The organism is Micromonospora sp. CNZ280, from assembly GCF_011759515.1.
On sequence record NZ_JAAOYP010000001.1, the window covers coordinates 284,655 to 396,798 of the forward strand.

At 74.8% G+C, this 112,144-nt stretch carries 103 protein-coding genes, 1 other RNA gene and 2 pseudogenes (2 of these 106 only partly in view); 50 read left to right on the top strand and 56 right to left on the bottom strand.

Going from position 1 to position 112,144, the window contains the following annotated elements:
- The 3 genes in view from FHX32_RS01300 to FHX32_RS01310 are tightly spaced (each overlapping or abutting the next) and all read right to left on the bottom strand, a layout consistent with a single transcriptional unit that may run on beyond the window.
- Positions 1-313, bottom strand: the 5' end (the start) of a protein-coding gene (locus FHX32_RS01300; protein ID WP_167178716.1) for an ATP-binding cassette domain-containing protein. The gene continues 698 nt to the left of window position 1, outside the view; the window shows 313 of its 1,011 coding nt (coding positions 1-313); the start codon lies at positions 311-313; its stop codon lies beyond the left edge, outside the window.
- Positions 310-1,149 carry an ABC transporter permease gene (locus FHX32_RS01305; protein ID WP_486480863.1) on the bottom strand — a complete coding sequence of 280 codons (840 nt, stop codon included), beginning with the start codon at positions 1,147-1,149 and terminating at the stop codon, positions 310-312. The genes FHX32_RS01300 and FHX32_RS01305 overlap by 4 nt, the downstream gene beginning before the upstream one ends.
- Positions 1,142-1,993, bottom strand: a complete 852-nt coding sequence (locus FHX32_RS01310) for an ABC-2 family transporter protein (RefSeq protein ID WP_167178718.1) — start codon at positions 1,991-1,993, stop codon at positions 1,142-1,144. The genes FHX32_RS01305 and FHX32_RS01310 overlap by 8 nt, the downstream gene beginning before the upstream one ends.
- Before the next feature lie 210 nt (positions 1,994-2,203).
- On the opposite strand from FHX32_RS01310, the gene FHX32_RS34805 reads away from it, so the two are divergent.
- Positions 2,204-7,003, top strand: coding sequence for a WG repeat-containing protein (locus FHX32_RS34805; RefSeq protein WP_486480864.1), 4,800 nt, complete (start codon positions 2,204-2,206; stop codon positions 7,001-7,003).
- 43 nt (positions 7,004-7,046) lie between these two features.
- On the opposite strand, the gene FHX32_RS01320 is transcribed toward FHX32_RS34805, so the two are convergent.
- Entirely contained in the window at positions 7,047-7,526 is a 480-nt protein-coding gene (locus FHX32_RS01320) for a quercetin 2,3-dioxygenase (protein ID WP_167178720.1), read from the bottom strand.
- A 149-nt stretch (positions 7,527-7,675) separates the two neighbouring features.
- On the opposite strand from FHX32_RS01320, the gene FHX32_RS01325 reads away from it, so the two are divergent.
- On the top strand, positions 7,676-8,332 hold the full coding sequence (locus FHX32_RS01325; RefSeq protein ID WP_167178722.1) for a TetR family transcriptional regulator: 657 nt from the start codon (positions 7,676-7,678) through the stop codon (positions 8,330-8,332).
- 76 nt (positions 8,333-8,408) lie between these two features.
- On the opposite strand, the gene FHX32_RS01330 is transcribed toward FHX32_RS01325, so the two are convergent.
- Positions 8,409-9,770 carry an IS4 family transposase gene (locus FHX32_RS01330; protein ID WP_486480865.1) on the bottom strand — a complete coding sequence of 454 codons (1,362 nt, stop codon included), beginning with the start codon at positions 9,768-9,770 and terminating at the stop codon, positions 8,409-8,411.
- A gap of 166 nt (positions 9,771-9,936) precedes the next feature.
- Between FHX32_RS01330 and FHX32_RS01335 the strand changes: the two genes are divergently transcribed.
- Positions 9,937-10,935, top strand: coding sequence for an aldo/keto reductase family protein (locus FHX32_RS01335; protein ID WP_167178724.1), 999 nt, complete (start codon positions 9,937-9,939; stop codon positions 10,933-10,935).
- Positions 10,936-10,998: 63 nt separating this feature from the next.
- On the opposite strand, the gene FHX32_RS01340 is transcribed toward FHX32_RS01335, so the two are convergent.
- Positions 10,999-11,790, bottom strand: a complete 792-nt coding sequence (locus FHX32_RS01340; protein ID WP_167178726.1) for a site-2 protease family protein — start codon at positions 11,788-11,790, stop codon at positions 10,999-11,001.
- Positions 11,790-11,990 carry a hypothetical protein gene (locus tag FHX32_RS01345; protein WP_088992660.1) on the bottom strand — a complete coding sequence of 67 codons (201 nt, stop codon included), beginning with the start codon at positions 11,988-11,990 and terminating at the stop codon, positions 11,790-11,792. Before FHX32_RS01345 ends, FHX32_RS01340 begins: the two co-directional genes overlap by 1 nt.
- Before the next feature lie 146 nt (positions 11,991-12,136).
- Between FHX32_RS01345 and FHX32_RS34810 the strand changes: the two are divergent.
- The 4 genes and pseudogenes from FHX32_RS34810 to FHX32_RS01365 form a co-directional block, all read left to right on the top strand.
- A pseudogene (locus FHX32_RS34810) lies at positions 12,137-13,426 on the top strand (serine/threonine-protein kinase); the annotation flags it as partial.
- 913 nt (positions 13,427-14,339) lie between these two features.
- On the top strand, positions 14,340-16,226 hold the full coding sequence (locus FHX32_RS01355; protein WP_167178728.1) for a bifunctional adenosylcobinamide kinase/adenosylcobinamide-phosphate guanylyltransferase: 1,887 nt from the start codon (positions 14,340-14,342) through the stop codon (positions 16,224-16,226).
- The gene (locus FHX32_RS01360) at positions 16,216-16,989 is read left to right on the top strand and encodes an adenosylcobinamide-GDP ribazoletransferase (protein ID WP_167178730.1); all 774 of its coding nucleotides are present in this window, start codon (positions 16,216-16,218) and stop codon (positions 16,987-16,989) included. Before FHX32_RS01355 ends, FHX32_RS01360 begins: the two co-directional genes overlap by 11 nt.
- 67 nt (positions 16,990-17,056) lie before the next feature.
- A complete protein-coding gene (locus tag FHX32_RS01365; RefSeq protein WP_167178732.1) occupies positions 17,057-18,346 on the top strand; it encodes a DUF2314 domain-containing protein in 1,290 nt (429 codons plus the stop codon).
- An 81-nt stretch (positions 18,347-18,427) separates the two neighbouring features.
- Here the strand turns inward: FHX32_RS01365 and FHX32_RS01370 are convergent, their stop codons facing one another.
- Positions 18,428-18,784, bottom strand: coding sequence for a winged helix-turn-helix transcriptional regulator (locus FHX32_RS01370; protein WP_167178734.1), 357 nt, complete (start codon positions 18,782-18,784; stop codon positions 18,428-18,430).
- 72 nt (positions 18,785-18,856) lie between these two features.
- Between FHX32_RS01370 and FHX32_RS01375 the strand changes: the two genes are divergently transcribed.
- Positions 18,857-19,621 (top strand): globin domain-containing protein, encoded by a 765-nt coding sequence (locus tag FHX32_RS01375; protein ID WP_167178736.1) that lies wholly within the window; start codon positions 18,857-18,859, stop codon positions 19,619-19,621.
- Between the two features lie 104 nt (positions 19,622-19,725).
- Here FHX32_RS01375 and gcvT read toward each other — a convergent pair whose 3' ends face one another.
- Positions 19,726-20,856: a glycine cleavage system aminomethyltransferase GcvT gene (gcvT, locus tag FHX32_RS01380; RefSeq protein WP_167178738.1), complete on the bottom strand. Its 1,131-nt coding sequence runs from the start codon at positions 20,854-20,856 to the stop codon at positions 19,726-19,728.
- Between the two features lie 161 nt (positions 20,857-21,017).
- Here gcvT and FHX32_RS01385 point away from each other — a divergent pair, with 161 nt between their 5' ends.
- Positions 21,018-22,589: a leucyl aminopeptidase gene (locus FHX32_RS01385; RefSeq protein WP_167178740.1), complete on the top strand. Its 1,572-nt coding sequence runs from the start codon at positions 21,018-21,020 to the stop codon at positions 22,587-22,589.
- 170 nt (positions 22,590-22,759) lie between these two features.
- Here FHX32_RS01385 and FHX32_RS01390 read toward each other — a convergent pair whose 3' ends face one another.
- Positions 22,760-23,089 carry a hypothetical protein gene (locus FHX32_RS01390; RefSeq protein WP_167178742.1) on the bottom strand — a complete coding sequence of 110 codons (330 nt, stop codon included), beginning with the start codon at positions 23,087-23,089 and terminating at the stop codon, positions 22,760-22,762.
- A 178-nt stretch (positions 23,090-23,267) separates the two neighbouring features.
- Between FHX32_RS01390 and lpdA the strand changes: the two genes are divergently transcribed.
- A complete protein-coding gene (gene lpdA / locus FHX32_RS01395) occupies positions 23,268-24,659 on the top strand; it encodes a dihydrolipoyl dehydrogenase (protein WP_167178744.1) in 1,392 nt (463 codons plus the stop codon).
- A 73-nt stretch (positions 24,660-24,732) separates the two neighbouring features.
- A complete protein-coding gene (sucB, locus tag FHX32_RS01400; protein ID WP_167178746.1) occupies positions 24,733-26,550 on the top strand; it encodes a 2-oxoglutarate dehydrogenase, E2 component, dihydrolipoamide succinyltransferase in 1,818 nt (605 codons plus the stop codon).
- Positions 26,551-26,611: 61 nt separating this feature from the next.
- On the opposite strand, the gene FHX32_RS01405 is transcribed toward sucB, so the two are convergent.
- Positions 26,612-27,559, bottom strand: coding sequence for an SDR family NAD(P)-dependent oxidoreductase (locus tag FHX32_RS01405; protein WP_167178748.1), 948 nt, complete (start codon positions 27,557-27,559; stop codon positions 26,612-26,614).
- 145 nt (positions 27,560-27,704) lie between these two features.
- Between FHX32_RS01405 and FHX32_RS01410 the strand changes: the two genes are divergently transcribed.
- From FHX32_RS01410 to FHX32_RS01425, 4 genes and pseudogenes are all read left to right on the top strand, one after another.
- Positions 27,705-28,283 (top strand): TetR/AcrR family transcriptional regulator, encoded by a 579-nt coding sequence (locus FHX32_RS01410; RefSeq protein ID WP_167178750.1) that lies wholly within the window; start codon positions 27,705-27,707, stop codon positions 28,281-28,283.
- Positions 28,284-28,329: 46 nt separating this feature from the next.
- Positions 28,330-29,661, top strand: a complete 1,332-nt coding sequence (locus tag FHX32_RS01415) for a low temperature requirement protein A (RefSeq protein WP_167178752.1) — start codon at positions 28,330-28,332, stop codon at positions 29,659-29,661.
- A gap of 71 nt (positions 29,662-29,732) precedes the next feature.
- Positions 29,733-29,837: pseudogene (locus FHX32_RS34815) on the top strand (type II toxin-antitoxin system Phd/YefM family antitoxin); the annotation flags it as partial.
- A 223-nt stretch (positions 29,838-30,060) separates the two neighbouring features.
- Complete coding sequence (locus tag FHX32_RS01425) at positions 30,061-30,984, top strand: TIGR03621 family F420-dependent LLM class oxidoreductase (protein ID WP_167178754.1); 924 nt, start codon at positions 30,061-30,063, stop codon at positions 30,982-30,984.
- A gap of 258 nt (positions 30,985-31,242) precedes the next feature.
- Here FHX32_RS01425 and FHX32_RS01430 read toward each other — a convergent pair whose 3' ends face one another.
- Complete coding sequence (locus FHX32_RS01430) at positions 31,243-31,611, bottom strand: MerR family transcriptional regulator (RefSeq protein ID WP_167178756.1); 369 nt, start codon at positions 31,609-31,611, stop codon at positions 31,243-31,245.
- A 53-nt stretch (positions 31,612-31,664) separates the two neighbouring features.
- On the opposite strand from FHX32_RS01430, the gene FHX32_RS01435 reads away from it, so the two are divergent.
- Together FHX32_RS01435 and FHX32_RS01440 are read left to right on the top strand one after the other, a co-directional pair.
- On the top strand, positions 31,665-32,666 hold the full coding sequence (locus tag FHX32_RS01435; RefSeq protein WP_167178758.1) for an aldo/keto reductase: 1,002 nt from the start codon (positions 31,665-31,667) through the stop codon (positions 32,664-32,666).
- Between the two features lie 58 nt (positions 32,667-32,724).
- Positions 32,725-33,648, top strand: a complete 924-nt coding sequence (locus tag FHX32_RS01440) for a TIGR01777 family oxidoreductase (RefSeq protein WP_167178760.1) — start codon at positions 32,725-32,727, stop codon at positions 33,646-33,648.
- Between the two features lie 71 nt (positions 33,649-33,719).
- On the opposite strand, the gene FHX32_RS01445 is transcribed toward FHX32_RS01440, so the two are convergent.
- Positions 33,720-34,925 carry an extracellular catalytic domain type 1 short-chain-length polyhydroxyalkanoate depolymerase gene (locus tag FHX32_RS01445; protein WP_167178762.1) on the bottom strand — a complete coding sequence of 402 codons (1,206 nt, stop codon included), beginning with the start codon at positions 34,923-34,925 and terminating at the stop codon, positions 33,720-33,722.
- Positions 34,926-35,180: 255 nt separating this feature from the next.
- Between FHX32_RS01445 and FHX32_RS01450 the strand changes: the two genes are divergently transcribed.
- The 3 genes from FHX32_RS01450 to FHX32_RS01460 all read left to right on the top strand — a co-directional run bounded on the left by FHX32_RS01450 (position 35,181) and on the right by FHX32_RS01460 (position 38,145).
- Positions 35,181-37,001 (top strand): DUF6311 domain-containing protein, encoded by a 1,821-nt coding sequence (locus tag FHX32_RS01450; RefSeq protein WP_167178764.1) that lies wholly within the window; start codon positions 35,181-35,183, stop codon positions 36,999-37,001.
- Between the two features lie 100 nt (positions 37,002-37,101).
- Positions 37,102-37,740, top strand: a complete 639-nt coding sequence (gene lipB / locus FHX32_RS01455) for a lipoyl(octanoyl) transferase LipB (protein WP_167178766.1) — start codon at positions 37,102-37,104, stop codon at positions 37,738-37,740.
- 6 nt (positions 37,741-37,746) lie between these two features.
- Positions 37,747-38,145, top strand: coding sequence for a VOC family protein (locus tag FHX32_RS01460; RefSeq protein ID WP_167178768.1), 399 nt, complete (start codon positions 37,747-37,749; stop codon positions 38,143-38,145).
- Positions 38,146-38,265: 120 nt separating this feature from the next.
- Here FHX32_RS01460 and aspS read toward each other — a convergent pair whose 3' ends face one another.
- Complete coding sequence (gene aspS / locus FHX32_RS01465) at positions 38,266-39,552, bottom strand: aspartate--tRNA(Asn) ligase (protein WP_167178770.1); 1,287 nt, start codon at positions 39,550-39,552, stop codon at positions 38,266-38,268.
- A gap of 358 nt (positions 39,553-39,910) precedes the next feature.
- On the opposite strand from aspS, the gene lipA reads away from it, so the two are divergent.
- Together lipA and FHX32_RS01475 are read left to right on the top strand one after the other, a co-directional pair.
- Positions 39,911-40,963, top strand: a complete 1,053-nt coding sequence (gene lipA, locus FHX32_RS01470; RefSeq protein WP_167178772.1) for a lipoyl synthase — start codon at positions 39,911-39,913, stop codon at positions 40,961-40,963.
- A gap of 52 nt (positions 40,964-41,015) precedes the next feature.
- Positions 41,016-42,890 (top strand): hypothetical protein, encoded by a 1,875-nt coding sequence (locus FHX32_RS01475; RefSeq protein WP_167178774.1) that lies wholly within the window; start codon positions 41,016-41,018, stop codon positions 42,888-42,890.
- Between the two features lie 143 nt (positions 42,891-43,033).
- On the opposite strand, the gene FHX32_RS01480 is transcribed toward FHX32_RS01475, so the two are convergent.
- On the bottom strand, positions 43,034-45,928 hold the full coding sequence (locus FHX32_RS01480; protein ID WP_486480866.1) for an ATP-binding protein: 2,895 nt from the start codon (positions 45,926-45,928) through the stop codon (positions 43,034-43,036).
- Between the two features lie 311 nt (positions 45,929-46,239).
- Positions 46,240-46,410 carry a hypothetical protein gene (locus tag FHX32_RS01485; protein ID WP_167178776.1) on the bottom strand — a complete coding sequence of 57 codons (171 nt, stop codon included), beginning with the start codon at positions 46,408-46,410 and terminating at the stop codon, positions 46,240-46,242.
- 209 nt (positions 46,411-46,619) lie between these two features.
- On the opposite strand from FHX32_RS01485, the gene FHX32_RS01490 reads away from it, so the two are divergent.
- Positions 46,620-47,309 (top strand): DUF4191 domain-containing protein, encoded by a 690-nt coding sequence (locus FHX32_RS01490; RefSeq protein ID WP_167178778.1) that lies wholly within the window; start codon positions 46,620-46,622, stop codon positions 47,307-47,309.
- Between the two features lie 142 nt (positions 47,310-47,451).
- Here the strand turns inward: FHX32_RS01490 and FHX32_RS01495 are convergent, their stop codons facing one another.
- Positions 47,452-47,844: an RDD family protein gene (locus FHX32_RS01495; RefSeq protein ID WP_486480867.1), complete on the bottom strand. Its 393-nt coding sequence runs from the start codon at positions 47,842-47,844 to the stop codon at positions 47,452-47,454.
- A 264-nt stretch (positions 47,845-48,108) separates the two neighbouring features.
- Here FHX32_RS01495 and glnA (FHX32_RS01500) point away from each other — a divergent pair, with 264 nt between their 5' ends.
- Positions 48,109-49,533 carry a type I glutamate--ammonia ligase gene (gene glnA / locus FHX32_RS01500; RefSeq protein WP_167178781.1) on the top strand — a complete coding sequence of 475 codons (1,425 nt, stop codon included), beginning with the start codon at positions 48,109-48,111 and terminating at the stop codon, positions 49,531-49,533.
- Between the two features lie 256 nt (positions 49,534-49,789).
- Here glnA (FHX32_RS01500) and mptB (FHX32_RS01505) read toward each other — a convergent pair whose 3' ends face one another.
- Together mptB (FHX32_RS01505) and mptB (FHX32_RS01510) are read right to left on the bottom strand one after the other, a co-directional pair.
- Positions 49,790-51,319 carry a polyprenol phosphomannose-dependent alpha 1,6 mannosyltransferase MptB gene (mptB, locus tag FHX32_RS01505; protein ID WP_167178784.1) on the bottom strand — a complete coding sequence of 510 codons (1,530 nt, stop codon included), beginning with the start codon at positions 51,317-51,319 and terminating at the stop codon, positions 49,790-49,792.
- A gap of 14 nt (positions 51,320-51,333) precedes the next feature.
- On the bottom strand, positions 51,334-52,737 hold the full coding sequence (mptB, locus tag FHX32_RS01510) for a polyprenol phosphomannose-dependent alpha 1,6 mannosyltransferase MptB (protein WP_486480868.1): 1,404 nt from the start codon (positions 52,735-52,737) through the stop codon (positions 51,334-51,336).
- 44 nt (positions 52,738-52,781) lie between these two features.
- On the opposite strand from mptB (FHX32_RS01510), the gene FHX32_RS01515 reads away from it, so the two are divergent.
- A complete protein-coding gene (locus FHX32_RS01515; RefSeq protein WP_167178788.1) occupies positions 52,782-54,440 on the top strand; it encodes a hypothetical protein in 1,659 nt (552 codons plus the stop codon).
- Between the two features lie 4 nt (positions 54,441-54,444).
- Here FHX32_RS01515 and FHX32_RS01520 read toward each other — a convergent pair whose 3' ends face one another.
- From FHX32_RS01520 to FHX32_RS01530, 3 genes are all read right to left on the bottom strand, one after another.
- Positions 54,445-57,618, bottom strand: a complete 3,174-nt coding sequence (locus tag FHX32_RS01520; protein WP_167178790.1) for a bifunctional [glutamine synthetase] adenylyltransferase/[glutamine synthetase]-adenylyl-L-tyrosine phosphorylase — start codon at positions 57,616-57,618, stop codon at positions 54,445-54,447.
- Entirely contained in the window at positions 57,615-58,385 is a 771-nt protein-coding gene (locus tag FHX32_RS01525; RefSeq protein ID WP_167178792.1) for a type 1 glutamine amidotransferase, read from the bottom strand. The genes FHX32_RS01520 and FHX32_RS01525 overlap by 4 nt, the downstream gene beginning before the upstream one ends.
- A 72-nt stretch (positions 58,386-58,457) precedes the next feature.
- Positions 58,458-59,069, bottom strand: a complete 612-nt coding sequence (locus FHX32_RS01530; protein WP_167178794.1) for a TetR/AcrR family transcriptional regulator — start codon at positions 59,067-59,069, stop codon at positions 58,458-58,460.
- Positions 59,070-59,147: 78 nt separating this feature from the next.
- Between FHX32_RS01530 and FHX32_RS01535 the strand changes: the two genes are divergently transcribed.
- The 3 genes from FHX32_RS01535 (at position 59,148) to FHX32_RS01550 (ending at position 61,424) form a co-directional block, all read left to right on the top strand.
- A complete protein-coding gene (locus tag FHX32_RS01535; RefSeq protein WP_167178796.1) occupies positions 59,148-59,564 on the top strand; it encodes a VOC family protein in 417 nt (138 codons plus the stop codon).
- A 100-nt stretch (positions 59,565-59,664) separates the two neighbouring features.
- Positions 59,665-60,540: an LD-carboxypeptidase gene (locus FHX32_RS01540; protein WP_167182058.1), complete on the top strand. Its 876-nt coding sequence runs from the start codon at positions 59,665-59,667 to the stop codon at positions 60,538-60,540.
- A 416-nt stretch (positions 60,541-60,956) separates the two neighbouring features.
- Positions 60,957-61,424: a transglutaminase-like family protein gene (locus FHX32_RS01550; protein WP_167178798.1), complete on the top strand. Its 468-nt coding sequence runs from the start codon at positions 60,957-60,959 to the stop codon at positions 61,422-61,424.
- Positions 61,425-61,634: 210 nt separating this feature from the next.
- Here FHX32_RS01550 and FHX32_RS01555 read toward each other — a convergent pair whose 3' ends face one another.
- The 4 genes from FHX32_RS01555 to glnA (FHX32_RS01570) form a co-directional block, all read right to left on the bottom strand.
- Positions 61,635-62,009, bottom strand: a complete 375-nt coding sequence (locus FHX32_RS01555) for a VOC family protein (protein ID WP_167178799.1) — start codon at positions 62,007-62,009, stop codon at positions 61,635-61,637.
- A 244-nt stretch (positions 62,010-62,253) separates the two neighbouring features.
- On the bottom strand, positions 62,254-62,952 hold the full coding sequence (locus FHX32_RS01560; protein WP_167178801.1) for a helix-turn-helix transcriptional regulator: 699 nt from the start codon (positions 62,950-62,952) through the stop codon (positions 62,254-62,256).
- 35 nt (positions 62,953-62,987) lie between these two features.
- Positions 62,988-63,413: a DUF350 domain-containing protein gene (locus FHX32_RS01565; RefSeq protein ID WP_167178803.1), complete on the bottom strand. Its 426-nt coding sequence runs from the start codon at positions 63,411-63,413 to the stop codon at positions 62,988-62,990.
- Between the two features lie 88 nt (positions 63,414-63,501).
- Positions 63,502-64,851, bottom strand: a complete 1,350-nt coding sequence (gene glnA, locus FHX32_RS01570; protein WP_088992624.1) for a type I glutamate--ammonia ligase — start codon at positions 64,849-64,851, stop codon at positions 63,502-63,504.
- A gap of 233 nt (positions 64,852-65,084) precedes the next feature.
- Between glnA (FHX32_RS01570) and FHX32_RS01575 the strand changes: the two genes are divergently transcribed.
- The 3 genes from FHX32_RS01575 (at position 65,085) to FHX32_RS01585 (ending at position 68,063) form a co-directional block, all read left to right on the top strand.
- The gene (locus FHX32_RS01575; RefSeq protein ID WP_167178805.1) at positions 65,085-66,845 is read left to right on the top strand and encodes an NAD+ synthase; all 1,761 of its coding nucleotides are present in this window, start codon (positions 65,085-65,087) and stop codon (positions 66,843-66,845) included.
- Positions 66,846-66,974: 129 nt separating this feature from the next.
- Positions 66,975-67,820, top strand: a complete 846-nt coding sequence (gene panB, locus FHX32_RS01580) for a 3-methyl-2-oxobutanoate hydroxymethyltransferase (RefSeq protein ID WP_167178807.1) — start codon at positions 66,975-66,977, stop codon at positions 67,818-67,820.
- Positions 67,821-67,841: 21 nt separating this feature from the next.
- The gene (locus tag FHX32_RS01585; protein ID WP_167178809.1) at positions 67,842-68,063 is read left to right on the top strand and encodes a hypothetical protein; all 222 of its coding nucleotides are present in this window, start codon (positions 67,842-67,844) and stop codon (positions 68,061-68,063) included.
- A gap of 21 nt (positions 68,064-68,084) precedes the next feature.
- On the opposite strand, the gene npdG is transcribed toward FHX32_RS01585, so the two are convergent.
- The 4 genes from npdG to FHX32_RS01605 all read right to left on the bottom strand — a co-directional run bounded on the left by npdG (position 68,085) and on the right by FHX32_RS01605 (position 71,436).
- The gene (npdG, locus tag FHX32_RS01590; protein WP_167178811.1) at positions 68,085-68,783 is read right to left on the bottom strand and encodes an NADPH-dependent F420 reductase; all 699 of its coding nucleotides are present in this window, start codon (positions 68,781-68,783) and stop codon (positions 68,085-68,087) included.
- Positions 68,784-68,872: 89 nt separating this feature from the next.
- A complete protein-coding gene (locus tag FHX32_RS01595; protein ID WP_167178813.1) occupies positions 68,873-70,306 on the bottom strand; it encodes an RNB domain-containing ribonuclease in 1,434 nt (477 codons plus the stop codon).
- A gap of 82 nt (positions 70,307-70,388) precedes the next feature.
- Positions 70,389-71,156, bottom strand: a complete 768-nt coding sequence (locus FHX32_RS01600) for a histone (RefSeq protein WP_167178815.1) — start codon at positions 71,154-71,156, stop codon at positions 70,389-70,391.
- 76 nt (positions 71,157-71,232) lie between these two features.
- The gene (locus FHX32_RS01605) at positions 71,233-71,436 is read right to left on the bottom strand and encodes a hypothetical protein (protein ID WP_088997489.1); all 204 of its coding nucleotides are present in this window, start codon (positions 71,434-71,436) and stop codon (positions 71,233-71,235) included.
- A 217-nt stretch (positions 71,437-71,653) separates the two neighbouring features.
- On the opposite strand from FHX32_RS01605, the gene FHX32_RS01610 reads away from it, so the two are divergent.
- Positions 71,654-72,145: an NUDIX hydrolase gene (locus tag FHX32_RS01610; RefSeq protein ID WP_167178817.1), complete on the top strand. Its 492-nt coding sequence runs from the start codon at positions 71,654-71,656 to the stop codon at positions 72,143-72,145.
- Positions 72,146-72,191: 46 nt separating this feature from the next.
- Positions 72,192-72,986: a nucleotidyltransferase family protein gene (locus tag FHX32_RS01615; RefSeq protein ID WP_167178819.1), complete on the top strand. Its 795-nt coding sequence runs from the start codon at positions 72,192-72,194 to the stop codon at positions 72,984-72,986.
- Between the two features lie 49 nt (positions 72,987-73,035).
- On the opposite strand, the gene FHX32_RS01620 is transcribed toward FHX32_RS01615, so the two are convergent.
- The 3 genes from FHX32_RS01620 to FHX32_RS01630 form a co-directional block, all read right to left on the bottom strand.
- A complete protein-coding gene (locus tag FHX32_RS01620) occupies positions 73,036-73,902 on the bottom strand; it encodes an AraC family transcriptional regulator (RefSeq protein ID WP_167178821.1) in 867 nt (288 codons plus the stop codon).
- Positions 73,903-74,040: 138 nt separating this feature from the next.
- Positions 74,041-74,421, bottom strand: a complete 381-nt coding sequence (locus FHX32_RS01625) for a VOC family protein (RefSeq protein WP_167178823.1) — start codon at positions 74,419-74,421, stop codon at positions 74,041-74,043.
- Positions 74,422-74,485: 64 nt separating this feature from the next.
- On the bottom strand, positions 74,486-74,971 hold the full coding sequence (locus tag FHX32_RS01630; protein WP_167178825.1) for an FBP domain-containing protein: 486 nt from the start codon (positions 74,969-74,971) through the stop codon (positions 74,486-74,488).
- Between the two features lie 60 nt (positions 74,972-75,031).
- Between FHX32_RS01630 and FHX32_RS01635 the strand changes: the two genes are divergently transcribed.
- Positions 75,032-75,601, top strand: coding sequence for a TetR/AcrR family transcriptional regulator (locus FHX32_RS01635; RefSeq protein WP_167178827.1), 570 nt, complete (start codon positions 75,032-75,034; stop codon positions 75,599-75,601).
- A 107-nt stretch (positions 75,602-75,708) separates the two neighbouring features.
- Here FHX32_RS01635 and FHX32_RS01640 read toward each other — a convergent pair whose 3' ends face one another.
- On the bottom strand, positions 75,709-76,095 hold the full coding sequence (locus tag FHX32_RS01640; protein WP_486480869.1) for an immunity protein Imm33 domain-containing protein: 387 nt from the start codon (positions 76,093-76,095) through the stop codon (positions 75,709-75,711).
- Between the two features lie 121 nt (positions 76,096-76,216).
- On the opposite strand from FHX32_RS01640, the gene FHX32_RS01645 reads away from it, so the two are divergent.
- The 6 genes from FHX32_RS01645 (at position 76,217) to FHX32_RS01670 (ending at position 80,324) form a co-directional block, all read left to right on the top strand.
- Positions 76,217-76,507 (top strand): winged helix-turn-helix domain-containing protein, encoded by a 291-nt coding sequence (locus FHX32_RS01645; protein WP_167178829.1) that lies wholly within the window; start codon positions 76,217-76,219, stop codon positions 76,505-76,507.
- Positions 76,504-76,890, top strand: coding sequence for a VOC family protein (locus FHX32_RS01650; RefSeq protein WP_167178831.1), 387 nt, complete (start codon positions 76,504-76,506; stop codon positions 76,888-76,890). The genes FHX32_RS01645 and FHX32_RS01650 overlap by 4 nt, the downstream gene beginning before the upstream one ends.
- A gap of 89 nt (positions 76,891-76,979) precedes the next feature.
- Entirely contained in the window at positions 76,980-77,498 is a 519-nt protein-coding gene (locus FHX32_RS01655; RefSeq protein ID WP_167178833.1) for a hypothetical protein, read from the top strand.
- Positions 77,499-77,588: 90 nt separating this feature from the next.
- Complete coding sequence (locus FHX32_RS01660) at positions 77,589-78,296, top strand: winged helix-turn-helix domain-containing protein (RefSeq protein WP_167178835.1); 708 nt, start codon at positions 77,589-77,591, stop codon at positions 78,294-78,296.
- Positions 78,293-79,552: an MFS transporter gene (locus FHX32_RS01665; RefSeq protein WP_167178837.1), complete on the top strand. Its 1,260-nt coding sequence runs from the start codon at positions 78,293-78,295 to the stop codon at positions 79,550-79,552. The genes FHX32_RS01660 and FHX32_RS01665 overlap by 4 nt, the downstream gene beginning before the upstream one ends.
- A gap of 229 nt (positions 79,553-79,781) precedes the next feature.
- Positions 79,782-80,324 (top strand): YciI family protein, encoded by a 543-nt coding sequence (locus tag FHX32_RS01670; RefSeq protein ID WP_167178839.1) that lies wholly within the window; start codon positions 79,782-79,784, stop codon positions 80,322-80,324.
- Between the two features lie 304 nt (positions 80,325-80,628).
- On the opposite strand, the gene rnpB is transcribed toward FHX32_RS01670, so the two are convergent.
- The 3 genes from rnpB to FHX32_RS01685 form a co-directional block, all read right to left on the bottom strand.
- An RNA gene (gene rnpB / locus FHX32_RS01675) (RNase P RNA component class A) lies at positions 80,629-81,042 on the bottom strand.
- Positions 81,043-81,172: 130 nt separating this feature from the next.
- The gene (locus FHX32_RS01680; protein ID WP_167178841.1) at positions 81,173-82,609 is read right to left on the bottom strand and encodes a hypothetical protein; all 1,437 of its coding nucleotides are present in this window, start codon (positions 82,607-82,609) and stop codon (positions 81,173-81,175) included.
- Positions 82,606-83,121, bottom strand: a complete 516-nt coding sequence (locus FHX32_RS01685) for a SigE family RNA polymerase sigma factor (RefSeq protein WP_167178843.1) — start codon at positions 83,119-83,121, stop codon at positions 82,606-82,608. Before FHX32_RS01685 ends, FHX32_RS01680 begins: the two co-directional genes overlap by 4 nt.
- Positions 83,122-83,271: 150 nt before the next feature.
- Here FHX32_RS01685 and FHX32_RS01690 point away from each other — a divergent pair, with 150 nt between their 5' ends.
- Positions 83,272-84,033: a sulfite exporter TauE/SafE family protein gene (locus FHX32_RS01690; protein ID WP_167178845.1), complete on the top strand. Its 762-nt coding sequence runs from the start codon at positions 83,272-83,274 to the stop codon at positions 84,031-84,033.
- 99 nt (positions 84,034-84,132) lie between these two features.
- Here the strand turns inward: FHX32_RS01690 and mctP are convergent, their stop codons facing one another.
- From mctP to FHX32_RS01725, 7 genes are all read right to left on the bottom strand, one after another.
- Positions 84,133-85,782: a monocarboxylate uptake permease MctP gene (gene mctP, locus FHX32_RS01695; protein WP_167178847.1), complete on the bottom strand. Its 1,650-nt coding sequence runs from the start codon at positions 85,780-85,782 to the stop codon at positions 84,133-84,135.
- Positions 85,782-86,039 carry a DUF3311 domain-containing protein gene (locus FHX32_RS01700; RefSeq protein WP_088992608.1) on the bottom strand — a complete coding sequence of 86 codons (258 nt, stop codon included), beginning with the start codon at positions 86,037-86,039 and terminating at the stop codon, positions 85,782-85,784. The genes mctP and FHX32_RS01700 overlap by 1 nt, the downstream gene beginning before the upstream one ends.
- 235 nt (positions 86,040-86,274) lie before the next feature.
- Positions 86,275-87,498: a bifunctional RNase H/acid phosphatase gene (locus tag FHX32_RS01705; RefSeq protein WP_167178849.1), complete on the bottom strand. Its 1,224-nt coding sequence runs from the start codon at positions 87,496-87,498 to the stop codon at positions 86,275-86,277.
- Positions 87,499-87,501: 3 nt separating this feature from the next.
- A complete protein-coding gene (locus tag FHX32_RS01710; RefSeq protein WP_167178851.1) occupies positions 87,502-88,239 on the bottom strand; it encodes a CT398-like coiled coil hairpin domain-containing protein in 738 nt (245 codons plus the stop codon).
- Entirely contained in the window at positions 88,236-89,066 is an 831-nt protein-coding gene (locus tag FHX32_RS01715) for a Nif3-like dinuclear metal center hexameric protein (RefSeq protein WP_486481063.1), read from the bottom strand. The genes FHX32_RS01710 and FHX32_RS01715 overlap by 4 nt, the downstream gene beginning before the upstream one ends.
- 95 nt (positions 89,067-89,161) lie before the next feature.
- Positions 89,162-89,743, bottom strand: a complete 582-nt coding sequence (locus FHX32_RS01720) for a flavoprotein (RefSeq protein ID WP_167178855.1) — start codon at positions 89,741-89,743, stop codon at positions 89,162-89,164.
- Positions 89,744-89,759: 16 nt separating this feature from the next.
- Positions 89,760-90,986: a helix-turn-helix domain-containing protein gene (locus tag FHX32_RS01725; protein WP_167178857.1), complete on the bottom strand. Its 1,227-nt coding sequence runs from the start codon at positions 90,984-90,986 to the stop codon at positions 89,760-89,762.
- 235 nt (positions 90,987-91,221) lie between these two features.
- On the opposite strand from FHX32_RS01725, the gene FHX32_RS01730 reads away from it, so the two are divergent.
- Both FHX32_RS01730 and FHX32_RS01735 read left to right on the top strand, forming a co-directional pair.
- Positions 91,222-91,902, top strand: a complete 681-nt coding sequence (locus tag FHX32_RS01730) for a bifunctional DNA primase/polymerase (RefSeq protein ID WP_208417897.1) — start codon at positions 91,222-91,224, stop codon at positions 91,900-91,902.
- Positions 91,903-91,980: 78 nt separating this feature from the next.
- Positions 91,981-92,142, top strand: coding sequence for a hypothetical protein (locus FHX32_RS01735; protein ID WP_157748057.1), 162 nt, complete (start codon positions 91,981-91,983; stop codon positions 92,140-92,142).
- Positions 92,143-92,169: 27 nt separating this feature from the next.
- Here FHX32_RS01735 and FHX32_RS01740 read toward each other — a convergent pair whose 3' ends face one another.
- Genes FHX32_RS01740 through FHX32_RS01760 form a run of 5 tightly spaced genes read right to left on the bottom strand, consistent with a single transcriptional unit; the run spans position 92,170 to position 98,441 of the window.
- Positions 92,170-92,892: an FAD:protein FMN transferase gene (locus tag FHX32_RS01740; protein ID WP_167182064.1), complete on the bottom strand. Its 723-nt coding sequence runs from the start codon at positions 92,890-92,892 to the stop codon at positions 92,170-92,172.
- 49 nt (positions 92,893-92,941) lie between these two features.
- A complete protein-coding gene (locus tag FHX32_RS01745; protein WP_167178861.1) occupies positions 92,942-93,526 on the bottom strand; it encodes an FMN-binding protein in 585 nt (194 codons plus the stop codon).
- A gap of 9 nt (positions 93,527-93,535) precedes the next feature.
- Positions 93,536-95,014 (bottom strand): ferredoxin reductase family protein, encoded by a 1,479-nt coding sequence (locus FHX32_RS01750; RefSeq protein ID WP_167178863.1) that lies wholly within the window; start codon positions 95,012-95,014, stop codon positions 93,536-93,538.
- Entirely contained in the window at positions 95,011-96,390 is a 1,380-nt protein-coding gene (locus FHX32_RS01755; RefSeq protein WP_167178865.1) for a DUF1501 domain-containing protein, read from the bottom strand. The genes FHX32_RS01750 and FHX32_RS01755 overlap by 4 nt, the downstream gene beginning before the upstream one ends.
- A gap of 8 nt (positions 96,391-96,398) precedes the next feature.
- Positions 96,399-98,441, bottom strand: coding sequence for a DUF1800 family protein (locus FHX32_RS01760; protein ID WP_167178867.1), 2,043 nt, complete (start codon positions 98,439-98,441; stop codon positions 96,399-96,401).
- 479 nt (positions 98,442-98,920) lie between these two features.
- Here FHX32_RS01760 and FHX32_RS01765 point away from each other — a divergent pair, with 479 nt between their 5' ends.
- The gene (locus FHX32_RS01765; RefSeq protein WP_167178869.1) at positions 98,921-99,178 is read left to right on the top strand and encodes a DUF3040 domain-containing protein; all 258 of its coding nucleotides are present in this window, start codon (positions 98,921-98,923) and stop codon (positions 99,176-99,178) included.
- On the opposite strand, the gene FHX32_RS01770 is transcribed toward FHX32_RS01765, so the two are convergent.
- The gene (locus tag FHX32_RS01770) at positions 99,173-100,141 is read right to left on the bottom strand and encodes an SWIM zinc finger family protein (protein ID WP_486481064.1); all 969 of its coding nucleotides are present in this window, start codon (positions 100,139-100,141) and stop codon (positions 99,173-99,175) included. The two genes, FHX32_RS01765 and FHX32_RS01770, sit on opposite strands and share 6 nt — an antisense overlap.
- Before the next feature lie 37 nt (positions 100,142-100,178).
- Positions 100,179-103,382 carry a DEAD/DEAH box helicase gene (locus tag FHX32_RS01775; protein WP_167178873.1) on the bottom strand — a complete coding sequence of 1,068 codons (3,204 nt, stop codon included), beginning with the start codon at positions 103,380-103,382 and terminating at the stop codon, positions 100,179-100,181.
- Positions 103,383-103,445: 63 nt separating this feature from the next.
- Here FHX32_RS01775 and FHX32_RS01780 point away from each other — a divergent pair, with 63 nt between their 5' ends.
- Positions 103,446-104,309, top strand: coding sequence for a PfkB family carbohydrate kinase (locus tag FHX32_RS01780; RefSeq protein ID WP_167178875.1), 864 nt, complete (start codon positions 103,446-103,448; stop codon positions 104,307-104,309).
- A gap of 35 nt (positions 104,310-104,344) precedes the next feature.
- Here the strand turns inward: FHX32_RS01780 and FHX32_RS01785 are convergent, their stop codons facing one another.
- Positions 104,345-104,866, bottom strand: a complete 522-nt coding sequence (locus FHX32_RS01785) for a DinB family protein (RefSeq protein WP_167178877.1) — start codon at positions 104,864-104,866, stop codon at positions 104,345-104,347.
- Positions 104,867-104,948: 82 nt separating this feature from the next.
- On the opposite strand from FHX32_RS01785, the gene FHX32_RS01790 reads away from it, so the two are divergent.
- Positions 104,949-105,155, top strand: a complete 207-nt coding sequence (locus FHX32_RS01790; protein WP_167178879.1) for a hypothetical protein — start codon at positions 104,949-104,951, stop codon at positions 105,153-105,155.
- A gap of 75 nt (positions 105,156-105,230) precedes the next feature.
- Here the strand turns inward: FHX32_RS01790 and FHX32_RS01795 are convergent, their stop codons facing one another.
- Positions 105,231-106,379, bottom strand: a complete 1,149-nt coding sequence (locus tag FHX32_RS01795) for a polysaccharide pyruvyl transferase family protein (RefSeq protein ID WP_167178881.1) — start codon at positions 106,377-106,379, stop codon at positions 105,231-105,233.
- 67 nt (positions 106,380-106,446) lie between these two features.
- Positions 106,447-107,130 carry a GNAT family N-acetyltransferase gene (locus FHX32_RS01800; RefSeq protein WP_167178883.1) on the bottom strand — a complete coding sequence of 228 codons (684 nt, stop codon included), beginning with the start codon at positions 107,128-107,130 and terminating at the stop codon, positions 106,447-106,449.
- A 103-nt stretch (positions 107,131-107,233) separates the two neighbouring features.
- Here FHX32_RS01800 and FHX32_RS01805 point away from each other — a divergent pair, with 103 nt between their 5' ends.
- The gene (locus FHX32_RS01805; protein WP_486480870.1) at positions 107,234-108,169 is read left to right on the top strand and encodes a phosphotransferase; all 936 of its coding nucleotides are present in this window, start codon (positions 107,234-107,236) and stop codon (positions 108,167-108,169) included.
- 88 nt (positions 108,170-108,257) lie between these two features.
- Positions 108,258-109,004: an SDR family oxidoreductase gene (locus tag FHX32_RS01810; RefSeq protein ID WP_167178885.1), complete on the top strand. Its 747-nt coding sequence runs from the start codon at positions 108,258-108,260 to the stop codon at positions 109,002-109,004.
- Positions 109,005-109,130: 126 nt separating this feature from the next.
- Here the strand turns inward: FHX32_RS01810 and FHX32_RS01815 are convergent, their stop codons facing one another.
- Positions 109,131-109,928, bottom strand: coding sequence for an alpha/beta fold hydrolase (locus FHX32_RS01815; RefSeq protein ID WP_167178887.1), 798 nt, complete (start codon positions 109,926-109,928; stop codon positions 109,131-109,133).
- Between the two features lie 51 nt (positions 109,929-109,979).
- Positions 109,980-110,837, bottom strand: coding sequence for a dihydrodipicolinate synthase family protein (locus FHX32_RS01820; RefSeq protein WP_167178889.1), 858 nt, complete (start codon positions 110,835-110,837; stop codon positions 109,980-109,982).
- A 70-nt stretch (positions 110,838-110,907) separates the two neighbouring features.
- Between FHX32_RS01820 and FHX32_RS01825 the strand changes: the two genes are divergently transcribed.
- Both FHX32_RS01825 and FHX32_RS01830 read left to right on the top strand, forming a co-directional pair.
- Positions 110,908-111,819, top strand: coding sequence for a LysR family transcriptional regulator (locus tag FHX32_RS01825; protein WP_167178891.1), 912 nt, complete (start codon positions 110,908-110,910; stop codon positions 111,817-111,819).
- Between the two features lie 57 nt (positions 111,820-111,876).
- Positions 111,877-112,144, top strand: the 5' portion of a protein-coding gene (locus tag FHX32_RS01830) for a DMT family transporter (RefSeq protein ID WP_167178893.1). It continues 59 nt past the right edge of the window; 268 of the gene's 327 nt are visible here — the first part of the coding sequence; the start codon lies at positions 111,877-111,879; its stop codon lies beyond the right edge, outside the window.

Genomic DNA, 112,144 nt, shown 5'->3' on the forward strand with positions numbered 1-112,144 from the left:
GGTCCCACCACAGCTGGGAACGCTGGCCGAAGACGACGCCGACGCGCAGCGCGAGCCGGGTGCGCTGGGCGACCGGGCGCAGCCCGCAGACGCGTACCTCGCCAGCCGAGGGTGTCAGCACCCCGGTGAGCATCTTGAGGGTGGTGGACTTGCCGGCCCCGTTCGGTCCGATGTAGCCGACCAGCGCCCCGCGCTCGATCCGCAGGTCGATCCCGTCGACGGCGGTGACCAGCCGCTTCTCCCGGCGCAACCGTCCGGCCTTGACCCGGACGGTGAACTCCTTGCGCAGTGCCTTCGTCTCGATGACGCTCATGACCCCGTACTCCGGTAGTGGCGGACGCCGGTGCGCCAGGCGGCGGCGGCGATCGCGGCGGCGACCAGCGCGACGCCCGGCGCGGCCCAGCCGACCCAGCCCGGCAGACCGAGCGGGTCGGCCCGGCCGAGCAGGGCCAGTGCCGGGTGGTAGCCGACGAAGGCGAAACCCAGGCCGTACGCGAAGAGCGCCCGGAACCATCCGTCGTAGACGGTGATCGGGTAGGTGGTGAAGTCCCGCCCACCGTAGGTGACCGAGTTGGCCAGCTCGCCCGAGTCGACCCAGAAGAAGGAGACGGTGGCGGTGGCGACGAAGACCGCGCCGAAGAAGACCACCGCGGCCAGCGGGGCGAGGACGACCAGCAGCACCCGGGCCGGGGTCCACTGGATCCCGGCGGAGCCGACCGCCACGACCAGCACGGCGAGCCCGAAGACCGCCCGGGACACCTTGCGCAGCGGCAGGTCCATCAGCAGCAGTTGCGGCAGGGTGCCCAGCGGGCGCAGCAGCACCGCGTCGAAGAGCCCGGTACGCACGTAGCGGGGCAGCCGTTCGATGTTGCCGACCAGCAGGTCCGCGAGGGCGAACGCGCTGGTGGAGATGCCGACGATGACCATCGTCTCGCGCAACGTGAAGCCGCCCAGCTCCCGGGTCACGCCGAAGACGACCAGCACGGTGACCACGTCGAAGACGGTGGACCCGACGTTGCCGACCAGGTCCACCACGAACGACGTCCGGTACGCGGTCTGCGACCGGGCCTGCGCCCCGAGCAGCGCCCGGTACGCGGCCAGCACGCCACCGGTGCGCGCCGGCGCGGTCGGGCCGGCGCGGTCAGCCACCCTGCACGACCAGTCGGCGTTCGGCCCGGCGCTGCACCAGCCGGCAGGCGGCCAGGACCAGCACCGCCCAGCCCAGCTGCACGCCGACCAGGGCGAGCTGGTTGCCGGTCGGATCCCGCTCGACCAGCACGTCCAGCGGAGTCTGCAGCAGGCTCGGAAACGGCGTGCCGAGCCAGAGCAGCAGCTGGAGCCACTCGGGCAGGAAGCGCAGCGGGAAGTAGAGCCCGGTGAGCACGCCCGAGACGAGCGTCCAGAGGATCACCGGGCCACGCACGTCGTGCAGCCAGTACGCGGTCGCGTTGACCAGGTAGCGGCAGCCGAAGCAGAGCACCACGGCGACGAGCACGGAGAGCACGAACAGCGGCCCGGTGACCCACCGCTGCGGCACGTGCACGGGGAAGAAGAGCGGGCCGACCAGCACCGGCGGTAGCAGCCGGGCGAACGCGGCGTAGCCGGCCCGGCCGAGGTCGGCGGCGAGGTAGCCGGTCACCGGATGCACCGGGCGGAGCAGGTCGGCGGCGACCTCACCGGTGCGGATCCGGTCGGCCAGGTCGGTCCATCCCCAGAGGAGGATGACGGCGAGCAGGCCCTGGCCCACCCAGACGAAGGCGGCGAGCTGGGCCCGATCGTAGCCGGCCACCGTGCCGGCCGCGCCGACCGCGGCGAGCAGCACGTAGCAGCGGAGGAAGCCGAAGACGCAGTTGGTGACGACGCCGGCCACCGCCGCCTGGCGGTAGGTGGAGTATCGTCGGAAGCCCGATCCGGCTATTGCCCTAAATGTCCGAAACCATAGGATAACGTTTGAGGCGGCAGGCGGTGCCACAGTGGCGGTGAGCGAGCCCACGCCGCTACCCTCCTTTCCGCAGCCACGCCGTGCCGGAAGGGGCGACTTTACCGGCCGACGGGGTGCCCAGCGCGACAATTTCCAACGAGGTGACATCGCCGTGAGCGAGCGGACGCGAGCCGGCCACCGGGACGCGGCCGTGAGCGAGCGGACGACCGGCGGTGACCCCGGCATGACCGCGCGTCCCCGCACCGGCGACGGGCCGCCCGGATGAGCCGCGGCTACGCGGACCGGTGGCACGACCCGGCGGAACCGTCCTGGGTCGTCGAACCGACCACGGAGTGGCACCCCCAGTTCCCGGGCCAGCGCTATCCGGGCGACATCGGCATCCAACACACCCCGCCGCCGGCGCCCCGCGGTCGGGCGGCCGTGGTCGGCCGCGCCGAGGTGCCGCCGCTCGCGCCAACCCGCCCCGACGGGACGTACCTGGGCCAGTCCTGGGAGGACGAACCGGACGGCTGGGACCGGCACCGGGGCAGCGACGGCCGGCGGTACGACGACGACCCGTACCGCCCGGGGCGGGGCGAGCCCGGGTGGCCCGACGACCGGCAGCGGCCGGCCCCGAACCGGCGGGACGAGCACGCCCGTGCCCCGTTCGGCGTCGACGGCGGGCGCGCCGCGCCCCGCGACCACGACCGGTACGACGACCGCGCGGCCCGGCACGAGCCACCCGGCCGGGGGCGCTCCGGCGTCGCGCCCGTCTCCCCCGCCAGCCAGTCGGAACCCGGCTGGCTCGCCGAGCCGGACGAGGACCAGCCGCCGCGCCGGCCGGCCGCGCACGGCTCCAACGGCTACGAGCAGCGACCGGCCGAGGGCACCCGCCGGCCCCGCTACCAGTGGGACCGCGCCGGCGACCAGCGCGAGCGGCCTCCGGCCGAGCAGCGCGACCGGTTCACCGGCGAACGCCGGCCCGCCGACCACCACGAGCGGTACCCCGCCGAGCGCCCCGACCGGTTCCCCGCCGAACCCGAGCGGTTCGCCGCGGAGCAGCACGAGCGGTTCGCCGCCGAGCGCCGGGACCGGGGACCGGTGGACCGCGCCGGGCAGGCCGGCCGCTGGGAGCGCCCGGACCGGCGCGCCGGCGAGCGGCCGTACGACGACGCCGAGCGCCGCCGGCCGGAGCCGGACGAGCACCGGCGGTCGCGCGAGGCCGCCGCCCGGGCCGAGCCGTACCCGGACCGGCGCCTCCGTCCGGAGGCCCGGCCCGAGTTCCACCGCGAGCCGCCGGGCCACCCGCCGCCGCGTCCGGAGGGCGGCCTGCCCTGGCCCGCTCCCGGGCCGGTCCGCCCCGCGTACGACCGGAGCGCCGGCCACCACGCCGACCCGCGGCCCGACCACCGCCGGCCGGCGGAACCGGCCGGCCCGTCCCGGGCTGACCGGTACGACGCCGCCCCGCCGGCCGACGGGCGGCGCCTGCCCGCCGCCGGCGCGCCCGCTCGTGACCTGCCGGCCGCCGGCCGTCCCGGGCCCTCCGGCCCGGCGGACCGTGACCTGCCCACCCGGGGCCGACCCGACCCCCGCGCGCCCCACGCCGACCGCCCGGTCTCCCCCGCGTCACCTGGCGACCGCCCGGTCTCTCCCGCCCCGCCGGAGCAGGCCCGACCCGGACACGCCGGACCCGCCCCCCGCCCGCCCTACGCCGACCGACCCGTCTCCCCCGCCGCGTCGGATCGGACCCGACCCGGACACGCCGGACCCGGCCCCCGCCCGCCCTACGCCGACCGACCCGTCTCCCCCGCCCCACCCGGCGACCGGCCCGTCTCATCGCCCTTCGCCGGGCGACCGGCCGCCGGGTCGCCTCCGGTTGTCCCGCCTCCGACGTTCGATCCGCCGGCCGCCGGCCGGCCCGTGTCGCCGGCTCCGGCCGCCGGACGTGGCCCAACCCCGCCTCCGGGGTCCGGTCGCCCGGTGCCACCGCAGTACCCGGCCGCACCGGCGCAGCCCGGCCGTGCGGATCGCCCGGTCGGCACACCGCCCGCGATCGACCCGGCGGCTGCCGCCGGCCCCGACCGCACGGCCGCGCCGCCACCCTGGGGCCCGGCGCCGGCGACGCCCGGCGGCGACCGGCCGGAGACGCCAGCCGCCGAGCAGCGGCCACCGGCCACCCGCCCTCCGTCCGCACCCGACGAACGGCCGGTCTCCGGACCGCCGGCCGCCCGGCTGCGGATGGAGTTCCCGCCGGCCCCGGACGCGCCGGCGAGCGCCCCACCGGCGTCGCCGGCGGTACCGGCCGACCGGAATGGCGCGACTCCCGCCGACCGTCCCGGGTCGGGCGGCGGCACCACGCCGCCCGGGACCGGGCAGCCGGCGCCTCCAGGGCTGGCCATCACCCCCGACCGACCGAAGGTCTACGTCCCGCCGCCGAGCGATCCACCCGCGCCGGCCCTGCCTCCAGAGCCGGCGGCCGGAAAGGCCCCGAGCGGACCGGCCGCCTGGTTCGGGCCCGCCAAGCCGGCGGCGGAGGCCGACACCACCGCGACAGAGCGCGCGGCCAAGCCATCCGTGCCGGCGGACCCCGGGCCGGCCGCACCGACACCCGAGCCGGTCACGGACCAGGTGACGACGCCCGTCGGGGGCGAGGTGGCAGCACCGGTCGCCGCCGCCGGCCGCCAGCCGGCTCTCCCGCCGCACCTCGACCACGCCGTGGCACCGGTCTCCGCGCCGCCTGTCGAGGCGGGTGCCGCCGCGCCGCCGGCCGAGACGCTCGCCCCGGCGCCGCCGGTCGGCTCCGGTGCGGCCGCACCAGCACCGGGCGACGGCGAGCGGCTCGGCGGCGTCCCGACGGCACCGGATCCGGCCGGGCCGGCCCCCCACACCGACACGCCGGTGTCCGCGCCGCCGGCGAGTACGGCGGCCCCCACCGGCCTGGACCCGGTGACCGCCGACGCGGTGCCGCCGGCCGCTGCCGACGCGGCCGCCGCCCCGCCCGGTCCGGCCGCGCCGCCCACCGCACCCCGTTCCGGCCCGCCGGCCGCGCCGGTTTCCGCACCACCGGCTCGGCCCGTGTCCGCACCGCCCGCTGCTCCCATGTCCGGCCCGCCGGCCGCACCCGTATCCGCGCCGCCCGGCGCTCCGGTCTCCGGCCCGCCGGCCGCACCCGTCTCGGCCCCACCGGCGGCACCCGTGCCGGCGCAGCCCACACCACCGGCATCCGCGCCGGTCTGCTCCGTTCCGGCCGACGCGTCGGTGTCCACGCCAGCCACCGCGCCCACGGCCGACGCACCCGCCGCCCCGGTGCCCGCCCCGCCCGCGACACCCGACCCGACCGGGCCCACGGCACCCGTGTCCGCGCCGCCGGGCACGCCCGTCTCCGGCCCACCGGCCGCACCTGTCTCGGCCCCGCCAGGTGGGCCGGTACCCGCGCCGCACGGGGCGGCCGTCTCCGCCCCGGCCGGCGCGCCGATGCCCGCACCGGCCACCGTGCCCACGGCCGACGCACCTGCCGCCCCGGTCGCCGGCCCGCCCGCGACACCCGACCCGGCGCGACCCGCGGCACCCGCGTCCGCGCCGCCGGCCGCGCCCGTATCGGCGCCGCCCGGCACATCCGTCTCCGCGCCACCGGCCGCGCCCGTATCGGCGCCGCCCGGCACACCCGTCTCCGCGCCACCGGCCGCGCCCGTATCGGCGCCGCCCGGCACACCCGTCTCCGCGCCACCGGCCGGAGCCGGGTCCCGGACCGACATACCGGACCCGGCCGCGGAGCGGGCCGGGGCGCAGGGGGATCCCGAGCAGGTGCTCGCCAGCTACCGGTGGCGGCTCGACCCGGTCACCCTGCGCGAGATGGTGGACGACCCGGACGAACTGCGGACCATCCGCCGGCGCCTGACCGAGAAGCTGGGCACCACGGTCGACAACCGGTCCCGGGCCCGGCTGCTCAGCCTGCGCGCGGTGGTGTCGCGGGTCCTCGGCGAGCTGGACGACGCACTCGCCGACGGTCGGCTCGCGCTGACCTACGCCGAGGCCACCGGCGAGCTGCGGCGGATCGCGCTGGCCCAGGCCCGGTTGGCGCACGTGCTGCGCTGGCGGGGTGACCACGCGGAGGCCGACCGGCTCTTCGCCGAGGCGAACTCGCCCGAACTGCCCGACCGGCTGCGCGCGGCGCTGCACGAGCACGCCGGGCGGTCCGCGTACGACCAGGGCCGGTTGATGGAGGCGAGCCAGCACTTCGAGCGGGCGCTGGACCTGCGCGGCGCCGCCGACGCCGACCTGCTGGCCCGGATCCGGACGGCGCTGGACGCGGTCGCCGACCGGGCCACCGAACGTGGCTTCGGGCCGTACCCCCGCACCCGCGACGACCTGCTGGACCGGGTCCGGCCCCCGGTGCCGGCCCGCGACGGCACGCTCTGGGGCTACGCCGACCCGGAGGGCGAGCTGGTGATCCCCGCCCGGTACGCGGAGGCGCAGCCGTTCCGCGAGGGGCTCGCCTGGGTACGCCGGCCGGAGACCGACCGCTGGTCGCTGATCGCGCTCACCGGCACGACGGTGATCGAACCGTCGTACCTCGCGGTGCGCTCCTTCTCCGACGGCCTGGCCTGGGTGCTCCGCGACCGGGCCGCCGGCTGGCTGGCCATCCGCCCCAACGGTGACGTGGCGATCCCGCCCGGGTTCGCCGACGTACGCCCGTTCCGGCGCGGGGTGGCCGCGGTGCGCCGGGAGGGCTGGGGCGCGGTGGACCGGACCGGCCAGGTCGTGCTGCCGACCCGGTACCACGGGTTCGCCACAGCGCTCTCCGACGGCCGCCAGGTCGACGACTTCACCGACGAGGGGCTGGCCGTGGTGGACGTGGCGGGCCGGCGGGGTGTGGTCGACCGGACCGGGCGGGTGATCGTGCCGCCGGCGCACCCGGCGCTCGTCATCCACCCGGTCGCGTTCCTGGTGGCCACCGGCGCCGGACGGTGGGGCGCGCTGGACCGGCGCGGTGAGCTGCTCATCGACCCGGTGCACCGGGACCGCGACGAGGTGGTCGCGGAGATCGAGCGGCTGCTCACCGACACCAACCCGGTGATCTGACCGGCCACCCGGCACCGGGCACCGCCGCCGCCCGAGCACACCGTCACCGCCCCGGCGGGGGTCCCAGCAGTTCGATGCCGTTGCGCGCGGCGGCGTGCCCGAGTGCGGCCGGATCGATCGGCAACGGATCCGGCAGCCGCAGCTCGGGTGCCGGCACGCCGGCCGCCGCGGCGAACCGCTCGAATCCGCCGGGGGTGGTGAGCTGGAGCGCCCGCAGCGGCTCGTCCGGCCCGACCGTGAAGGTGTGGGCCAGGCCGACCGGCAGCAGCACGAAGTCGCCCGGCCCGGCCTGGAAGGTCTGGTCGGCGCAGTGGAACCGGGCGGTGCCGGAGAGGACGTAGAACATCTCGTCCTCCAGCTGGTGCCGGTGCAGCGGCGGGGCGAAGCCCGCCGGGTTGACGAATTCGGCCACGGTCAACTGGTCCCGGGTCTGCGCGCCCGCGGCCTTGATCGTGACCAGGTTGCCGAGGAACCAGTACGCCTCCCCCTCGTCGGGACGGCGCAGGTACGGGCCGACGGACATGCCGCCTCCTCCGGTCGGCGCCGCCCGGAGCAGACGGCGCGACACCGCCCACGCCGAAGCTGCGGCGCGATGCCGGCACCACCTTCGTCAGACGGCGCAATATTGGATAGTCACCGGTATGGTGAATACATTGTTAGTATCGCGTCGTCATGGGCGACGTCAAGGACGGAAAACCGACCCGGCCGTACCGGTCCCGGGTCCGGGAGGAGAGCGCGCGGCGTACCCGCCAGGCGGTGGTCGCGGCCGCCACCAATCTCTTCGTGGCCCGTGGCTACGCGGCGACCTCGCTGGCCGACGTGGCCGCTGCCGCCGGCGTGGCCCGGCCCACGGTGTTCGCCGTCTTCGGCTCCAAGGCGGCGCTGCTGCGCCAGGTGCTCGACCAGGCGCTGGCCGGCGACGACGAGCCGGTGCCGGTGGCACAGCGACCCTGGTTCCGGCCGGTGTGGGACGCTCGCGGCCAGGGCGAGGTGCTCGACGGCTACGCCGGGGTGTGCACGCTGATCGGCGGACGCGCCGCGCGGGTCTTCGAGGCCGTACGCCGGGCGGCCGACGAGACGCCCGAGGTGGCCGAGGCGTGGGAGACCCTGCTGCGCAACCGGCGGGCCGGCGCCCGGATGGTGGTCGAGCAGGTCCGCACCTTCGGCCCGCTCCGCCAGGGCGCCGACGTCGAGCGGGCGGTCGACGAGCTGTGGTTCTACAACGACCCGGCGCACTACGCGGCCCTGGTGCTGCACTGCGGCTGGCCCGAGGACTCCTTCCGGCGGTGGCTCGCCGCGCGGATGCGGGACGTCCTGCTGCCCGCCTGACGGGCGTTCGTCAGCCGCACCCGGTCGGCCGACGGGCGGCCGCCCGGTGGCCGGGGCTAGGGTCAATGGCGGGTAGTTAAGGGTCTGGGCTGGTCGTCAAGGCAGGTCCGGCGAGGATGTTGAGGCTGAGGGTGGCTTGGTAGGTGCGTCGGTCGATGTTCGGGCCGCGGGCGTTGTATTTGGAGATCGCTCGTTTGACGGTGCGGGCGTTGACGCGTAGCCGCCGCTCAGGCAGCAGGTTGTCCAGGACGAGACGGCCGATCTTGCCGACCAGGTCGATGACGGTGCCGGCGATGACGCCGGCGGCGTGGACGACCTGATCACGGGCGGCGTTGAGGGCGATGGTGAAGCTGGCCCGGTCGGGGTCGGTGCCGGTCTGGCTGTTGGTGGCGTCGGTCATCGCGGTGCGCAAGATCTGGTAGGTGACCAGCAGAGCGTGGATTTCCTGGTCGACGCCGGCCGGGGTCCGGGCCCGTAACACCCGGCCGCCGAGGATGCTGGACTTGATCTCCAAGTAGGCGGTCTCGATCTCCCACCGCTCGTGATACAGCCGCAGCATCGCGGTGGCCGGGTAGGCGTCCGGGTCCAGCAGCGTGGTGATCAGGCGGTAGATGCCGGTGACCGTGCCAGTCTTGGTGGCGATGCTGATCTCGGCGTCGATGACCCGGACCGGCTGGCCACCGAACACCGATCGGTAGGAGCCGTCCCGCCAGCGGTGCAGGACCGGCATCTTCGGGCCGCCGCGGCCGGTCTTGGCCCGCACCAGCAGGTGCGCCTGGCGGCCGGTCACGAGCTTGAGTAGGTGCCCGGCGGCGAAGTTACGGTCGGCCAGCAGCAGCACCCCGGCGGGCAGCCGGGCGAGCAGATCCTTGGCGTAGGTGCTCTCCCCGGCGGTGATCGGCCCGAACACCGCGTCCATCACCGACCGGGTACCGCACGCCATGACCGTGACCAGCCGCAGCATCGGATAGCTGGACCCGCCCGTGCGGCCCCCGCGCTGCTTGCTGAACCGGGCCAGGTTCGCCGCGCTGTCCGCGACGCTCAGCGTGGTGCCGTCGATCGCGCAGACCAGCAGGCCGCGCCAGCGTACCGGCCCGGCCAGACTGGCCGCCGGCCCGCGCAGCAGATCGAACAACGCCCGCAACGGCGCCGGACCGACCCGGCGGCGGGCCTTGGTCAACGCGGCCTCGCTCGGGTCCGCGACCGGCAGCCCATCGAGACCGGCGACCAGCCGCTGCCACACCTGCCGATACCCCAACTCGGTGAACAAACAGCCCGCCAACAGCAGATACACCACCACCCGCGAAGGCAGATCCCGCACCCGCCGCTGGGTACAGCGGACCTGCGCGAGAACCGCATCGATCATCTCGAACGGCACCTGCTGGGTCAGCTCACCCAAATGACCCGGCGCGAACGGACCTGCCCCGACCCGGACCACACGCGTAATGACAGACTGAACAGACAGCGGGACTCCCGGCGGTAAGGCATGTCTTGGCGGACGTACCTCTCTACCGGAGTCCCGCTGCCGGTACCTGCACCAACACGCCCTCTTGACCAGCCACCGCCGCGCTTAACTACCCGGCATTGGGGCTAGGGTCGGAGACATGGAATTCCGACACCTGGGCCGTTCCGGCCTGATGGTCAGCGAGATCTCGTACGGCAACTGGATCACCCACGGCTCGCAGGTCGAGGAGGACGCGGCGTTCGCCTGCGTCCGGGCCGCCCTGGACGCCGGCATCACCACCTTCGACACCGCCGACGTCTATGCCGGCACCCGGGCCGAGGACGTGCTCGGCCGGGCGCTGGAGGGCGAGCGGCGCGAGGGCCTGGAGATCTTCACCAAGGTGTACTGGCCCACCGGGCCGGGCCGCAACGACCGCGGCCTGTCCCGCAAGCACATCATGGAGTCGATCAACGGCTCGCTGCGCCGGCTGCGTACCGACTACGTGGACCTCTACCAGGCCCACCGGTACGACTACAGCACCCCGCTGGAGGAGACGATGGAGGCGTTCGCCGACGTCGTGCACTCCGGCAAGGCGCTCTACATCGGCGTCTCCGAGTGGAAGGCGTCGCAGCTCCGCGAGGCCCACCAGCTCGCCCGCGAGCTGCGCATCCCGCTGGTCTCCAACCAGCCGCAGTACTCGATGCTCTGGCGGGTCATCGAGTCCGAGGTCGTACCCACCAGCGAGGAGCTGGGCGTCGGGCAGATCGTCTGGTCGCCGATCGCGCAGGGCGTGCTCTCCGGCAAGTACCTGCCGGGCCAGCCGCCGCCGGCCGGCTCCCGGGCCACCGACGAGAAGTCCGGCGCGGGCTTCATCGCCAAGTTCCTGACCGACGACGTGCTCACCCGGGTGCAGCGGCTCAAGCCGCTGGCCGACCAGGCCGGCCTGAGCATGGCCCAGCTCGCCATCGCCTGGGTGCTGCAGAACCCGAACGTCTCCTCGGCGATCGTCGGCGCGTCCCGCCCGGAGCAGGTGCACGACAACGTCAAGGCGGCCGGGGTGAAGCTCGACGCCGGTCTGCTCAAGGCGATCGACGAGATCATCGACCCGATCGTCGAGCGCGACCCGGCCCGGACCGAGAGCCCCGCGCAGCGGCCGTGACGCGGTCCGGCCCGGCCGGCACCCGCCGACGGGAGCCGGCCGGGCCGGTCGGGGTACGGGCCGTCAGCCCTGCCAGAAGCGGATCAGATCCAGGCCGGTGGCGTAGAGCCAGGGCGGCAGCCCGAGCAGGTCGCCGACGGCGAAGACCAGGTCGAAGAACCAGCCGCTGATCCGCGGGTTCCACAGCAGCGCGAACAGCAGGATGAAGCCGTACGGGGCGAACAGGTCGTACATCCGGCGCCACTGCGGGTTGAGCCAGGGCTGGATCATGTTGCCGCCGTCCAGGCCTGGCACCGGGAGCAGGTTCAGCACGCTCGCGGTGAGCTGGAGGAACGCCAGCAGCGCCACGGCCGCCCAGAACTCCACCGGCCCGCCGACGCCGGTGCCCAGCCGCAGCACCGCCACCAGCACCAGGGTGAACAGCACGTTGGTGGCCGGGCCGGCGAGGCTGACCAGGGTGTGCCGCAGCCGGCCGGGGATCTCGTGCCGGTCCACCCAGACCGCCCCGCCGGGCAGCCCGATCCCGCCGAGCAGCACCACCAGCACCGGCAGCGCGATGGACAGCAGCGGGTGGCTGTACTTCAGCGGGTTCAGGGTGAGGTAGCCGCGGTGCGCCACACCCCGGTCGCCGGCCCGGTAGGCCACCACCGCGTGGGCGTACTCGTGCAGGCAGAGCGAGACCAGCCAGCCGGAGACGACGAAGAGGAAGACGTCGAACCGGACGTTGCCGAACCGCTGCCAGGTCAGCACCCCGCTGGTGACGAAGAGCGCCACCAGGGCGAGGAAGACCGGGCTGGGCCGGAACGCCGCCCGGGGCATGCCGAGCACCAGCGACCCCGGGCGGTCGGAACCCATCACTCCGCCGCGGGCAGCAGGCTCATCCGGTACTCCACCCGGTCGTCCTCGACGAGCGCGACCGAGGTGACGCCGGACGCCGCGAGCTCGCGCCAGGTCTGGCCGATCCAGGATTCGGCATCCGCCTGGCTGCCGAACGACTCGGCCGGCCCCTCGACCGACTCGCCGTTCGTGCCCTCGTACCGCCAGCTCCACGCCATGCCGCGTCTCCCCTCGCCGCTGATGTCCCGTGGGACGAACCCCCGCCAGCGTAGTCGGCCGGGCCGACGCCGGTCGCTCGCTCGTCCCGCGGACCGGGGCCGGGGCTTGATCCAAGGCTGACGGAGCCGGCCGGTACCGTGGCCCGGTGCTGACTCAAGGCGTGGTGCTCAGCGGGCGGTACCGGCTGGGCGAACGGGTGGCCACCGGCGGCATGGGGGCGGTCTGGCGGTGCACGGACCTCCTCCTCGAACGCGAGGTGGCGGTGAAGGTGCTGCTGCCGGCGCTGACCGCCGATCCCGAATTCACCACCCGGTTCCGGGCCGAGGCACGGATGCTGGCGGCGCTGCGGCACCCCGGCGTGGTGGCGGTGCACGACGTCGGGCGCGCGACCCTCGCCGACGCCAGCGAGGTCGACTACCTGGTGATGGAGTACGTCGCCGGGGAACCGCTGGGCAGCTGGATCCGGCGGGCCGGCCGGCTGGACGCGGCCTCGACCATGTCGGTGGTGGCGCAGGCCGCCGAGGCGCTGCACGCCGCGCACCTGGCCGGCATCGTGCACCGGGACGTCAAGCCGGGCAACCTGCTGGTGAAGCCCGACGGCCGGGTGGTGCTGGTCGACTTCGGCATCGCCCGGTCCGGCAGCACGGCCGGGATCACCGCCGCCAACACGATGCTCGGCACCGCCACGTACATGTCGCCGGAGCAGGCCACCGGTCAGCCGGTCTCGCCGGTGACCGACGTCTACGCCCTCGGGGCGGTGGCGTACTTCTGCCTCGCCGGGCGGCCGCCGTTCGAGGGCGAGAACCCGCTGCAGGTGGCCCTGCGGCACCAGCAGGACGAGCCGGCGCCGCTGCCGGCGGGCACCCCGCCGGCGGTGGTCGCGCTGGTGGAGCGGGCGATGGCGAAGCGCCCGGCCGACCGGTACCCGAGCGCGGCGGCGCTCGCCGAGGCCGCCGCCGAGACCCGGGACGCCACGCTGGCGTCGATCCCGGTCTCGGCCCGCCCGCCGTGGGCGGTCGCCGGCCCCTCGCCCGCCGTCACCCCGCCGCTGGCCGCCGAGCCGGTCTCCGGCGCCGGTCCGGCCGCCCCGACGCCGCCGCCGGCCGTGAGCCACTCGGGCTCGTTCACCGGTACGGCCGGCGGCGGCCAGTCACCGGCCACGCCCGCTCCGGCGGGGCACCTCGCCGGGCCACCCGGCCCGCCGACGGGGAGCGCCGCCGCGCCGATCTCGCCGCCCGGGCCGGTCCCACCGCCGCCCTCCGCACCGACCACCGCGCCGGTGTGGCCGTTCGGGCCCGCCGCCGCACCGGTCTCCCCCTCCGGACCGGCCGCCGCACCGGTCTCGCCCTCCGGACCGGCCGCCGCACCGGTCTCGCCCTCCGGAGCCCACCCCGCCCCGGTGTCGCCGCCAAGCGGCCCGCCGTCCGGCTTCCCGGCCGCCGGCTTCGCGCCCGGCCGGGCCCCGGCCGGCCCGCCGGCGCCCGCGCCGGGTCAGCCCGGCGCCGACGCCTGGGGGCTGCCGCCCACCCGGGAGGACGCGGTCGAGCCGCGGCCGGGCCGGCGCCGGATCGCGCTGGTCGGCGCGGCGGGCGCCGTGCTGCTGCTCGTGGTCGGCGTGGTGGCGGCGACGACGCTCTTCGCCGGGGATCCCGGCGACGGGGAACGCCCGGCCGCGCTCACCGGCGGCTCGGTCGCGCCGGCCTCCGGCGAGCCCGCCCCGGTCGCCACCGACGGCAACGGCCGGCTGCGCACCGAGCCGGCGCCGGGCGGCAGCGCGTCCGCCAGCCCGGCACCGTCCGCCGCGCCCGGGCGGTCCACCACCCCGACGCCGGGCGCGCCGGCGCCGACCGGCGGCACCACCACCCAGCCGAGCGCCACGCCGAGCACCAGCCGACCGGAGAAGCCGAACCCGTACACGCCGGCCCAGGCGTGCGGCAGCGGCTACCAGGTGATCGACTCGGCGTCGCTGACCGTCTCGGGTGTCCGCAAGGGGCGGGTGTACCTGCTCTACCACGCCGGCACCGGCTACAACTGCGTGGTGACCATGAAGGAGACCGCGGTCGGCACGAAGACCGCGGCCTCGGCGTACCTGGAGGTGCAGGGCCGCGCCCGCAGCACCGACAGCGGGTCGTTCGAGTACTACGCGGGGCCGGTGAAGGCCAAGGCCGCCGGGGTGTGCGTGAAGTGGGGCGGGTCCACCGGCGGCGCCAGCTACGGCAGCGGCTTCGAGCACTGCGGCTGACCGCCGGCGGCCGCTGCCCCGGCCGGGCTGCGCGGTCCGCCGGCAGCGGCCGGCCGGCACGCGGGCCGGCCGGCGGGCGGGCGCCGGGCGGCCTTAAGGTACGGGCATGTCCGTTGACGGGTGGAACACGGTCCTGGTGCTCGGCGGCATCCGGTCCGGCAAGTCGGAGTTCGCCGAGTCCCTGGTCGCCGACGCGCCCACGGTCCGCTACGTGGCCACCGCCGCGGACGCGTCCGCGGAGGACGCCGAATGGGCCGCCCGGCTGGCCGCGCACCGCGCCCGCCGCCCGGAGACGTGGAGCACCGAGGAGACCGCGACCGACCCGCGCCGGCTGGCCGACGTGATCGCCACCGCCGAGCCGAACGAGACGCTGCTCGTCGACGACCTCGGCGGCTGGGTGACCGTGCTGCTGGACCCGGCCCACCAGCCGGCCGACGACACCGCCACCATCGCCGAACTGGCCGCCGCGGTGCGCTCCTGCGCGGCACGGCTGGTGCTGGTCAGCCCCGAGGTCGGGCTCTCGCTGGTGCCGACCACCCCGCTCGGCCGGGCGTTCACCGACGCGCTCGGCGCGGCCAACCGGGCGGTCGCCGACGCCTGCGACGGGGTCGTGCTGGTGGTCGCCGGCCAGCCGGCCTGGCTCAAGCCCACCCCGGCCGCACGGGCGGCGACCGTGCCGGCCCAGGCCGGCCCCGCCCCGGCCGGTCCGGCGGTCAACGGCGCGGCCGTCGCGGCCGAGCCGGCCGCGCTGCCGGAGGTGCTGACCCCCGCGGTGCCGCCGCCGGCCGCCCCGCCCGCCGAGCCCGCCACGCCGTGGGCCGCGCCCACCATGGCGCTGCCGATGGTCGCCACCGGCCTGGTCATCCAGCCCGGCATGGAACTGCCCATGCCCGACGAGTACGCCGGCCCGCAGGCCATCGAGCGGCTGGCCACGCTGGACGTGCCCGGCGCCGGGCTCGGCGTGCTGGAGCGGGTGGTCGGGTTCGCCGCCGCCACCCAGGGCACCCCGACCCCGGCCCCGTGGGGCGCGGTGCGGGTGCTGCTGCTGCACGGCGACCACGCCGGCGGGGCGGCCGCCGGCACCGTGGCCGGCGAGTCCGCCCGGCGGGCCCGGCAGGCGCGCACCGGCGAGGGCGCGCTGGCCCGGCTGGCGGCCGAATGCGGCGCGAGCCTGCAGGTGGTGGCGGCGCCGGCGGCCGCGCCGATGGAGGCCGAGCCGGCGCTCAGCGGCGAGCAGGTCGAAGCGGCCCTGCGCGAGGGTTGGCGGCTCGCCGAGCAGGCCGCCGACGCGGGCGTACGGCTGCTGGTGCTGGCCGCGTGCGGCGCCGGCACCGAGGCCGCGGCGGCGGCGGTGCTCGCCGCGACGGCCGGCGCGGAACCGCCCGCGGTGCTCGGCCGGGTGCTGACCGACGCGGGCGAGATCGACGACGCGGCCTGGATGAAGCGGTGCGCGGCGGTCCGCGACGCGCTGCACCGTACCCGCCGCTCCCCGCGCGGCGCCAAGGACGTGCTGGCCGAGCTGGGCGGCGGGGACATCGCGATCGCCACCGGCGTGCTGCTCGGCGCGACGGCCCGCCGGGTGCCGGTGATGCTGGACGGCCCGGTCGGGCTGGCCGCCGGGATGGTGAGCCGGGACCTGGCCGGGCAGGCCCGGCACTGGTGCCTGCTGGCCGACCACGGCGGGAATCCGGCCGCCCGGCTCGCCGCCGACGTGCTGGGCCTGACCCCGCTGCTCGACGTGCGGCTCGACCTAGGCGAGGGGGCGAACGCGCTGGCCGCGCTCCCGCTGCTGCGCTCGGTGCTGGCGCTGGCCGCCGCGCTGCCCACCCACCCCTCGCTCACCGGCGGCGGCTCCGACCACGAGGAGCCGGGCGAGGACGAGGAGGAGGACGAGCAGCACGAGTTCGTCGAGCCGGAGCCGGCCGGGCCGGGGCCGACCACCACCGAACCGGACGGCCAGCCGGTCGACCCGTCCGGCCGGCGTGCCGGCTGACCGGCGGCTCGCCGACGGGGCGCGGCTGGCGCTGACCACCTTCAGCACGCTGCCGGTGCGCGCCGGCCGGATCGACCGGGCGGTGGCGGGCACGGCGATGGCGCTGGCCCCGGCGGTGGGGGCGCTGCTCGGCGCGCTCCTCGCCGGGCTGCTGCTGCTCCTGGTCGCGGTCGCCCCGCCGCTGGTCGCCGCCGGGGTGACCGTGGGCGCGGGCGCGCTGCTCACCCGGGGCCTGCATCTGGACGGGCTGGCCGACACCGTGGACGCGCTGGGGTCGTACCGGCGGGGGGCGGCCGCGCTGGAGATCATGAAGAAGCCGGACGTGGGGCCGTTCGGGGTGGCCGCGCTGGTGGTCGTACTGCTGGTGCAGGCCGCGACGCTGGCGGAGCTGGCCGGACGGTCGTGGCCGGCGGCGCTGGCCGCGGTGGTGGCGGCGACCGCCGCCGGCCGGCTCGGTGTCGCCGTGGCCTGCCGGCGGGGCGTGCCGGCAGCCCGGCCGGAAGGGCTGGGCGCGCTGGTCGCCGGCACCGTCGGGCCGGTCGCGCTGGTCGCCGGCACGGCCGCCGTCGCGCTGGTGGCGGTCGCCGCGGTGCCGGACCGCCCGTGGCAGGGGCCGCTCGCCGTCGGCGCCGCCCTCGCCGTGGCGGCGGCGCTGCTGCGGCACGTGGTACGCCGGCTCGGCGGGATCACCGGCGACGTGCTCGGCGCGACCGTGGAACTGGTCACCACGCTGGTCTACCTGGGACTCGTGCTGTCCGGCTGAGTCCGGCGCGCCGCGGCGGGTAGCGTTCTCCCACGACAGCACGGCGCGGCCGACCGGGGGAACGATCATGCTCATCACTGACGACTTCCTGCCCGTACCGGTGCCGGAGTCGCTGAGCGCCACCTATCTGGTGCCGATGGCCGGGCTGCCGAGGGTCGGTGCGAAGACCGCTGTGCAGGCGCTGAAGGGCCGGCTGGCCGAGCCGGTGTACGGGCTGGCCCGGCAGATGCTGGACAGCCCGCTGATGAGCGTGGACACCCGGCCGGTGGGCGAGTTCCCCGAGCTGCCGCCGGACCTGCTCACCGCGTTCGGCGCCAGCGAGGCGCAGCTGGACCGGCTGGCCGCGGCCAGCCACCTGGTGGTGGTGCAGGCCGAGTACCGGCCCGGCTGGCCACCGGCGCACGAGTGGGCGGCGCGGGCGGTGGCCGCCGCGGTCGCCGAGTCGGTGCACGGCGACGTGGTGGACGTCTTCGGGTTGCAGTTCCTCGACCCGGCGACGGCGCTGCGCTCGCTCCCCGACGAGCAGGGGCGGATCCGGCTGGTCGACTGGGTGCTGGTGCCGTACTCCTCGGACGCCGAGGGGCTCTGGTTCACCACCAAGGGGCTGCGCCGGTTCGGGCTGCTGGAGCTGCAGACCCAGGGGGTGCCGGACCACCTCACCCGGGCCTGGGGCGCGGTGATGACCGGCGCCGCGCGGCGGCTGCTGCGGGACTGGACCGACGGGCTGGCCGGCGAGGAGGTGCCGGCGTTCGTGCAGCTACCGGTACTGGCCACGGTGACCGGGCACGACATCGCGGTGGCGTACGGCAATCCGGAGCAGCACGGGGCGACCGCGCCGGTGCTGCTGCGGCTGGAGCTGGACCCGGCAACCGACCCGGACGCCGACTCGTTCCTCAGCCTGCACCCGCCCGCCGGGCACCCGGGGCCGGCGGGGCGCTACTACGCCGCCGCCTGCGCCACCCTCTTCTCCGGCATCCAGCCGGACGTGCGCTACGCCCGGTCGGGCGACGCGATGAGCCGGGCGGTCGCCACCGCCCGCGCCGGGCTGGGCGACATCCGGGCCCGGTTCGTCACCGGCCAACTGCCGCCGGAGGCCCAACTGGTGGTCAAGTACGGCCTGCCCGGCGACGACGGCCCGGAGTTCGTCTGGGCCGGGGTGACCTCGTGGGAGTCGCCGGAGCGGATCGTCGGCGCCAGCGCCAGCGACGCGCACACCGACCCGACCGTCCGGATCGGCGCGGCCGTGGTGGTGGAAACCGCCGACGTCGTCGACTGGGCCCTGCTGGACGGCACCGGCGTCATCGAGGGCGGCTGGACCCAGGCCGTCCTCGACGCCGGCGAGCCCCCCACCCCCTGACCCCCCTTGCGCACCGCCCGACCCGTCCTCGGCGTTGATCATGAGGTTGGCGGCGATGTCGATCCCTTGGCGCCGCCAACCTCATGATCGACTCGCCGGTGGCGGGGCGGGGTCGATGATGGGGGTGCCGGTACGACCGGCCCGGGCCGCGCCCCAGTCGTAGAGGGCCTGCAGGACGGGGCCGAGACTGCGGCCCTCCTCGGTGAGCCGGTACTCCACGTGCGGCGGGTTCGTCCCGTGGTCGTGCCGTTCGACGAGGCCGTCGGCCGCCAGCTCGCGCAGCCGCTGGACCAGCATCTTCTCGCTCACCTCCGGCATCCGGCGGCGCAGCTCGCCGTAGCGGTGCACGCCCTCCTTGAGGTGGGCGAGGATCACCGGCCGCCACTTTCCGCCGATCACGTCGACGGCCAGCTCCACCGGGCAGTGGTACCGCCTCATCGGCACGCCTCCCAGATACTTACCGAACGGTGCGTACTTGATCAATCACGCGGAGCGTGGTGGGCTTTCCACATGATCATCGAGTACGTCAGGTACCGGGTCCCGCCACAGCTCCGGGACGAGTTCGAGGCGGCCTACACCCGCGCCGCCACGGCGCTTGGCGCCGCCGCGGAGTGTATCGACTACGAGCTGAGCCGCTGCCTCGACGATCCCGACTGCCACATCCTGCGGATCACCTGGACGTCGGTCGACGACCATCTGCGCGGATTCCGCGCCGGCCCGCGGTTCGGCGCCTTCTTCGCGGAGATCAAGCCGTACGTCGGGAACATCGAGGAGATGCGGCACTACCAGGCCACTCCGGTCGCCGGGCCCGGTGGTGCCGCGCCGCCCACGCTGTACGAGTGGGCGGGCGGCGACGCCGCCCTCACCCGGTTGTGCGAGGCGTTCTACCGTCTGGTCCGCGCCGACGAACTGCTCGCGCCGGTGTTCGCCCGGATGGCCCCGGACCACCCCCGGAACGTGGCGGTGTGGCTCGGCGAGGTCTTCGGCGGGCCGGCCACCTACACCGCCGAGCACGGCGGCTACCCGCACATGCTCGGCCACCACCTCCGGCTGGGGATCACCGAGGCGCAGCGGCGCCGGTGGGTGAGCCTGATGACGGACGCCGCCGACGAGGTCGGCCTGCCGGACGATCCGGAGTTCCGCGCCGCCTTCGTCGGCTACCTGGAGTGGGGCACCCGGCTGGCACTGGCCAACTCCCGACCCGACGCCGACCCCGTCCGCCAGGCCCCGGTGCCCCGCTGGGGCTGGGGCGTCGCCCCGCCCTACCAGTCCTGACCGGGTCGGCCCGGCCGCTCCCCGCCCGACCGGCCGTGGTGGCCAACCGGCTCGGGCCGGAAGGCACCACGTGGACCACCGCGACCGGGGCGGGGCGCGGGCGGTTACCTGACCGAGGGGTTGACGAAGGGGGGACGGGTGACGCGCATCTGGGCGCGGCGGCCGCGGATGTCGACCTCGACCAGGTCGCCGTCGGCCAGGTTGGCGGCGGTGTCCAGCAGGGCCAGGGCGATGCCCTGCTTCCTCGTCGGCGAGAAGGTGCCGCTGGTGATGGCGCCGACCTGCGTGTCGGCGAGGTGGACCGTCATGCCGGGGCGCGGAATCGCCCGGTCGACGGCCTCCAGGCCGCGCAGCGTACGCCGGGGGCCGGCCGCCTTCTCGGCGCGCAGCGCGTCGCGGCCCCAGAAGGCCGGCTTGTCCCAGCCGACCGCCCAGCCGGAGCGGGCCTGCACCGGGGTGATGTCCAGCGACAGGTCCTGCCCGTGCAGCGGGTACCCCATCTCGGTGCGCAGGGTGTCCCGGGCGGCCAGCCCGCAGGCGCGCAGCTCGTACGCCGCACCGGCGGCGAAGAGCGAGTCCCAGACCGCGACCGCGTGCTCGGCCGGCACCACCAGCTCGAAGCCCAGCTCACCGGTGTAGCCGGTGCGGCAGACGGTCAGCGGCACCCCGTCCAGGGTGGCGGTGGAGAAGCTCATGTACTCGTGCCCGGTGGGCAGGCCGAGCGCGCCGAGCAGCTCGGCCGAGCGCGGCCCCTGAACGGCGAGGACCGCGTACGCCTCGTGCTCGTCGGTGACCGTGACCGACGGCGGCGCGGCGGCGCGCAGCCGGCGCACCACCTCGGCGGTGTTCGCGGCGTTCGGGATGAGGAAGACGTGGTCGTCGCCGTGCAGGTAGGCGATGATGTCGTCCACCACACCGCCGGTGGCGTCGTCGCAGCAGAGCGTGTACTGCGCCCGGCCCGGCCCGATCCGGCCCAGGTCGTTGCTCAGGCAGGCGTTGACGAACTCCGCCGCGCCGGGGCCGGTCACCCGCGCCTTGCCCAGGTGCGAGACGTCGAAGACGCCGACCGCGGTACGCACCGCGGTGTGCTCCTTGAGCACCCCGCCGCCGGCGTACTCGAGGGGCATCTCCCAGCCACCGAACGGGGCGAACTTGGCGCCGAGAGCGGTGTGCCGCTCGTGCAGCGGGGAACGGCGCAGCCGGGTCGCCGCGGCGTCGGAGGTCACGTCGGTCATGGGTGGCAACTTACCGGCAGCGCACCGGCTGGTTAGCATCGGCGGGACCCGCCGGAGCCGTCGGCGGGACAGCCCCGACGTCCGGCGGGTACGGTCCGCCGGAGACCTTCATCGCCGGTACGCGACGACGCGGCCGGCCCGGCCCGCCCGGAGTAGCTTCAGTGACATCGCCCAGCACCACCCTGAGCCTGGTCGACACCGACCCCGCCGAGCTTGCCGTCGACGCGATCGTGATCGGCGTGCACAGCCAGACCGGAGAGCAGGACGCCACCAGCGGCCTCGCCGGCACCCTGCTACTCGCCAGTGGCGCGGAGAGCATCGCCGCCGCCTTCGACGGCAAGCTGACCGAGACGCTGGCGCTGCTCGGCGCGACCGGCGGCACCGGCGAGGTGGTCAAGCTGGCCACCCTGGGCACGGTGACCGCCCCGGTGATCGCCGCCGTCGGGCTCGGCCCGGAGCCCTCCGGCGCCGCCCCGGCGCCGGAGACCCTGCGCCGGGCCGCCGGCGCGGCCGTCCGCGCCCTGGCCGGCGCGCCTCGGGTGGCGCTCGCCCTGCCGATGCCCGACGACGCCGACGCCGCGACCGCACTGCGCGCGGTGGCCGAGGGCGCACTGCTCGGCGGCTACCGGTTCGCCGGTTACAAGACCCGGCCGCAGCCGACCCGCCGGGAGCCGGTGGCCGAGGTGCTGGTCGCCGTGCCGGACGCAGGCGACGCCGCCGCCCAGGCCGAGGTGGCCCGCGCCCAGGCGGTCGCCGGCGCGGTCCGGCGCAGCCGCGACTGGGTCAACACCGCCCCGAACGAGCTGCGCCCGCCGGCCTTCGCCGACGCGGTGGCCACCGCCGCCCGGGAGGCCGGGCTGGAGGTCGAGGTGCTGGACGAGGCGGCGCTGCGGGCCGGCGGCTACGGCGGCATCATCGCCGTCGGCCAGGGTTCGGAGGCTCCGCCGCGGCTGGTGAAGCTCAGCTACACCCCGGCCGGCGGCGGCACCGGCAAGCGGGTCGCCCTGGTCGGCAAGGGCATCACCTTCGACACCGGCGGCATCTCGATCAAGCCGGCCCAGGGCATGTGGGAGATGAAGTCCGACATGGCGGGCGCCGCTGCGGTGGGCGCCGCCATGCTGGCGATCGCCGCGCTCAAGCCGTCCGTGGCGGTGACCGGGTACCTGCCGATGGCGGAGAACATGCCGTCCGGCACGTCGTACCGGCCGGGCGACGTGATCAGCATGTTCAACGGCAAGAAGGTGGAGGTGCTCAACACCGACGCCGAGGGCCGGATGATCCTGGCCGACGCCATCGCCCGCGCCTGCGCGGACGGCTGCGACTACCTCTTCGAGACCTCCACCCTGACCGGCGGGCAGGTCATCGCGCTGGGCAAGAAGATCGCCGGCGTGATGGGCAGCCCGGAACTGTGCGAGCGGGTGAAGGCCGCCGGCGAGGCGACCGGCGAGCCGGCCTGGCCGATGCCGCTGCCGGACGACGTGCGCAAGGGCATGGACTCCGACGTCGCCGACATCTCGCAGGTCAACGCCGGGATGGACCGGGCCGGCCACATGCTCCAGGGCGGTGTGTTCCTGCGCGAGTTCGTCGCCGACGACGTGGCCTGGGCGCACATCGACATCGCCGGGCCGGGCTACCACTCGGGCGAGCCGACCGGCTACTGGACAAAGGGCGGCACCGGCGTCCCGGTCCGCACCCTGGTCCACCTGGTCGACGACATCGCCGCCAACGGCTGACCCGACCCCGTCGCGCCGGCCAAGATCCGCGCACGTTCACTGAAAGAGTGGCCATTCCGCCCGGGATGGCCACTCTTTCCGTGTTCGAGCCGCCTTCCGACGGGGGCGGCCCCCGGCGCCCGGCCGGGGGCCGGGGGCCGCGCGGTGTGCGGCGGGGCGGTGCGGAGCGGTCAGTACAGGTCGGGGCGGCGTTTGCGGCGTTCGTTGAAGTCGCGCATCCGCTGGGGATAGCCCATCAGGCGGACGTCGTAGACCGGGATGCCCATCCGGTGGGCGAACCGGCGGGCGCCGTCCGGGCCGTCGATCCGGCGGCGGGTCCACTCCCCGTCGTCGGCGATCAGCATCACCGTGGTCTCCGTGACCGTGGTCCGCGGCTCGATGTACGCCTCGACCCCACGCCTGGTCCGGACAAAGTTCTCAAGGTGCTCCAGATCGGCGCGGTCGGCGGCGCGGTCGAGGCTCGTCGCGCGCGCCTGCTTGCGTCGTCGGAACAGTCCCACCGACCGTCTCCCCACACTGCGTCCATCGAAGGTCGCGCCAAGCGTACGTGTCACGGACGTGTCGTTGGGCACCTCACTACGCGCCCTGTGCCCGGTGGTGACAAGATGACCGAGGTGGGGTGTGTCCGTGCGACCCCGCCGTGACCCCCGATGCAGCGACGCGACCTGGGAGTTGGACGTGAGCGAGCCGAACGACGCAACCTTCGACATCGTCATCCTCGGAGGTGGCAGCGGCGGCTACGCGGCGGCGCTGCGGGCCGCCCAGCTGAACCTCTCCGTCGCGCTGGTCGAAAAGGGCAAGCTCGGCGGTACCTGCCTGCACAACGGCTGCATCCCCACCAAGGCCCTGCTGCACGCCGCCGAGATCGCCGACCAGACCCGCGAGTCGGAGCAGTTCGGCGTGAAGGCCGAGCTGGTCGGCATCGACATGGCGGCGGTGAACTCGTACAAGGACGGCGTCATCGCCCGGCTCTACAAGGGTCTGCAGGGCCTGGTCGGCGGCGCCAAGAACATCACCTTCGTGGCCGGCGCCGGCAAGCTGGTCGGCAAGAACGTCGTCGAGGTCGACGGCAAGCGCTACACCGGCCGCAACGTCATCCTGGCCTCCGGCTCGTACGCCAAGAGCCTGCCCGGCCTGGCGATCGACGGCGAGCGGATCATCACCAGCGACCACGCGCTGACCCTGGACCGGGTCCCGTCCTCGGCGATCGTGCTCGGCGGCGGCGTGATCGGCGTCGAGTTCGCCAGCGTGTGGAAGTCCTTCGGCGTGGACGTGACGATCATCGAGGCGCTGCCCCGGCTGGTGGCCGCCGAGGACGAGGAGTCGTCGAAGGCGCTGGAGCGGGCCTTCCGGAAGCGGAAGATCAACTTCAAGGTCGGCAAGCCGTTCGAGAAGGTCGAGAAGACCGACAACGGCGTCAAGGTGACCATCGCCGGCGGCGAGACCGTCGAGGCCGAGCTGCTGCTGGTGGCCGTCGGCCGCGGCCCGAACACCGCCAACCTCGGCTACGAGGAGCAGGGCGTCAAGATGGACCGCGGCTACGTGCTGACCGACGAGCGGCTGCGCACCAGTGTGCCGAACGTCTACGCGGTCGGCGACATCGTGCCCGGCCTCCAGCTCGCGCACCGCGGCTTCCAGCAGGGCATCTTCGTGGCCGAGGAGATCGCCGGCCAGAACCCGGCCGTGATCGACGAGGCCGGCATCCCGCGGGTCACCTACTCCGACCCGGAACTGGCGTCGGTCGGCCTCACCGAGGCGAAGGCCAAGGAGCAGTACGGCGCCGACAAGGTCAAGACCTACAACTACAACCTGGGTGGCAACGGCAAGAGCCAGATCCTCAAGACGGCCGGCTTCGTGAAGCTGGTCCGGCTGGAGGACGGCCCGGTGGTCGGTGTCCACATGGTCGGCGCCCGGGTCGGTGAGCTGGTCGGCGAGGCACAGCTCATCTACAACTGGGAGGCCTACCCGGCCGAGGTGGCGCAGCTCGTGCACGCCCACCCGACGCAGAACGAGGCCCTGGGCGAGGCGCACCTGGCCCTCGCCGGCAAGCCGCTGCACGCGCACGCCTGATCGAGAACTGATTCCGCGGCGTCCGGCGGCAGACGGGCGAGATCGCACCAGGGGAATGAAGGAGTCTTAAGAGATGCCGGTATCGGTCACCATGCCCCGGCTCGGCGAGAGCGTCACCGAGGGCACCGTCACGCGCTGGCTCAAGCAGGAGGGCGACACCGTCGAGGTCGACGAGCCGCTGCTCGAGGTGTCGACGGACAAGGTCGACACCGAGATCCCGTCCCCCGCGGCGGGCGTGCTGAGCCGGATCGTGGTCGGCGAGGACGAGACCGCCGAGGTCGGCAGCGAGCTGGCCGTGATCTCCGGTGAGGGCGAGGCCGCCGGCGGCGGCGAGGCCGCCCCGCAGCAGGAGCAGCCGGCCGAGCAGGCCGCCGAGGCGGCCGCGGAGCCGCAGGCCGAGGCCGAGCAGCCGGCCGTCGAGGAGCCGGCGCCGGCCCAGGCCGCCCCGGCGCCGTCGGGCGGGGGCACCCCGGTCACCATGCCGGCCCTCGGCGAGAGCGTCACCGAGGGTACGGTCACCCGCTGGCTCAAGCAGGTCGGCGAGACCGTCGAGGTGGACGAGCCGCTGCTGGAGGTCTCCACCGACAAGGTGGACACCGAGATCCCGTCCCCGGTCGCCGGCACCGTGCTGGAGATCAAGGTCGCCGAGGACGAGACCGCCGAGGTCGGCGCCGAGCTGGCCGTGATCGGTGCCGCCGGCGCGGCCCCGGCCGAGGCGAAGCCCGAGCCGAAGCCGGAGCCCAAGGCCGAGGCGAAGCCCGAGCCCAAGCCGCAGCCGAAGCCCGAGCCGCAGGTGCAGGAGCCGACGCCGGGCATGTCCTACAACGAGCCGGCGGCCGAGGCCGAGACCGCGGCCCGGCCGGCGCAGGCCGAGCAGCGGGCGGTGCCGCCGGCGCCGACGCCGCAGCCGCAGCGCCCGTCCGCGCCCGCCCAGGGTGGCGGCGAGGAGGCGGCCGGCTACGTGACCCCGCTGGTGCGCAAGCTGGCCAGCGAGCACGGCGTCGACCTGTCCTCGGTCAACGGCACCGGCGTGGGTGGCCGGATCCGCAAGCAGGACGTGCTGGAGGCGGCCGAGCGGGCCAAGGCGGCGAAGGTGGCTCCGGCTCCGGCGCAGCCCGCGCCGGCGGCGGCCCCGGCCAAGCCGGCCGCGAAGCCGACCCCGAGCACGAAGCGGGGCACCACCGAGAAGCTGCCGCGGATCCGCGCGGCCATCGCCAAGCGGATGCACGAGTCGCTGCACGAGATGGCGCAGCTCACCACGGTGATCGAGGTGGACGTCACCAAGATCGCCAAGCTGCGGGCCCAGGCCAAGGACTCCTTCCTCCAGCGGCACGGCGTGAAGCTGTCCTTCCTGCCCTTCTTCGCCCTCGCGGCGGTCGAGGCGCTGCAGACGTACCCGATCGTCAACGCGCGGATGGACCTCGAGGGCGGGACGATCACCTACCCGGACGCGGAGCACCTCGGCATCGCCGTGGACACCGAGCGGGGCCTGCTGGTGCCGGTCATCCACAACGCCGGCGACCTGAACCTGGGCGGGATCGCCAAGCGGGTGGCCGACCTGGCCGAGCGGACCCGGACCAACAAGATCAGCCCGGACGAGATCGCCGGGGCGACCTTCACCCTGACCAACACCGGCAGCCGGGGCGCCCTGTTCGACACCCCGATCGTGCCGTCGCCGCAGTCGGCGATGCTCGGCACGGGTGCCGTGGTCAAGCGTCCGGTCGTGGTCAACGACCCGGAGCTGGGCGAGGTGGTCGCCGTCCGGTCGATGATCTACCTGGCGCTCTCCTACGACCACCGGCTGATCGACGGCGCGGACGCGGCCCGCTTCCTGACCACGGTCAAGGAGCGGCTGGAGGCCGGCAACTTCGAGGCCGAGCTGGGCCTGTAGTTCGGTGACGCGAAAGGGCGCCCCGGTGACCGGGGCGCCCTTTCGCCGTCTCGGCGGGCGGTCAGGCCGCCCGCAGGGTCTCCTCCGAGACCCGCCAGAGCCGCTCGGCGGCCTCCGGGTCCCGGGCGTACGGGGCGTAGCCGGTGCGCGTGCCCGGCTGGTTCGGGCCGGCCTCCTGGCAGTCCTCGAAGTAGCGCCCGCCCACGCCGTTCAGCAGTGGCGACGTGGCGACCAGCACCGACGTGGCGGCGCCCTGCTCCGGGGTCTTCCAGTGCGCGGCTCCACCGCCGCTCTGCGCCCGCATCCGGTCCAGCTCCTCGTCGCTGACGTAGCGCTGGAGATTGGTCCGGATCGCGCCCGGCATCAGCGCGTTGACCAGGATGCCGTCGTCGGCCCAGCGTCGGGTCGCGTCCACCGCGAAGAGCACGTTGGCCGTCTTGGACTGCCCGTACGCCTGCCACGGGTCGTACGGGCGGCGCTCGAAGTGAATGTCCTCGAAGACCACCGGCGAGCGCAGGTGGCCGGCCGAACTGACCGACACGACGCGCGCGCCGCCGGCCGCGGCCAGCGATCGGTGCAGGCCGGTGGTCAGCGCGAAGTGGCCCAGGTGGTTGGTGGCGAACTGCATCTCCCAGCCCTGCGGGGTGCGCATCTCCGGGGACGCCATGATGCCGGCGTTGTTGACCAGGATGTGCAGCGGGCCGTCCCAGGTCGACACGAAGGTGGCCACCGAAGCCAGGTCCGCCAGGTCGAGCGGGGCGACGAGGACCTTGTCGTTGCCGGTGCTGCCGGTGATCTCCGCGGCGGCCCGCTGGCCGGCCTCGGGGTCGCGTACCGCGAGGGTGACCTCGGCGCCGGCGGCGGCGAGCGCGCGGGCGGTCTCCACGCCGATGCCGGACGCGCCGCCGGTGACGACGGCTCGCCGCCCGGCGAGGTCGATGCCCCGCACCACCTCCAGGGCGGTGCTCTCGCGGGTGAAGGGCGTGCTGACAGGTGTGCTGGTGGTCATGATCCGTCCTTTGTCCGGCCCGGCGCGGACCCGCACCCGGCCGCTACGATGAGAAGCGGAGGACCCTCCGCTACGGTCGAGCGTAACCGGAGGAGCCTCCGTTTGCCAACCGGCCCCGCGGCCGCGGACGACACCAGGAGGAGCCGTGCCGGGAGATGTCCCCCGACCGTTGCGCGCCGACGCGCGACGCAACCGCGAGCGCCTGCTCGACGCCGCGGTACGGGCGTTTTCCCGACCCGGCGCGGAGGTAACCCTGGACGCCGTCGCCAAGGACGCCGGGGTCGGCATCGGCACCCTCTACCGCCACTTCCCCACCAGGGAGGCGCTGGTCGAGGCGGCGTACCGCAACGAGTTGGCCAAGCTCTGCGACTCGGCGGAGGACCTGCTCGGGCAGTTGCCGCCCGACCGGGCCACCCGGGCGTGGATGGACCGGTTCGTCGACTACCTCGCCACGAAACGCGGCATGGCCGACGCGCTGCGCCAGGTGATCGCCGCCGGCAGCAACCCGTACGCGGAGAGCCGCGACCGGCTGATCGCCGCGCTCACCCGGCTGCTCGACGCGGCGGCCGCGGCCGGCGCGGTGCGGCCGGACGTCCGGCCGGAGGACGTGCTGGCCGGGCTGAGCGGGGTCTCCCTCGCCGCCGGCGAACCGGCCCAGCGGGAGCAGGCCAGCCGCCTGCTCGACCTGATGATGGACGGACTGCGGTACCGGGCGGCGGGCTGAGCCCGTTCCTGCCCCCACGTGAGGGGCGCGCTGCGACAGTGGGGTGATGGGTGGCATCCGGTGGCGCGGGCGGTTGGGCCCGGCCATCGCGATCGCCCCCGGCGCCCGGGTGGACCGGTTCGAGGTCTTCTTCGACCTGGTCTTCGTCTTCTCGTTCTTCATCATCACCCGGGCCACCGCGATGGACGTCTCCGGCCGCAGCCTGCTGCACGCCATGCTGGTGCTCGCCGTGCTCTGGTGGGTCTGGGTGGTGCACTGCGTGGTGGCCACCCGGGTCCGGCTCGGCGAGGGCTTCGTCCCGGCGCTGATGGTGCTCGCCATGGCGGCCCTGTTCTGCTTCGCGCTCTCGCTGCCCCAGGCGTTCGGCCCGACTCAGGAGATGGCCGCCGGGCCGATGGTGGTCGCGATCAGCTACCTGGTGATCCGGAGCGTGCACCTGCTGCTCTACTGGCACGTGGCCAAGGAGCGGCCCGGCGAGCGCCGGCTGCTGCTGAAGTACTCGCCCGAACTGGTGACCAGCACGGTGCTGCTCGTCGGCGCCGCGCTGATCCCACCGCTGATCGACGATCCCGGCCTGGCCGGCGGCGTGCGGGACGGCCTCTGGATCAGCGTGGTCGTGCTCCAGTACGGCATGGGCCTGGTCGCCGGCGCCTGGGGCTGGACGGTGACCTCGGCGGAGCACTGGACCGAGCGGTACGACCTCATCCTGATCATCGCTCTGGGCGAGTCGGTGATCTCGGTCGGCGTCGGCAGCAACCTGCTCGGCCAGCCGCCGACCTGGCCGGCCGTCGCGGCGGCGGTGCTCGGCATCTTCTTCACCGCCGCGCTCTGGTGGGCGCACTACGACGTGGTAGGGCCGGCCGCCCGGATCGCGCTGCACGTGGCGAAGGGCCGTGCCCGGGTCGCCATGGCGCGGGACGCCTACGCCTACTTCTACCTGGTGATGATCGCCGGCATCATCCTGTTCGCGCTGGGCGCCGAGGAGATCGTGCACGACATCGCCAACCCCGAGGTGCCGGTGACCGAGCCGCCGCACGGCCCGGGCGTACCGCTGCTCTTCGGCGGGGTGGCCTGCTACCTCTCTGCGAACATGCTCTTTCAGCTGCGCACCCTGCGCACGCTCTCCTGGACCCGGCTCGGCGCGGTGGTGCTGCTGGTCGCCGCCATTCCGGTCGCCGGGGACCTGCCCGGGCTCGCCGCGTTGACCCTGCTCACCGCCATCTGCGTGAGCCTGGTGACGGTCGAGGTGGCCGTGATGGCCGACTCCCGGCGCGCCCTGCGCGACGTGGTCTTTCAGGAGAAGGCCGAGCACGAGGCGCACGAGGCCGCCGTCCGCGCCCGCTGGCACGACCACGCCGAGCACGAGCCCTCGACATGAAGCGCTGCTTCGTAGCACTTCGTAGCACATGACCCTAGAAACGGTGTGGGGCTGAGCACGCTCATAGAGAGATCACGCAGCGCGAACTGCGGAACGAATCGGGCGCGATCATGCGCGGGGTCGAGCGCGGGGAGTCTTTCACCATTACCCGAAACGGCACCCCGATCGGCAAGCTCATCCCGCTCCGCCGACGCACGTTTGTGCCGCGCGCAGAGGTGATCGCCGCCTTCGCAACCGCGCCGCGGCTCGACGCCGAAGCTCCGTCGCGACATCGACTCATTGGCCGATCAGGTCAGGATCCGATCAGTCCGACGGCCGTAACCCGGTGCGGGTCTGCCGGTAGCAGAAACGGGGCGGTTCGGCTGGCCGCCCGGGGCAGGCGGGCGGCAGGGTGGGCGAATGGCGATCTTCTCCCTCCAGGCGCAGCCGTCCGACGGCCCCGGCTGGCTCGACCTGGCCCGGCGGGCCGAGGCGGCCGGCTACGACGCGCTGCTCGCCGCCGACCACCCCGGCGCGGTCGCGTCGCCGTTCGTCGCGCTGGCCGCCGCGGCCGCGGTGACCTCCACGATCGGCCTCGGGTCGTACGTGTCGAACGCCGGGGTCCGCGAGCCGATGCTGCTCGCCTCGGACGTGGCCACCCTCGACCTGCTCTCCGGTGGCCGGGCCCGGCTCGGCATCGGCGCCGGGCACACCTCGGCCGAGTGGCGGGCGGTCGGCCGCGAGCGTCCCGACGTCGCCGGCCGGGTCCGCCGCTGCGTCGCCGTCGCCGAGGCGGTCCGGGCCCTGCTCGACGGCGACGAGGTCACCGTCGACACCCCGGCGTTGGCGATGCGGGCCGCCCGGCTGGACAATCCGCGACCGGTGCAGCGGCGGGTCCCGCTGACCTTCGGCGGGGCGAACTCGACGCTGCTGCGCTGGGCGGGCGCGCACGCCGACGTGGTCGGGCTGGCCGGGCTGGGCCGGACCCTGCCGGACGGGCACCAGCACGAGGTGCGCTGGCGGGCGGCGGAGATCGAGCACCAGTTGGAGTGCGTGGCCGCCGGGGCGGCCGGGCGGGCCGAGCCGCCGGTGCTGGAGGCCCTGGTGCAGCAGGTCGCGCTGACCGACGACGCCGAGGCGGCCGCCGCGCAGACCGCCGCGGAGACCGGCCTCACCATCGCCGAACTGCTGGCCACCCCGTTCGTACTGATCGGCACCGAGGACGAGATCGTCGCGGCGGTCGCCGAGCACCGGCGCCGCTGGGGGGTCACCCGCTTCGTCGTACGCACGGACGCCCTCGACCCGCTCACCCCGGTGCTCGCCCGCCTGGCCCACGCCGGCTGAGCGACGGCTCCCCGGCTCCCCGGCTCCCCGGCTCCCCGGCCTTCCGGCCTTCCGGCCTTCCGGCCTTCCGGCCTTCCGGCGGAAGTGTGACGGTCGAGCGTGATACCTCTGAGTCATATTGATGCCTCAGAGGTATCGACACGACCACGGCGACCACGGCCGCAGGTAGCCGCGCCGCCTCATGATCGCCTGACGGCGAGCAGGGCGTGCCGCCGGCTCAGCCCCTGCGCGCGACGTCATCCGATCTTCGAGGCAGCGTCAGGCGGGGCCGGGAAGGCGGTCGTAGAAGCGGATCTTCTCGCGGAGGTGGTCGTACTGGCGCTGGAGCAGGCGCATCTGCTCCTCGACCCGCTCGGCGTGCCGCTGCAGCAGCGCCCTCCGCTCGCCGGCGGTGTGGTCGCCCTCCCGGGCGAGTTCGGCGTACCGGCACATCTCGGCGATCGGCATGCCGGTGTCGCGCAGGCAGCGGAACAGCACCAGCCAGCTGAGGTCCTCGTCGGTGAAGACCCGCCGCCCGCCCGAGGTGCGGCCGACGCCGCTGAGCAGGCCGATCTTCTCGTAGTACCGGAGGGTGTCGAGGCTGAAGCCGCTGCGCCGGGCGGCTTCGGAGGGGGCGTAGCCGGACATGGCGGCAGCGTAACGCTTGACCTGGAGCGCGCTCCAGGTTGAAGGCTGGGCGCATGACGATGACACGGACACTTGGTCGCAGCGGAATCGAGGTCAGCGCGCTCGGCATGGGGTGCTGGGCGATCGGCGGCCCGCTGTGGGGCGACGGCGGCCAGCCGTTCGGCTGGGGCGAGGTCGACGACGACGAGTCCGTCCGCACCATCCACGCCGCGCTCGACGCGGGCGTCACGCTCTTCGACACGGCCAGCAACTACGGCGCCGGGCACAGCGAGCGGGTCCTCGGCCGGGCGCTCGCCGGCCGGCGCGACCGGGCGGTGATCGCCACCAAGTTCGGCAACCGCGCTGACGAGGCGACCCGACGGTGGACCGGCACCGATGCCAGCCCCGCCTACTGTGTGCAGAGCCTGGAGGAGTCGCTGCGCCGGCTCGGCACCGACCACGTCGACCTCTACCAACTGCACATCAACGACCTTCCGGCGGCCGTCGCGCTCGACCTGGTCGACACCCTGGAGGACCTGGTCGGCCAGGGCAAGATCCGGGCGTACGGGTGGAGCACCGACAACCCCGCCTCGGCGGAGGCGTTCGCGAAGGCCGGGCCGCACTGCGCGGCGATCCAGCACGACCAGTCCGTGCTGCTGGACAACGCCGCGACACTGGCCGTCTGCGAGGCGTACGGCCTGGCCAGCCTCAACCGGGGACCGCTGGCGATGGGGCTGCTCACCGGCTCGACCCGGGCGGTCGGCCGGGACGACGTACGCGGGATGGCGCCGGAGTGGCTGGTCTGGTTCACCGACGGGCGGCCGACGCCGGCCTGGGCGGCCCGGGTCGAGCAGATCCGGGCGGCGCTCACCGCGGACGGCCGTACCCTCGGTCAGGGCGCGCTCGGCTGGCTGCTGGCCCGCAGCCCGCGGACGGTGCCGATCCCGGGCTGCCGCACGGTGGCGCAGGCCGCGGAGAACTTCGCCACCCTCGCCCTCGGCCCGCTGCCCGACGACGCGTACGCGGAGGTCGAGCGGCTGCTGGCCGACCTGCGGCAGCCGTCACCGGTGGGATGAGAGAAGATCCACCCGGCTCAACGCATCCGGTTCGCCGCCCGTATCCGAAGATATGAGCATGCGGATCCTGATGGCCGGCGCGTCCGGCTTCCTCGGCACCCGCCTGGCCGGCCGGCTCGTTGCCGACGGGCACCAGGTCACCCGGCTGGTCCGGCGTCCGCCTCGCGGCCCGGACGAGCGGCAGTGGAACCCGTCGGCGGCGCAGCTCGACCCGGCGGTGGTCGCCGGCTCCGACGCGGTGGTCAACCTGGCCGGCGCCGGGGTCGGCGACCGGCGCTGGAACGAGGCGTACCGGCAGCTCATCCGGTCGAGCCGGGTGGACACCACCACCACGCTGGCGATCACCATCGCCGGCCTGCCGGCGGCGGACCGGCCGGCGGCGCTGCTCAACTCGTCGGCCGTCGGCTGGTACGGCGACACCGGCGATCGGGCGGTGGAGGAGGACGCGCCGGCCGGCGAGGGCTTCCTGGCCGACGTCTGCCGGGTCTGGGAGGCCGCGACCCGACCGGCCGAGGACGCCGGCGTACGGGTGGTGCGGATGCGGATCGGCCTGCCGCTGCACCGCGACGGCGGGATGCTCAAGCCGCAGCTGCTGCCGATGCGGCTGGGCATCTCCGGCAAGCTGGGCGGCGGCCGGCAGTGGTGGCCGTGGATCTCGATGGCCGACTGGCTGGCGGCCACGGTGTTCCTGCTCGACTCCGACACCGTCGCCGGACCGGTCAACGTGGTCGGTCCGGCCCCGTCGACCAACGCCGAGTTCACCCGGGAGCTGGCCCGGCAGCTGCACCGCCCGGCGTTCATGCCGATCCCGGCGCTGGCGCTGAAGGTGGTGCTCGGCGGCTTCTCCGTCGAGGTCCTCTCCAGCTCCCGCGTCCTCCCCGCCGCCCTAACCGCCGCCGGCTTCACCTACCACCACCCCGACCTGGCCAGCGCGCTGCGCGCCGCCCTCACCGACCAACCTCCCGGCCCCCACCCCGGTTGATCACGAAGTTGTTGCCGCGACACGCCGGTGCGGGCGACAACAACTTCATGATCAAGGCGCGGAGGGTGGGGTCAGCAGCCGATCACCCAGTAGTTGGGGGCGGTCTGCTTGAGGGTGGTCGTGTAGAAGGTGTTGTAGAGGCCCATCCGCTGGTTGGAGCCGTTGGCGTAGGCGTAGCCGCCGGAGTGGTAGGCGCGGCCGGCGGTGACGTGCGCGTAGTTGCTGGCGGTGACGCAGGTGGGCGGAGCGCTCGGGCTGCTGGTCGGGCCGACCGTGGGGCTGGTGGTCGGGTCGGTGCCGCCGCCGTCCAGGCCGAAGAAGAGCGCGTCCCGGTAGGTGGAGCAGATGGTGTCCAGGAAGTACGCGGCGGTGCTGCCGCACTGATCGGCGCCGGAGCCGGGGTCGACCGGGGTGCCGTGCCCCATCCCGGAGACCCGGTAGACGCGGACCGCCTCGTTGCCGTACACCTCGAGGCTGGTGCCACCGGGCAGTTGGGCGGTGCTGGTCGGGGTCTGTGACACGCCGAGCACGTTGGTCCACTGATCCCGGGACTCGGTAGCGTTCGCCACCACCACCGTGTAGTCGCTGGTGCCGTGCCAGACGGCGACCCTGGGGCGCGGCCCGGAATAGCCGGCGTAGGCGTTGCGCACCAGGTCGCCCCACTGCGCGGGGGTCTTGTCCACCCCCGGGCTCATACAGGAGAACGCGTTCACCATGCCGGTGGCGCAGCGGTAGGGGATGCCGGCTATCACCGAGCCGGCGGCGAAGACGTCCGGGTAGGCGGCGAGCATGACAGCGCTCATCGCCCCACCGGCGGAGAGCCCGCTGACGTAGACCCGGTCGGCGGCGGTGCCGTAGCTGCTCCTGGCGTGGTCGACCATCTGCTTGATCGACAGTGCCTCGCCCTGGCCCCGGGCGGTGTCCCCGGTCTCGAACCAGTTGAAGCAGGTGTTGGCGTTGTTGGCGGACTTCTGCTCCGGCACGATCAGGGCGAACTTCCACTGGTCGGCGTACTTCTGCCAGCCTGAGTTGGCGAAGTAGCCGGCGGCGTTCTGGGTGCAGCCGTGCAGCAGCACCACGGCCGGGGCGTTCGCCGGCAGGTTGTCCGGCCGGTAGGCGTACATGGCGAGGTTGCCGGGGTTCGAGCCGAAGCCGGTGACCTGGGTGAGGCTGGCCGCCTGGGCGGGAGCGGCGACGGACAGCGCCGCCGCGGCGACGAGTACGGCCCCGGCGACGGCGCCGGTCAGCCGGGCGAGCAGGGATGGGGAGCGGCGCACGGGGGCCTCCTGTCGGGGATTGTGAACTGGGTCACCCGCGAATTGCCGCGACGTTACGACGATGTGTCGACGGTGTGACATGGGCCGCGCTCACACATTCACTGCCATCGAGGTGTGCGGCGACCGCCCCGGCCCGCCGCCGCGGCAGCCGTTCCGGCTGGTCGGCGCGGCGGGGCGACCAGCCGGCCCCGACACCGGCCGCCGAGCTTTCGGGTCTGACCGGCGTGTCCAGGTCCGGTTGGTAACGTCCGCTGCGTGCCGACCTCCCCGTCCCTGGCGCCCTCGCCCGCCTCGCCGCCGCGCGTCGCCCGCGACCGGCGGGCCGACCTGTACGTGGCGCTGGCCGCGCTGGCGCTCGCCCTCTGGGTGACCAGCGGCCTGTGGCGGGACCCGAACGTCCGCACCATCACCGTCAACTCCAGCGACCAGGCGCTGTTCGAGTGGCTGCTGGCCTTCGGCGGCCACGCGCTGACGCACGGGGAGAACCCGTTCTTCACGTACCTGATCAATGTGCCGGACGGGGTGAACCTCGCGGTCAACACCTCGATCACCGTGTACGCGGTGGTCTTCGCCCCGCTGACCTACCTGATCGGGCCGCCGGCGACCTTCCTGGTGATCCTCACCCTCAACCTGGTCGCCACCGCGCTGGCCTGGTACTGGCTGCTCTCCCGGCACCTGGTGCGCAGCCCGCTCGCCGCCGCGGTCGGCGCGCTGTTCACCGCCTTCTCCCCCGGCATGGTCTCGCACGCCAACGCCCACCTGAACTGGACCGCCGGCTGGCTGGTGCCGCTGCTGGTCTGGCGGGTGTTCGCGCTGCGCCGCCGGGAGCACCTGCTGCGCAACGCGGTGGTGCTCGGCGTGCTCGTCGCGGTCGCCTTCTCCATCGCGGCCGAGGGGCTCTTCTTCACCGCGCTCGCGCTCGGCGTCTTCCTCGCCGTCTGGGCGCTGCACCCGGCCCGCCGTGCCGAGGCCCGGGCCGCGCTGCCCGGCTTCCTGCGCGGGCTGGCGATCACCGCCGTGGTCGCCGGGGTGCTGCTGGCCTACCCGCTCTGGCTGCACTTCGCCGGCCCGCAGCGGTTCCACGGCACCGGCTTCGACGCGGTGATCCACTCCGAGGACGTGGTCTCGTTCGGGGCGTACCCGCGCCGGTCGCTGGCCGGCGAGGTGGGGCTGGGTACCCGGCTGGCACCGAACCCGACCGAGGAGAACTCGTTCTTCGGCGTACCGCTGCTGGTGCTCGCGATGGCCTGTTTCGTGGCGGTGTGGCGGCGCGCGGACCCGGGCCGGCGGGCCACGCTGTGGGCGATCGGCGTCACCGCGGTGGTCTTCACGGTGCTCTCCTTCGGGCCGGAGGCCAAGGTGGACGGCCGCCGCACCGACCTGCCGATGCCCTTCGACCTGCTCGGGCAACTGCCGGTGGTGAACGCCGCCCTGCCGGCGCGGCTGGCGCTGGTGGTGACGCCGATGATCGGGCTGCTGCTGGCGTACGCCGTCGACCAGTTGCGGGCCCACCCGCCCCGACGCCGGTCGACGCGGCTGGCCTGGCAGATCGGCTTCGTCGCGGCGCTGCTGCCGTTGGTGCCGACCCCGCTGCTGACCATCGAGCGCGAGCCGATCCCGCGGTTCATCACCGCCGGCACCTGGCGGGAGTACGTCTCGCCGGGCGGCGTGCTCACCCCGGTGCCGCTGACCCTGGACATCTACCCGGACGGCCAGCGCTGGCAGGCGTACGCGCTCGCGCACCGGCAGGGTGAGTTCGCCATCCCGTCGGGGTTCTTCCTGGGTCCGGGCGGGCCGGACGGCCGGGGCCGGATCGGCCCGATTCCCCGCCCGTTCGGCGCGCTGGTGGACCAGGCCGGTCGGGACGGCCTGGTGCCGATCATCACCGAGGGCTCCGTCGCCGAGGCGCGGGCCGACCTGCGGTACTGGCGGGTCGAGATCGTGGTGCTGCCGGACCAGGTGCACGGGGCGAAGTACGACGTGCACGAGGACGCCGTGCGCCGCACCGTGACCGCGCTGCTCGGCGAGCCGCAGCGGGTGGACGACGTGTGGCTGTGGCGGGTCCCGCCGGCCTGATCCCGCCCGGTCGGACCGTGCGCCGGCACCGCCCGGACGCGACCCGCGGTGAGCCGGCTCACCCCAGGTGACCGGCGAGTACGGGTCTAGGCTGGAACGCGTGACCACGACGACCCCCGGCCTCACGGCCGTCCGCGCCGGTGTTCTCGACTACCAGGCCGCCTGGGACGAGCAGCGCCGGCTGCACGAGTCGGTGGTGGCCGGCGAGCGCGGCGACACCGTGCTGCTGCTGGAGCACCCGAGCGTCTACACCGCGGGCAAGCGGACCGAGCCGTGGGACCGCCCGTTGGACGGCACCCCGGTCATCGACGTCGACCGCGGCGGCAAGATCACCTGGCACGGTCCGGGGCAGCTGGTCGGCTACCCGATCCTGCGCCTGCCCGACCCGGTGGACGTGGTCGCCTACGTCCGCCGCACCGAGCAGCTGCTGATCGACGTCTGCGCCGAGTTCGGGCTGGCCGCCGGCCGGGTCGAGGGGCGCAGTGGGGTGTGGGTGCCGGCGGACGACCGGGGCCCGGCCCGCAAGGTCGCCGCCATCGGCATCCGGGTCGCCCGGGGGGTGACCCTGCACGGCTTCTCCATCAACTGCGACTGCGACCTGGGCCACTTCGACCGGATCGTGCCGTGCGGCATCCGCGACGCCGGGGTCACCTCGCTCACCGCCGAGCTGGGCCGTCCGGTCACCGTGGCCGACGTGCTGCCGGTGGTCGAGCGCCGGCTGCCGACGCTGCTGGCCTGACCGCCCGTGGCAGCCCGGATCGACCTGGTCACTCTCGTCGTCGCCGAGTACGACCCGGCGATCGCGTTCTTCACCGAGGTGCTCGGCTTCGAGCTGGCCGAGGACTCGCCGTCGCTGACCAACGACGGCCGGCCCAAGCGGTGGGTGGTGGTCCGCCCGCCCGGCGGTGGGACCGGGCTGCTGCTGGCCCGCGCCGACGGCGACCGGCAGCAGGCGGCGGTCGGCGACCAGGTGGCGGGCCGGGTCGGCTTCTTCCTCCAGGTCGACGACTTCGACGCCACCTACCGCCGGATGGTCGACGCCGGCGTCGAGTTCGTCCGCCCGCCGCGCACCGAGCCCTACGGCCGCGTCGCCGTCTTCCGCGACCTCACCGGCAACCTCTGGGACCTCCTCGGCCCCGCCTGACCCCCACCCCACCCCCTCCCACCCCGCACCCCCGCGTTGACCATGAAGTTGTCGGCACGACACGCCGGTGCCGACGACAACAACTTCATGATCAACGACGACGGGGCGGGTGGGCAGGGGTTACGGGGTGAGGCGGTGGAGGTCGCGGGGGAAGCCGGTGGCCTGGCGGATGTTGGGGAGGGCCAGGAGGCGGGCGACGAAGCGTTCCAGGCCGATGGCGAAGCCGCCGTGCGGCGGCATGCCGTGCCGGAACGCGTCGACGTAGCCGGCGTACGGCTCGACCGGCTCGCCGCGCGCCGCGAGCGCGGCCAGGTAGTCGCCGTGCCGGTGCAGCCGCTGCCCGCCGGTCACCAGCTCCAGCCCGCGGAACAGCAGGTCGAAGCCGTTGGAGTAGGCCGGCCGCGCCGGGTCCGGGTGGGTGTAGAACGGCCGCTTCGCCATCGGGTAGCCGGTGACGAAGAGGAACTCGGAGCCGTGCTCCCGCCGCGCCCACTCCCCCAGCGCCCGCTCGTGCGCCGGGGCCAGGTCCGGCTCGTCGGCCGGCGCGCCGGCGATCTTCAGCGCCTCGGTGAAGTGCACGGCCGGGATCTCCGCCGGCACGTCCGGGGCCGACACCCCGAGCGTGGCCAGCGCCCCACCGGCGCGCTCACGCACGGCGTCGAGCATGCCGGCCAGGGTGTGCCGCAGCACGGCCATCACGTCCTGGTGGTCGGTGACGAAGCCCAGCTCGGCGTCGAGCGAGGTGTACTGCGCCAGGTGCCGGACGGTGTCGTGCGGCTCGGCCCGGAACACCGGCCCGACCTCGTAGACCCGCTCGAACACGCCCACCATCAGCTGCTTGTAGAACTGCGGCGACTGGGCCAGGTACGCGGGCCGGCCGAACCAGTCCAGCGCGAACACGTTCGCCCCGCTCTCGGTGGACGAGCCGACCACCTTCGGGGTGTGGACCTCCACGAAGTCGCGGGCGTCGAGCGCGGCGCGGAAACCGGCCACGGCCGCCGCCGAGACGCGCAGCGCCGCCGACCGGGTCGGGTGGCGCAGCGCGACCGGCGCGTGGTCGAGCTGGGTGGGCAGGCTCGCGGTCAGCTCCGGCCGGTAAAGGTCGAACGGGGGCGGCACGGCGGGCGGGCCGAGCGGTCGTACCACCGGCGCGGTGACCTCGACCCCGGCGGGCGCGGTGGCGTTCGCGACCGCCGTGCCGGTGACCTCGACGACGGTCTCCTCGGTCAGTGCCGCCAGTTGGGCGCGCGCGGCCGGGTCGGTGACCACCACCTGGGCGAGCCCGGCGGCGTCCCGGACGATCAGGAAGGCCACCGACTTGAGCAGCCGGCGGCGGTGCACCCAGCCGGCGATCCGGACGGGTTCGCCGACCTGGGCGGGAAGCTGGGCGGAAAGGATGCGTTGCACGGCGGTTACCTCCTCGATCAATCGCAACGCGATCCCCAGGGAGGCGTGGGCGAGCGGGATCCTCGCGGTGCCACCACACCTTCGCCCCCGCGGACGGGGGCCTCGTTTCGTCGCCTTTTCACCGGGGCCAGCCGGGCGGAGTCTACTGGGCGCGAGCGCCGTTCTTCCCGCAGCTCGGGAGGGTCTTCGCGGGCCGGCGCCAGACCGCCTCGCAGCAACCGGCGGCTCTCTTCAACTGGCGGGATCGGTCCGTTACTCGGCTCCGTCACAGCTTTGCCGGGCACGGTAGCAGGCCGGCCGGCCCGGATGTGACGCCTTTTCCGGAGGGGCGGGTGTCGACCGTCACAAGCCCCGCGGCGTGACGCCGGTCGCCCGACGTACATCGACGGCGGCCGTCGGGCGTAGGCTCGGATTCGTGACGATCGAGCACTCCGCGCCGACGACCGGCCCGGCCGCGCGTACCGCGACGCCCGCCCCCGAGGGGCGGCGCATGCTGCGGATCGAGGCGCGCAACGCCGAGACGCCGATCGAGCGCAAGCCGCCGTGGATCAAGGTCAAGGCCAAGATGGGCCCGGAGTACACCCAGCTGCGCGGGCTCGTCTCGCGCGAGGGGCTGCACACCGTGTGCCAGGAGGCCGGCTGCCCCAACATCTACGAATGCTGGGAGGACCGGGAGGCCACCTTCCTCATCGGCGGCGACCAGTGCACCCGCCGCTGCGACTTCTGTCAGATCGACACCGGAAAGCCGGCCGAGTTCGACGCCGACGAGCCGCGCCGGGTCGCCGAGTCGGTGGCCGCGATGGGCCTGCGCTACGCCACCGTCACCGGCGTGGCCCGCGACGACCTGCCCGACGGCGGCGCCTGGCTCTACGCCGAGACCGTCCGCCAGATCCACGCGCTCCAGGCCGGCTGCGGCGTCGAGCTGCTGATCCCCGACTTCAACGCCGACCCGGAGCAGCTCGCCGAGGTGTTCGGCTCCCGGCCCGAGGTGCTCGCGCACAACGTCGAGACCGTGCCGCGGATCTTCAAGCGGATCCGCCCGGCGTTCCGCTACGAGCGCTCGCTGGACGTCATCCGGCAGGCCCGCGCCGCCGGCCTGGTCACCAAGAGCAACCTGATCCTGGGCATGGGCGAGGAGCGGGCCGAGGTCTCCCAGGCGCTGCGCGACCTGCACGAGGCCGGCTGCGAGCTGATCACCATCACCCAGTACCTGCGCCCCTCCCCCCGGCACCACCCGGTCACCCGCTGGGTCAAGCCGGAGGAGTTCGTCGAGCTGCGCGAGGAGGCCGAGGAGATCGGCTTCGCCGGGGTGATGAGCGGGCCGCTGGTGCGCTCGTCGTACCGGGCCGGCCGGCTCTACCGGCAGGCGCTGGAGGCCCGCGAGGGCGCCGCGGTCGGCACCGCCGGCTGACCCGCCGGCACCACTGCCCGGCCGCCCGCCGGCCAGGTGCCATGATCGGCCCATGACCACGGGGGTACGCCGGCAGCGCCGCGCCGCGCCACGCGCGCTGCCGGGCACCCGGTGGGCCCGGCTGGCCGGCCCGCTCACCGTGGTGGCGATCCTGGCCGGGGTCGGCTACCGCCTCTGGCTGCTGCTGCACGACGCGCCGCCGACCAACAGCGACGAGGCCACCATGGGCCTGGCCGCGCTGCACATCGCCCAGGGGCGCCAGTTCCCGGTCTGGTTCTACGGCCAGGAGTACATGGGGCCGCTGGAGGCGTACCTGGCCGCGCCGGTGTTCGCGCTGGCCGGGCCGTCCGTGCTCGGGCTGCGGCTGCCCACCCTGGCGCTGTACGCGCTGTTCGTGCTGCTCGCCTGGCGGCTGACGCTGCGGCTCACCGGGGACCGGTGGTTCGCCCTGCTGGTGGTCGCGCTGCTCGCGCTCGGCTCCGACCGGATCGTCAAGAACCAGCTCATCGCCGGTGGCGGCTACCCCGAGATGAACCCGGCCGGGATGGCGCTCGCCCTGCTCGCGTACGACCTGGCCGCCGGCCGGCCGGGCCGCCGGCTGCCGCGCTGGGCGGCGTGGGGGTTCCTGGCCGGGCTGATGGCCTGGGTGGACCCGCTGGTGCTGCCGTACGTGGCGGCCACCGGCGCGGTGCTGCTCGGGTTCCGCCGGCGCGAGCTGCGCGGCCGGGCCGGCGCGCTGCTCGGGCTGGCCGCCGTGCTCGGCGCCGCGCCGCTGCTCGGGCACAGCCTGCTGACCGGCCGTAACCCGCTCGCCGCCGTGCTCACCGCCGGCGGCGCCGAGCAGAGCGCCGGCTGGGCCGACCGGCTGTACGGCGCGCTGGTGCTCGGGCCGCCGCTCGGCATGGGCTTCTGCTCACCGAGCCACTGCGCCACCTGGCAGCTCTGGTGGGCCGCGGCCCTGCCGGTGCTGCTCGCGACGGCCGGCGTCATCGCCTGGCGCACCCTGCGCACCGGCGGCGCCGAGCCGCCCGCTGCCGTGCCATCCGGCGCGGCACGGTCGGCGTCCGGCGCGGACGGCAACCGACCCGCCGGGCTGGGCGCGGGCGGGACCGGCGGCCCGGGTGTACGGCGCCCCGGCGACGCCGACGTGCACCCACGGGTGGGGGCGGCGATCCGGCTCGCGCTCGTGCTGGGCGGCGTCGCGACGCTCGCGGTCTACGCCGTCAGCAGCGCCGCCGGGCGGACCCCGGTGGAAAGCTCGCGCTACCTGTCCTGCCTGCTGATCTCCCTGCCCGCCATACTCTGGCCGCTCTGGACCGCCGCCCGGGGCGCGAGGTCACGAGCCGCGGCTGGACCCGCCGGCACCGGGGTGGCCGCCTGGGCCACCGGGCCGGCCGCTGCCGGTCGGGCTGCCGGACCGGCGGGTGACGCCCGGGATGCTGGCCGGAGGGCAGGCGCCCGACCGGAGGCACGGTGGTCGGCCGGGTCGGGCCTACGGGCGAGCGCGCTCCGGGTCGCGGCGGTCGGCGTGCTCACGGCGACCACCGGCACCGCCGCCGTCGCCACGGCCGGGGCGATCGGCACCGCCCCGGCCGTGCAGGCCACCGAGGCCCGGCACGCCGCACTCGTGGCGGCGCTGCGCGAGCGCGGCGTCCGGCACGTCTACGGCGGCTACTGGACCTGCAACCGGCTCACCTTCGCCAGCGCCGAGGACGTGGTCTGCGCGGTGGTCGACGACGACCTGAGCCCCGGCCACGACCGCTACCGGCCGTACCGGCGGGCGGTGCGGCAGGCGACGGCACCCGCCTGGGTCGCGCCCGTCGGCTCGCCGCTGGCCGCCCGCCTCGACGAGCGGACCCGCGCCGAGCCCGGCGGCCTGACCCCCGTCACCATCGACGGCTGGCGCATCTACCTCCCCCACCCCTGACTCCCCCGCCACCCCTCGTCCGACCGCTCGTTCCCGGGAAAGAGCCGCTCGTTCCCGGAAAGAGTGGCTATTCCGCGCGGAATGGCCACTCTTTCCGTGAAAGTGCGCAGGCCCCTGGCGCCCGCTCCGCCCAGGTGGGTGGGTCAGGGGGTGGCGGGGTCGGCGAGGAGGTTGAGGCGGTGGGCGAGCGCGGCGGCCTCGACCCGGTTGCTCACGTCGAGCTTCGCGATGATCCGGGACACGTGCACGCTCGCCGTCTTCGGCGAGATGAACAACTCCTGGGCGATCCGGCTGTTGCTGTGCCCCTCGGCGACCAGCCGCAGCACCTCGCGTTCGCGCAGGGTGAGCAGGTCGGCGCCGGGGCGGCCCCGGGTCGCGCCGCGCAGCCCGACCCGGCGGGCCAGGGTGGCCGCCCGCTCGGCCAGCGGCGGCGCACCGAGCCGGTCGGCGATCGCGGCGACCTCGGCCACCGACGCCGACACCTCGTCCCGCTCACCGGCCGCGGCGGCCGCCTCGGCCAGCGAGAGCAACGCCCGGCCGAGCGGCCAGGGCTGCCCGTCGGCGCGCCACGCGCCCACCGCCGTCCGCCAGGCGGCCAGCGGATCGTCCCCGGCGGCGATGGTGGCGGCCAGCTCGGCGGCGTGCGCCCGCTCGGCGGGGAACCGGACCGGAACGCTCGTGGCGAGCGCGGCGACCCGGGCGACCAGCGACTCGTCGTCGAGCTGCCGGGCGGTCCGGGCCAGCGCGGTCAGCACCGGCCAGGCGTACCGGGGGCAGCCGGGCAGGTCAGGGTCGACCAGCGCTGCCTCCGCCGCGCGCCGCGCCTCGGTACGGTCGTCGGCGGCCAGTGCCGTCTCCAGCCGCAGCTCCAGCAGCGGCAGCCGTTGGTGCGCGTGCAGGTAGGGGCGGTTCAGGAAGCTCAACGCCCGGCCGACCGCCTCGTCCGCGCCCGGGTGCCCCTGGGCCAGCCGCTGCCCGGCGCGCAGTTGCAGCCAGTGCAGGCCGGAGACGCCCGGCGGGTCGATCCGGGCCGCCTCGGCGCAGATCTCCTCCGCCTCCGTCCACCGGCCCAGCGCGAGCAGCGCCTCGGCCTGGTTGGAGAGCAGGTACGCGCCGGTGGACCGGCTGATCCCGACCCGGCGGGCCTCGGTCACCCCGTCCGCGGCGGCCTGCGCCGACTCGGCGTACCGGCCCAGCTCGAAGAGCACGTCGGAGCGGTAGACCAGCGCGGTGACCAGGCTCTCGGCGTTGCCGGTGGCGCGGGCCAGCCGCTCGGCGCGGTCCACCTCGGCCAGCCCGAGGTCGGCCGAGCCGCGCCGGTTGCAGAGCACCGCCAACTGCACCGGCAGCAGCGTCTGGTCGATCCCGGACTCCTGCGCCGCGGCCAGCGCCTCGGCCGCGAGCCGGGTGCCGTCCACCGGGTCGATCCGGGCGAGCTGGGCGGTGATCCCGGCGAGCAGCCGCAGCCGCTCCGGCCCGTCCGGCACCCGCCCGGCCAGCCGGTACGCCTCCCGCAGCTCGGCGGCGCCGTCGGCCTTGCCGAGCATGGCCAGCATCCGGGCGTGCCGGTCGAGCAGCCCGGCGGCGCGCAGCGGCTCGGCGTCGGCGTCGACCTCGGCCAGCGCTGCCCGGGCCAGGGTGAGCGCCCGCTTGTAGTCACCGGCGGTGGTGGCGGCGGTCAGCGTCTCCTCCAGCACCGCGAGGTGGTCCATGCCGAGCCGGTCGGCCGCGTCGGGCACCAGCTCCCACAGCTCCAGCACCCGTTCCAGCAGCCGGCTCTGCTCCGCGTACGCGTACCGCTCGCCGGCGGCGCGGGCGGCGGCGCGGGCGGTCACCAGCGCCCGGGGGTGGTCGTGCGCGGCGTACCAGTGGTGGGCGATCTCGGCCGGCGCGCGGCCGGCGGGGACCAGGTGCGGCTGCGCCTCGATGGCGGCGGCGAACCGGGCGTGCAGCCGGGCGTGCTCGCCGGGGAGCAGCTCGTCGTGCACCGCCTCGCGGACCAGCGCGTGCCGGAACTCGTAGTCGCCGTCCGGGTCGGCCACCACCAGCTGGGCGGCGACGGCGGCGCGCAGGGCGTCCTCCAGCTCCGCCTCCGGCAGGCCGGCCACCTCGGCGATCAGCTGGTGGGCGAAGCGGGTGCCGCCGGCCGCGGCGATCCGGAGCACCCGCTGGGCCGCGTCGGGCAGCCGGTCCACCCGCGCCAGCAGCAGGTCGCGCAGCGTGTCCGGGAGCGCGGCGCAGCCGATCGGGTCGCCGGCGGCGGCCAGCTCCTCGATGAAGAACGGGTTGCCCTGGGTGCGGTCGTGCACGTCGTCGACGGCCCGCGCGGCCGGCTCGGCGCCGAGCAGGTCGGCCAGGATCGCTCCGGTGCCGTCCCGGTCCAGCCGGCCCAACTCGACCCGCTCGACACCACGGGCGCGGTCCAGCTCGGCGAGGAACGGGCGCAGCGGGTGGCCGCGGTGCAGTTCGTCGGTGCGGTAGGTGCAGACCAGCAGCAGCCGGGCGGTGCGGGCGGCCCGGACCAGGAAGCCGATCAGGTCGCGGGTGGACCGGTCGGCCCAGTGCAGGTCCTCGATCACCAGCACCAGCGGCTGTGCCGCGGCGAGCCGGTGGAACAGCCCGGCGACCAGGTCGAAGAGGTAGCCGCGCGGGGCGTCGGAGGTCGGTACCGCGGCGGGCGCGGCGATCCCGACGGGAACCCGGGCCAGCTCCGGCAGCAGTCGGGCGAACTCCGCCTCGTACCCGTCGAGGACGGCCGGGCCGTCGTGACGCAGCACGTCGCGCAGCGCGGCGGCGAACGGCGCGAACGGCAGGCCCGCCTCGCCCAGCTCCAGGCACTGGCCGACGAGCAGCCGCGCCCCGGCGGCGGTGGCCAGCCCACCGAACTCCTCCAGCAGCCGGGTCTTGCCCACCCCGGCCTCGCCGCCGACCAGCACCGTGGTCGGCTCCCCGGTGCGCGCCCGGGCCAGGGCGTCGCGCAGGGCCGTCAGCTCACTCTGACGGCCGACGAGGACGGTGCTGGCGGCGCGTACGGTCACGGCTCCGAGCATGCCACGGCCGGCGCCGCCGCCGTTCACGGAGATCAACCCGCCGGCCGACGGCGCGTCACCGGCCGGCGTGGCCGATGCGGCCGGCGGGGCGGGTGCGGCCGGGGCGGACCGGTCGGGCGCCGCCGACGGCACGGGACCGGCCGGCGCGGCCGGCTCCGGCGCGGCGGGCCGGTCCGGCGAGGGAACGACACCGGCCGCCGGTGACTGGTCACCGGCGGCCGGGTTTGCGGAGCCGGCGGCCGGGTTTGCGGAGCCGGCGGCCGGGCGGGCTGCGCCGGCCGCCGGCGGGGCCGGGGCGGTCACCGGCGGGCGTCGTCGGTGCGGCCCGCCTGGTGGCGGCGACCCAGCCAGCCGCGTCCGCCGCGGCGGCTCAGCGACCGGGCGAGCCGGTCCGCGGCCGCCTCGGCACGCAGCTCGGCGGCGTGCGTGCGGTGCAGGGAGAGGATGAATTCCGCGTCGTTGCCGAACATGTCGGGCTCCTGTCGTGCGTCTCGGTCATCTGCTGACCTTGACTCTCCGCGCGAAGGTGGCCCCGGGGCATGGGCACGCTGCCTGATCTTCGCCCGCTCACCCTCCTTACGCCGGGGCTCAGCCGGCCGGCCGGCGACGTAAGGTACTCAGTCCACCGACCACCGGCCGCGGATCAACCCGGCCGGCCCCGACCACTAGACTCTGGGGCATGGCAAAGCCCCAGGAGAAGGTCTCGTTCGGCCAGCGGCTGAAGCAGATCGGGTTGGTGTTCAAGTTCACCGCCAAGCAGGACAGGTGGTTCGCGCCGCTGGCCGCCGCCGCGGTGCTGATCCCGCTCGCGCTCACCGTGGTCGCGGTGGTCCTGTGGGGCTGGATCTGGCTGCCGATCGGCATCCTGCTGGCGCTGCTCGCGCTGCTGATCGTGCTCAACCTGCGGTCCAACAAGGCGATGATGAACGCCGCCGAGGGCCAGCCGGGCGCGGCGGCCCAGATCATGGAGAGCATGCGGGGCGACTGGCGGGTGACGCCGGCCGTCAGCTCCACCACCCAGATGGACATGGTGCACCTGGTGATCGGCCGCCCCGGGGTGATCCTGCTGGCCGAGGGCAACCCGCAGCGGGTGCGCGGCCTGCTCGGCCAGGAGAAGCGCCGGCTGGCCAAGGTGATCGGCTCGGCGCCGCTCTACGACTACGTGATCGGCCAGGAGGAGGGCGAGCTGCCGATCCGCAAGCTGCGGATGACGCTGATGCGGCTGCCGCGCAACCTCAGCGGCAAGGACGTCAACTCGCTGGACAAGCGGCTCAAGGCGCTCACCGCCCGGCCGCAGATGCCCAAGGGCGCGATCCCGAAGAACATGCGGCCCCCGCGGGGCGCCTTCCGCCAGACGCGCGGTCGCTGACCCGAGACGTACGCGTGGAGCCGGGCCCGATGGGCCCGGCTCCACGCGTATCCGGCCCTCGGTCCCCGTGATCGTCTGACGGTGGGCGGGGAGGATCCGCCGGTTCGCCCCGCTCAGGGACAGACGATCACGGGTAGTCCGGTCAGGCGGCGGTGACGACCGACCCGGTGAGGCGGTCGTGCAGGCCGCGGCGGTGCCCGTCCATCAGCAGCGCCGGCACCACCAGGGCCAGCAGCAGGCCGCGCAGCAACGCCCGGAACAGGCCGATCCGGCCGCCGTCGGCCCAGGCCACGCAGCGGACCTTCGTGATGTACATGCCGGGGGTCTGCGCGAACAGGCCGAGGAAGAAGCCGTACTCGAGGACGAGCACCAGCACCGGCGCCCAGCCGTCGCGTGCCGGGTCGGCGAAGAAGTTCGAGACCAGCAGGCAGAGCACCCAGTCGATGATCAGGGCCCCGAACCGGCGGCCCAGGCTCGGCGGGGTGAAGGCGGGATCCGCGGCGGGCGGCACGGGGCGATCATGCGGCGTGGTCACAGCGGTCAGGGTAGCCAGGCCCTTCGGCCGTTTCTCGGCTGGGACCGACCGCTCCGCCGCGCAAAAACGGACCAACCGCATCAAGTGTCAATACACTGGCACAGCCGGTTGCTCCCGGCCGGCCGTCCCAGCCCGGTTGACCGGCGCGGATGACGCTCCGCGGGGGACGTAACACGGCAGAAACACTCAAGACACGGCCGGGCAACCGCGCGGCCATAGCGTCGCCAGCAGCCTAGCTACCCCGTGGACGTGCCAGGAGGACGTGTGTTCGCCAATCCCGAGGAACTCCTGCGATACCTCAAGAATGAGGACGTGAAGTTCGTCGACGTACGTTTCTGTGACCTGCCCGGCGTGATGCAGCACTTCAACCTGCCGGTGGAATCCGTCGCCGACGACCTCTTCACCGACGGGCTCGCGTTCGACGGCTCGTCGATCCGCGGCTTCCAGGCGATCCACGAGTCGGACATGCTCCTGCTCCCGGATGTCGCCACCGCCTTCATCGACCCGTTCCGGGCGCAGAAGACGCTCGCCCTGAACTTCTTCATCCACGACCCGTTCACCCGCGAGCCCTACAGCCGGGACCCGCGCAACGTGGCGAAGAAGGCCGAGGCCTACCTGGCGGCCAGCGGCATCGCCGACACCGCGTACTTCGGCGCGGAGGCGGAGTTCTACATCTTCGACTCGATCCGCCACGAGACCTCGGCGCACCAGTCGTACTACTACATCGACTCGATCGAGGGCGCCTGGAACACCGGCCGCGACGAGGAGGGCGGCAACCGCGGTTACAAGACCGCGTACAAGGGCGGCTACTTCCCGGTGCCGCCGGTGGACCACTACGCCGACCTGCGGGACAGCATCGTGCGCCGGCTGGTCGACACCGGCTTCACCGTGGAGCGCTCGCACCACGAGGTGGGCACCGCCGGCCAGTCCGAGATCAACTACCGGTTCTCCACCCTGCTGCACGCGGCCGACCAGCTCCAGCTCTTCAAGTACATCGTGAAGAACGAGGCCTGGGCCAACGGCAAGACCGCGACCTTCATGCCGAAGCCGCTCTTCGGCGACAACGGCTCCGGCATGCACACCCACCAGAGCCTCTGGCTGAACGGCGAGCCGCTGTTCTACGACGAGACCGGCTACGCCGGGCTCTCCGACACCGCCCGCTGGTACATCGGTGGCCTGCTGCACCACGCGCCGTCGCTGCTGGCGTTCACCAACCCGACGGTCAACTCGTACCGCCGGCTGGTGCCGGGCTTCGAGGCGCCGGTCAACCTGGTCTACTCGCAGCGCAACCGCTCCGCCTGCACCCGCATCCCGGTCACCGGCAGCAACCCGAAGGCCAAGCGCGTCGAGTTCCGGGTGCCCGACCCGTCGGCAAACGTCTACCTCGCCTTCTCGGCGATGATGATGGCCGGCCTGGACGGCATCAAGAGCAAGATCGAGCCGCCGGCCCCGATCGACAAGGACCTGTACGACCTCCCGCCGGAGGAGTGGGGCGACGTCAAGCAGGTGCCGGGCTCGCTGCCCGCCGTGCTCGACTCGCTCGAGGCCGACCACGACTATCTGCTCGACGGCGGCGTGTTCACGCCGGACCTGATCTCGACCTGGATCGAGTGGAAGCGGACCAACGAGGTCGACCCGGTGCGCCTGCGCCCGACCCCGCACGAGTTCGCTATGTACTTCGACTGCTGAGGCACTCGGGCGACACCGGCCGGGCCGGCTCCGCGACGCGCGGAGCCGGCCCGGCTGTCTGATCCGGCCTGGTCCGCCGGAACCCGTTCTCCCGCGCGCCGAGCAGCCCCCCACCCGGTCCGGCAAACGGGGCAGCTCGACAGTACTGCTGGAGCGGTCCGGCTGGCGGAAGCGTTTGGTACGGGCTGGCCGCCGGGCGGCGGAGCCACAGGCGGAGGTTCGGAGTCGTCCGCACCGGGGGCGACGAGGGTCGAGGTCAGGGGATGTCGGCCGGTGCCGGCTGACGGGCGCGGCGCAGTCGGCGGAGCGTCCACACCGCAAGCGCGACGGCCAGCGCGGTCATCGCGATCGCGCCCGGGGCCTTGGTGAACCGGGCCAGGGTGGTGCCGTCGGGCAGGGTGAGAAACGCGGCGAGCGCGCTGGGCAGCACGAACCAGGTGTTCCGGGCGACGGAGACGGCGAGCAGCGCCAGCGGCCAGGTGAGGTACCAGGGGTGGACGACCGGGGCCAGGGCGACGGTGGCGGCCAGGGCCAGCCCGGCGGATCGCAGCGCCTCCCGGGGGCGGGCCGCCTCGATCCGGACCACCCGCTGCCGGACGTCGTTCAACCGGCGCAGCGCCCGCCAGGCCCGGCACCAGAGCAGCACCAGCAGCACGGCGAGCAGCAGCAGCGCCACCGCCCGGACCACCGGCACGGCGCCCGGGTCCCGGCCGACCAGCGCGCCTGCGTAGTCGACGACGAAGCCCACCGCGGTCGGCGGTGAGGTCCACTGCTCGGTGTCGCCGCTGCGGGCCAGCCCGCCGACCCAGCCGAAGCCGAGCCCGGCGGCCAGCGCGGTGACCGCGAGCGCGGCCAGCACCCCGCCGGCCAGCCAGCCGGCGGCGCGCAGCAGCGGCCCGAGCGTGTAGCGGCCCAGCACCGCGGCCAGCGCCGCGAACGGCAGCACCACCAGCGCGGTGGCCTTCACCGTCACCGCCAGCCCGAGCAGCGCCCCGGCGACCAGCAGCGCCCGCGGCCGCCCGGGCAGCCGGACCAGCACCAGCAGGGCGAGCGTCAGCAGGCCGAGCAGCACCGCGTCGTTGTGCGCGCCGGCCAGCAGGTGCACCCCGACCAGCGGGCAGGCCAGCACCAGCCAGGCGGCGCGGCGGGTGGGCACCCCGGCGGCCCGGGCCAGCCCGGGCAGGCAGAGCGCGGTCAGCAGCATCCCGGCCAGCGCGATCAGCCGCAGCACCACCAGGGCGCCGACCAGTCCCCCGCCCAGGGTCACCGCGAGCGCGGCCAGCAGCACGAAGAACGGCCCGTACGGGGTCGGGGTGTCCCGCCAGATCGGCGCGACCGCGTCCACCCAGGGGCAGCCCGCCCCGGCCACCCCCGTCGCGTACGGGTCGGCGCCGTTCGCGTACGCCCAGCCCTGGCAGGCGTAGGAGTAGACGTCCCGGCTGCCCAGCGGCGGGGTGAGCAGCAGCGGCACCGCCCAGAGCCCGGCGGTGCGGTACGCCCACCCGGTCGACGGGGCGCCCCGGCGCAGCGCCCACCACGCGCCGACCAGCAGCGCGGTGCCGACCAGCCAACCGGCGACGACCAGCGGGCCGCGGTCCCCGCGCCAGGTCGGCGCGGTGGCGGTGCCCGGCAGCGCGCCGCCGAGCCAGCCGGCGACCGCCAGCAGCACCGCCCCGGCCAGGCCGGCCCAGCGGGCGAGCCGGGCGGCGCCGGGCGGGCGCGGGCCGTCGGGCGAGCGCGGGGCGTCGGGTGCCGGCGGGGCGGGCGGGGCGCCGGGATCGCTCACCGGCGCACCTTCCCTCAGTCGACGGCGACCGGCCGGCGGGCCGCCCGAGCCGACCGTACCAAGCGAACCGTCACCACGATCACCAACAGCGTCATCAGCGGGGCGCCGACGGTCTTGGTGTACCTGGGCAGGCCGGTGCCGTCGGCCAGCACCAGGAACGCCGACACCAGCGCCACCACCGTGAACCAGCCGGTGCGGTGCCGCGACGTGGCGGCGAGCACGGTCAGCGGCCAGATCCAGTACCAGGGGTGGAAGAGCGGGGCCAGCGCCACCGTGGCGGCCAGCGCGAGCCCGGCGTGCCAGAGCGGGTCCCGGGTGCGGGCCCGCCACCAGAGCCAGATCAGCACCAGCGCGAGCACCGCCATCCCGATCCCGCGGGTGACCGGCAGCGGGTCGCCGTGCCAGCCGAACGGCGCGGCGAGATAGGCCACGGTCTGCCCCACCGCGGTCGACGGCGAGGTCCAGGCGATCACCAGGCCGCCCTGCTCCAGCCCGGCGATCCAGCCGAAGTCCAGACCGGCGGCGAGGGTCACCCCGGCCACCGTCGCGACCGCTCCGCCGACCACCCAGCCGCCGTCGCGGACCAGCGCCCGGATCGAGTACGCGCCGGCGATCGCGGCCAGCGCCGCGAACGGCACCACGACCAGCGCGGTCACCTTGACCCCGCTGGCCAGCCCGAGCAGCACACCGCCGGCGAGCAGCGGGCCGGGCCGGGCCGGCCGGGACACCACCACCGCCAGCCCGGCCACCAGCAGCCCCACCATCAGTGCGTCGTTGTGCGCCCCGGAGACCAGGTGCACGGCGACCAGCGGGCAGGCCAGCGCCAACCAGAGCGCGCGGCCGACCGGTACCCCGCAGCGGCGGGCCAGCACCGGCAGGCAGGCCGCGGTCAGCGCCACCCCGGCGACCGCGATCAGCCGGAACAGCACGATGCTGGCGGTCAGCGAACCGGTCGCCCGCACCACCGCGCCGGAGAGCACCACGAACAGCGGCCCGTACGGCGCCGGGGTGTCCCGCCAGATGTAGGAGATGGTGTCCAGCCACGGGCAGGGCAGCGCGGACACGCCCTGCTCGTACGGGTTGATCCCGGCCGCGTAGCTGGCGCCCTGGCACGCGTACGCGTAGACGTCCCGGCTGGCCAGCGGGGGCGCGAACAGCAGCGGCAGCAGCCAGAGCCCGACGGTGACCAGGGCCCAGCGGGCCGACGGCACCCGGTCGCGCAGCGTCCACCAGGCGTAGGCCAGCAGCGCGGTGCCGACCAGCCAGGTGGCGATGATCAGCGGCCCGTTCGGGCCCTGCCAGATGCTGACCGGGGTGGGGCGCAGGTCTCCGTCGGGCAGCGCGCCGCCGAGCACGGCGGCGACGGCGAGCAGCGCCGAACCCGTCAGGCCGGTCCAACGCGCTAGGTGGTGAGGCACGCCCGACATGCTGCCAGTACCGTGGTCGCGGTACGGAGGTGGGCATGCGGCGCTCTCGGGTGGTGGCGGTGGCCGCCGCGTCCGCCGCCGCCGTCCTCGGGGTGGTACACCTCACCCTGCCGCCGATGGGTTCCGACCTCTCCGCGCAGGTGGCCCGGGCCGACTTCTTCGCCGCGCACGGCCTGACCCCGGTCGACCTGCGCTGGTACGGCGGCGTCCAGCAGTTCGGCTACAGCCTGCTCGCCCAGCCGGTGATGGCGCTGCTCGGGGTGCGGGTCACCGGCGCGCTGGCGCTGCTCAGCGCGGCGACCGCGTTCGCCGCGCTGCTGGTGCGCACCCGGGTGCCCCGCCCGCTGCTCGGCAGCCTGGTCGGGGTGCTCACCATCGCCGGCAACCTGGTCTCCGGCCGGGTCACCTACGGCCTCGGGGTGGCGTTCGGGCTGGCCGCACTGCTCGCCCTCACCCTGCCCGGCCGTCGGGCCCTGCTCCGGCTCGGGCTGGCCGCGGCCGGGGCGCTGCTGGCCTCGGCGGCCAGCCCGGTGGCCGGCCTCTTCGTCGGTCTGGCCGGCGCGGCGCTGCTGCTCACCCGCCGGTACGCCGACGGCCTGACGCTCGCCGTGGCGGCCGCGCTGCCGCTCGGCCTGACCGCGCTGCTGTTCGGCGACGGCGGCTGGATGAACATCAGCCGCACCGACACCGTCCGAGCGGTGGTGACCAGCCTGCTGGTCGCCGCGCTGGTGGCGTACCGGCCGGTGCGGGCGGGGGCGCTGCTGTCGGCGGCCGGGGTGCTGGCCGCCGCGCTGGTGCACACCCCGGTCGGGCTGAACGCGACCCGGCTGGCGGTGATGTTCGGGCTGCCCGTGCTGGCCGCCGCCGCCCGGCCCCCGGCCTGGCTCACCCGCCGGCTGCCGGGCACCGCGACGCGGGCCGCCGGGACGGACGCCGCGGCGCGGGCCGCACGGCCGGGCGCGAAGCGGTCGGCCGGTGTGCCGGAGCGGCGGCGGGGACGCGTGCTGTCCGCCGCCGCGCTGGCCGCGCTGCTGGTGGCGGTCTGCGTCTGGCAGCCGCCGGTGGTCCCCGCCGACCTGCGCGGTGTCGGCGGCCCGACCACCCGGCCCGGCTACTTCGCCCCGCTGCGGTCGTGGCTGGACGGGCAGCGGCTCACCGGCCGGGTCGAGGTGCCGCCGACCCGTGACTACTGGGAGGCGGCGTCGCTGGGCGAGGTGCCGCTGGCCCGGGGCTGGCTGCGGCAGGCCGACATCGACCGCAACCCGCTCTTCTTCACCACCGTCCCCGGCGCCGCCGGCACCGGGGTGCCGCTGACCCCGGCGAGCTACCGCGCCTGGCTGGCCGAGAACGCCGTGCAGTACGTCGCGGTCCCGGACGCCCCGCTGTCCTGGGTGGGCCGGGCCGAGGCGGCGCTGGTGACCGGCGGCCTGCCGTACCTGACCCCGGTCTGGTCCGGCCCGCACTGGCGGGTCTGGGCGGTGGTCGACCCGACCCCGATCGTCGGCGCCCCCGCCGAGCTGGTCCGCCAGGACGGCGCGACGCTGACCTTCCGCGCCCCGGCCGCCGGCACCGTGCCGGTCCGGGTGCGGCACAGCCGCTGGCTGACCGCGTCCGGCGGGGCGACGGTGGCCGCCGACGGCGAGTGGACAGCGGTCACCGTGCCCCGCGCCGGCAGCTACACGCTGGGCAGCTGACCGGTCAGCCCGCCAGCACCCGTTCCATCGCCGCCCGGGACCGCCGGCCGGTGCGCAGGTACTCGTCGAGGAACTCGCCGGGATCGTCGCGGCCGAGCAGCCGGACCACCCCGGCCAGCTCCACCCCGTGCCGGGGCAGCTGGTCGCCGGCCCGGCCGCGGACCAGCATCAGCGCGTTGCGGACCTGCGCGGCCAGCGTCCAGCCGGCAGCCATCGCCGCGGCGTCCGCCGGGTCGACCAGGCCGGCGTGCCGGGCCGCCGCGAGGGCGTCGAGGGTACGCGTACCGCGCAGCGCCGGGTTCGCCCCGCCGTGGCGCAGCTGGAGCAGCTGCACTGCCCACTCGACGTCGGCCAGCCCGCCCCGGCCCAGCTTGGTGTGGGTGGCCGGGTCGGCGCCGCGGGGCAGCCGCTCGTGCTCCACCCGCGCCTTGATCCGACGGATCTCCACCACCTGCTCCCGGGTCAGCCCCTCGGCCGGGTAGCGGACCGGGTCGACCAGCGCCTCGAACTCGGCGCCCAGATCAGCGTCGCCGCAGACGAACCGGGCGCGCAGCAGCGCCTGCGCCTCCCACACCCTCGACCAGCGGGCGTAGTACTGGGCGTACGCGGCGACGCTGCGGACCAGCGGCCCCTGCCGGCCCTCCGGGCGCAGGTCCGCGTCCACGCCGAGCGGCGGGTCGGGGGCGGGCAGGGCGAGCAGTCGACGCAGTTCCTCGGCGACGGCGTGCGCGGCGGCGCTTGCCGCACTCTCGGCGGCGCCCTCCGGGGCGTCGTAGACGAAGAGGACGTCCGCGTCGGAGAGGTAGTTCGACTCGTACCCGCCGAGCCGGCCCATGCCGATCACCGCGAACCGCAGCCCCGGCAGCTCGGGCCGGCTGGCCCGGGCGACGCGCAGCGCCGCGGCCAGCGTGGCGTCGGTGACGTCGGCCAGCGCGGCGCCGACCGTGGTGACGTCGGTCAGCGCCGGCGCGGCGCGTCCGGCGCCGTCCGGTCGGGGTGGGGCGGGGGCCAGCGAGCCGGCCCGGCTCAGCAGGTCGGCGCAGGCAAGCCGGACCAGTTCCCGGCGGCGCAACGCGCGGACCGCACCGGTCGCCTCGACCGGGTCGGCGTGCCGGGCGGCCGCGGCGGCGAACCCCTCGTGGAGCACCTCCCGCGGGCGCGGGGTCAGCTCGCTCTCCTCGGCCAGCAGCCGCAGCGCCTCCGGCTCCCGGGCCAGCAGGTCGGCGGCGTACCGGGAGGAGGAGAGCACCCGGGCCAGCCGGCGGGCCACCGGGCCCTCGTCGCGCAGCAGCCGCAGATACCAGGGGGTGCTGCCGAGCTTGTCGGAGACCTGCCGGTAGTTGAGCAGGCCGCGGTCCGGCTCGGGGGCGTCGGCGAACTCGCTGAGCAGCACCGGCAGCAGGGTGCGCTGGATGGCCGCGGTGCGGCTCACCCCGCCGGTGAGGGCCTGGAGGTGGCGCAGCGCCCCGGCCGGGTCGGCGAAGCCGAGGATCTCCAGCCGGTGCCGAGCCGCCTCCGGGGTCAGCCGTAGCCCGTCGGCGGGCACCCGGGCCACCGACTCCAGCAGCGGGCGGTAGAGCAGCTTGGCGTGCAGCCGGCGTACCTCGGTGGCGTGGGTGACCCACTCGGCGCGGAACTCCTCGACGGCGCTGCGGCCCGGCGTGGCCTGGTAGCCGAGCGCGGCGGCCAGCCAGCGCAGCGCGGTCGGCTCGGCCGGCACGGTGTGGGTGCGGCGCAGGCCCTGCAACTGGAGGCGGTGCTCGACGGTACGCAGGAAGCGGTAGCCGCGCAGCAGCGCCTCGCCGTCGGCCCGGCCCACGTAGCCGCCGGCCACCAGCGCGCGCAGCGCCGGGATGGTGCCGGGCGCCCGCAGCGACTCGTCGCCGCGGCCGTGCACCAGTTGCAGCAGCTGCACCGCGAACTCGATGTCGCGCAGCCCGCCCGGGCCGCGCTTGATCTCGCGTTCCAGCTCCTTCGGCGGGACGTTGTCGATGATCTTCCGGCGCATGGCGCGGACGTCCTCGACGGCCTCCGGCCGCTCGGCCGCCCGCCACAGCAGCGGGGCGAGTTGGTCGATCCACTCCCGCCCCAGCGCCAGGTCGCCGGCGGCCGGCCGGGCCTTGAGCAGGGCCTGGAACTCCCAGGTGCGGGCCCAGCGCCGGTAGTAGGCCAGGTGGCTGGCGAGGGTACGCACCAGCGGCCCCCGGTTGCCCTCCGGGCGCAGCGCCGCGTCGACCGGCCAGGCGACCAACCCGCAAATGTGGATCAGCCGGGTGGCGACCGTGGTCGCCGCGGTCAGGTCGGCGTCCTCGGCGGCCACGAAGATCACGTCCACGTCGGAGACGTAGTTCAGCTCGTCGCCGCCGCACTTGCCCATCGCCACCACGGCCAGCCGGGGGTGGGGCGCGCCCGCCGGCAGCTCGCCGACCGCGATCCCGTACGCCGCCGCGAGGGTGGCGTCGGCCAGCGCGGAGAGCGCGGCCATGGTCTGCTCCAGGCCCCGGCCGCCGGTCAGGTCGGCCGCCGCGATCCGCAGCAGCGCCAGCCGGTACGCCCGGCGCAGCACCGCGATCGGGTTGCCCTCGCCGGTCAGGTCGAGCCGCCCCTCGGCGGTCGGCGCGAGCCCGTCCGGGGCGGTGCGCAGCGCGGTCCACTGGTCCGGGTTGGCCACCAGGTGGTCGCCGAGTGCCGACGAGGCGCCGAGCACCGCGATCAGCCGGCGCCGCAGCCCCGGGTCGTCGCCGAACGCGGCCAGCAGCGCCGAGCCGGTGCCGATCCCGGCTGCGGATTCCGCCGCGCCGCTGCCGGCCGGGTCCGCCGCCCCGCCGGTGCCCGCGCGCTGTCCGACGGCGATCGCGGTCCCGCCGGTGCCGACGGGGCGTCCGGCGGCGGCGGTCGCGGCCCGGTTGCCGGTCGCGTGGTTGCCGGTCGCGCCCACCCGGCGCTCGGCCTCCACCAGGCGGTGCAGTTGGCGCAGCGCCAGGTCGGGGTCGGCGGCCCGGGACAGCGCCGCCAGCAGCTCCGCCGCCGGCTCGTCCGCCGGCTCCTGGGTGTCCGGCCGCCACAGGCCCAGCCCGTCCGGGCCGAGCAGGTCGGCCGCCCGCGCCCCGCCGTCGTCCTCGCCGATCCCGAAGCCGTAGCGGGCCAGCCGCCCGGCGGCCCTGGGCGGCCGGCTCATCCCTGCCCGAGCAGCGGCAGGCTGCGCCGCGGCCCGCTGTCGTCCAGCTCACCGAGGGCCAGCGCGGCGAACCGGGCGGCGAACGGCTGCCAGACCTCCTCGACGTCGGCCATCACCTCGTGGCAGGCGGCCACCACCAGCTCCGGGTCGTAGCCCAGCTCGGCCAGCACGGTCGAGTCGGTGGCCCAGTCGTCGATCATCGCGGTGTCGCACTCGATGTGGAACTGCAGCCCCCAGGCCCGGTCGCCGAGGCGGAACGCCTGGTGCGGGTAGCGGGTGGAGGCGGCCAGCAGGGTCGCGCCCCGCGGCAGCTCGGTGATCTCGTCGGCGTGCCACTGGAGCACGTCCGGGATCAGCGGCACGTACCGGAAGAGCGGGTCGGCCTCGGCGGCGTCCCGCCGGCCGACCACGGCCGGGCCGATCTCCGGCCCGGACGGGCTGCGCTCCACCTGGCCGGCGTGCGCGGTGGCCAGCAGCTGCGCGCCCAGGCAGATGGCCAGGGTGGGTACCCGGTGCCGGACGGCCTTGCGGAGCAGCCCCTCCACCGCCGGGAACCAGGGCGCGCCCGGCGATCCGTCCGGCAGCGGGTACGCCTGCTGCTCGCCGCCGAGCACCACCAGCGCCGCGTACCCCGCCAGGTCGGCGGGGAGTTCGTCACCGGCGTGCGGTCGCACCACCCACAGGTCCAGCCCGGCCTCGGTCAGCCACTCGCCCAGCCGGCGCGCGTCGTCGGTCGGGTCGTTCTCGATCACCAGCGCGGTTGCCACGCCGTCGAGGCTAGCCGGTGCGCCGACGAACCCCGGAACGGCTCCACGCGCGCCACCCGCCTGCCGGTGCCGTCACCCGCCGGGGCGGGCGGGGGCCGGGGCGCGCAGGGCGTCCAGCATTCGGGACAGCGCCGCCCAGGTGTCGTCGAGGGCGGCCGGCTCCGTCGTCCCGGCCAGCCAGAGCGCCGCCTCGTTCATGGCGCCGGAGAGCAGCCGGGCCAGTGGCGCGACCGGCTGTCGGCCGATCGTTCCGGAGTCGACCAGCTCGGTCAGCGCCTCGGCCAGGTGCCGGCCCGAGGTCGCCTCGTCCAGCGCGCGCCACTCGTTCCAGCCGAGCACCGCCGGGCCGTCCACCAGCATGATCCGTTGCAGCCGCGGATCGGTGCTCGCGGTGAGGAAGGCCCGGCAGCCGGCGGTGAACCGGGACCACGGGTCGTGGTGGGCGTCGGCGGCGGCCGCCACCCGGTCGGCGACCTCCTGCTGCACCTCGGCGAGGACCGCCCGGAACAGGTCGGGCTTGCCGCTGAAGTGGTGGTAGAGCGCGCCCTTCGTGACCCCGGCGGCCTGGACCAGCTCCGCCAGCCCGACGGCCGCGTAGCCCTGGCTGGCGAAGAGCCGCCGCCCGTGGCGCATCAGTGCCGCCCGGGTCTGCGCGCGCTGCCGGGCCCGGATCCCCTGCGTCATCGATCCTCCATTGACATACCAACGGTACGCGAACTAGCGTCCTTCACATACCGATGGTATGCGAAAGGGGACTCCGTCATGAACCTGACCAGCTTCTATCCGGTCGTCTGCACCGACCGGCTCACCGAGGCCCGCGACTTCTACCAGGAACACCTGGGCTTCGAGCCGACCTTCGAGGCCGACTGGTACGTGAGCCTGCGCCGCCCCGGGCCGCCGGAGTACGAGCTTGCCCTGCTCGACCACCGGCACCCGACCCTGCCGGCGGCGTACCGGACCCCGGTGCGGGGGCTGCTGCTCAACCTCGAGGTGAGCGACGTCGACGCCGAGTGGGAGCGCCTCGCCGTCCGGGCCGGGCTCCCCGTGGAACTGGAGCTGCGCAGTGAGGACTTCGGCCAGCGGCACTTCATCCTGGCCGCCCCGGACGGCGTCCTGATCGACGTCATCACACCCATCCCGCCGACCGGGGAGTGGGCACAGCGGTACGTGGCCGGGTGAGCCCCCGGCGCGACTAGGCTCTGCCGCTGTGCCCGACCACACCGCGCCCGAGCAGCCGTCCGTCCTCCGCCCGCCGGTGCTGCGGCCCGGCGACACGGTGATGCTGGTGTCGCCGTCCGGGCCGACCCGGCCGGAACGGGTGGCCCGCGGCATCGAGCTGCTCACCGGCTGGGGGCTGCGGCCGAAGCTGGCGCCCAACGCGTACGCCCGGCAGGGCTACCTGGCCGGCGCGGACGAGCTGCGGGCCGCCGACCTGAACGCGGCGTTCGCCGATCCCGAGGTGCGCGGGGTGATCTGCACCCGGGGCGGGTACGGCGCGCAGCGGGTGGTGGACGCGATCGACATGGCCGCCGTACGCCGGGATCCGAAGGTGGTGGCCGGCTTCTCGGACATCACCGCGTTGCAGTTCGCGCTCTGGCGGGGTGCCCGGCTGGCCAGCGTGCACGGCCCCGGCGCGGCCTGGACGGACGACCGCACCCCGCCCCGGTCCGCCGAGTCCCTGCACGCCGCGCTGATGACCACCGAGCCGGTCACGGTGACCGCGGTGCCCAGCGAGGAGACGTATCCGGTACGGGTGCCCGGCCGGGCCACCGGCCGGCTGCTCGGCGGGAACCTCTGCCTGATCGTGGCGTCGCTCGGCACCCCGGACATGCCGGACCTGACCGGGGCGGTGCTGCTCGTCGAGGACGTGGGCGAACCGCCGTACAAGGTGGACCGGATGCTCACCCAGCTGCGCCGGGCCGGCGCGCTGGACGGGCTGGCCGGGGTGGCGGTCGGCCAGTTCACCGACTGTGCGGACGGTTGGTCGGTCACCGTCGCCGACGTGCTCGCCGAGCGCCTCGGCGACCTCGACGTCCCGGTCCTCGGCGGCCTGCCCATCGGCCACGGCCCCGGTCAGCTCACCGTCCCGGTCGGCACCGAAGCCACCCTCGACACGACCACCGAAACCCTCACCACCACCCCCGCCGTCCGCTGACCCCCTCCCCCGCCCCCACCCTGTTGATCAAGGGGTTTGTGTCAGGATCCACGCCCGTTGGTGACGCAAACCCCTTGATCAACGCGGGTCAGCGGGGGGTCACCCAGAGCGCGCCGTCCGGCCCCACGGTGATGCCGTACGGGCCGGCGGCCGGATCGGGCAGCGGGATCTCGCGGATCTGGGCAGCTGTCACTGGTGGTCACCTTCCGTCGGCACGCGGCCGGCCTCCGGTTCGGGCCGGGCCTGGCGACTGTCCACCCTTACCGCCGTGGCGTCCGGGAGCAACCGGTCTGTCCGGCCGGTCGGCCCGGATTGCCAGCTCGCTGACAGCTTCGCCATGGGTCACCCCCAGGTCGGCTGGTCACTGTCGGTGATGTCAACGCAACACGTACCGACGAGTTGGAGGACAGGACAACATGGCCATGACGAGGAAGCACCTGATCGCCGGGCTGGCGACGGCCGGCGTACTCGGCCTCGGGGTCGCCGCCCCGACGGTCGCCTTCGCCGCCGACGGCACCGATCCGGCGCCGAGCGCCAGCACCAGCGACGACCGGCAGCAGCAGCGGGCCGACCGCCAGGCCGGTTTCGCCGAGGCGCTCGCCGAGGAGCTGGGCGTCTCCACCGACAAGGTGACCGCCGCGCTGGAGAAGATCCGCGCGGAGCGCAAGCCGGCCGACCGGCCGGAGCGCCCGTCCGCCGAGGACCGGCAGGCGGCGCTGAGGGAGCGGCTGGCACAGGCCGTCGAGGACGGCAAGCTCACCCAGGAACAGGCCGACGCGATCACCGCGGCGGTCGAGGCCGGCGTCCTCCCCGGTGGCCCGGGCGGCCACGGCCAGGGTGGCCCGGGCGGCCACGGCGGGCACGGCGACCCGGCCGGTAAGTGAGATCGGGCTGACACCGACGCGCTCGACCCGGGCCTGCCCACCGCTCGCCCGGGTCGGGTGACCCGTCCCGCCGTGATGCCTGGGAGTCACCAGGATGACCTCCCGGGCATCACGGTCCGGGCGACGAGGCCGCCCGCCAGGCGGTGCCGGACCGGCCGGTCCGGCGTCGGACACCGCCGGCGGCGACCCCGCCCGGCCCGCCCGGGTGGCTCAGCCGGCCGGCGGCGGGGTGAAGACGCCGACGTGGTTGCCGGCCGGGTCGAGCAGGTGGGCGAAGCTGAGTCCGTTGTCGTTCTGCTTGCGCGGCACCAGCACCTTGCCGCCGGCCGCCTCCGCCCGCCGGCAGGTCTCCGCCACGTCGGCCACCTGCACGTAGAAGATGGCGTAGTTCGGACCGGTGCCGCCGGTGCCCCGGATCGCGCCACCGATCCCCTCGCTCCCGCCGGCTCCGGTCGTCCGGTACGTGGCGCCGCCGGCGCCCTCCTCGGTGAAGCTCCAGCCGAACAGGTCGCCGTAGAACCGCTCGGCCTCGTCCGGCCGCTCGGTGCCGATCTCGAACCAGGTCACGCCGTTGTTGCTCGTCATGTATCGCCTCCCGTGCCGTGCGCCGGCGTTCTGCCGGCGCCGTCGGGAAGCAGCCTCACGGTCACCCGCGACAGCGTCCTGTCGGTGTTTCCGGCGTGGTCCGCGGACGGATCCCGGCATGCGACCGGCACTGCCGGCGGGAACAGCGTCAGCGGGTGGCGGGCTCCCCCGCGACCGGCTGGCGGCCACGCCGCCCGATCCCGGGTCAGGCCACGGGCCGGCGAGCGTCGCCGCCGTCCACGGCTCAGACCAGGCTCAGCCGGCGGAGCCGCTCCCGCGGGATGTCGCAGGCGACGTCCAGATCCAGGTCCCGGTCCGGGACCCGCTCGGCGAGCGTCGTGACCGCGACGATCCGGTCGGTGCGGAACGCCCGGATGCCGTCGCGCAGCCGGCACCAGGCCAGCAGGTACCAGTGCCGGGGGTTGCCGAGGTAGCCGAGCGGCTCCACCTCGCGCAGCGTCCCGGCGCCGGCGCGGTCGGCGTACCGGATGCGCAGCACCCGCCCGGCGGGCACCGCGTCGGCGACGGTGGCCGGGACGGGCGTCACCGGCCCGTCGCCGATCAGGTGCACGCGCGCGGCCAGCCGGTGCGCCTCGGCGGCGTCGGCGGCCGGCATCACCGCGAGCAGCTTGCGCAGCGCGGTGCCGGCGGCCGCGGCGAACGGAGTGCCGCGCAGCCGGTGCAGCGCCACCGCCATCGCCACCGCCTCGCCGGGGGTCAGGTTCACCGGCGGCAGGGTGCGGGCGCGGTCCACCGCGTAGCCGCCGGTGCGGCCCGGCTCGGCCCAGATCGGCACCCCGGACTGTTGCAGGGCGCCGATGTCGCGCTCGATGGTGCGGGTGCTGACCTCGAATCGCTCGGCCAGCCAGCGGGCGCTGCGGGGCCGCGGGGACACCGCGCGCAACTCCTCGACCAGGGCGTAGAGACGGTCCGTGCGGTTCACCCCGCGAACTTAGGTCGCGGGTACGACAGACCGGCTCAGGCGATGCAGGCGCAGACGATCAGCGCGGCGCCGAAGTGGGTGGCGGCGCTGACCCGGGCCGCCGGGTGCGGCTCGTCCGCGCAGATGATCTCGCCGAGCCGGCCCGGGGTGAGCAGGTCCAGCACGAAGAACGCCAGCGCCATGATGGCCAGCCCGACCAGCCCGAAGATCAGCGTGGACGCCAACCCCTTGGTGAAGTCGCTGTAGCTGGTCAGGATCGCGGTGAAGACGATACCGGCGATGCCGAGCTGGTTGGCGGCGAGCAGCAGCGCGGCGTTGCCGTTGCGGCGCACCCAGATCAGCTCCCGCAGCCGCCCCGGGGTCAGCAGGTCGACCAGCAGGAAACCGGCCGCCATCAGGGCCACGCCGACGACCCCGAACACCACACTCTGCCAGGCTCCGCTGAGCAGATCCTCCACCACCGACTGCCTCCCGACCGGCTACGCCCGGCGGGGTGCCGGCGCGGTGATCGAGACGATAGCGGCCGGGCGCCACCGCGGGCAGCCCCGGCTACAGCGACAGGTAGCGCTGCCGCTCGTACGGGGTGACCTCGCGGCGATACTGCTCCCACTCGGCGCGCTTGTTGCGCAGGAAGAAGTCGAAGACGTGCTCGCCGAGCACCTCGGCGACCAGCTCCGAGCCGGCCATCACGTCGATCGCCTCGGCGAGGTTCTCCGGCAGCGGCTCGTAGCCCATCGCCCGCCGCTCGGCGCTGGTCAGCGACCAGACGTCGTCCTCGGCGCCCGGCGGCAGCTCGTAGCCCTCCTCGATGCCCTTGAGGCCGGCGCCGAGCAGCACCGCGAAGGCCAGGTAGGGGTTGGCCGCCGAGTCCGGCGAGCGGACCTCGACCCGGGCCGAGTTCGGCTTGCCGTACGCGGGCACCCGGACCAGCGCGGACCGGTTCAGGTGACCCCAGCAGACGTACGCCGGGCTCTCGGTGACCCGGTCCGGCAGGGCCTGCGGGAAGAGTCGCTTGTAGGAGTTCACCCACTGGTTGGTGACCGCCGTGTACTCGCGGGCGTGCACCAGCAGCCCGGCGATGAACGCCCGGGCCACCTTGGACAGCTTCATCGGATCGCCGGCGTCGTGGAACGCGTTGCGCTCCCCCTCGAACAGCGACAGGTGGGTGTGCATGCCGCTGCCCGGCTGGTCGGTGAACGGCTTCGGCATGAAGGTGGCCTGCACGCCGGTGGAGAGCGCTACCTCCTTCACCACGTGCCGGAAGGTCATGATGTTGTCGGCGGTGGTCAGCGCGTCGGCGTAGCGCAGGTCGATCTCCTGCTGGCCGGGGGCCACCTCGTGGTGGCTGAACTCCACCGAGATGCCGATCCGCTCCAGCGCCAGCACCGCCTGGCGGCGGAAGTCCCGGGCCACCGCGTGGGTGGTGTGCTCGAAGTAGCCGCCGGTGTCCACCGGGGTGGGCACCGACCCGTCCAGCGGGCCGTTCTCCAGCAGGAAGAACTCGATCTCGGGGTGGGTGTAGAAGGTGAAGCCCTTCTCCGCGGCCTTGGACAGCGCCCGGCGCAGCACGTGCCGCGGGTCGGCCCAGGACGGCCCGCCGTCGGGGAGCAGGATGTCGCAGAACATCCGGGCGCTCTCGCCGCTGACCCCGCCCTCGAACGGGAAGACCTGGAAGGTGGTCGGGTCGGGCATGGCCACCATGTCGGACTCGAAGACCCGGGCGAAGCCCTCGATCGCCGAGCCGTCGAACCCGATGCCCTCCTCGAAGGCCGCCTCCAGCTCGGCGGGGGCCACCGACACGCTCTTCAGGGTGCCCAGCACGTCGGTGAACCAGAGCCGGACGAACCGGATGTCCCGCTCTTCCAGCGTGCGGAGGACGAACTCCTGCTGACGGTCCACTTCCACTCCTCGCGACACCTCGTCGGCCACCGGACGGGCCCGGCCCGGCCTGACCGACCAGTCTCCACCGGCCTCGTTACGCCGACGTTACGCGAATCTCCCGCCGGTCGTCCCGCCGTGTCCCGCCGCCCGGACCACCCGGGCCGACCAGGGCCCGCGAGGCGGCACGGGGGTGGTCGCCGTCTCGCGCCGCCCGCCGTGTCGGGCCCGTGCCGCTGGGGCAAGATGAGGACATGCCCACCCTGCGTCTCGCCCTGTGCCAGGTCAACCCGACCGTCGGCGACCTCGCCGGCAACGCCTGCCTGGTCCGCAGCTGGACCCGCCGGGCCGCCGACGCCGGCGCCCAGCTCGTCGCGTTCCCGGAGATGATGCTCACCGGCTACCCGGTCGAGGACCTGGTCTTCCGGCGGTCGTTCGTGGCGGCCTCGCAGGCGGCCCTGCGCCGGCTCGCCGCCGACCTGGCCGCGGACGGGCTGGGCGACCTGGCGGTGGTGGTCGGCTACCTGGACGCCGACGGTCCGCCGCAGGTCGCCGGGGACGCCGAACCGGGGCGGGGCGCCCGCAACGCCGCCGCGCTGCTGCACCGGGGCGAGGTGGTCGCCACCTACTTCAAGCACCACCTGCCCAACTACGGGGTGTTCGACGAGGACCGCTACTTCCTGCCGGGCGACATGCTGACCGTGGTCCGGGTCGGCGGGGTGGACGTGGCGCTGACCATCTGCGAGGACCTGTGGCAGGCCGGCGGCCCGTTCGCCGCCGCCCGGCAGGCCGGCGTCGGCCTGGTCGTCAACATCAACGGCTCGCCGTACGAGTTGAACAAGGACGACGTCCGGCTGCCGCTGGTCCGCCGCCGGGCCGTCGAGGCGGGCGCGGCCATCGCGTACGTCAACATGATCGGCGGCCAGGACGAGCTGGTCTTCGAGGGCGACTCGATGGTCGTCGGCGCGGACGGCGAGCTGCTCGCCCGGGCCCCGCAGTTCGTCGAGCACCTGCTGGTGCACGACCTGGGGCTGCCCGCGGCGGCCGAACCGGCCGGCGCGGACACGGAGCTGGCCGACGGGCTGCGGGTGGTACGCGGCGCGATCGGCGAGCTGCCGGCGGCACCGACCGGGCCGGCGGTGACCGGTGGGCTGATCGCCCCGGTGGCCGACGAGGCGGAGGTGTGGCACGCGCTGGTGCTGGGCCTGCGCGACTACGTCAACAAGAACCGGTTCCCCTCGGTGGTGCTCGGCCTCTCCGGCGGCATCGACTCGGCGGTGGTGGCCGCGCTGGCCGTGGACGCGCTCGGGCCCGACCGGGTGGTCGGGGTGTCGCTGCCCAGCCAGCACTCCTCCGAGCACAGCCGGGAGGACGCGGCGGAGCTGGCCAAGCGGACCGGGCTGGACTACCGGACCGAGCCGATCCAGCCGATGGTGGACACCTTCCTGGCCAACATGTCGCTGTCCGGGGTGACCGTGGAGAACCTCCAGGCCCGGGTGCGCGGGGTGATCCTGATGGCGCTGTCGAACCAGGAGGGCCACCTGGTGCTGACCACCGGCAACAAGAGCGAGCTGGCGGTCGGCTACTCCACCCTCTACGGCGACTCGGTGGGCGGCTTCAACCCGGTCAAGGACGTGTGGAAGACGCTGATCTGGCGGCTGGCGAAGTGGCGCAACGCCGAGGCGTCCCGCCGGGGCGAGACCCCGCCGATCCCGGAGAACTCGATCGGCAAGCCGCCGAGCGCCGAGCTGAGCCCGGGCCAGCTGGACAGCGACACGCTGCCCGACTACGACGTGCTCGACCCGATCCTGATCGGCTACGTCGACGGCGACCTCGGCCGGGACGGGCTGGTCGAGTCCGGCCACGATCCGGCGGTGGTCGACAAGGTGCTGCGGATGGTGGATACCGCCGAGTACAAGCGGCGGCAGGCCGCGCCGGGCACGAAGATCTCGATGAAGGCGTTCGGCCGGGACCGGCGGCTGCCGATCACCAACCGGTGGCGGGAGAAGGGCTGAACCGGTCGGGCCTGGGCCCGGTCCGGGAGTGAAATCCTCCACTGCGCCCTGCCGCCGACGGGCCGTCCGGTGCGACGATCGCGGCGGAACCCGGGGACCGCGCACGCGGCCTCGAGGAAGGAGAGAGTCATGGTGGAGTCCACCCCGACCGAGGTGACCGCCCTCTACGGCGGCCCGGCCACCCGCCGGATCCGCACCCGCGACCTGATCGCCGCCAAGGAGCGCGGCGAGCGGTGGCCGATGCTCACCTCGTACGACCAGTACACCGCGTCGATCTTCGACCAGGCCGGCATCCCGGTGCTGCTGGTCGGCGACTCGGCGGCGAACAACGTGTTCGGCTACGAGACGACCGTCCCGGTGACCGCCGAGGAGCTGCTGCCGCTGGTCCGCGCGGTGGTCCGCGCCACCCGGCACACGCTGGTCGTCGGTGACCTGCCGTTCGGCTCGTACGAGGAGGGGCCGACGCAGGCGCTGCGTACCGCCGTGCGGTTCATGAAGGAGGGCGGCTGCCACGCGGTGAAGCTGGAGGGCGGCCGGCGCTGCGCGGCGCAGATCGCGGCGATCACCGGCGCCGGCATCCCGGTGATGGCGCACATCGGCTTCACCCCGCAGAGCGAGCACGCCCTCGGCGGCTACCGGGTGCAGGGCCGCGGCGACGCCGCCGACGAGGTGATCGCCGACGCGCACGCGGTGGCCGAGGCGGGCGCGTTCGCGGTGGTGCTGGAGATGGTGCCCGGCGAGGTGGCCAAGCGGATCACGCACGAGCTGCGCATCCCGACCGTGGGCATCGGCGCCGGCCCGGACACCGACGCCCAGGTGCTGGTCTGGCAGGACATGGCCGGGCTGCGCGCCGGCAAGGCGCCGCGCTTCGTGAAGCGCTACGCCGACCTGGCCGGCACCCTCGCCGACGCCACCCGCCGGTTCGCCGACGAGGTACGCGGCGGCGACTTCCCCGCCCCCGAACACACCTTCTGACCCACCACCGCCGCAGAGATCTTGGTAGGGGATGGCTCCTGGAGGGGCGGTTCCCTACCAAGATCCGGGCTGGGGCCGGCGGGGGACGATGTCTCCCTCACCTGGAACGCGGTCGCACCGACCGGCGCGGTCACCTGGCCCACCTCCGACGACGTCCGGCTGGCCTGGCGTGCCGAGCCGCTGCCCGACCTGGCCGCGCTGCCCGGCCGCCGCCGCATCCCGCTCCCACCGCCGGCATCCTGATCGGGGCGGGGTCCGCGCGGATCAGAGATCGGTGACGCGGATGCCGGCGTGCGCCTTGTAGCGCTTGTTGATGGCGATCAGGTTGGCGGTGAACGCCTCGATCTGGTGGGCGTTGCGCAGCCGGCCGGCGTAGATGCCGCGCATGCCGGGGATCCGCGCGGCGAGCGCCGCGACCACCCCGGCCACCTCCCGGTCCTCGGTGCAGATCAGCACGTCCAGGTCGATCCGGTCGATCTCCGGGTCGGCCAGCAGCGGGGCGCTGACGTGGTTGAACGCCGCGCAGACCCGCGAGGACGGCAGCAGCCCGGCGGCCTGCTGGACGGCGCTGCCCTCGGGCACCGGCAGCGCGTACGGGCCCTGCTTGTCGAAGCCGAGCGGGTTGACGCAGTCGACGACGATCTTGCCGGCGAGCGGCTCGGCGAGCGCGGCGACGGTGGCCGCGTGCCCGTCCCACGGCACCGCGATGACGACGATGTCGCTGCCGCGGGCCACCTCGTCGTTGTCGGCCCCGGTGACGCTCGTCCCGGCCGGTACGCCCGGCAGGGCGGCGATCTCCTCGGCGGATCGGGCGGCCCGCTCGGCCGACCGGGAGCCGATCAGCACCCGCTGGCCGGCCCGGGCGAACCGGTAGGCGAGCCCCCGCCCCTGGTCGCCGGTCCCGCCGATGATGCCAACGGTCAGCCCGGACACGTCGGGCAGTGCGCTCGCGTCGTATGCCATGCGGTCATCCTCGCAAACCCGGCGTCCCGGCAGCACCGTCCGGCGCTGTGACAAACCCCGCTACCCCGTGCGGCCCGGGTGCGACGCGGTCAGGCGCGTTCGAAGACGACCGAGCGGGCGGCCGGGTCGGCGGTGACCAGCCGGACCCGGATCCGCTCGCCGAGCGGCAGCTCGCCGAGACAGCGGGCCCGCACCGGCGGGTCGTCCAGCGCCACCGTGCCGCCCGGCGGCCGGCCCGCCCGGGCGCGGCCGTTCGGTGGCGCGTCGACGTCCAGCACCGCGGCGTCGAAGGTCTCCCCCACCCGGTGCGCCAGCAGCACCGCCTCGGCCAGCTCGATGGCGCCGCGGGTGGCCGCCGAGGCGGTCCGGTCGGTCACCGCCATCGCCTCGGGCAGCCGGGGCAGCGCCGCGCGGACCCAGTCCGGCACCGGCCGGCCGGCGTGCAACGCCAGGCAGACCTCCGTGGCGTACCGGTCGGCCAGCCGCCGCAGCGGCGCCGTGACGTGGGCGTACGCGGCCGCGACCCCGCCGTGCCGCGGCTGCTCGGGGGACTCGCCGTCGAAGGCGGTGTACGCGGCCCCGCGCATCAGCTCGGCGGCCTGGTCGACGAAGGCGGCCGCCCGGGGTTGCCCGGCGTCCAGCCCGGCGAGCACCTCGCCGGGGCCGGCGTCGTCCGGCCAGTGCACGCCCAGCGGGGCGGCGGCGGCCCGCAGCCGCTGCACCGCCTCGGGCTTCGGCGCCGGCATCGTACGCAGCAGACCCACCCCGCCGGCCAGCATGATGTCGGCGGCGGCCATCCCGGTCAGCAGCGAGATCTGGGCGTTGTGCTCCTCCATCGGCACCGGGCCGCGCAGCACCAGCCGCCAGCCGTCGCCGTCGGCCTCCACGTCCTGCTCGGGCAGCGGCAGGTTGATCGCGCCGCGGCGCAGCCCGCGCGCGGTGAGCAGCGCGCCCAGCTCGGGCAGCAGGGCGATCGGGTCGGGCAGCCGCCCGGCGTCGGCGTCGGCCTGGACGCCGGCGTAGTCGAGCTTGGCCCGGCTGCGCACCAGCGCCCGTTCCAGGTGGACGACGACGGTGCCGCCGTCGGCGTCCAGGTCGATCGTCCACACCACGGCTGCCCGGTCGACGTCCGGCAGCAGGCTCGCCGCGCCCTCGCTGAGCGTCTCCGGGTGCAGCGGCACGTTGCCGTCGGGCAGGTAGACGGTCTGCCCCCGCCGCCAGGTCTCCTCCTCCAGCGCGCCGCCGGGGCGGACGTGCCCGGCCACGTCGGCGATCGCGTACCGCACCCGGTAGCCGCCGCCGGGCCGGCGGGTGAGGCACATCGCCTGGTCCAGGTCGCGCGACTCGGCCGGGTCCAGGGTCACGAACGGCACGTCGGTGCGGTCGACGCCCGGGCGGGGCGAGGCCGCCGCGGCGGCGTCCGCCTCGCGCTGCGCGGCGACCGGAAACTCCTCGGGAAGTCCCAGCTCGCGGCGCAGCGCGCCGAAGTCGATGCGGGGCGCGAGTACGCGTCGGATGACCACGGGTCCATCCTGACAGCGCGGCGGTTGATCCGCTTCCCCGGCGCGGGCCGGTCGGTCAGCGCCGACCGGTCACCGCGGCAGGTCAGCCGGTGGCCTTCCGGGCCGTGGTCCGGGTGCCGCGGGCCACCCCCGTCCGCGTGGTCCGCTTCGCCGGCGCCTTGGCCGCCGTGGTCCGCTTCGCCGGCGCCTTGGCCGCCGTGGTCCGCTTCGCCGGCGCCTTGGCCGCCGTGGTCCGCTTCGCCGGCGCCTTCTTGGCCGTGGCTGCCTTGCGGGCGGCGGTCGAGGAGGTCGCCGTCGCCTTCTTCGCGGGCGCCTTGCGGGCCGGGGCGGTCTTCGCCGCGGCCTTGCGGGCGGTGCCGGTCGGGCGGGTCGGCGCCGCCTTCTTCGCGGTGGTCTTCTTGGCGGCCTTCTTCGCCGGAGCCTTCGCCGCCGTCGTGGTCTTCTTCGCCGCCGTCGTGGTCTTCTTGGCGGCCGCGGTGGTCTTCTTCGCCGTGGAGCTGACCTTCCGGGCCGCGGTCGAGGTCTTGGCGGGCGCCTTCTTCGCCGCCGCCGCGGTCTTCTTCGCGGTGCCGGTGGTCCGGGTCGCCGCCTTCTTGGCCGGTGCCTTCGCGGCTGCCTTCTTCGCCGCGGTGGTGGCCTTGGCGCCGGCCTTCCGGGCGGGGGTCGTCTTGGCGGTCTTCTTCGCCGGCGCCCGGCCGGCGCCCGCGGTCGCCTTCTTGGCCGCCGTCGTCGAGGCGGCCCGGCGCGCGGGCGTGGTGCGGCTCGCGCCGGTGTTCCGCTCCGCCGCGGCGGTCTTCTTCGCGGTGGTCCGTTTCGCGGCCGGGCGGGTGGCCTTCGGTGTTACGGCCATCTCGGTTCCCTCCTTGGGGACGTGCTCTCGCACTCGCGGAGCACGCGGTACCTCGACGCGGGCCGTCCCGCGCCGCTCATCTGTCCTCCCCGGCCCAACGGGCGTCCTCGGCGTCCCACGCTTCGTTACGCTCCCGCACCCGCTGCAGGGCGTTCTCGGCGTCGGCGGCTGAGGCGTACGGTCCGAGAACGTGCTTGGCAGGGCACACGTCGGCATCGGTCTCGACCCGGTGGTGTCGGGTGCACCAGTAGTAGTGCCCACCACTCCCGCTGTCGCTCATGAGATCACTGTGCACCGCGAATCGCCCGGCCGCCACCGGAACACCGCAAATCTCCGTTCGTCTCCACAGTAGACGTGCTACCTGTCCCGGTGGGCCGGAACTGCGGAGACAGGTACCGGTCGATGCCGTCGTACGACCGGGGCGCGGGACCGGGCACGGGCCGCACCGTGGCGGGCGGCGACGAACCGGCCGGCTCCGCCGGGGCTAGGGTCGGCGGATGGGCGTACCGGACTACATCCTGCGGATGCGCAAGCACGTCGGCCACGACCTGCTCTGGCTGCCGAGCGTCAGCGCGGTGGTCCGCAACGCCGCCGGCGAGCTGCTGCTCGGCCAGCGCGCCGACGACGGGCGCTGGTCGGTGGTCAGCGGCTTCGTCGAGCCCGGCGAGCAGCCGGCCACCGCGGTGGTCCGCGAGGTGTACGAGGAGACCGGCCTGGACGTCGAGCCGGTGCGGCTGAGCAGCGTCGTCTCGCATCCGCACAGCTATCCCAACGGCGACCGCTGCGAGTACCTGAACCTGGGCTTCCACTGCCGGCTGCTGGGCGGCACGGCCCGGGTCAACGACGACGAGTCGGTGGCCGTGCGCTGGTTCCCGATGGACGCGCTGCCGGCGCTGGACGCGCACGCCCGTACGGTCGTCGCGCACGCCCTGGCCGACGAGTCCGCCGCCTGGTACCTGCCGCCCGGCACGACGTGGACCGACGACTGACCGCCCCGCGGAGCGGCCCCGCCGAACCGGCGGGCCACAATGTGGCGTGGACAGCGAGGTGCGCCGCTACCTGACCGATCTGGTCGGGGTGGCCCGGGACGTGCTCGGCGCCGACCTGGTCGGCGGGTACGCCGCCGGCTCGGTCGGTCTGGGGGCCTACCAGCCCGGGCGCAGCGACGTCGACGTGGCGCTGGTGTGCGCGCGGCCGCTGGACCCGGACCGCAAGCGCCGGCTGGTGGCCGGGCTGCGGCACGAGTCGCTGCCCTGCCCGGCGCGCGGTCTGGAACTGGTCGTCTACACCGCGGCGGCCGCCCGCTCCGGCACCCCGGAACCCGGCTTCGAGGTGGAGTTGAACACCGGGGCGCGGATGGACATCCGGGTCACCTGGCACCCGGACGAGCGGCCCGCGGCGGACGGCCGGTTCTGGTACGGGCTGGACCGCAGCATCCTGCACGAGTGCGGGCAGGCGCTGCTCGGGCCGCCGGCCGCCGAGGCGTTCGGCGACCTGTCCCCGGCGGACCTGCGCCGGCTGCTGGTGGACGCGCTGCGCTGGTGGCTGGCCCTGCCCACCCCGCCCGGCGACGGCCCGGCCCCCGGCGCCGAGGACGCGGTGCTCGGCGCCTGCCGGTCGCTGGCGAAGGTGCGGCACGGCCGGTGGATGTCGAAGGTCGCGGCCGGTCGCCGGCTGCTCGCCGACGGCTGGGTGGCCGGAGTCGGCGGGCCGGGCGGCCTGATCGAACGGTCTGTCGCGGCCCGCGCCGGTGGCCCGCCACCGAGCGGCCCCGAGGCCCGCGCCTTCCAGCGGCGCGTGCTGGCCGAGATCAGCGGCGTCGCGGAGTGACGCCGGGGCCCCCGCGGCTGCTACCCGCCGGGGCCCCACCGTCGGCCGGTCAGCCGGCCACCCGCTCCACCGGGATCCACAGCTCCGCGTCCGCCTCCTTGCCGTCGGCGGAGAGCCGGGTGCGGGAGATCTCCGGCCCGGGCCGGGCCCGGTACGGGTTGGACGGGAACCACTGGGTGAAGACGTCCCGCCACAGGTACTGCAAGGCCTGCGGGAACGCCCCGGAGGTCTCGAACACCGCCCAGGTGCCCGCGGGCACGGTCGACGCGTCCAGGTCGGCGGGCGCGTCGGCGCCGGTCACCACCGCGTGCCAGTAGTCCAGCTCGGTGCCCTCCGCGCGGCTGCCGGCCAGGTTGTCGCTGACGTTGACGATGCCGGCCGGCTCCTGGTCGGACAGCGACTCGATGCGGCGTACCGTCTCCGGGTCGATGCCCTTGACGAAGGCGACGATGGCGGGATTCATCCCCTCGTGCACCAGCGGCACCCGCGCCTTGCGGCCCACCAGTTTGAACTCGTCCTTGCGCACGATCCGGTATCGCATGCTGCTACTCCCTTCCACGACGAGTCGGAAGGACATCCGGGGCTGGGAGCGCAGTGCCGCCCCCGTACGCCGGGCCTCGCCGGGGCCCACGCCGTGCACGGCCTGGAACGCCCGGGCGAACGCCTCGGTGGAGCCGTAGCCGTAGCGGACCGCGACGTCCAGCAGCGTCCGCTCCCCCGCCAGCACCTCGGCCCCGGCGACGGTGAGCCGCCGGCGGCGGATGTACTCCGACAGCGGCATGCCGGCCAGCGCGGAGAAGAGCCGCCGGAAGTGGTACTCCGACGTCACCGCGATCCGTGCCAGCTCGGTCACCTCGATCCGCTGGTCGAGGTGGCGCTCGATGTGCTCCATCGCCTGGTTCAGCCGCTCCAGCACCCGGTCTCCTTCCCTTTCGAGCAGCAACGCTAGGTGGGGTGACCTGGTGCGGACCCGACATCCGGTGCCCGGATCGATCGGGGTGCCGGCGGATCGCGCACGGGCGTGCCGGCCGGGGCGGGGCCGGGCGCGGCGGTGTCAGGGCCAGGTCTTGGCCTGGGCGTCGAAGACCTCCGGCGGGCTCTCCACCGGCAGGACGCAGACCAGGTGACCGCCCGGAACCCGCAGCACCCGGCATTCCTGCCACTGCGTCACCTCGGTGGCGCCGAGGGCGACCAGCCGCGCCGTCTCGGCCTCGACGTCGTCGGTCTCGAAGTCGAGGTGGAAGCGAGGCGTGTCGTCGACCGACTGCACCGCGGTGACGATCCCGGGCAGCGCGTCGTGCAGACCGATGAACTGCGGGTACTGGGGGTCGACCTCACTGCGGACGCCGAGGGCGGCGGACCAGAACGCGGTCGCCTCGGCGGCCTCGGCTTCGGGGGTGTCGATGAGGAGGGCGTAGACCCGGCTGCGATGCATGCGACGCAAGCGTAGTGGCTCGGGCCGGACCTGTCCGTCCTCGTCCGGGCCGTCCTGGTCAGGCTCACTCGACCACCTTGTGCAGGAAGGCGGTGACGCTGGCCAGGGTGCGCTCGACCTTCTCGTCCAGCGTGATCGACTCGTCGATCCGCCGGCCGGCGTTCTTCTTTCCGCGCAGGTAGAGCGAGCAGGCCAGGTCGCTGCAGATGTACGCGCCCACGGAGTTCCCCTGCCGCCCGTCCTTCCCGGCCTTGCGCGCGGTCATCAGCGAGACGCCGTCGCCGGTGTGGGTGGTCAGGCAGAACGAGCACATGCTGCGCCGCACGCGCCCGGTCTGCGGCGCCACCCGCAGCGCCACCCCGACCAATCCGGCACCGGACTCGGCGACCAGGTAGGCCCGCTCCGTCGCCGACCCGTCCCGCCAGCCGAGGAAGTCGAGGTCACCCCAGGGGTGCTCGGCCAGATCCTTCGGCACGGCCAGGCGCTTCGCCTCGCCCTTCGTGCAGTTGACGAAGGAGGCACGGATCACGGACTCGGTGAGGGGTAGCATAGGAGCCAGCCTAATTCTATTAGGCAACTACATAAAGTGACTAGGTGTGGAGTGCGGCACATGACGCGTGCGGGGCTGACCCCGGAACGCCTGACCCTCGCGGCGGCGGAACTGGCCGACGAGATCGGCTTCGAGAACGTGACCGTCTCGGCGCTCGCGCGCCTCTTCGGCGTCAAGGACGCGAGCCTGTACTCCCACGTCAGGAACGCGCAGGACCTGCGGATCAGGGTGGCGCTGCTCGCCCTGGCCGAGCTCGCCGACCGGGTCGCCGACGCGCTCGCCGGCCGCGCCGGCAAGGACGCGCTGGTGGCCTTCGCCAACGCCTACCGGGCCTACGCGAAGCGGCATCCGGGCAGATACGCCGCGATGCAGCAGGAACTCGACCCGGAGACGGCGGCCGCCAGCGCCGGCCCCCGGCACGCCGAGATGACCCGGGCGATCCTGCGCGGCTACCACCTGTCCGAGCCCGATCAGACGGACGCGGTACGGATGATGCACAGCACGTTCCACGGATTCGTGAGCCTGGAGCGGACCGGGGGTTTCCGCCACCATCCGCGCACGGCGGATGCCTCGTGGTCCAGGACCCTGGACGCCCTCGACGCCCTGCTCAGAAACTGGCCGCCGCAGTGATCCTCGGGTGACGGAAGGGCGCAGCGGCGGTCGGGCAGCACCTGCCCGGCACACCGTGCGCCCGCCGGTCAACACCCCCGCCGATCAGGGTGGACCGTCGTGCCAGGTCAGACGTCGAGGAGAGCCTCGTCGAACCAGACATCCTCATAGCCGGGAGCAAGCACCACACCCCAGCCCGGCGGCAGGGCAAGGTACGGCCCGAGCTCGGGCACGTGTTCGTCCAGGTGCTCCACGTGCAAGGGCGCGAAGAACGTGTCGTCGTCCTGGGGTATGGCAGGGCCACGCCACACGAACCAACCATTGCTGCCGCCGGCGATCGGGTGCCGCAGCGCGTTGAGCGGCTCCAGGTCGCGCGGCCGCGACAACGCGAAGCCGACCATCGTCCGCCGTCCGAGCGGCACGGGCTCGACCGCGAAGCGTCGGCACACATCGCGTTGCGCTACCGAGATCCCGGAGTCGGGCGTACGTCGAAGCCAACCGAGCATGTCGCCCATCATCCGAGGACAGAGCGTCAGAGATCAATCGGCGTACGGCGGTTGCCGGTGGGTGGTCGCCGGCGGCTCCGGCCTCGCGTCCGCTTGATAGGCAATTCACCGCTTGCCTATAGTGGTCCGCATGGGTGACCTGTACCAGGCACTGGCCGATCCCACGCGCCGGCAGATCCTCGACGAGCTGACCGACCGTGACGGCCAGACCCTGTTCGAGATCTGTGGCCGGCTGGCCACCAAGCACCAGGTCACGTCGTCGCGCCAGGCGATCTCCCAGCATCTCGACGTCCTGGAGGCCGCCGGCCTGATCGTCACCCGCCGGCAGGGCCGCTACAAGTTCCACCACATCGATGTCCGGCCGTTGCACTCCATCGCCGAGCGATGGCTGCGGCCCGAATCCCCACAGGAGACGACATGAAGATCCACCTGACCAGCGTGTACGTCGACGATCAGGACAACGCGCTGCGCTTCTACACCGAGGTGCTGGGCTTCGTGAAGAAGACCGACGTGCCGCTGGGTGAGTACCGTTGGTTGACCGTCGTCTCGCCGGATCAGCCGGACGGGGTCGAACTGCTGCTGGAGCCCGACGCGCACCCGGCCGCCAAGGCGTTCAAGGAGGCCCTCGCCAGCGACGGCATCCCCCTCACGCAGTTCGCCGTGGACGACATCGCCGCCGAGCACGACCGGCTGAAGCAGCTCGGGGTGGTGTTCACGCAGGAGCCCGCCGACATGGGCGCGGTGATCACCGCCGTGTTCGACGACACCTGCGGCAACCTCATCCAGATCGCCCAGCCGAAGTAGTCGACGCCGGCCCGGACGTGGTGAGCGGCTGAGCCGAGCGGGTCCCGGTGGCGCGCGGCTGGTTGTCCACCAGCTGTAGCTTGCCGACCATGCGGTGGGTCCGTCGGATCGCGGTGGCCGGGATCGTCTGGTGTGCGGCCCTGCTGGCAGCGTCGGCGCTGCTGGAAGGAATCCCGCCGCCCACGCCCATCGCGGCGGCGGGGCTGCTGCCGGCGCTCCCGGCCTTCGTCGTCACCCTCTTCGCTGCCAGACGTCTCGAGCGCAGAGAGACCGGTAAGGCGCGCGGCTCGGCGTCCTGGGCGTGGCGTCTGGTGCGCGAAGCGATGCCCGGGTGGGCGCTCATCGCGAGCCTGCTGCTGTTCGTCGGCTTCTGGGTGGTCGGAGCCACCTCGGGCCCGAGTGTGCAGGAGTTGGGCGCCGGAACGTACGCGGCGCAGAAGCATGGCCGGTGGACGGTCATCAGTAAGGCTCAGTACCTGCGCTTGAAGGCGCAGAACCAGCGACTTCTCGTCTCGGTGCCGGGTGGCTTCTGCGTGTTCGCCGCCGTCGTCTCCACCGCCCTGCTCCGCCGGGAGGCGCGGCACGAGGCGGTGCGCCCGCCGTCGTAGGCCCGCCGGGAGCAGGCGTTCCACTGATCGCCACGAAGATCATGCCAAGAACTCGTTGCAAAGACTTTTTTGCAAAGTTATCTTGGCATCATGACCGAGGATCCCCACAAGCCTGGGTACGACTCCACACAGGACGTCGTTCTCGACGCGCGGACGCTACGCGGGGTAGCCCATCCACTGCGCCTGCGGTTGCTGGGCTCACTGCGCCATGAGGGACCGCAGACCGCCACCCAACTGGCCGCCCGACTCGGCGAGTCCAGCGCAGCGACCAGCTACCACCTCCGCACACTGGCCGCGCACGGCTTCGTCACCGACGCGCCCGAGCTGGGCCGGGGCCGGGAACGGTTCTGGCGCGCCGTGCACCGCTCAACCTGGTTCGACACTCCCGACCGGGACGCGCCGGAGCGTGAACTCGGCGAGGCGTACCTGCGCGCGGTCGCGCGGATGTACGCGGAGAACGTCGAGCGGTCCATCACCGAGCTGGCCGACTGGCCGCAGGAGTGGGTCCGGGCGACCAGCATGAGCGACCTCACCGTGAGCCTGAGCGCCGCCGAGGCGCAGCAACTCGCCGACGACATGATGGCCCTGCTGGTGCGGTATCGGGACCGGGCAGACCGGGCCGGTGACGGATCGGAACGCGTCGCGATGACCACCCAGTTCCAGATCTTCCCGCGGCGCGGCCAGCTGGACGCGCTGTTGGCGACGCGAACCGCGTCCGGAGGCGGGACCCCGGGTGATGACTCGTCCGCCGGCGCGGCCGACGACCCCTCCGGTGCCACGGACGGGGACCGACCATGAATCAGCGGTCCGCGTACGGGTTGCTCGTCGCCCAGGCGGTCTCGGTCACCGGCACCCGGATGTCGGTCGTGGCGGTGCCCTGGTTCGTGCTGCAGACCACCGGCGACGCCCTGCTGACCGGCGTCACCGCGTTCGTGGAGATGGCCGCTCTGGTCGCGGCGCGCATACTCGGCGGACCGCTGGTCGACCGGATCGGGTCGCGGCTGGCCAGCGTCGGCGGTGACCTGATCGCCGGGCTCGTGCTCGGCGTGGTGCCCCTGCTGTACGCCGCCGGCCTGCTCGGCTATCCGGTCCTGCTCGTACTGGTCGGCATGGTCGGGCTGTTCCGCGGGCCGTCGGACAACGCGAAGTACGCGATGGTGCCCGACGTAGCGGCCACCGCCGGCTGGAGCAACGAGCGTGCCGCCGGGCTGGCCGACAGTGTGCACCGCCTCGGGTCGCTGATCGGGGCGCCGCTGGGCGCGGTGCTGATCGCGCTGATCGGCGCACCCGCGGTCATCGCGCTGGACGCGGCCAGCTTCCTGCTCGCCGCCGCGCTGGTGGCGACACTGGTCCGGGTCCGGCGGGCCGAACCCGACCCGGCCGAGGCGGGCCACCGCACCGGTGTCGGCGGCTACCTCGCCGACCTCGGGGCCGGGCTGCGCTTCGTCCGGCGTGATCCGCTGCTCCGGGCGATCGTCGCGATGGTGCTGCTGACGAACCTGCTCGACCAGGCGATGACGGCGGTGCTGATCCCGGTGTGGGCGGCCGAGCGCTTCAACGACGCCGCACCCGTCGGGCTCGTGTTCGGCTCGCTGAGCGCCGGCGCCTTCGTCGGGTCGCTGCTGGTGTCGGTGTACGGCGCGCGACTGCCGCGGTGGCGCACGTACGCCCTGGCCTTCCTGTTCGGCGCCGTTCCGCGGATCTTCGTGCTGGCGCTGCCGGTCGGACTGCCCGTCATCGCGGGCGTCGGGCTCGTCGGCGGGGTGCTGATCGGGGCCATCAACCCGCTGCTGTCCGCCGCGGAGTTCGAACGCATCCCGGCCGCGCTGCGGGCGCGGGTCCTCGGCGCGGTCGGCGGCCTGGCCTGGGCCGGTATCCCGCTCGGCGGGCTCGTCGGCGGCGTGCTCGCGGCCACGCTCGGCGCCACCGGCGGCATCCTCGTCGTGGGCGCGGCGTACCTGCTGGTCACCCTGGACCCGCTGGTCCGCCGGCGCACCTGGCGGCTGATGGACCGGTCCGCCCCGGCCCCCGCCCCGGTCTCCGTGCCAGCCTGACGGTGCCGTCAACACCCACAAGCGCCGAAACGTGACCGGGTCGCAGCCCCGATCAGGGCTGCGACCCGGTGGGCGACGGACGCGTCGACCCGCAGCAGAGCTGCTTGCCCCCGAGTCAAGGGGGCGCTGTCCGCTGCTCGATGACGACGAGGGCCTGGCCCATCCCGGGTGGCCGCTGCGTGGAAGCCCGAGGCCTTCGCGCTCTGGTAGGTGGTCGAGACTGGGGCGCATGGAGTTTTTCTGTTACCACCGCGATCGGAGCGGCTCCCAGGCCTTGCGAGAGCAACTGGTTGAGGAGCACTGGTCATACATGGACCGGTATGCGCCGGGGCTAATCGCCCGCGGGCCGACGTTCACCGACGACGGCGCGCCCACTGGCAGTGTGCACATCGTCAACCTGCCCGACCCCGCCGCCGCCCGCGCGTTTGCGTTCGACGAGCCGAACTACCAGGCCGGCGTGTACCGGGACGTGCTGCTGCGCCGGTGGCGCAACATGCTGGGCCGCAACATGTGGGAGTACCCCGATGGCCGTAGCGGTGGCAGCCGGTACCTGGTCCTCGGTCTCGGCGCTGGGAAGCCGGACGACCCCGTCCCGGCGGACCAAGAGGCTTTGATCGCCTACGGTCCCCTACTGTCCGACGACGGCACTGCATGGCTCGGCACCGCCGCCCTCGTCCGGGCACCCAACGCGATCGCCGCACAGGCAGTTTTCAACCCCAGCCGTTATGCGGAGATCGAGGTGCACAACTGGCAGTTCGGCGGGCGGCGCTGACAGACGGCCCATCAGGGGACGAGGACAGCCTGGCAGGCCGGGCCGCCCATGGGCCAGTATCCGTGACCCACAGCGATCATGAGCGGGCACGAGCGGCACCTGGCCCTGCCGTCAGCCGCAGGCATACCAGGCATCACGACCCGTCGCACGCGCTCTTCCAAACGGAAGCTCCCGCCGGGGCGTCGCCAGGGCGTCAGGCGTCCCCAGGGCGTCGAACGCCGGCCAAAGTTGACCGACGGCGACCATCGACGCCTGAAATACAGCCAAGCCACAGCCTTGATCGCGGCTCTGGCCTGATGGGCGACGGACGAGTCGACCTGTACGCCGGATTCTGTGACCGGCGCGCGCCCGAAGGCTCGCGCCGGCGGCGGCCATCCATCTCGGCCTACCGTCGCCGGCAGGCTCCAGCGGCCTACCCGCAGACATCGGGCGGGCCGCCCTCAAGCGTCTGCGCGGATCGTCATCCTGCGGGTGACGACCCTTTCTTGGCCTTGCTCCGGGTGGGGTTTACCGAGCCACCCCGGTCACCCGGGGTGCTGGTGGGCTCTTACCCCACCGTTTCACCCTTACCGTCCCCGATGGGGCCGGCGGTCTGTTTTCTGTGGCACTGTCCCGCGGGTCACCCCGGGTTGCCGTTAGCAACCACCCTGCCCTGTGGAGTCCGGACGTTCCTCGGCGGCGGGCCGGAGCCCGCCGACGCGACCGCCCGGTCGACTCGTCCGTCGCGCACCCATCCTAACGACGCGGCGGCGGCACCCATTTCCACCCTGTGGCAACGGCGATGTCACAGGGGCCGGCGGGTCGCCCCGTGTCGACCGCCGGCCCCGGTGATCGACTCCGTGACCGGCTCACCAGTTCCACACGAGCGACTCGTTGAAGAGCCGCTCACCGTTCGCCGGCTCCCGCAGCGTCCCGGAGCCCACCACCTTCCCGTCGCCGTCCACCGCCCGCAGGGTCACCTGCGCGCCGAGCGGCAGGGTCAGCAGCGCCGCGCCGCCGCGTACCTCGGCCGTGGCACGGACCTGGCCGTCCGCGACCGCCTCGACCCGGACGGCCTCCCGGCGCGGCACCACCAGCAGGCGGTCGGTGAGGGCGGCATGACCATCGACCACCGCCGGCACGCGGACCGCTGCCAGGTCGTACGCGACGCTGGTCCCGGTGGCCACCAGCGGGGCCGGGTTCCGGTCGGGCCCGTCCACTCGCGGAACGTCGGGCCGTGCCTCGCCGGGGCCGGCCAGCGCGAGCAGGCCGCCCTCCCCGGAGCCGAGTTGCAGGACCAGCGGGCCGTCGCCGGGCGGGCCGACCAGCACGGCGTCCCGGGAGTCGAGCCGGCCGGCCCAGCGCACCTCGGGCGGTATGACGCCGCCCACCAGGCCGCTGCCGTCCACCAACTCCCGGTACGCGGTGTCCGCGCCCCGCGCCGCCCGCCAGTCGGCCGTCGGCGGCGGGTTCGGCCGGCCGTCCCGTGGGTCGTCCCTGCCCGCCCAGCGGGTCTCGACCACGAAATGCCGGATCCCGATGGGACCGGCCTGCCGGAGTTGGCCGTCGCACTCGACCCGCCACCAACCGCGGGCCAGGACCGGCTCGACCAGCAGGTGGTCGCCGCCGGGCGCGGGCTGCCAGCGCCGCTGCACGCCGCCCCACAACTGGGCCGAGCGGGCGTGGGAGACGGTGCACCCGGACGGCGCCAACCCGAGCAGCCAGGTCTGCTCGGTGCCGAAGCTGGTCTCCAGCACGGTGAAGGCGGCCGGCTCCAGGTTCGCCTGGCTGTTGCCCCTGAGCAGGTCCCGCGGTGACGTTCCGACCTCGGCCTCCAGGGTGGCCAGCGCCGCATGGGTGTCGGAGTGGTAGGCCAGCACGACGTTGCGGAAGCCCGCCGTGTCGTCGGCCCAGAGCACCTTCACCGTCGACAACTCCGCGCTCATGAACAGTCGGTCGCCGTCCCGGTCGGCGCGGCGGGCCAGCTCGCTCAGGAAGGCCCGGTCGCCGGCGAGGCTTCCCCGGGTGGGTGAGTTGATCAGGCGCCAGGTCCACTCCGAGTCGACCGGGAAGCCGTGCAGGGCCGGCGTACCGTCGTCGGGCCGTCCGTCCAGACCCGCGGCGCTGAAGGCCGCCGGGCCGGCCAGTGCGGCAGCGAGGACCGCTGCCGCCGTCGCCCAGAGGCCCGCGAGACGACGCCGCCGGCGCCGTCGGGCGTGCCGCATCAGACGGCCGTACGGGTCCTCGTCCGGCACCACCGTATCGGCGATCCGGGCCAGCCCGGCACGGAGTTCGTCCACGCTCATGCCCGTTCCCCCATCAGCTCGCCGGTGACCGCCGACCGGCCGGCCGGCGGGTGCAGCACCGCACGGAGCCGGGTCAGTCCCCGCGCCGCCTGGCTCTTCACCGTCCCCACCGAACACCCCATCGCCGCCGCCACGTCGGCCTCGGCGAGGTCCTCCCAGTAGCGCAGCACCAGCACCGCCCGCATCCGGGCGGGCAGCCGGTCCAGCGCGGCCAGCAGTTCGTCGCGGACGACGACCGCGTCCGTGGAATCCGGGCCGGCCCGGTCCGGTACGACCGAGGTGAGCAGTTCCCGCAGGCCGATCCGTCGCCAGCGGCTGGTGCGTTCGTTGACCATCGCCCGGCGGACGTACGCCATCGGCTCGTCGACCCTGCGCCAGTGCCGCATCACCTTCAGCAACGCGTCGTGCACGAGGTCCTGCGCGCCGTCCCGGCTGCCGGTCAGCAGGTACGCGGTCCGCAGCAGGTCGCCGTAGCGCACCTCGACGAACTCCCGGAAGTCGGGATCATCCACGCGCCGCGCCTTGGTCCTGACCGGTCATGCGCCGTTTCCTCTCCCTCGGGGCCGTCTCAACCGGTACGACGCGGCACCGGGCCGGAAGGTTGAGAGGCGCCGCGGCCCTCCCCGGCGACCGGCCGGAGCCCGTACTAGCCTCTGGGGACCATGGATCTCGCCGACGCCGCCCTGCTGCTCGTCGCCGGTCTCGCCGCGGGCACGGTCAACGCGGTGGCCGGCGGGGGCTCGCTCATCACCTTCCCCGCGATGATCGCGGTCGGGTTGCCGCCCGTGCCGGCCAACGTCAGCAACTCGGTGGCCGTCTTCCCCGGCTACCTGGCCAGCGTGGCGGGCAGCCGGGTGGACCTGCCGCCCGGGCGGGCGCTGGCCACCCTGGTGCCCACCACCATCGTCGGCACCATCGCCGGGGCGTTGCTGCTGCTGGCCACCCCGGCGCGGGCGTTCGAGCTGGTCGTACCGTTCCTGGTGCTCGGCGCGACAGCGGTGTTGGCCTTCCAGGACCCGCTGCGCCGGCTGGTCGGGCATCCGCGCGACCTGTCGCCGCGCCGCCGTACGGTCGCGGTGCAGGCCATGGTCGCGCTCGGCGCGGTGTACGGCGGCTACTTCGGCGCGGCGCTCGGGGTGATGCTGGTCGCCGGCCTGGCCCTGGTGCTGGACGCCACGCTGGCCCGGGTGAGCGCCATCAAGAACCTGCTCTCCGCCCTGGTCGGGGTGACCACGCTGGTGATCTTCTCGCTCTTCGGCCCGGTGAACTGGGCGGCGGTGGCACTGGTCGCGCCGGCCACGCTGGTCGGCGGGTACGCCGGCGCCCGGCTGGTCCGCCGGCTGCCGTCGGTGGTGCTCAAGACGCTGATCGTCAGTTTCGGCACGGTGATCGGGCTCTACCTGCTCTACCGCGCGCTCAGCTGAGGGGGCACTGCCGCCCGACCGTGGGTGCGGCGCCCCGGGCAGGGCGGAACCCGCCGCTCCCGGCCCCCGGGCGTAACGCAGCCGGGGGCCGGGGCGGGCTCAGGCGACGGGCTCCGGAGCCGCGTCGGCGTCCCGGCGGTCGCCGGGCGTCACCCGCGGGTCACCCTCGTCGGCGAAGTAGTCGTCCGACGTGGTGCCGTCGACGCCCTCGCGCACCTTCACCGCCCGCAGGATCAGCGTCAGGATCGCCGCCACCAGCAGGTTGACCAGGACGGCCACGATGCCCACGTAGATCGTCTTCGGGGTGTCGAAGCCGAACTTCTCCAGCGGGAACGCCGAGCCGGCGAAGTGCTTCCGGGTCGGGCTGGAGATCTGGTAGAGCATCCACATCCCGAGCCCCATGCCGGCCACCCAGCCGGCGATCAGCGCACCCCGGTGGAACCAGCGGGTGTAGAGGCCGAGCGCCACCGCCGGCAGCGTCTGCAGGATGATCACGCCGCCGATCAGCTGGAGGTCGATGGAGAACTGCGGGTCGAGGAAGACGATGCAGGCCACCGCGCCGATCTTGACCACCAGCGAGGTGATCTTGGAGACGTTCGCCTCCTGCGCCGGGGTGGCGTCCCGCCGCAGGTACTCCTTGTAGATGTTGCGGGTGAACAGGTTCGCCGCCGCGATCGACATGATCGCCGCCGGCACCAGCGCGCCGATCCCGATGGCCGCGTACGCGACGCCGGTGAACCAGCTCGGGAACTGCTGGTCGAAGAGGAGCGGCACGATGGTGTTGTTGTCCACCGTCCCCTCGCTCGCCCCCGGCAGCGGCTTCACCTCCGCCGCGATGGCCATGTAGCCGAGCAGCGCGATCAGCCCGAGCAGCAGGCTGTACGCCGGCAGCGCGGACATGTTCCGCTTGATCACGTCCCGGTTCCGGCTGGCCAGCACGCCGGTGATGCTGTGCGGGTAGAGGAACAGCGCCAGCGCCGAGCCGAACGCGAGCGTGACGTACTGGAGCTGGTTGTTGGCGTTGAGCAGGACCCCGTCGCCGGGGCTCGGTGAGGCGTCGAACTTCGCGTCCGCGGCGTCGAAGATCTCGCCCCAGCCGCCCAGCTTGTACGGCAGGTACAGCACCGCCACCAGGATCACGATGTAGATCAGGGTGTCCTTGACGAAGGCGATCAGCGCCGGCGCGCGCAGCCCGGACTGGTAGGTGTACGCGGCCAGGATGGCGAACGCCACGATGATCGGCAGGTGCCGGGCCAGCGTGCTCTCCCCGGTCACCCCCATCGCCTTGAGCACCGCCTCGATGCCGACCAGCTGCAGCGCGATGTACGGCATGGTGGCGACGATGCCGGTGATCGCGACCAGCAGCGCCAGCACCGGCGAGTCGAACCGGCTGCGAACGAAGTCGGCCGGCGTGACGAAGCCGTGCCGGTGCGACACCGACCAGAGTCGACAGAGCACCAGGAAGACCAACGGGTAGATGACGATGGTGTACGGCACCGCGAAGAAGCCCATCGCGCCCGCGCCGAACACCAGCGCCGGCACCGCCACGAAGGTGTACGCGGTGTAGAGGTCACCGCCGACCAGGAACCAGGTGATCCAGCCGCCGAAGTTGCGCCCGCCCAGCCCCCACTCGTCGAGGTGGGCCATGTCGCGCGGGGCCCGCCACCGAGCGGCCACGAAACCCATCGCGCTGACCAGCAGGAAGAGCAGCGTGAAGATGATGATCTCGGTGAGGTGGTCGCGCCACATCAGCGGTCACCTCGCTTCTTGGTGAGCTGGTAGACCACCGTCGTGGTGGCCACCCCCAGCACGATGTAGGCCAACTGGAGCCAGTAGAACCGCGGGAAGCCGAACAGTCGTGGGCCGTCGGCGTTGAAGAACGCCGGGATCAGCGGCACCACGATCGGGATGAAGAGCAACCAGTTCCATCTGCTCTTGTCCTTTGCCCGGGACGACCCCGTCAGGGGCGCCTCCGGTGCGGGTGTGGCCGGTTCGGGTGCAGCCATCGGACCCACCTTCCAGTCGTCGCTCATGATGTGACGGCCGGAGGCTACGGCTCTGTGAGCGCTGTCACGTTCGGCTGATCCACTCCGCTGCGCCGAACGGCCGCTCGGCTGCGCCGAACGGCGGGCCCCCTCGCCCTCCGGCCCCGCACGAACAGAGAAAGAGTGGCCATTCCGCGGGGAATGACCACTCTTTCGGTGAACGAGCGCGGCGGGGTGGGGGTGGGGGTGGGGGTGGTCAGGGGGTGGGGAGGTGGGCGGTGTCGTTGACGGTGCGGACGGCGATGCCCCCGTCGGGCCACCGGTCCAGCACCGAGATGCCGGCGGCGTCCAGGAAGAGCCGGTGCAGGAAGGCGTCACCGGCCGCCAGCGCGTCGCGCAGCGCGAGCTTGATCGGCGAGACGTGCGAGACCACCACCACGGTCTCCCCGGGGTACGCCTCGACCAGCGCGTCCAGCGCCCGGCGGGTGCGTTCGGCGACCGCTGCGAACGACTCCCCGCCCGGCGGGGCCACCCCGGTGGAGGCGAGCCAGGCGTCCATCTCGCCGGGCCACCCCTCGCGCACCTCGCTGAAGGTCCGCCCCTCCCAGGCGCCGAAGTCGCACTCGATCAGGTCGTCATCGCGGCGTACCGGCACGCCGCCGAGCGCCGCGGCGATCGCCTCGGCCGTCGCCGTACACCGGGACAGCGGGGAGCTGACCACGGCCGCGACGGTCGGCGCCAGCTCGGCCACCCGGTCGCCGGTGGCCCGGGCCTGGGCCCGGCCCCGGTCGGAGAGCGGCACGTCGCCGCGACCGGAGTAGCGGCGCTGCTCGGTGTACTCGGTCTCGCCGTGCCGCACCAGGATCAACCGGGTGGCGGTGAAGCTCGGGCGCGGCTCCCAGGAGGCCGGGGCAGTGGCCGGGTCGGTGCCGGTGGTCCCCTCCGCCGCGGCGCGGGCGGCCGCCTCGCGGGCCTGCTCCCGGCCCGCCGGCTCGGGCCCGGCGAGCTCGCGCGGGGGCTCCACCACGCGCGGCGGAGCGACCGCCGGCGCCACCGGCGCGGCGCCGGCGGCAGCGGCGTCCATCGCGGCGTTGGCGAGGGCGTCGGCGTGCCGGTTGCGCTCCCGCGGGATCCAGCTGAACCGGACCGCCGCGAACCGTTCGACCAGCCCTGCCGCCTCGGCGGCGAGCGGGCGCAGCCCCGGGTGCTTGATCTGCCAGCGGCCGCACATCTGCTCGACCACCAGCTTCGAGTCCATCCGGGCCTCCACCTCGGCAGCGCCCAGTTCGGCGGCGGCCGCCAGCCCGGCGATCAACCCCCGGTACTCGGCCACGTTGTTGGTGGCCACCCCGATCGACTCGGAGCGCTCGGCGAGCACCTCGCCGGTCCCCGGGTCGCGGACCACCGCGCCGTAGCCGGCCGGGCCCGGGTTGCCCCTCGATCCGCCGTCGGCCTCGACGACCACCACCCGCGGCGCCACGGGCTACAGACCGGACTCGTTGGTGCGCACCATGATCCGCCGGCACTCCTCGCAGCGGACCACGTCGTCCGGGTCCGCCTTGCGGATCCGGGCCAGGTCCGCGCCCGAGAGTTCGAGCCGGCAGCCGCCGCACCGGCCGGCGGTGAGCAGCGCCGCGCCGAGCCCGGTGTCCTCGCGGATCTTGTCGTAGAGCTTCACCAGGTCGGCCGGGAGGTCGTCGGCGAGCGGCCGGCGGGCCGACTGCTTGAACTCCTCCTCCTTGCCGATCTCGGCCAGCGCCTCGTCCCGACGCCGCTCGGTGGCGTCCCGCTGCTCCCGGGCCTCGGCCAGCCGGCGCTCCACGTCGTCCAGCACGGCCTGCGCCGTCTCCCGCTGCTCCATCAGCTCCAGCTCGGCGTCCTCCAGGTCGCCCTGCCGGCGGTTGAGCGAGACCAGTTCGTGCTGGAGCGCCTCCAGCTCCCGGGCCGGGCCGCTGCCGGCGGCGAGCCGCGCCTCGTCCTTTGCCTTACGGGCCCGCACCTGGTCGATGTCCTTCTCCAGCCGGGCGATGTCCCGGTCCAGGTCGTCGACCGCCACCTGGGCGCGGACGCGCTCGTCCTCCAGCGCCGACAGCTGGCGGGCCAGCGCCTCCAGCTCGGCCCGCTCGGGCAGCGCGCGGCGGCGGTGGTTGAGCTGGGCGAGCGCGGTGTCGATCGCCTGGAGGTCGAGCAGGCGGCGCTGGACCTGGGGGTCAGCCTTCACGGTCGGGGCTCCTTGTCGTCCACCGCGGGTGGGGCGGCGTGTACGGTCCACGGGTCGGTGTCCAGGTCGGACACCAGCGTCTCGACACCCGGCGTCGCCCGCAGCAGGGCGGCCAGGTCGTCCAGCCACGGTCGTTCGGTCGCCCAGTGGGCGGCGTCCAGCAGCGCCGGCCCGTCGGCGGCGAGGTGCTCGCCGGCCGGGTGGTGGCGCAGGTCGGCGGTGAGGTACGCGTCCACCCCGGCGGCGGTCGCGGCAGCCAGGAAGGCGTCGCCCGATCCGCCGCTGACCGCGAGCGTACGCACCGTCCGCTCGGGGTCACCCGCGGCGCGTACGCCCCAGGCGGTGACCGGGAGCACGGCGGCGGCGTGCCGGGCCAGTTCGGCGAGGGTCATCGGCCCCGGCAGCTCGCCGATCCGGCCGATCCCCCGCCCGGCGCCGTGCGCCGGTGACCCGGGCGCGGGCGGGTGCAGCGGGCGCAGTCCGGTCAGCCCGAACCGGGCGGCCAGCGCGTCGGAGACGCCCGGAGCCGCCACGTCGGCGTTGGTGTGCGCGACGTACAGGGCCACGTCCGCCTTGATCAACTGGTGGACGATCCGCCCCTTGTACGTGGTGGGCGCCACCGAGGAGACCCCGCGCAGCAGCAGCGGGTGGTGGGCGACGATCATGTCGACCCCCGCGCCGAGCGCCTCGGCGACCGTCTCGGGCACCACGTCGACCACGCAGAGCACCCGGCGTACCGGGGCGCAGGGCTCACCGAGCACCAGCCCGACCCGGTCCCAGTCCTCCGCCCAGACCGGCGGGTAGCGCCGCTCCAGCTCGGCCACCACGTCGGCGACGGTCGGCGGAACTGCGGTTGTGCTCACGGCGGGCCAGCTTACCGGTACCCGGCCGGCCCGGGCGGATGCTCGGGCGCGGCGGTTGCTCAGGCCACGGCGGGGCCGACCCGGCAGAGCCGGTCGCGTACCGCGGTGAGCGGCAGCGCCCACGGGAAGGCGCTCAGGTGTCGCTCCCCCGTCCCGGGCGGCTGCAGCGAAACGACGTGGTCGCCGAAGAGCACCGTCACCCCCCACTCGGCGAGCAGCGCCAGGCTGCTGCGGAACGCCGGGTGGCGGGCCATCGCCGTGTTGGTGAACGGCACCGCTACCAGCGGCACCCCCAGGCCCTGCGCCTCGACCAGCAGGCCCAGCGCGAGCGTGTCGGTGATCCCGGCCGCCCACTTGTTGACCGTGTTGACAGTGGCCGGGCAGACGATCATGGCGTCGGCCGGCGGCAGGACGTCCGGGTCGCCCGGGTTCTTGTAGTGGGTCCGCACCGGGTGACCGGTCTGCCGGGCCAGCGCGGCCCGGTCGACGAACTTCGCGCCGTCCGGCGTGGTGATCACGCAGACGTCCCAGCCGTCCTGCTGGGCCAGCTCGACCAGCTGGCCGACGTGGCGCGCCAGCGGCGATCCGCAGGCGATGACGTAGAGCACCTCGCGGCGTTCGGTGCGCTGCCGGCCGGTCATCAGACCGGCTCCGCGCTCATACCCCTACTCCCATGTGCTCAGCCAACTCCGCGATCGGAGAAGGCGGCGCACCACGTGTGCGACGCAGGATGTCCGACATCACCTCGTGGGCGATCGGCCGGCAGCGGATCTCGGACGGCGCCAGCCGGTCACCGCGCAGCAGCATCTCCCCGGCGTTGGCCACGTCGCCGATCTGGGCGTAGCCGCGGGCGATGTCGAGCAGGTGGTGCGCCCGCCGCTCGGGCAGCAGCGCGTTGAACGCCGGCTCCTGGATGCGCTGGTGCACCTCGACCGCCCGGCCGCCGTCGCCCAGCTCGACGGCCGCGGCCGCCCGGTGCAGCTCCAGGTTGGTCGGCCCGAACGAGGTCCAGTAGTGGTTCTGGTCGCCGCCGAGCAGCCGAGCCGCCTCCTCGGCGCCGTTGAGCAGGTCGTCGACGGTGGCCGAGTCACCGATCCGGGACGCCGCCATCGCGCCCTGCAGCAGCAGCATGCCGTAGACGGAGAGCCGTTCCGGGGAGGCGTCGTTGTTCCCGCCGGGAGCGAGCCGGTTGGCGATGGTGACGTTCAGCTCCAGCGCGGGACGGGCCCGCCCCATCGCGGCCAGCGCGTTGCAGACCCGGGTGGTGGCGATGCCGGCGAGCAGCTGGTCGTCGGCGCGCTGGGCGACCGCCATGGACCGGTCGGCGGCGAGCCAGGCCAGGTCGCACTCGCCGAGCTTGCGCAGCACCGAGGAGGCGATCTGGTAGACCTGCCCGAGCAGGTGGGCCGCCTCGCGGGCCTGGTCGCCGCCGTAGCCGGCGTCGGCGGCCTGGGCGTCGCGCAGCAGCTTGGGCAGCGCCCGGGTGAGCATCCCGTAGCGGCCGTACTGGTAGGTGAGCCAGGCGTGGTTGACGGCCTTGCGCATGTCGGCCAGCGGCGGCGGGTACGGCGCCGCGTCGAAGTACGCGCTCATCGAGTCGTACCGCTCCAGGGCGGCCCGGATCTCCTGGACCTCGACCTGGTCGATGCAGTTCAACGCGTCGGTACGCCGCTCCGGGTCCTTGCCGAGCAGCAGTTGCACGTCGACCTGGAGAATGTCGGCGATCTCGTAGATGACGGAGAACTTGTCCAGCCGGCGCACACCGCGCTCGACCTTGTCCACCCAGCTCTTCGACTTGCCCAGCCGGTCCGCGAAGACCTGCTGCGACATCTTGCGCCGCCCGCGCCAGTAGGCCACCCGCCGCCCAATGGGTAACTCGTCCATCCCGTCCCTCCCCTGGTGCGATCCCGGCCGTGGCCGGCTGACCCCTCGCGGTTGCGGGCGCGCGGTAGGTCTCAGATTTTCGCTGGTCGCACAGTCTGTGCGTCAGCCGTACAGCCAGTCCTCGTAGCTTTCGTGCAACTTGCATCAGCCGTTCGTCAACTCAACGATCGTGGGTTACGGCAGTGACGGTGCTCGACATGCGGGCCGGGTGCCCGGCCGGGTCCGCCGAGGGGAGATGGCACACATGTGGGGGAACGTCGGACCACGCGTCGTCCAACTGTCGCCGTTGGAACGGGTCCGGCTGCGCCGGGTGGCCGTCCGCTACGCGTTGCACGGCTGGGAGGTGACCCCCGGCGCCTGCCTGGCACGCAGCCGGTTCGTCTGCGGCCGCGCCGGCTGCCCCACGGTCGGCTGCCACCCGGCGCTGGAGAACTGGGAGCACGCGGCCAGCGCCGACCCGGCCCGGGTGGCGACCTGGTGGCGCACCCGGCCGCACGGCGTGCTGCTGCCCACCGGCCGGGCGTTCGACGTGCTGGAGGTCGCCGCGCACCTCGGCCGGCGGGTCCTCGACGCGGTGCAGACCCACCCGGCCGGCCCGGGCGTACGCGGGCCGGTGCTGGTGACCCCCACCGGCCGCTGGATGTTCCTGGTCCGCCCGGGCGACCCGCTGCGACCGGAGCTGGACCACTGCTTCCACGTGGTCCGGCACGGGCCCGGGTCGTGGATCCCCGCGCCGCCGACCCGGCTGCCGGAGGGCACCGTCCGCTGGGCCGTCGCACCGGAACAGGCCCGCTGGCGGCTGCCCGACTCCTACCTGGTGCAGAACGCGCTGATCGAGGCGCTGCGGGCCACCGGCGTGACGCTGACCTCGGAACTGCTCCCGGGCCACCTGCCGTTGCCGCGCCGCGGGATGTGAACCCCGCCCGGGCAGCGTCGCCGGCCGACCGCCCTCGTTGCACAGGGCGACGGCGCAGACGCCAGGAGCGGGGGTTCGATGTCCACCGACGACACCACGCGCCAGCCGGACGGCACCGAGCCGCCCCGGCACAGCCGCCCGCGCTACCGCTGGGCGGGCACCCGGCCGGCCGGCTCCCGCCCGGGCCGGCCGCGGCCGGCCGGCTCCCGGCCCGCCGGCACCCACCGCCCGGCCCGCTGAGGCGGAGGGGCGACCGCGCGACACCGGTCAGTCGGCCAGCGGCAGGCCGGCGGAGTGCAGCAGCCGGCCGTCCTCGGTGACGATCGCGTGCTGGTAACCGGCGAGCCGGTCCAGCCAGCCGACGCCGGCGACGCCCATCGCCACCGCCGCGGTGGCGTACGCGTCGGCGACGCCGAGATCCGGCCCGACCACGGTGACCGAGCGCAGGCCGCTGGCCGGCACGCCCCGCCGGGGATCCAGCACGTGCGCGCCGCGCTCGTACCTCCCGGAGGTGGCGACCGCCAGGTCGGTGGCGGTCAGCACCAGGCAGGTGGCCATCGGGTCCCACGGGTGCCGGACGCCGATCCGCCACGGCCGGCCGGTGGCCGACCGTCCGCGCACCCGCACGTCCCCGCCGGCGTTCAGGCAGTGGTTCGCCGCCCCGGCCGCGAGCAGCCGATCCGAGACGACCTGCGCCGCCCAACCCTTGACGTAGCCGGACGGGTCGAGCCGGCCGGTGGCGTACGCGTCGAAGAACCCGTCGGTGGCGCCCCACAGGTCCGCGCAGCGGACCAGCACCTCGCGCAGGTCGGCTGAGCCGTCGGCGACCGCCAGCTCACCCCGGTCCACCCGGCACACCTCGCTGTCCGCGCGGTAGGTGCTGAACCGGGCGTCCACCTCGCGCAGCCAGCCGAACACCCCGTCGGCCAGCTCGGTCAGCTCGGCGGTGGGCAGGTCGTCGGCGAGGTCCAGGCTGATCGCCGTACCCATCACCTGCTCGACCCGGCGCAGCCCCGGCCGGGCCGGCGCGGCCGGCACCTCAGCCGGCCCGGTCGAGGGCGGCCTGCAACGACCGCCGGTACGACTCGCTGGTGGCGGTGGCGCCGGAGACGGTGTCCAGGTCGGCGCTCTGCTGCTGCACCACCAGTCCGGCGGTGCCGCTGTACCGGTCGTCGACCTGCTCGCTGCGCTGGTCGGACTGGGCCGTGTCCTCGGGCAGTTCCAGCGCGACGACGTTGACGATCCGCGACCCGGAGAGGGTGACCTGCACCTGGACGTTGCCGTACTCGTTCTCCACCACCGGCCCGGTCACCGTACGGGTGGTCGGCTGCGCCGGCTTGCTGCTGGTCCGCGGCGCGGACGGCGCCCGGGTGCCCGAGCCGGGCCGGCTCGCCGGTGGACGGGCGGTGGTGCGGGCGGGCCGGGGCGAGGCGGTGCCGCCGGCGGGCGTCTCGCGTGCCCCGGCCGGCGCCTCCGGTGGTGCCGAGCCGGCCCCGGGGACCACCGGCCGTTCGTCGACCGGCAGGCCCTGGGCGGCCACCGTGGTGTCCGGCCCGCCCTTGAGCACCACCATCGCGGTGGTGCTGGCCGCCAGGCCGGTGATCGCGAGGAGTGCGCGGCGCATGGTGCCTCTCTACAGCTCGAACGTGGCGAGGTGGATCTGCCGGCGGGGCACGCCGGCCTGCCGGAGCACCTGGAGCGACTGCTCGACCAGGCCGGGCGGCCCGCAGAGGTAGACGTCCCGGCGGGCGACGTCGGGCACCAGCCGGCGCAGCCCGTCCGGGCTCATCACCTGGCGCGGGCCGGGGTCGTGGCGGGAGCCGATGACGTACCAGACCGAGACGTGCCGGGCCTGGGCCAGCCAGTCCAGTTCACGGCTGAGCAGCACGTCGGCCGGGGTTCGGGCGCGGTAGATCAGCGCCGCGCCGGGCGGCAGCTCCTCCAGCATCGCCCGGATCGGGGTGATCCCGCTGCCACCGGCGATCAGCAGGGCCCGCTCCCGGGTGCGGTGCGCGGCGGTGAAGGTGCCCGACGGCCCCTGCACCCAGACCCGGGTGCCCGGGTCCAGGTCGCGCAGGTCGGCGGTGTGCGTGCCGACCACCTTGACGGTCAGCCGCAGCCAGCGACCGTTGGCCGCGGCGGAGACAGAGAACGGGTGGGACTGCCACCAGCAGCCCCGGGTGAGGAACCGCCAGCGGAAGAACTGGCCGCCGAGCAGGCCCATCCGGTCCAGCCGCCGGCCGGTCAGGTAGATCGAGATGGTGTCCGGGCTCTCCGCGACCACGTCGGCGACCTGCAACCGGTGCCGCAGGTTGAACGCCAGCGGGGCGAGCACCCGGCCCCAGAGCAGGGCGGCGAGCACCAGCACGTACAGGGCGATCCAGAAGGTGCGCACCGGGCCGGGGTGGAACAGCTGCGCGCCGTTGCTGAACTGGTGACCGAACCCGAGCAGCAGCACCGGATAGGCGGACAGGTGCAGGGCGTGCCACAGCTCGTACGGCAGCGCGGTGCGGATCGCCCGGATGCTGGTGAAGCCGACCAGCACCATGATGCCGGCGGCGGCGAACGCGGAGACCATGTCCTCGTAGTCGCGCAGCAGCAACCCGGCCTCGGTGAGCACCGGGTTGTCCTCCAGCCCGGCGTAGCCGACCACGATCAGCGAGGTGTGCGCGAGCATCGCGACCAGCAGGGTGGCGCCGACGTCGCGGTGCCAGCGGGCCAGCTGTTCGCCGCCGATCCACCGTTCCAGCACCGGCAGCCGGCTCATCATGAACACCTGCACCAGCAGCAGGTAGCCGGCGACCAGGCCGGTGATCCGGCCGGCCGCGGTGAGCGTGGCGGCGGAGTCGCGCAGCGAGCCGGCCGGGGTGTCCAGCCACCAGGGCAGCACGCTGGCCAGCAGACCGACCACGAGCAGGGCGGCCAGCAGCCGCCGGCCGCCGGGCCCGCGCCGCGGCGGCACCGTCGGCGGTACGTCCGCAGCCGGGCCCTCCTTCGATCGCGACTGCGGGGCTCGCAAACCCGGCTGACTCCTCGCGCTCACCGGCCGGCCGCCGTGCCGGGACCGGGTCCCGGTGCGGCGGCCGGCGGCGTGCGTACGGGTGTACGTCACGCGTACAGCTTCATCGGGGTGTACCTCTGCCGGGGGAAGATCTTCTCCACCTCCGCATTGGTGAGCCCGAAGCGGCCCTGCGCGACGGCCCCGTAGACGTTGAACATGTTGTTGTATTCGGGTACGTCGCCAGAGTCGAGATCGTTCAATCCGTTCCAGGTGCCGAGCAGCGAGCCGGCCAGTTTCCGTCCGGACAGGATGGTGACCACCCCGCCGTGCCCGTGGTCGGTGCCGCCGCCGTTGGAGGCGACCCGCCGGCCGAACTCGCTGGACACCATGATCGTCACGTCGTCGGCCTGGTCGCCGAGGTCGGTGAAGAACGCGGCCATCGCGTCGGCCAGCTCGGTCAGCCGCCGGTGCAGCTGGCCCCCGGCGCGGGTGCCCTGGTTCTCGTGGGTGTCGTAGCCGCCCATCCCGACCGTGGCGACCCGGACGTTGGCGCCGCCCTTGATGAGCTGGGCGAGCTGCTGGAAGGCGCGCCCGACGCCCTCGTACCGCACGCCCTCCGCCGGCTGGTACGGCTTGGCGGCCAGCTTCTGCGCGGTGGCCAGCGCGCCCAGGCCGGACTGCACGGCCTCCTCGACCGGGTGGTTGATCCCGGTGAACAGGCCCTTGATCGCCTTCTCGGTGGCGGCGCGGAACCGGTCGTCGCCGTTGAGCCGCAGCGAGCCGACGCTGTTCAGCGACAGCGCGCCGTTGGTGCCGACCAGCGAGCGGGGCAGCGTGCTGCCGATGCCGACGCTGCGGAACGCGGTGCCCTTGCCGAGCGCGTCGACCAGGCTGTCCAGCCAGCCCCGGCCGCCGGTCTCGCCGGGCAGGCCGCCCAGGTTGCAGGCGTCCGCGGCCTGGAAGTGGCTGCGGGAGAGCCGCTCGTCGGAGACGGCCGGGACGAAGCCGAGCCGGCCGGACTTCAGCCACGGCTCCAGCGACTTGAACGCGCTGGTCAGCTTGAACCCGCGGCCCACCGCCAGGGAGTCGTCGGCGAGCAGCAGGTCGGGGCGGGCCTTGGCGAGCACCGGGTCGTCCGCCGGGGCGACCAGGCTCAGCCCGTCCAGCCCGCCGTAGAGGAAGACGTGGATCAGGGTGCCGGTCCTGGTGGCGGCGAACGACGCCGAGGTGGTGACGAACTGGGCGGTGGCCAGCGCGGTCGCGGTGGCGGCGGCGCCGGCGACGAAGGTGCGCCGGGTCACCCCGCGCCCGTCCTGCTGGGCCTCCTCCAGGTCCTCCAGCCGCCGGTAGCGGTCCCGCTCGGCGGCGTTCTCGGCGGCGACGACGTCGGCCTCCGCGCGCAGCAGCGCCTCGGCCGGGTTGTCGGCCAGCCGCCGCAGGTCTGGGCATTCGGGGTGCAGGGGGTACGAGTACACGGTCTTCTCCATCGAATGCCTCACCGGAGGTGGTGCTGGGGGGATGCGAGGATCGCCCGCGCGACGGCGGCGACGGCCCCGTTGAAGGTGGCGTCGACCTTGGTGCCGGCCGAGACGCCGGCCACGCCGAGGATCAGCGCCTTCTCCCGGGCGGAGAGCTGCTGCTGCACCAGCCGCTTGGCCAGCGCGTCCACGTACGCCCCGGCGGTGGCCGGCGGCTTGGCGACCAGCTTCTCCGGGCGGGTGTAGGTGAACGTGGTGCGGTGGCCGGCCAGCAGGTCGCCGGCCTCGTTCCAGCCGTTGACCATGGTGCCGGCGGAGGTCCACGCGACGTAGACGTCCGGGTAGCCGTCCGGGGTGGGCTGGCCCATCGGGTACTGGCCCAGCTCGCGCAGCTTGTCGTGGATCTGCCGCAGCCCGCGGGCGAACGGGGTGCGCTTGTTGTCGTCGTTGTCGTGCTTCGGTGACGCCTCCGGCGAGACGCCCAGGGTGCGGTAGGTGGCGACCAGGTACTCCATCGGTCGGCGCACCTTCTGCCCGACCGCCGCCCAGAACTCCGACGAGCTGAACAGCGTCATCAGCACCGGCTTCACCAGGCCCTTGTTGGCCGTGTACGTCTTGGCCAGCCGGTCCACCAGGGACTTTGGCGGGGTGTCCGAGACGAACCGGGTGGCCAGGCTCTGCGCCACGTACTTCGCGGTCGACGGGTGCAGCGCGAGGTAGGTCAGGTACGCGTCGATGGCCGCTTCGGCCTTCTTCGGGTCCTGCGAGCTGTTGGCGTGGGTGAAGCCGAGGATCTTCACCTTGCCGACGTAGTGCCGCTCGGGGCGGAAGACGTACTTCCCGTCGTTGACGCCCCGCCCGGTCTGCAGCAGGGCGGCCTGCCGGACGTCCTTCTCGGTGTAGCCGCCGTCGACGCCCACGGTGTACAGCTCGAGGTTCTCCCGGGCCAGGTTCTCGTTGACCGCGTCGGCGCGGGAGTCGTTCTGGTTCAGGTAGAGCAGCAGCGCGGGGTGCTTGTTGGCGGCCAGGAACATCTCCGGGTAGCTGCCCAGCGCGTGGGCCCGGATGACGTCCCGGTCAAACGACGCCCGGTACACCTCGCCGCCGTCGAAGTCCGCGGCGACGTGCAGGAAGTCGTTCCAGAAGTCGACCATCACCTCGTACAGCTGGCGGTCGGACCAGATCTGCCGGGCGATGGTGGCCTCGACCAGTTCCCGCTCCGGCTGGGCGCCCCGCTCGTTGAGCTGGTCGCGCTGGTCGCGCAGCTGCTGGGTGGAGAGCTTGAGGGTGGGCAGTTCGGCGAGCTTCAGCTCGGCCCGGGTGGGAGCGATCCTGTCGGGGTCGAGCTGCGCGCGCAGCCAGGCGTCGATGCCCTGCTCCCGGATGTCGGCGACCAGCCTGGGCGTGGCGCCGAAGGTGGCCCGCCGGGCGAGGTGCAGGATCGGGTCCTTGGCCAGCACCGTCTTGACGGTCACCGGGGTCTCCGCCGCGGCGGCGGCCGGCCCGGAGAAGGTCCGGCCGCCGGCCGGCGCGTTCCGCTTCAGCGCCTCGCCGGCCCGGGAGCCCATGTAGCTCTCGTTCTGCTCGGTGTACGTGCGCACCGTGCTCGGCTGCTGGCCGCTGGGCCGGGCCGCGGTGCCGTCGGTGACCGCGGTGCCGGTCGCGTCGCCCACCGGCTCGTCGCCGAAGAGGCTGCGCACCTGCGGGGTCATCGCGAGGGCGGCGCCGCCGGCGACCACCGCGGCGGTGCCGCCGAGCGCGGCGAGCGCCCTGCGGCGGCCGACCGGGCGACCGCGCTCCTCGTCGTCGTCCAGGTTGGGCAGTCCGGCGCCACCGCTCTGCTGGCCGAAGCCGCCGGCGGGGCCGGTCGGCTGGCCGAATCCGTCCGGACCGACCCACTGGGGTCCGCGCGGGTACTCCGGCTGCCCGCCCGGCTGCGGCGAGCGGTATCCGTGCGGTGCTGACGCGTTCGAGTCGCGGTATCCGGTGCTGGAATGCTGTCGTGCGTCCCAGCCGCGGTCGTCCCGCGGTCGCCGTGGTGGCACATTCTGGTCGGCCATGTACCAATCCCGATTCCTACCGTGCGCCGGCACGGCTGCGACCAGCGAGGTCGAGGTCCGGCGACTGTTGCCTGAGGGGGTTGCCCGGCAAGGTAGTGAAGGGGTCCGGCCGCCTCAAGGCACGCCGGAAGGCCCCGTGCGGGCACTTAAGACAGCCCTCAGCGGCGCGCCGGCGGGCGGGACCGCCAGCCGAGTTGTCCCGGGCCCCGGGAGCAGGGCCGACCTGTCACCCGCCGACCCCGACGTAACGTTTTCGCCGTACGCGACGCTTTTTGCGCCGTTCGACGGCACAGCGAAACTTAAGGTCCGGTTAAGCCTGTGCTGAGGTGTCCGGACACCGGTCACCCGGGACGTCGGCTCCCCCGGCGCGAGGGCGCCGCCGACCCTCGGGCGGGCGGGCAAAGTACCAGCAGGACGGGCGTGAGCCGCCGCCGCAACGGGTATGCCGCCGAACCGCTGAACGCGTGAGGGGAAGGCACATGCTCAGCAAAGAGGATCAGCGCAGGTTCGAGCAGATCACCCGCCACCTCCGGGAGAGTGACCCGGCGTTCTTCGCCCGGCTGGACAGCCGGGCCCGGGCCCGCCGCAGCCGCTATCTGATGCTGTTGACCATCGTGCTGTGGGCCTCGTTGCCGGCGACGACCGTGCTGGCCGGCCGGACGGCCGGCGCGATCTGCGCGGTGGTGCTGCTGGCCAATGCCGCGGTGATGTGGCGGTACCGGCGCCGCTGGCTATGACCCGCCGAGGGCTCGGTAGGCCCGCCGCAGCCGTTCCACCAGCCCCGGTCCGCCGATGGCCGGAGCGGGCGGGCCGAGCTGGCGCAGCAGAAGGTCGGGCCCGGTGGCCAGGCTCGGCGGCCGGTCCGGCAGCGGCACCGGCGGGAGCCAGAACCGGTCCACCGCCTCGGCCAGCGGCGCCGGCGGCAGGCCGGCCACCGCCCGCGCGGCGCCGGCCGCCGGCGCGTCCACAGTGTCCGCCGCCGGTCCGGCCGAGCCCGGCGCGGCCACGTCGTCCGGCGTGGACGGTCGATCGCCGGTCGCGCCGTCCGTCTCGCCGGACGCGGCGCCGTCCGCGCCGCTGGCCGCGACGCGCAGCGCACGCAGCCGGTCGAGCAGCTCGGCCCGGGCCCGGCCCCGCCAGTGCAGCAGCTGGAACGGGTCGGCGTCGAACGCCTCGGCGAGCAGGTAGAAGGTCGCCGCGAGGTGCTTGCACGGCACGGCGAAGTCGGGACAGCTGCAGTGCTGGTCCAGTTCGTCGATCCCGCTCGGGAAGAGCGGGCCGCCGGCGGCGGCGAACAGCTCTTCCAGCTCGGCCGGCAGGTCACCGGCGAGCAGCCGGGCGCTGAAGAACGCCTGGGCGGCCAACTCGTCCTCGATCCGGGACCAGAGTGCGGCCGGGAACGGCGGCAGCGCGATGCGCACCTGGTACGGCTGCGCCCGGGAGCCCTGCACCACCGCGCTGACCGTGCCGGGGGCGATGTCCAGGCTGACCACCTGGCCGGCCCGCGCGTACGACCGGCCGCGGGTCAGCCGGGTGCCGAGCGCGAACGACTCCAGCACCTCCAGGAAGCGCCGCGACCACCAGGACCGGCCGATGGCGCCCCGGGTGCTGCGGGCGCGCAGGCCGCCGTCGACCCGGCGGGGACGGCCGTAGTCGGCGAACCGGCCCGGCGCTGTCTCGCTCACGCCGCCGCTCCCCACCACTGGGCGACGCCGGACGGCACGACCGCTGGCTCGCTCACTCCACCACCGCCCCGGCCTCCAGGCTGAACAGCTCGCGCAGTTGCGCGGTGGACAGCTCGGTGACCCACTGCTCACCGGTGCCGACCACCCGCTCGGCCAGGCCGCGCTTGTCGGCGATGAGCGCGGCCACCTTCTCCTCCACCGTCCCGGCGCAGACGAACTTGCGTACCTGCACCCGGCGGCGCTGGCCGATCCGGAAGGCCCGGTCGGTGGCCTGGTCCTCCACCGCCGGGTTCCACCACCGGTCGACATGCACCACGTGGTTGGCGGCGGTCAGGGTGAGCCCGGTGCCGCCGGCCTTGAGCGAGAGCACGAACAGCGCGGGCCCGTCCGGGGACTGGAACCGGGTGACCATCGCGTCCCGGTCCGCCTTGCCCACCCCGCCGTGCAGGAACAGCACCTCCCGGCCGAACCGGGCGGCGAGGTGGCCGCGCAGCATCCCGCCGAACTCGGCGTACTGGGTGAACAGCAGGGCTTTCTCGCCCGCCGCGAGCACCTCGTCGAGGATCTCCTCCAGCCGGGCCAGCTTGCCCGAACGCCCGGCCAGCGGCGAGCCGTCGCGCAGCAACTGGGCGGGGTGGTTGCAGACCTGCTTGAGCCGGGTCATGGTGGCCAGCACCAGTCCGCGCCGTTCGATGCCGTCGCTGGACTCGATCCGGGCCATCATGTCGTCGACCACCGCCTGGTAGAGCGACGCCTGCTCGGCGGTCAGGTTGCAGACCACCTCCATCTCCAGCTTCTCCGGCAGGTCGGAGATGATCGACGAGTCGGTCTTGAGCCGGCGCAGCACGAACGGGCCGGTGATCCGGCGCAGCCGCTCGGCGGCCTCGGCGTCGCCGTGCCGCTCGATCGGTTCGGCGAACCGCTTCTTGAACGTGGCCGCCGGGCCGAGCAGCCCGGGGTTGACGAACTGCATGATCGACCAGAGGTCGGCGAGCCGGTTCTCCACCGGAGTGCCGGTGACCGCGATCCGGTGCCGGGCCGGCAGCGCGCGTACCGCCTCGGCCTGCCGGGTGGCGGCGTTCTTGATCGCCTGGGCCTCGTCCAGCACCACCCGGTGCCAGTCGATGCCGGCCAGGTCCACCGCGTCGCGGGCCGCCACCGAGTAGGTGGTGAGCACCAGGTCCGTGTCGTGCACGGCCGTGGTGAACTCCGCCCCCCGGGCCCGCTCGGCGCCGTGGTGCACGTGTACGCGCAGCCCGGGCGCGAACCGCGCGGCCTCCCGCTGCCAGTTGCCGACCAGCGACATCGGGCAGACCAGCAGGGTCGGCCCGGCCTGCGGCGGGTCCCCGGCGAGCAGCGCGAGCAGCTGGACGGTCTTGCCCAACCCCATGTCGTCGGCGAGCACGCCGCCCAGCCCGAGCGACTGGAGGAAGGCCAACCAGGCCAACCCCCGCCGCTGGTACGGCCGCAGCGTGCCGTGGAAGGCCGGCGGCGGGTCGGCCGGGGTGAGCCGCCGCTCCACCGCGCCGGCCAGCAGATCGCCGAGCGCGCCGTCGGCGGTCACCTCCAGCACCGGCAGCGCGTCGGGCTGCTCGGCGTCGGCGAGGCCGAGCCGGAGCAGGTCGGCCACGGTCAGCTCGCCGGCCGAGCGGAGCAGCCGCAGCCCGGCGGCGAGCCGCTTCGGGTCCAGCTCCACCCAGCGGCCGCGGAGCCGGACCAGCGGGGTCTTCAACGCGGCCAGCGACGCCAGCTCGTCAGCGGTCAACGGCTGGTCGCCGAGAGCCACCTCCCAGCGGTAGTCGACCAGGGCGTCCAGCCCGACCCCGCCAGCGGCGGTGGCCACCGTGCCCGGCGCGGTCCGGCTGCGCGCCTGCAACCGGGCGCCGAGGCGCGACGAGGGGCGCTGCCACCAGGAGGGCAGCAGCACGGCGAACCCGGCGGCGTGCAGCACCGGGGCACCTTCGCGGAGGAATCGGTGCGCCCCCTCGACGTCCAGCTCCAGCGCCTCCGGCGTGGCGGTACGCAGCGCGGTGTCCAGCTCCGGCCAGAGCCGGCTGGCCCGGCCCAGCTCCGCCAGCAGGGTCTCCTGCGGGCTGTCCAGCCGGCCGGCCAGGCCGCCCACGGACTGGGGGGCCAGCCAGACCTGCCCGGCCTCGACGTGCAGGCTCGGCTCGTCGGCCGCCTGGAGACCGAACTCGACCCGCCAGCGGCCCTGCTGTCCCACGGTGGCCGTCGGGTCGGCGGGTACCACGACGACCGACTCGGTGAACTCGTCGGCGGGCGGCTCGACCAGCCGGAAGCTGGCCCGCACCGCGCCGCCGGCGGCGTCCCGCTGCCAGGCCGCCAGCTCGGTGCGGAGGGTGTCCAGGGCGGCCGGGTCGGCGGTGAAGTCCCGGCGCGGGCCGGTGAGCGCGGCCAGCCAGGGCGGCACCGCGCCGTTCGGGCGGACCCCCCGGGCCAGCGGGATCTCCCCGAGCGCCGCCCGGGCGGCCGCGTCGGTGAGCGCGTCGAGGGCCTGCGCGACCAGCACGCCGGCCGGGACCTCCGCCGCCTCCCGACGGCGGGCGGCTCCCCGACCGTCCAGGCGCCGGACGGCGGCCGGTTCGAGCCGGTCCACCTCGATCACGGCACGGGCGGCCGGGGGCAGTGCCAGCGCGAGCGCCCGGGCCCAGCCCGCGTCGGTGCCGGTCAGCAGCGGCCGCCACACCGCCCGGGCCCGGTCGCCGCCGGCAGCGACCCGATCGGGGCCGCCGGCCGGATCCGGTGCCTCGGCGGGGAGGTCGGCGAGGCCGGGCAGGACCCGGCCCCGGGTGACCAGGTCGGCGGCGAACTCGGCCAGCTCGGCGAGGTGCCGCAGGGTTGCGCCGGGCGCCGCGGCCGCCAGGTCGAGGCGGCGCAGCAGCGCCCACGCGGCGTCCGGGGCGTACAGCAGGACGGGGACCCGCCAGCCGGCGAGGGTGACCGACCCGCGGGCCGGCGCCACGACGGCGGTCCGGACCAGCTCCGGTGAGTCCAGCGGCGCGCCGGCCCGGGTGGGCAGGGTGAGCAGCGCGGTGCCCAGCTCGGCCGGGTCGGCGCCCTCGGCCAGCGCGGCGGCCAGGGCGGCGTGGTCGGCGGCGAACGGGTGCGGACGCTCGCGAGGCGCGCGGCCGGGCCGCCGGGGCGCGTCGGCCGGCCGGCTGCTGTCCTCGGCCCAGACAGCCAGCGTGCCGTCCGGACCGTAGCCGGGCAGCCACGACCCGTGGATGACCAGCACTCGCTCCTCCTCGTCGAAGCCCGACCCAGGATAGGCGGCCCGGGCAGGCTACCGTCGAACGCCATGTACGACCTGTTGGTGATCGGCGGCCTCGGAGTGGACGTGCGGGTGCGGGTGCCCGCGCTGCCGCTGCCGGCCGCCGACTCGGTCACCGTCGACCCGATCGACCTGCGCATCGGCAACACCGGCGCCGGGGTGGCCCTGGCCGCGCACGCGCTCGGCCTGCGGGTGGCGGTGCTGGACGTGCTGGGCGCCGACCCGGCCGGCGACGTGATCCGGGCCGCGCTGGCCCGCACCGGGGTGCACGCCGTGCTGGCCGACGACCCGGCGGGCACCCGGCGGTCGGTGAACCTGGTCGACCCGGCCGGCCGGCGGATGTCGCTCTACGACCCGCGGCCGTGGCGCGGGCCGGCTCCGTTCACCCCGGCCGAGCTGGCCGGGCTGGTCCGGGACGCGGCGCACGTCCACCTGTCGATCATGGATTGGACCCTCGACCTGCTGCCCGCGCTGCGCACCGCGCTCGCGCCCGGCGCCGCGATCTCCACCGACCTGCACGACTGGGACGGGACCAACCCCTACCACCGCCCGTTCGCCGAGGCCGCCGACCTGATCTTCGTCAGCGGGGTCCGGCTGGACGGGGCGGCCGGGCCGGTCGCCGCCGCGCTGGCGCCGCGCACGGTGGTGGTCACCCGGGGCGCGGCCGGCGCCGAACTGCACCCCGGCGCCCGGCCGGTGCCGGCCGCCGTGCCGCCGGCGCCGGTGCGGGACACCAACGGCGCCGGGGACGCCTTCGCGGCCGGTCTGATCGCGGCCCGGCTACGCGGCGCGGCGCTGCCCGACGCGGCGGCGTACGCGGCCCGGGTGGCCGCGGCGGCCTGCACCCACGACGGCATGGAGTACCCGCCCGGCCTGCTGCCGCGACCCTGACTGCGGCCGGGGCGGCGTCGTCGACCGTGGCCGGCTCAGAGCGCGCCGGTGGTGCCGTCGGTCAGCTCGCGGAGGATGTCGGCGTGGCCGGCGTGCCGGGCGGTTTCCTCGACCATGTGCACCAGGATCCAGCGCAGCGAGACCTCGCCGAGCTGTGGGTGCGGCACGACGTGGTCGAGCGGGAACCGGGCGGCCACCTCCCGGGACCGGGCGCAGGCCCGCTCGTAGTCGGCGGCGAGCCGCTCGACGGTGTCCTCCCCGGTCAGCGTGAAGCTGGCCAGCGCCTCCTCCTCGGTGGTCAGGTAGACGTCGTCCGGGCCCGGCGCGAGCAGGCAGGGGAACCAGTTGCGTTCCACCAGGGTGAGGTGTTTGAGCAGGCCGGCGAGGGTGGTCGCGGAGGGCACCAGCCGGCGCGTGGCGTCGGCGTCGGCGAGCCCGCGCACCTTGCGCAGCAGCACGGCCCGGTGGAAGTCGAGGAACGATTCGAGCACCGCCCGCTCGTTGCCCGTCCGGGCGAGCACCGGGCCGAGCGTGGGGTCGATCGAGATCTCCGCCATCGGCTGACGGTAGCCCCGCGACCGGCCGGCCCGCTGCCCCGCTATCGCTGCGGGGGCCCGGTCGCCGGGGCAGGATGGGCCCATGGCGACAACGGTAGAGATCCCGCTGGCGGGCGGGCCGGCCGACGGCGAGACGGTCACCGTCGAGCTGGACCCCAACGGCCGTCCCCCGCTGACCCACCACCACCTGGGTCCGGAAGGGCTGGCCCAGGCGGAGATCTACGAGTTGGAGACGGTCGACGGCCGGGCCCGGGACTGGCGTTACTGCTGGCGCGGCCCGGCGGTGTGACGGCCCCGGGGCCGGCCGCGCGGCGGGCTGGTGCCGGCCGGGGCACGCTCCGGCGACGGGGTTCAGGGCCGGCGCTCAGGCGCCGACCTGGGCCATGTTCCGGGCGCGCAGGCTCTCCAGCACCGCGCGGGTGACCTGCGAGGTGCCCCGGGCCTGGTCGCACACCTCGGCCACCCGCCGGGCGGTGGCCTCGGCCCGGTGGTCCCGCTCGTCCCAGAGCCGGTCCACCTCGGCCAGCAGCGGGCCCTCCACCTCCCGCTCCACGCCGCGCAGCGCCGGCACGCCGAGCCGCTGGGCCAGGTCGAAGACCTTGCCGGCGTACGGCAGGGGCAGGAACGGCGTGCCCACCATGGCGGCGAAGATCAGGAAGTGCAGCCGCATGCCGACGGCCAGGTCGAAGTGGCGCATCAGGCCGAGCACCTGCTGGGGCGAGTAGGTGCCGTGCAGGATCCGGCCCCGCTCCGCGGCGATCATGTGGGACAGGACGCCGTGCGAGTGCCGGATGTCGTCCCGTTCCATCGGCACGAAGAGCACGTACGCGTCGACCCGGTGCACCAGGAAGTCGCCGATCTGGGCCAGCAGCCGGTGGTAGCCGTCCACGTCGAGGCGTTCGGCGGCCCGCCCGGGCTCGCGCACGCTCATCCCGATCAGCCGCTTGCCGGCCGGCACGCCCTCCTCGCGCAGCAGGTGCGCCGGGAAGTCCTCCGGTTCCAGCAGGAATGCCGGGTCGGCGGTGACCGTGATCGGGTTGAGCAGGCCGGCCTCCTCCAGCACCATCCGGGACTCCTGGTCCCGTACGGTCACCTGGGTGGCGCTGGCCAGCGTCTCCCGCACCATCCCGGTGTCCACGCCCTCGCTGAGCGGCCCGACCCCGACCGCGTACGTCAGCAGCGGCAGGCCGCGCTCCTGGGCGACCCGGACCACCCGCAGGTAGCGGCGGGCCTCCTTGTCGTAGAGGATGCCGCCACCGCCGAGGATCAGCAGGTCGAGCTGGGCCAGCACGAGCGCGGAGTCGGTGCGGCTGACCCCCTCCCACGGCACCGCCTCCACTTCCGGGTGGGCCACCCGGGTGTGTGCGGGGTTGCGGGAGAAGACGATGATCCGGGCGTTCGGCTCCTGCTCGCGCAGGTCGGCGAGGAGGCCGGTGAGGATCGCCTCGTCACCGAGGTTGCGACCGCCGTACGAGCCGAGCACACCGATGGTCAGTCCGGCGCCACGCGTCATCCGTCGCTCCTCCCCAGGTGCGTCCCGGGCAGGTTTCCCGTTGCGCCGGGGAACAACCCTCGCCCGGTCAGCCCGTCAGGCCGATCGACTTGGCCATCTGCTGGGTGATGACCTGGAAGCCGAGGCTCTCGTAGAGCCGGATCGCCCCGGTGTTGTCGCCGAAGACGTTCAGCCCGAGCCGGCCCACCCCGAGCCGGGCGAGCTCCGCCTCGACGAGGTGGATCATCCGGCGCGCGTACCCCTGGCCCCGATGTCCGGGATGCACCTCGATGTTGTGGATCCAGGCGGTCCTCGGGTGGTCGCCGCCGGGCAGGGTGACCCAGATCCAGCCCACCTCGACGCCGTCGACCAGCGCGACCCGCAGCAGCACGCCCGCGCTGGCCGCGCCGTCCGGCAGCAGCCGGCCGACCTGGAGCGCGACCTGCGCCCGGGCGGCGTCCGGGGTCAGGGCACCGGTCCCGGCCAGGGCCTCGGCGTACGACCGCTCCAGCGGTACGCGCAGCCGGGCGAGCTGAGCCGCGGTCATCGGCTCCAGGGAGAGGGTCATGACGCTCCCAACTCCGGCCGGGGCGACCAGCCGGGACACGAAGGCGGAAACCACGTCGTCGGGGTCGAACCCGGCGTCGATCGAGGTGGTCAGCAGGTCGAGCAGCAGCCCGTCCATGGCGTAGTGCAGCAGAGCGACCTCGAACGCGCCACCCGGTAACCCGCAGGCGGCGTGGAAGGCGACGTCGTCGCGGTAGCGCGGCACGGGCGGCACCACATCGCGCAGGCCGGCACCGGAGATCGCGCAGGTGACGGTCCGCCGCCGGTAATCGCTTGCCCACCGGTTCGGCGTCGACCACGGTGGACCGGTGGAGAGCCTGACGAAGGGCCGGCTCGGCTGGGCCGACCTGCCCGATCACGTCCGCGCCGAGGTCGAGCGGATCCTCGGCGACCGGGTCGTCGAGGCGGTGTCACAGCCGGGCGGCTTCTCCCCCGGCACCGCCGACCGGGTCCGCACCGCCGGCGGCCGGCGCGCGTTCGTCAAGGCGGTGAGCCCGGCGCAGAACGACGTCAGCCCCCGGCTGCACCGCACCGAGGCCCGCAACACCGCCGCGCTGCCCGGGCACGCCCCCACGCCACGGCTGCTCGGCCAGTACGACGACGGCCACTGGGTCGCGCTGGTGCTCACCGACGTGGACGGCCGGCATCCGGCCACCCCGTGGCGTGCCGACGAGCTGTCCGCCGTGCTCGCCGCCCTGGAGACGATGGCCACCGCGCTCACCCCGAACCCGGTGCCGCACGCGCCGACCGCCGCCGAGCACCTGGCGTACGACTTCACCGGTTGGCACCGGATCGCCGCCGACCCGCCGCCGGGCCTGGACCCGTGGGCCGCCGCGCGCCTGCCCGACCTCTGCGCCGCCGCCGAGCGGGGCCTCGCCGCGCTGGACGGCGACACGCTCTGCCACGCCGACCTGCGCGCCGACAACCTGCTGCTCGACGCGGCCGGCCGGGTGACCGTGGTGGACTGGCCGTGGGCCTGCCGCGGGCCGGCCTGGCTGGACACCGCGCTGCTGCTGGTCAACGTCCGCCTGCACGGTGGGCACGACACCGAGGCGCTGCTGCGCCGGCTGCCACTCACCGCCGACGTCGACCCGGCCGCGCTGACCGGCGTGTACGCCGGCCTGGCCGGCTTCTTCGCCGACGGGGCCCGGCGACCGCCGCCGCCCGGCATCCCCACCGTCCGGGCGTTCCAGCAGGCCCAGGCCGACGCCCTGCTGCCCTGGCTGGCCCAGCGGCTGCGCTGAGCGGCGTGCGGGAATCGGACCTGGCGTCAGCGACGAGGCGTCCGATCGCCGCCAGACCGGCGGCGGGTCCGGCTCGCATGATCGATTCATGACGAACAACCCGTTGCACGGAAAGGTCGCCCTGGTCACCGGCGGCGCCCGGGGCATCGGCGCCGGCATCGCGCTGCGCCTCGCCCAGGACGGCGCCGACGTGGCGATCACCTACCAGCACAGTGCCGACCGGGCGGCGGTGGTGGCGAAGCAGGTCGAGGCGCTCGGCCGGCGCGCGCTGGCCGTCGAGGCCGACAGCGCCGACCCGGCGGCGGTGCGCGCCGCGGTCGACCGTACGGCGGCCGAGCTGGGCCGGCTGGACATCCTGGTCAACAACGCCGGGGTGTTCCTGGTCGGGCCGGTGACCGAGTTGGGCCCCGATGAGCTGGAGCGGACCATCGCGGTGAACGTCCGCGCGCCGTACGTCGCCGCGCAGGCGGCCGTGCGGCACCTGAACGCCGGCGGCCGGATCATCAACATCGGCAGCAACGTCGGGGAACGCGCGGTCTTCCCCGGGCTGTCGCTGTACTCGATGAGCAAGACCGCGCTGATCGGCCTGACCCGGGGCCTGGCCCGGGAACTCGGGCCGCGGGGTGTCACGGTCAACCTGGTCAACCCCGGGCCGACCGACACCGACGCCAACCCGGCCGACGGGCCGAACGCGGCGGCGATCGCCGGCTTCACCGCGCTCGGCCGGTTCGCCGAGCCGGCCGAGATCGCCGCCACCGTGGCCCACCTGGCCAGCGCCGACGGCGGATACGTGACCGGCGCGGTGGTCAACGTGGACGGCGGTTTCACCGGCTGACCGCCCCGCCGGGTACGCCCGGCGACAACCGGGCGCGGCGGTGCCGTTCGGCCGCCGCGCCCGGCCGCGACCGCCCGCCGACGTCGGACGTGCGGTTGGGGCGGCGGAGGTGCCCGGGGCCGCCGGTCAGCCGGGCGCGCCGGCCGGGTGGGTGAGGAACGGCAGCACGGCGGCCGGCAACGCCGGTGAGCGGACGATGTCGTAGTGGGTCAGCCCGGGCAGCACCGCCAGCCGGGCGGCCGGCCGGCCGGCGCCGTCCCAGCCGGCGTCCCGGTGGCCGCCGCCGAGCAGCCCGAAGAACTCCGCCATGTGGGTGACCGGGATCGAGTCGGCGTCGGCGAAGACCAGCAGGGTCGGTACGGTCAGCGCGGCCACCTCCGCCGACCAGTCGTACTCGCGCCGCAGCAGGGCACCGGACTTGGCCCAGAGCGCCGGCCAGTCCGCCGGCCGGGGCGCGAGCCGAGCGTAGAGCTGGTGCGGCGGGGTGCCGCGCATCCGCTCGCCGACCCGCTCGTCCTGCTCCGCCATCGCGGCCAGCACCTCGGGATACCAGCCCTGCCGGCGGCATGGCGCGGAGACCACCACCAGCCGGCGGACCAGCGCCGGGTGCTGGATCGCGGTCCGCAGGGCCACCCCGCCACCGAGCGAGTAGCCCATCAGGTCGGCCTCGGCCAGGCCGAGGTGACCGATCAGGGCGGCGATGTCCTCGGCCATCGACTCGTAGCGCAGCGGGCGGTCGACGTCGGCGGTGTGCCCGTGGCCCTGCAGGTCGACCCCGATCACCCGGCGGCGCTCGGCCAGCGCCGGCAGGACCCCGGCGAACGTCTCCGCCGCGCCGTAGCCGCCGTGCAGCAGCACCAGCGGTCGCCCGGTCCCGTGCGACTCGTACCAGAGCCGCAGCCCGTTGACCTCCGCGTAGCTCACGTCGCCTCCCACCGTCGTCGTCCCGAGCCCACACCAGGGCAACGACGACGGCTACCCGTCGAGGTGCGCCAGCGCCGCCCGGACGGTCGCCGGGCCGGCGGGCAGCAGCGGCAGTCGTACCGCCGGGGTCGGGATGCGGTTGTGCGCGTGCAGGACGGCCTTGACCACGGCGGGGTTGGGTTCGGCGAACAGCGCCCGCGACAGCGCCGCGAGGCGGTGACCGAGGGGTCGGGCCCGGGTCACGTCGCCGGCCCGCCACGCGTCGATCAGCGCGGCGAACTCGGCGGTGGCGAGGTGCGCCGAGGCCAGGATGCCGCCCTGCGCGCCGAGGGCGAGCAGCGGCGCGACCACCGCGTCGTCGCCGCCGAGCACCGCGACGTCGGGTGGCAGGTCGGCGAGGAACGCGGTGGTGTCGGCGTCGATCCCGGTCGCGTACTTGACCCCCGCGACGCCGGGCAGCCGGACCAGCCGGCGCAACGCGTCCGCCGACAACGGCTGCCCGGTCCGGTACGGGACGTGGTAGGCGACCAGCGGCACCGGGCTCACCCGGGCCAGCTCGGCGAAGTGGGCGAGCACGCCCGCCGCTCCGGGGCGGACGAACGGCGGCACCAGACAGAGGGCGGCGGTCACCTCGGGTCGGCCGGCCAGCAAGCGCAGCGCCTCGACGCTGCTCGCGCCGACCAGCAGCGGCGCCGCGCGTTCCCGGCACACCGCGGCGACCACGTCGAGCACCTCCCGGCGCTCCCGCTCGGTCAGCGCCGTGGATTCCCCGGTGGTGCCCAGGGCGACCACCCCGGTGGCGCCGGCGGCCAGCACCTGGTGGGCGAGCGCGGCGAGCGCGGCGGGGGCCACCGCCCCGGCGTGGTCGAACGGGGTGATCAGCGGAACGTACAGCCCGGTCAGTGTCATGCCTCCAGCCTGGGCCGGACGATTGTGCAGCACCAGTTCAGGTTCCTGAACGGAAACGTAAGCTGAGCTGATGCTCGACGTCCGCCGTCTCCGCCTGCTGCGCGACCTGGCCCGGCTCGGCACCATCGCGGCCGTCGCCGAGGCCCACGCGTACACGCCCTCCGCGGTCAGCCAGCAGCTGACGGCGCTGCAACGCCAGGCCGGCGTACCGCTGCTGGAACGGGCCGGGCGGCGGGTCGCGCTGACCGCGACCGGGCAGGCGCTGGTCCGGCACACCGAGGCCGCCCTCGCCGCGCTGGAGGCGGCCGACGCCACCCTGGCCGCCGCGCGGGCGGGCCTGTCCGGCACCGTACGCATCGGGGCCTTCCCCAGCGCCGTGCGTACCCTGCTGCCGGCGGCGCTGGTGACGCTGACCCGCGACCATCCGGCGCTCGACCTGATGGTGACCGAACTGGACCCGGTCGCCGTGCCCGCCGCGCTGCGCGACCGGCGGCTCGACGTGGCGCTGCTGCACGACTACGACATCGCGCCGGTCGACCCGGATCCGGCGCTCGAGTCGACGCCGCTGCTCGACGAGACGGTCTACCTGGCGGTGCCTACGCAGCCGGCCCCGGCCGGCGACGGCGACCCGGTGCGCGCCGCCCGGTCGGCGGACTGGATCGTCGGCAGCCCCGGCACGCTGTGCCACACCGTGGCCCTGCTCACCTGCCAGCTGGCCGGCTTCCGCCCCACCGTACGGCACCACGCCGACGACTTCACCGCCGTGCTCGCCCTGGTCGCCGCCGGCCAGGGCGTCGGCCTGGTGCCCGAACTCGCGGTCGGGCAACCGGTGCCCCGGGTCCGCCTGATGCCGCTGGACGTCCGGCGGCGCACCCGGGTGGCGTACCGCCGGGGCGCCGGCGATCATCCGGCGGTGGCCGCCTGCGTACGCGCGCTGCGCGCCGCCACCGACGACCTGCTGGCCGACCGCCCGGCACAATGACCGGCGGAACGGGACCAGCCCGGATCGCCTGACCGCCCACCGGACCGAGGAGTGCCCGTGCCGTACGTCTTCCTGCTCGCCGCCATCGCGGCCGAGGTCTTCGCCACCAGCACGCTCAAGGCGACCGAGGGGTTCAGCCGGCTCTGGCCGACGGTCGCCTGCCTGGCCGGCTACCTGGTCTCCTTCGCGGCGTTGTCGCAGGCGGTGAAGGACATCCCGGTCGGCGTCGCGTACGCGCTGTGGTCGGCGCTGGGCACCGCGGCGATCGTCGCGATCGGCGCGGCGTTCCTGGGCGAACCGATCACGGTGGTCAAGGTGGTCGGGG

Excerpts from the sequence above, each read along its gene's own strand:
- FHX32_RS01700 (WP_088992608.1), bottom strand. The coding sequence starts at position 86,039 with ATGGCTGCACCCGAACCGGCCACACCCGCACCGGAGGCGCCCCTGACG.
- FHX32_RS01650 (WP_167178831.1), top strand. The coding sequence starts at position 76,504 with ATGAAGATCCACCTGACCAGCGTGTACGTCGACGATCAGGACAACGCG.
- FHX32_RS01765 (WP_167178869.1), top strand. The coding sequence starts at position 98,921 with ATGCTCAGCAAAGAGGATCAGCGCAGGTTCGAGCAGATCACCCGCCAC.
- FHX32_RS01535 (WP_167178796.1), top strand. The coding sequence starts at position 59,148 with ATGAACCTGACCAGCTTCTATCCGGTCGTCTGCACCGACCGGCTCACC.
- FHX32_RS01735 (WP_157748057.1), top strand. The coding sequence starts at position 91,981 with ATGTCCACCGACGACACCACGCGCCAGCCGGACGGCACCGAGCCGCCC.
- npdG (WP_167178811.1), bottom strand. The coding sequence starts at position 68,783 with ATGGCATACGACGCGAGCGCACTGCCCGACGTGTCCGGGCTGACCGTT.
- FHX32_RS01720 (WP_167178855.1), bottom strand. The coding sequence starts at position 89,743 with ATGACCGGCCGGCAGCGCACCGAACGCCGCGAGGTGCTCTACGTCATC.
- FHX32_RS01655 (WP_167178833.1), top strand. The coding sequence starts at position 76,980 with ATGCGGTGGGTCCGTCGGATCGCGGTGGCCGGGATCGTCTGGTGTGCG.
- FHX32_RS01555 (WP_167178799.1), bottom strand. The coding sequence starts at position 62,009 with ATGACGAGCAACAACGGCGTGACCTGGTTCGAGATCGGCACCGAGCGG.
- FHX32_RS01415 (WP_167178752.1), top strand. The coding sequence starts at position 28,330 with ATGGGTGGCATCCGGTGGCGCGGGCGGTTGGGCCCGGCCATCGCGATC.
- FHX32_RS01785 (WP_167178877.1), bottom strand. The coding sequence starts at position 104,866 with ATGGCGGAGATCTCGATCGACCCCACGCTCGGCCCGGTGCTCGCCCGG.
- FHX32_RS01320 (WP_167178720.1), bottom strand. The coding sequence starts at position 7,526 with ATGTCCGTCGGCCCGTACCTGCGCCGTCCCGACGAGGGGGAGGCGTAC.
- FHX32_RS01670 (WP_167178839.1), top strand. The coding sequence starts at position 79,782 with ATGGAGTTTTTCTGTTACCACCGCGATCGGAGCGGCTCCCAGGCCTTG.
- FHX32_RS01660 (WP_167178835.1), top strand. The coding sequence starts at position 77,589 with ATGACCGAGGATCCCCACAAGCCTGGGTACGACTCCACACAGGACGTC.
- FHX32_RS01680 (WP_167178841.1), bottom strand. The coding sequence starts at position 82,609 with ATGAGCGTGGACGAACTCCGTGCCGGGCTGGCCCGGATCGCCGATACG.
- FHX32_RS01625 (WP_167178823.1), bottom strand. The coding sequence starts at position 74,421 with ATGCATCGCAGCCGGGTCTACGCCCTCCTCATCGACACCCCCGAAGCC.
- FHX32_RS01430 (WP_167178756.1), bottom strand. The coding sequence starts at position 31,611 with ATGTCCGGCTACGCCCCCTCCGAAGCCGCCCGGCGCAGCGGCTTCAGC.
- FHX32_RS01745 (WP_167178861.1), bottom strand. The coding sequence starts at position 93,526 with ATGCGCCGCGCACTCCTCGCGATCACCGGCCTGGCGGCCAGCACCACC.
- FHX32_RS01820 (WP_167178889.1), bottom strand. The coding sequence starts at position 110,837 with ATGACACTGACCGGGCTGTACGTTCCGCTGATCACCCCGTTCGACCAC.
- FHX32_RS01600 (WP_167178815.1), bottom strand. The coding sequence starts at position 71,156 with ATGGCCGTAACACCGAAGGCCACCCGCCCGGCCGCGAAACGGACCACC.
- sucB (WP_167178746.1), top strand. The coding sequence starts at position 24,733 with ATGCCGGTATCGGTCACCATGCCCCGGCTCGGCGAGAGCGTCACCGAG.
- FHX32_RS01520 (WP_167178790.1), bottom strand. The coding sequence starts at position 57,618 with ATGAGCCGGCCGCCCAGGGCCGCCGGGCGGCTGGCCCGCTACGGCTTC.
- FHX32_RS01635 (WP_167178827.1), top strand. The coding sequence starts at position 75,032 with ATGACGCGTGCGGGGCTGACCCCGGAACGCCTGACCCTCGCGGCGGCG.
- FHX32_RS01740 (WP_167182064.1), bottom strand. The coding sequence starts at position 92,892 with ATGGGTACGGCGATCAGCCTGGACCTCGCCGACGACCTGCCCACCGCC.
- FHX32_RS01550 (WP_167178798.1), top strand. The coding sequence starts at position 60,957 with ATGGCCATGACGAGGAAGCACCTGATCGCCGGGCTGGCGACGGCCGGC.
- FHX32_RS01355 (WP_167178728.1), top strand. The coding sequence starts at position 14,340 with ATGTCCGTTGACGGGTGGAACACGGTCCTGGTGCTCGGCGGCATCCGG.
- FHX32_RS34805 (WP_486480864.1), top strand. The coding sequence starts at position 2,204 with ATGAGCCGCGGCTACGCGGACCGGTGGCACGACCCGGCGGAACCGTCC.
- FHX32_RS01810 (WP_167178885.1), top strand. The coding sequence starts at position 108,258 with ATGACGAACAACCCGTTGCACGGAAAGGTCGCCCTGGTCACCGGCGGC.
- FHX32_RS01825 (WP_167178891.1), top strand. The coding sequence starts at position 110,908 with ATGCTCGACGTCCGCCGTCTCCGCCTGCTGCGCGACCTGGCCCGGCTC.
- FHX32_RS01575 (WP_167178805.1), top strand. The coding sequence starts at position 65,085 with ATGCCCACCCTGCGTCTCGCCCTGTGCCAGGTCAACCCGACCGTCGGC.
- FHX32_RS01755 (WP_167178865.1), bottom strand. The coding sequence starts at position 96,390 with ATGGAGAAGACCGTGTACTCGTACCCCCTGCACCCCGAATGCCCAGAC.
- FHX32_RS01690 (WP_167178845.1), top strand. The coding sequence starts at position 83,272 with ATGGATCTCGCCGACGCCGCCCTGCTGCTCGTCGCCGGTCTCGCCGCG.
- FHX32_RS01405 (WP_167178748.1), bottom strand. The coding sequence starts at position 27,559 with ATGACCACCAGCACACCTGTCAGCACGCCCTTCACCCGCGAGAGCACC.
- FHX32_RS01370 (WP_167178734.1), bottom strand. The coding sequence starts at position 18,784 with ATGAGGCGGTACCACTGCCCGGTGGAGCTGGCCGTCGACGTGATCGGC.
- FHX32_RS01440 (WP_167178760.1), top strand. The coding sequence starts at position 32,725 with ATGCGGATCCTGATGGCCGGCGCGTCCGGCTTCCTCGGCACCCGCCTG.
- FHX32_RS01325 (WP_167178722.1), top strand. The coding sequence starts at position 7,676 with ATGGGCGACGTCAAGGACGGAAAACCGACCCGGCCGTACCGGTCCCGG.
- panB (WP_167178807.1), top strand. The coding sequence starts at position 66,975 with ATGGTGGAGTCCACCCCGACCGAGGTGACCGCCCTCTACGGCGGCCCG.
- FHX32_RS01630 (WP_167178825.1), bottom strand. The coding sequence starts at position 74,971 with ATGCTACCCCTCACCGAGTCCGTGATCCGTGCCTCCTTCGTCAACTGC.
- FHX32_RS01730 (WP_208417897.1), top strand. The coding sequence starts at position 91,222 with ATGGCACACATGTGGGGGAACGTCGGACCACGCGTCGTCCAACTGTCG.
- FHX32_RS01345 (WP_088992660.1), bottom strand. The coding sequence starts at position 11,990 with ATGGCGTGGAGCTGGCGGTACGAGGGCACGAACGGCGAGTCGGTCGAG.
- FHX32_RS01605 (WP_088997489.1), bottom strand. The coding sequence starts at position 71,436 with ATGAGCGACAGCGGGAGTGGTGGGCACTACTACTGGTGCACCCGACAC.
- FHX32_RS01375 (WP_167178736.1), top strand. The coding sequence starts at position 18,857 with ATGATCATCGAGTACGTCAGGTACCGGGTCCCGCCACAGCTCCGGGAC.
- FHX32_RS01490 (WP_167178778.1), top strand. The coding sequence starts at position 46,620 with ATGGCAAAGCCCCAGGAGAAGGTCTCGTTCGGCCAGCGGCTGAAGCAG.
- FHX32_RS01795 (WP_167178881.1), bottom strand. The coding sequence starts at position 106,379 with ATGACGCGTGGCGCCGGACTGACCATCGGTGTGCTCGGCTCGTACGGC.
- FHX32_RS01515 (WP_167178788.1), top strand. The coding sequence starts at position 52,782 with ATGCGGCGCTCTCGGGTGGTGGCGGTGGCCGCCGCGTCCGCCGCCGCC.
- FHX32_RS01640 (WP_486480869.1), bottom strand. The coding sequence starts at position 76,095 with ATGGGCGACATGCTCGGTTGGCTTCGACGTACGCCCGACTCCGGGATC.
- FHX32_RS01475 (WP_167178774.1), top strand. The coding sequence starts at position 41,016 with ATGACCACGGGGGTACGCCGGCAGCGCCGCGCCGCGCCACGCGCGCTG.
- FHX32_RS01435 (WP_167178758.1), top strand. The coding sequence starts at position 31,665 with ATGACGATGACACGGACACTTGGTCGCAGCGGAATCGAGGTCAGCGCG.
- FHX32_RS01665 (WP_167178837.1), top strand. The coding sequence starts at position 78,293 with ATGAATCAGCGGTCCGCGTACGGGTTGCTCGTCGCCCAGGCGGTCTCG.
- FHX32_RS01645 (WP_167178829.1), top strand. The coding sequence starts at position 76,217 with ATGGGTGACCTGTACCAGGCACTGGCCGATCCCACGCGCCGGCAGATC.
- mctP (WP_167178847.1), bottom strand. The coding sequence starts at position 85,782 with ATGTGGCGCGACCACCTCACCGAGATCATCATCTTCACGCTGCTCTTC.
- FHX32_RS01530 (WP_167178794.1), bottom strand. The coding sequence starts at position 59,069 with ATGACGCAGGGGATCCGGGCCCGGCAGCGCGCGCAGACCCGGGCGGCA.
- FHX32_RS01335 (WP_167178724.1), top strand. The coding sequence starts at position 9,937 with ATGGAATTCCGACACCTGGGCCGTTCCGGCCTGATGGTCAGCGAGATC.
- FHX32_RS01725 (WP_167178857.1), bottom strand. The coding sequence starts at position 90,986 with ATGGACGAGTTACCCATTGGGCGGCGGGTGGCCTACTGGCGCGGGCGG.
- FHX32_RS01365 (WP_167178732.1), top strand. The coding sequence starts at position 17,057 with ATGCTCATCACTGACGACTTCCTGCCCGTACCGGTGCCGGAGTCGCTG.
- FHX32_RS01760 (WP_167178867.1), bottom strand. The coding sequence starts at position 98,441 with ATGGCCGACCAGAATGTGCCACCACGGCGACCGCGGGACGACCGCGGC.
- gcvT (WP_167178738.1), bottom strand. The coding sequence starts at position 20,856 with ATGACCGACGTGACCTCCGACGCCGCGGCGACCCGGCTGCGCCGTTCC.
- FHX32_RS01425 (WP_167178754.1), top strand. The coding sequence starts at position 30,061 with ATGGCGATCTTCTCCCTCCAGGCGCAGCCGTCCGACGGCCCCGGCTGG.
- FHX32_RS01610 (WP_167178817.1), top strand. The coding sequence starts at position 71,654 with ATGGGCGTACCGGACTACATCCTGCGGATGCGCAAGCACGTCGGCCAC.
- FHX32_RS01340 (WP_167178726.1), bottom strand. The coding sequence starts at position 11,790 with ATGGGTTCCGACCGCCCGGGGTCGCTGGTGCTCGGCATGCCCCGGGCG.
- FHX32_RS01790 (WP_167178879.1), top strand. The coding sequence starts at position 104,949 with ATGGCGACAACGGTAGAGATCCCGCTGGCGGGCGGGCCGGCCGACGGC.
- FHX32_RS01485 (WP_167178776.1), bottom strand. The coding sequence starts at position 46,410 with ATGTTCGGCAACGACGCGGAATTCATCCTCTCCCTGCACCGCACGCAC.
- FHX32_RS01780 (WP_167178875.1), top strand. The coding sequence starts at position 103,446 with ATGTACGACCTGTTGGTGATCGGCGGCCTCGGAGTGGACGTGCGGGTG.
- FHX32_RS01540 (WP_167182058.1), top strand. The coding sequence starts at position 59,665 with ATGCTGGTGTCGCCGTCCGGGCCGACCCGGCCGGAACGGGTGGCCCGC.